At 34.4% G+C, this 103,766-nt stretch carries 83 protein-coding genes; 31 read left to right on the top strand and 52 right to left on the bottom strand.

The features are described from left to right. Positions 1-83: 83 nt before the first annotated feature. The 10 genes from UMM65_RS11195 to UMM65_RS11150 all read right to left on the bottom strand — a co-directional run bounded on the left by UMM65_RS11195 (position 84) and on the right by UMM65_RS11150 (position 22,230). Entirely contained in the window at positions 84-620 is a 537-nt protein-coding gene (locus UMM65_RS11195; protein ID WP_321976634.1) for a sulfatase-like hydrolase/transferase, read from the bottom strand. A gap of 8 nt (positions 621-628) precedes the next feature. Next, positions 629-3,907, bottom strand: coding sequence for a DUF5107 domain-containing protein (locus UMM65_RS11190; RefSeq protein WP_321976633.1), 3,279 nt, complete (start codon positions 3,905-3,907; stop codon positions 629-631). A gap of 71 nt (positions 3,908-3,978) precedes the next feature. After that, positions 3,979-7,245, bottom strand: coding sequence for a glycoside hydrolase family 2 TIM barrel-domain containing protein (locus UMM65_RS11185; protein WP_321976631.1), 3,267 nt, complete (start codon positions 7,243-7,245; stop codon positions 3,979-3,981). A 4-nt stretch (positions 7,246-7,249) separates the two neighbouring features. Then, the gene (locus UMM65_RS11180) at positions 7,250-8,719 is read right to left on the bottom strand and encodes a sulfatase family protein (RefSeq protein ID WP_321976630.1); all 1,470 of its coding nucleotides are present in this window, start codon (positions 8,717-8,719) and stop codon (positions 7,250-7,252) included. A gap of 25 nt (positions 8,720-8,744) precedes the next feature. Beyond that, a complete protein-coding gene (locus UMM65_RS11175) occupies positions 8,745-10,136 on the bottom strand; it encodes a sugar porter family MFS transporter (protein ID WP_321976629.1) in 1,392 nt (463 codons plus the stop codon). Between the two features lie 527 nt (positions 10,137-10,663). Then, positions 10,664-12,187, bottom strand: a complete 1,524-nt coding sequence (locus UMM65_RS11170) for a sulfatase family protein (protein WP_321976628.1) — start codon at positions 12,185-12,187, stop codon at positions 10,664-10,666. Positions 12,188-12,382: 195 nt separating this feature from the next. Next, positions 12,383-14,176, bottom strand: coding sequence for a RagB/SusD family nutrient uptake outer membrane protein (locus tag UMM65_RS11165; RefSeq protein ID WP_321976627.1), 1,794 nt, complete (start codon positions 14,174-14,176; stop codon positions 12,383-12,385). Positions 14,177-14,187: 11 nt separating this feature from the next. Continuing rightward, entirely contained in the window at positions 14,188-17,451 is a 3,264-nt protein-coding gene (locus tag UMM65_RS11160) for a SusC/RagA family TonB-linked outer membrane protein (RefSeq protein ID WP_321976626.1), read from the bottom strand. A gap of 535 nt (positions 17,452-17,986) precedes the next feature. Beyond that, positions 17,987-20,923 (bottom strand): hybrid sensor histidine kinase/response regulator, encoded by a 2,937-nt coding sequence (locus tag UMM65_RS11155; protein ID WP_321976625.1) that lies wholly within the window; start codon positions 20,921-20,923, stop codon positions 17,987-17,989. Beyond that, positions 20,863-22,230: a ligand-binding sensor domain-containing protein gene (locus UMM65_RS11150; RefSeq protein WP_321976623.1), complete on the bottom strand. Its 1,368-nt coding sequence runs from the start codon at positions 22,228-22,230 to the stop codon at positions 20,863-20,865. The genes UMM65_RS11155 and UMM65_RS11150 overlap by 61 nt, the downstream gene beginning before the upstream one ends. A gap of 415 nt (positions 22,231-22,645) precedes the next feature. Here UMM65_RS11150 and UMM65_RS11145 point away from each other — a divergent pair, with 415 nt between their 5' ends. Continuing rightward, positions 22,646-23,791 (top strand): alkaline phosphatase, encoded by a 1,146-nt coding sequence (locus UMM65_RS11145; RefSeq protein WP_321976622.1) that lies wholly within the window; start codon positions 22,646-22,648, stop codon positions 23,789-23,791. 42 nt (positions 23,792-23,833) lie between these two features. Here UMM65_RS11145 and UMM65_RS11140 read toward each other — a convergent pair whose 3' ends face one another. Next, complete coding sequence (locus tag UMM65_RS11140; protein WP_321976621.1) at positions 23,834-24,205, bottom strand: ribosomal maturation YjgA family protein; 372 nt, start codon at positions 24,203-24,205, stop codon at positions 23,834-23,836. Between the two features lie 13 nt (positions 24,206-24,218). Then, positions 24,219-25,571, bottom strand: coding sequence for a DEAD/DEAH box helicase (locus UMM65_RS11135; RefSeq protein WP_321976620.1), 1,353 nt, complete (start codon positions 25,569-25,571; stop codon positions 24,219-24,221). Positions 25,572-25,636: 65 nt separating this feature from the next. Here UMM65_RS11135 and UMM65_RS11130 point away from each other — a divergent pair, with 65 nt between their 5' ends. Further along, positions 25,637-25,999, top strand: a complete 363-nt coding sequence (locus UMM65_RS11130) for a transmembrane 220 family protein (RefSeq protein ID WP_321976619.1) — start codon at positions 25,637-25,639, stop codon at positions 25,997-25,999. 2 nt (positions 26,000-26,001) lie between these two features. Here the strand turns inward: UMM65_RS11130 and UMM65_RS11125 are convergent, their stop codons facing one another. From UMM65_RS11125 to UMM65_RS11095, 7 genes are all read right to left on the bottom strand, one after another. Beyond that, positions 26,002-27,330, bottom strand: coding sequence for a Gfo/Idh/MocA family protein (locus tag UMM65_RS11125; protein ID WP_321976618.1), 1,329 nt, complete (start codon positions 27,328-27,330; stop codon positions 26,002-26,004). 25 nt (positions 27,331-27,355) lie between these two features. Beyond that, entirely contained in the window at positions 27,356-28,327 is a 972-nt protein-coding gene (locus tag UMM65_RS11120; RefSeq protein ID WP_321976617.1) for a formylglycine-generating enzyme family protein, read from the bottom strand. 145 nt (positions 28,328-28,472) lie between these two features. After that, positions 28,473-30,074 carry an OmpA family protein gene (locus UMM65_RS11115; protein ID WP_321976616.1) on the bottom strand — a complete coding sequence of 534 codons (1,602 nt, stop codon included), beginning with the start codon at positions 30,072-30,074 and terminating at the stop codon, positions 28,473-28,475. A gap of 312 nt (positions 30,075-30,386) precedes the next feature. Next, entirely contained in the window at positions 30,387-30,995 is a 609-nt protein-coding gene (locus UMM65_RS11110; protein WP_321976614.1) for a DUF4230 domain-containing protein, read from the bottom strand. A gap of 47 nt (positions 30,996-31,042) precedes the next feature. After that, a complete protein-coding gene (gene mnmC2 / locus UMM65_RS11105; RefSeq protein ID WP_321976613.1) occupies positions 31,043-31,708 on the bottom strand; it encodes a tRNA (5-methylaminomethyl-2-thiouridine)(34)-methyltransferase MnmC2 in 666 nt (221 codons plus the stop codon). Between the two features lies 1 nt (position 31,709). Next, positions 31,710-32,141, bottom strand: coding sequence for a hypothetical protein (locus UMM65_RS11100; protein WP_321976612.1), 432 nt, complete (start codon positions 32,139-32,141; stop codon positions 31,710-31,712). Further along, positions 32,141-32,635 carry a DUF4920 domain-containing protein gene (locus UMM65_RS11095; protein WP_321976611.1) on the bottom strand — a complete coding sequence of 165 codons (495 nt, stop codon included), beginning with the start codon at positions 32,633-32,635 and terminating at the stop codon, positions 32,141-32,143. The genes UMM65_RS11100 and UMM65_RS11095 overlap by 1 nt, the downstream gene beginning before the upstream one ends. A gap of 85 nt (positions 32,636-32,720) precedes the next feature. On the opposite strand from UMM65_RS11095, the gene UMM65_RS11090 reads away from it, so the two are divergent. Continuing rightward, entirely contained in the window at positions 32,721-33,791 is a 1,071-nt protein-coding gene (locus UMM65_RS11090) for a branched-chain amino acid aminotransferase (protein ID WP_321976610.1), read from the top strand. Positions 33,792-33,853: 62 nt separating this feature from the next. Here the strand turns inward: UMM65_RS11090 and UMM65_RS11085 are convergent, their stop codons facing one another. Then, positions 33,854-34,240, bottom strand: coding sequence for a nucleoside triphosphate pyrophosphohydrolase family protein (locus UMM65_RS11085; protein ID WP_321976609.1), 387 nt, complete (start codon positions 34,238-34,240; stop codon positions 33,854-33,856). Positions 34,241-34,601: 361 nt separating this feature from the next. Beyond that, on the bottom strand, positions 34,602-35,633 hold the full coding sequence (trhO, locus tag UMM65_RS11080; RefSeq protein ID WP_321976608.1) for an oxygen-dependent tRNA uridine(34) hydroxylase TrhO: 1,032 nt from the start codon (positions 35,631-35,633) through the stop codon (positions 34,602-34,604). A gap of 260 nt (positions 35,634-35,893) precedes the next feature. Here trhO and UMM65_RS11075 point away from each other — a divergent pair, with 260 nt between their 5' ends. The 3 genes from UMM65_RS11075 (at position 35,894) to UMM65_RS11065 (ending at position 41,390) form a co-directional block, all read left to right on the top strand. Beyond that, on the top strand, positions 35,894-36,901 hold the full coding sequence (locus tag UMM65_RS11075; RefSeq protein WP_321976606.1) for an aspartate-semialdehyde dehydrogenase: 1,008 nt from the start codon (positions 35,894-35,896) through the stop codon (positions 36,899-36,901). A gap of 252 nt (positions 36,902-37,153) precedes the next feature. Continuing rightward, positions 37,154-38,779: a DUF4209 domain-containing protein gene (locus UMM65_RS11070; RefSeq protein ID WP_321976605.1), complete on the top strand. Its 1,626-nt coding sequence runs from the start codon at positions 37,154-37,156 to the stop codon at positions 38,777-38,779. Positions 38,780-39,017: 238 nt separating this feature from the next. After that, on the top strand, positions 39,018-41,390 hold the full coding sequence (locus tag UMM65_RS11065) for a glycoside hydrolase family 95 protein (protein WP_321976604.1): 2,373 nt from the start codon (positions 39,018-39,020) through the stop codon (positions 41,388-41,390). 28 nt (positions 41,391-41,418) lie between these two features. On the opposite strand, the gene trxA is transcribed toward UMM65_RS11065, so the two are convergent. After that, on the bottom strand, positions 41,419-41,781 hold the full coding sequence (gene trxA / locus UMM65_RS11060; RefSeq protein WP_321976603.1) for a thioredoxin: 363 nt from the start codon (positions 41,779-41,781) through the stop codon (positions 41,419-41,421). Positions 41,782-42,041: 260 nt separating this feature from the next. Between trxA and UMM65_RS11055 the strand changes: the two genes are divergently transcribed. From UMM65_RS11055 to UMM65_RS11045, 3 genes are all read left to right on the top strand, one after another. Continuing rightward, positions 42,042-42,419 carry a DoxX family membrane protein gene (locus tag UMM65_RS11055; RefSeq protein ID WP_321976602.1) on the top strand — a complete coding sequence of 126 codons (378 nt, stop codon included), beginning with the start codon at positions 42,042-42,044 and terminating at the stop codon, positions 42,417-42,419. Positions 42,420-42,658: 239 nt separating this feature from the next. After that, positions 42,659-44,728, top strand: coding sequence for a prolyl oligopeptidase family serine peptidase (locus tag UMM65_RS11050; protein WP_321976635.1), 2,070 nt, complete (start codon positions 42,659-42,661; stop codon positions 44,726-44,728). Positions 44,729-44,908: 180 nt separating this feature from the next. Beyond that, a complete protein-coding gene (locus UMM65_RS11045; protein WP_321976601.1) occupies positions 44,909-45,877 on the top strand; it encodes an ABC transporter ATP-binding protein in 969 nt (322 codons plus the stop codon). On the opposite strand, the gene UMM65_RS11040 is transcribed toward UMM65_RS11045, so the two are convergent. The 11 genes from UMM65_RS11040 to UMM65_RS10990 form a co-directional block, all read right to left on the bottom strand. Further along, on the bottom strand, positions 45,874-46,323 hold the full coding sequence (locus tag UMM65_RS11040) for a GreA/GreB family elongation factor (protein WP_321976600.1): 450 nt from the start codon (positions 46,321-46,323) through the stop codon (positions 45,874-45,876). The genes UMM65_RS11045 and UMM65_RS11040 overlap by 4 nt on opposite strands. 7 nt (positions 46,324-46,330) lie before the next feature. Further along, positions 46,331-46,948: a 4'-phosphopantetheinyl transferase family protein gene (locus UMM65_RS11035; RefSeq protein ID WP_321976599.1), complete on the bottom strand. Its 618-nt coding sequence runs from the start codon at positions 46,946-46,948 to the stop codon at positions 46,331-46,333. Beyond that, complete coding sequence (locus UMM65_RS11030) at positions 46,945-47,199, bottom strand: acyl carrier protein (protein ID WP_321976598.1); 255 nt, start codon at positions 47,197-47,199, stop codon at positions 46,945-46,947. The genes UMM65_RS11035 and UMM65_RS11030 overlap by 4 nt, the downstream gene beginning before the upstream one ends. Before the next feature lie 76 nt (positions 47,200-47,275). Then, positions 47,276-48,544: a beta-ketoacyl-[acyl-carrier-protein] synthase family protein gene (locus UMM65_RS11025; RefSeq protein WP_321976596.1), complete on the bottom strand. Its 1,269-nt coding sequence runs from the start codon at positions 48,542-48,544 to the stop codon at positions 47,276-47,278. Next, on the bottom strand, positions 48,541-48,975 hold the full coding sequence (locus UMM65_RS11020; RefSeq protein WP_321976595.1) for a 3-hydroxyacyl-ACP dehydratase FabZ family protein: 435 nt from the start codon (positions 48,973-48,975) through the stop codon (positions 48,541-48,543). Before UMM65_RS11020 ends, UMM65_RS11025 begins: the two co-directional genes overlap by 4 nt. Positions 48,976-49,255: 280 nt before the next feature. Beyond that, positions 49,256-50,038: an enoyl-ACP reductase FabI gene (locus UMM65_RS11015; protein WP_321976594.1), complete on the bottom strand. Its 783-nt coding sequence runs from the start codon at positions 50,036-50,038 to the stop codon at positions 49,256-49,258. Next, positions 50,032-51,084, bottom strand: coding sequence for a type III polyketide synthase (locus UMM65_RS11010; protein WP_321976593.1), 1,053 nt, complete (start codon positions 51,082-51,084; stop codon positions 50,032-50,034). The genes UMM65_RS11015 and UMM65_RS11010 overlap by 7 nt, the downstream gene beginning before the upstream one ends. Before the next feature lie 83 nt (positions 51,085-51,167). Beyond that, positions 51,168-51,887, bottom strand: coding sequence for a methyltransferase domain-containing protein (locus tag UMM65_RS11005; RefSeq protein ID WP_321976592.1), 720 nt, complete (start codon positions 51,885-51,887; stop codon positions 51,168-51,170). Further along, complete coding sequence (locus UMM65_RS11000; RefSeq protein ID WP_321976591.1) at positions 51,884-53,011, bottom strand: NAD(P)/FAD-dependent oxidoreductase; 1,128 nt, start codon at positions 53,009-53,011, stop codon at positions 51,884-51,886. Before UMM65_RS11000 ends, UMM65_RS11005 begins: the two co-directional genes overlap by 4 nt. A 1-nt stretch (position 53,012) precedes the next feature. Continuing rightward, entirely contained in the window at positions 53,013-53,540 is a 528-nt protein-coding gene (locus tag UMM65_RS10995) for a YceI family protein (RefSeq protein ID WP_321976590.1), read from the bottom strand. 79 nt (positions 53,541-53,619) lie between these two features. Continuing rightward, on the bottom strand, positions 53,620-54,729 hold the full coding sequence (locus UMM65_RS10990; RefSeq protein WP_321976589.1) for an NAD(P)/FAD-dependent oxidoreductase: 1,110 nt from the start codon (positions 54,727-54,729) through the stop codon (positions 53,620-53,622). Positions 54,730-54,891: 162 nt separating this feature from the next. On the opposite strand from UMM65_RS10990, the gene UMM65_RS10985 reads away from it, so the two are divergent. After that, positions 54,892-55,455 carry a DNA-3-methyladenine glycosylase I gene (locus tag UMM65_RS10985; protein ID WP_321976587.1) on the top strand — a complete coding sequence of 188 codons (564 nt, stop codon included), beginning with the start codon at positions 54,892-54,894 and terminating at the stop codon, positions 55,453-55,455. Between the two features lie 25 nt (positions 55,456-55,480). Here UMM65_RS10985 and UMM65_RS10980 read toward each other — a convergent pair whose 3' ends face one another. After that, positions 55,481-56,524: an SRPBCC family protein gene (locus tag UMM65_RS10980; RefSeq protein WP_321976586.1), complete on the bottom strand. Its 1,044-nt coding sequence runs from the start codon at positions 56,522-56,524 to the stop codon at positions 55,481-55,483. Positions 56,525-56,638: 114 nt separating this feature from the next. Between UMM65_RS10980 and rsgA the strand changes: the two genes are divergently transcribed. Then, positions 56,639-57,577 (top strand): ribosome small subunit-dependent GTPase A, encoded by a 939-nt coding sequence (rsgA, locus tag UMM65_RS10975; protein WP_321976585.1) that lies wholly within the window; start codon positions 56,639-56,641, stop codon positions 57,575-57,577. Here the strand turns inward: rsgA and UMM65_RS10970 are convergent. After that, positions 57,574-58,557: a Gfo/Idh/MocA family protein gene (locus UMM65_RS10970; RefSeq protein WP_321976584.1), complete on the bottom strand. Its 984-nt coding sequence runs from the start codon at positions 58,555-58,557 to the stop codon at positions 57,574-57,576. The two genes, rsgA and UMM65_RS10970, sit on opposite strands and share 4 nt — an antisense overlap. 227 nt (positions 58,558-58,784) lie before the next feature. Between UMM65_RS10970 and UMM65_RS10965 the strand changes: the two genes are divergently transcribed. Further along, entirely contained in the window at positions 58,785-60,266 is a 1,482-nt protein-coding gene (locus UMM65_RS10965) for a Na+/H+ antiporter NhaC family protein (RefSeq protein ID WP_321976583.1), read from the top strand. 2 nt (positions 60,267-60,268) lie between these two features. Here UMM65_RS10965 and UMM65_RS10960 read toward each other — a convergent pair whose 3' ends face one another. Both UMM65_RS10960 and UMM65_RS10955 read right to left on the bottom strand, forming a co-directional pair. Continuing rightward, the gene (locus UMM65_RS10960; RefSeq protein WP_321976582.1) at positions 60,269-60,772 is read right to left on the bottom strand and encodes a GNAT family N-acetyltransferase; all 504 of its coding nucleotides are present in this window, start codon (positions 60,770-60,772) and stop codon (positions 60,269-60,271) included. A 156-nt stretch (positions 60,773-60,928) separates the two neighbouring features. Then, on the bottom strand, positions 60,929-61,390 hold the full coding sequence (locus UMM65_RS10955; protein ID WP_321976581.1) for a hypothetical protein: 462 nt from the start codon (positions 61,388-61,390) through the stop codon (positions 60,929-60,931). A 97-nt stretch (positions 61,391-61,487) separates the two neighbouring features. Here UMM65_RS10955 and era point away from each other — a divergent pair, with 97 nt between their 5' ends. Next, positions 61,488-62,381, top strand: a complete 894-nt coding sequence (gene era, locus UMM65_RS10950) for a GTPase Era (protein ID WP_321976580.1) — start codon at positions 61,488-61,490, stop codon at positions 62,379-62,381. 101 nt (positions 62,382-62,482) lie between these two features. Here era and UMM65_RS10945 read toward each other — a convergent pair whose 3' ends face one another. The 5 genes from UMM65_RS10945 to UMM65_RS10925 form a co-directional block, all read right to left on the bottom strand. Then, a complete protein-coding gene (locus UMM65_RS10945) occupies positions 62,483-63,922 on the bottom strand; it encodes a Gfo/Idh/MocA family protein (protein WP_321976579.1) in 1,440 nt (479 codons plus the stop codon). A gap of 9 nt (positions 63,923-63,931) precedes the next feature. Next, positions 63,932-64,852 carry a hydroxypyruvate isomerase family protein gene (locus tag UMM65_RS10940; RefSeq protein ID WP_321976578.1) on the bottom strand — a complete coding sequence of 307 codons (921 nt, stop codon included), beginning with the start codon at positions 64,850-64,852 and terminating at the stop codon, positions 63,932-63,934. Between the two features lie 68 nt (positions 64,853-64,920). Further along, a complete protein-coding gene (locus tag UMM65_RS10935; protein ID WP_321976577.1) occupies positions 64,921-65,760 on the bottom strand; it encodes a 3-keto-disaccharide hydrolase in 840 nt (279 codons plus the stop codon). A gap of 11 nt (positions 65,761-65,771) precedes the next feature. Then, entirely contained in the window at positions 65,772-66,356 is a 585-nt protein-coding gene (locus UMM65_RS10930; RefSeq protein WP_321976576.1) for a gluconate 2-dehydrogenase subunit 3 family protein, read from the bottom strand. 3 nt (positions 66,357-66,359) lie between these two features. Next, positions 66,360-68,051 carry a GMC family oxidoreductase gene (locus tag UMM65_RS10925; RefSeq protein WP_321976575.1) on the bottom strand — a complete coding sequence of 564 codons (1,692 nt, stop codon included), beginning with the start codon at positions 68,049-68,051 and terminating at the stop codon, positions 66,360-66,362. Between the two features lie 166 nt (positions 68,052-68,217). Between UMM65_RS10925 and UMM65_RS10920 the strand changes: the two genes are divergently transcribed. The 9 genes from UMM65_RS10920 to UMM65_RS10880 all read left to right on the top strand — a co-directional run bounded on the left by UMM65_RS10920 (position 68,218) and on the right by UMM65_RS10880 (position 79,023). Further along, positions 68,218-69,180, top strand: a complete 963-nt coding sequence (locus UMM65_RS10920) for a sugar phosphate isomerase/epimerase family protein (RefSeq protein ID WP_321976574.1) — start codon at positions 68,218-68,220, stop codon at positions 69,178-69,180. Between the two features lie 16 nt (positions 69,181-69,196). Continuing rightward, the gene (locus tag UMM65_RS10915) at positions 69,197-70,372 is read left to right on the top strand and encodes an MFS transporter (RefSeq protein ID WP_321976573.1); all 1,176 of its coding nucleotides are present in this window, start codon (positions 69,197-69,199) and stop codon (positions 70,370-70,372) included. Positions 70,373-70,386: 14 nt separating this feature from the next. Beyond that, complete coding sequence (locus tag UMM65_RS10910; protein WP_321976572.1) at positions 70,387-71,523, top strand: Gfo/Idh/MocA family protein; 1,137 nt, start codon at positions 70,387-70,389, stop codon at positions 71,521-71,523. A gap of 14 nt (positions 71,524-71,537) precedes the next feature. After that, positions 71,538-72,590, top strand: a complete 1,053-nt coding sequence (locus UMM65_RS10905) for a sugar phosphate isomerase/epimerase family protein (protein ID WP_321976571.1) — start codon at positions 71,538-71,540, stop codon at positions 72,588-72,590. 14 nt (positions 72,591-72,604) lie between these two features. Then, complete coding sequence (locus UMM65_RS10900) at positions 72,605-73,342, top strand: 3-keto-disaccharide hydrolase (RefSeq protein WP_321976570.1); 738 nt, start codon at positions 72,605-72,607, stop codon at positions 73,340-73,342. Next, positions 73,342-74,148 (top strand): 3-keto-disaccharide hydrolase, encoded by an 807-nt coding sequence (locus UMM65_RS10895; protein WP_321976569.1) that lies wholly within the window; start codon positions 73,342-73,344, stop codon positions 74,146-74,148. The genes UMM65_RS10900 and UMM65_RS10895 overlap by 1 nt, the downstream gene beginning before the upstream one ends. A gap of 388 nt (positions 74,149-74,536) precedes the next feature. Further along, positions 74,537-74,989 (top strand): D-aminoacyl-tRNA deacylase, encoded by a 453-nt coding sequence (dtd, locus tag UMM65_RS10890; protein ID WP_321976568.1) that lies wholly within the window; start codon positions 74,537-74,539, stop codon positions 74,987-74,989. A gap of 80 nt (positions 74,990-75,069) precedes the next feature. Further along, a complete protein-coding gene (locus tag UMM65_RS10885) occupies positions 75,070-76,986 on the top strand; it encodes a DUF3857 domain-containing protein (RefSeq protein WP_321976567.1) in 1,917 nt (638 codons plus the stop codon). Between the two features lie 36 nt (positions 76,987-77,022). Continuing rightward, the gene (locus tag UMM65_RS10880; RefSeq protein WP_321976566.1) at positions 77,023-79,023 is read left to right on the top strand and encodes a DUF3857 domain-containing protein; all 2,001 of its coding nucleotides are present in this window, start codon (positions 77,023-77,025) and stop codon (positions 79,021-79,023) included. Between the two features lie 117 nt (positions 79,024-79,140). Here the strand turns inward: UMM65_RS10880 and feoB are convergent, their stop codons facing one another. The 3 genes from feoB to UMM65_RS10860 all read right to left on the bottom strand — a co-directional run bounded on the left by feoB (position 79,141) and on the right by UMM65_RS10860 (position 82,251). Continuing rightward, the gene (feoB, locus tag UMM65_RS10870) at positions 79,141-81,249 is read right to left on the bottom strand and encodes a ferrous iron transport protein B (RefSeq protein WP_321976564.1); all 2,109 of its coding nucleotides are present in this window, start codon (positions 81,247-81,249) and stop codon (positions 79,141-79,143) included. Beyond that, a complete protein-coding gene (locus UMM65_RS10865) occupies positions 81,228-81,482 on the bottom strand; it encodes a FeoA family protein (protein ID WP_321976563.1) in 255 nt (84 codons plus the stop codon). Before UMM65_RS10865 ends, feoB begins: the two co-directional genes overlap by 22 nt. A 97-nt stretch (positions 81,483-81,579) precedes the next feature. Continuing rightward, positions 81,580-82,251 (bottom strand): SCO family protein, encoded by a 672-nt coding sequence (locus UMM65_RS10860; protein ID WP_321976562.1) that lies wholly within the window; start codon positions 82,249-82,251, stop codon positions 81,580-81,582. A gap of 65 nt (positions 82,252-82,316) precedes the next feature. On the opposite strand from UMM65_RS10860, the gene UMM65_RS10855 reads away from it, so the two are divergent. Together UMM65_RS10855 and rseP are read left to right on the top strand one after the other, a co-directional pair. Then, entirely contained in the window at positions 82,317-83,246 is a 930-nt protein-coding gene (locus UMM65_RS10855) for a T9SS type A sorting domain-containing protein (protein WP_321976561.1), read from the top strand. A 398-nt stretch (positions 83,247-83,644) separates the two neighbouring features. Further along, positions 83,645-84,991, top strand: a complete 1,347-nt coding sequence (gene rseP, locus UMM65_RS10850; protein WP_321976559.1) for an RIP metalloprotease RseP — start codon at positions 83,645-83,647, stop codon at positions 84,989-84,991. Positions 84,992-85,070: 79 nt separating this feature from the next. Here rseP and UMM65_RS10845 read toward each other — a convergent pair whose 3' ends face one another. From UMM65_RS10845 to UMM65_RS10820, 6 genes are all read right to left on the bottom strand, one after another. Further along, positions 85,071-85,847, bottom strand: coding sequence for a M48 family metallopeptidase (locus UMM65_RS10845; protein WP_321976558.1), 777 nt, complete (start codon positions 85,845-85,847; stop codon positions 85,071-85,073). Positions 85,848-86,135: 288 nt separating this feature from the next. Continuing rightward, complete coding sequence (locus tag UMM65_RS10840; RefSeq protein WP_321976557.1) at positions 86,136-86,429, bottom strand: F0F1 ATP synthase subunit epsilon; 294 nt, start codon at positions 86,427-86,429, stop codon at positions 86,136-86,138. 19 nt (positions 86,430-86,448) lie between these two features. Next, positions 86,449-87,957: a F0F1 ATP synthase subunit beta gene (atpD, locus tag UMM65_RS10835; RefSeq protein WP_321976556.1), complete on the bottom strand. Its 1,509-nt coding sequence runs from the start codon at positions 87,955-87,957 to the stop codon at positions 86,449-86,451. Between the two features lie 242 nt (positions 87,958-88,199). Further along, entirely contained in the window at positions 88,200-89,759 is a 1,560-nt protein-coding gene (locus tag UMM65_RS10830) for a G-D-S-L family lipolytic protein (RefSeq protein ID WP_321976555.1), read from the bottom strand. A 21-nt stretch (positions 89,760-89,780) separates the two neighbouring features. Next, entirely contained in the window at positions 89,781-92,564 is a 2,784-nt protein-coding gene (locus UMM65_RS10825) for a TonB-dependent receptor (RefSeq protein ID WP_321976554.1), read from the bottom strand. A gap of 100 nt (positions 92,565-92,664) precedes the next feature. After that, complete coding sequence (locus tag UMM65_RS10820; protein WP_321976553.1) at positions 92,665-95,385, bottom strand: T9SS type A sorting domain-containing protein; 2,721 nt, start codon at positions 95,383-95,385, stop codon at positions 92,665-92,667. A 63-nt stretch (positions 95,386-95,448) separates the two neighbouring features. On the opposite strand from UMM65_RS10820, the gene UMM65_RS10815 reads away from it, so the two are divergent. From UMM65_RS10815 to serS, 3 genes are read left to right on the top strand one after another with little or no spacing between them, the layout of a single operon-like run. After that, the gene (locus UMM65_RS10815; protein ID WP_321976552.1) at positions 95,449-95,985 is read left to right on the top strand and encodes a hypothetical protein; all 537 of its coding nucleotides are present in this window, start codon (positions 95,449-95,451) and stop codon (positions 95,983-95,985) included. 41 nt (positions 95,986-96,026) lie between these two features. After that, entirely contained in the window at positions 96,027-96,974 is a 948-nt protein-coding gene (locus tag UMM65_RS10810; protein WP_321976550.1) for a bifunctional riboflavin kinase/FAD synthetase, read from the top strand. A gap of 45 nt (positions 96,975-97,019) precedes the next feature. After that, entirely contained in the window at positions 97,020-98,294 is a 1,275-nt protein-coding gene (gene serS / locus UMM65_RS10805) for a serine--tRNA ligase (RefSeq protein WP_321976549.1), read from the top strand. A gap of 165 nt (positions 98,295-98,459) precedes the next feature. On the opposite strand, the gene UMM65_RS10800 is transcribed toward serS, so the two are convergent. Beyond that, a complete protein-coding gene (locus UMM65_RS10800; RefSeq protein WP_321976548.1) occupies positions 98,460-98,603 on the bottom strand; it encodes a hypothetical protein in 144 nt (47 codons plus the stop codon). Between the two features lie 162 nt (positions 98,604-98,765). Between UMM65_RS10800 and UMM65_RS10795 the strand changes: the two genes are divergently transcribed. From UMM65_RS10795 to mgtE, 4 genes are all read left to right on the top strand, one after another. Beyond that, a complete protein-coding gene (locus UMM65_RS10795; protein ID WP_321976547.1) occupies positions 98,766-100,550 on the top strand; it encodes a tetratricopeptide repeat protein in 1,785 nt (594 codons plus the stop codon). 96 nt (positions 100,551-100,646) lie between these two features. Continuing rightward, complete coding sequence (locus tag UMM65_RS10790) at positions 100,647-100,976, top strand: DUF4286 family protein (RefSeq protein WP_321976546.1); 330 nt, start codon at positions 100,647-100,649, stop codon at positions 100,974-100,976. Between the two features lie 181 nt (positions 100,977-101,157). After that, the gene (rsmA, locus tag UMM65_RS10785; protein WP_321976545.1) at positions 101,158-101,934 is read left to right on the top strand and encodes a 16S rRNA (adenine(1518)-N(6)/adenine(1519)-N(6))-dimethyltransferase RsmA; all 777 of its coding nucleotides are present in this window, start codon (positions 101,158-101,160) and stop codon (positions 101,932-101,934) included. After that, a complete protein-coding gene (gene mgtE, locus UMM65_RS10780) occupies positions 101,924-103,273 on the top strand; it encodes a magnesium transporter (RefSeq protein WP_321976544.1) in 1,350 nt (449 codons plus the stop codon). Before rsmA ends, mgtE begins: the two co-directional genes overlap by 11 nt. Positions 103,274-103,766 lie beyond the last annotated feature (493 nt).

The following is a 103,766-nucleotide window of genomic DNA, read 5'->3' as shown; positions in this document are numbered from 1 at the left end:
CTTGCTTTGAGCATTCATAAGAGCCTTTAGTTCTGATTCACTCTCTTTAATGTGTAAGTCTATTTGTTTTGCCATAAGGCAATTTACAAATAATTGAGTAAATTAACAAGAGAAATGGTATTAATATCAAATCCTTGAAATTGCGGATAATATTTCTCCTCTTCCCCCAAATGCCATTTACCAGCAAATAGCGTCTGGTAGCCAGCATCTTTAAAGGCTTCAGCCATAGTATGTTCTTCTAAATCAAGCTGAAGTTTAAAAGGTTGAGAGACCAATTTCTGGTCTTTTTGCGGACCGTTACCAGGAATCCAATCGGTAAGATTTAATCTGACGGGGTTTTTTCCGCTCATAATAGCCGCTCTTGTCGGCGAACAGACAGGGCTAGAAGCGTATGCGTTTGTAAAAACCATGCCTTCGGATGCCATTTTATCGATATTTGGAGTTTCATGGTAAGTACTGCCTGTGTAGCCTAAATCCATTGCCCCCAAATCATCAACTAAAATAAATAGAATATTGGGCTTTGAGTTTTTTTCTGTTTTGTCAGTTACATCTTTTTTATTAGATTGACAGCTAATGAGGGTTAATGTTATCACTAATATTGAGCTAAAGATGTGTTTCATGATCTAATTTACAAATGTGTATTGGCTCCAAAATGGGAATTATCTTCTTCTAAAACCTTATTAAAATGTTTTTCGGACAACTCTTCTTCGCCCTTACCTTTATAACCTAGTGCCATTAAATAGTAGCAATACATTTTATTTCGGTCGTCTAAATTTTCTTCCCAAACCGTTAAATCCGGTAGCGAAACGGCAAAATAATCTATTTCTACTGAATCATTTAAATGGGCTTTTCCGAAGCTAATTAATTTTTCAAACCTAGTATTTGCTGCTTCGTTTTGGCCTAGTTTTAACAATGCCAAGCCTTGATAGAAAATAGTATCGGGTTGCTGGTCGTTGTAAAACCAGGGGATGCTCGGTTCGCTCAATCCTTGTGAAGCGGCTTGCCATGCTTCTTTAGCCTTTTGTGTATTTTCTAGCCCCTCATAAGCAATCCCTATCCAATAATCCATTTCATTTTCTTGGGCTCCTTGTAATTTACCTTCTCCTAAATTATGCGGAAATACTTTGGCTTTTTTTAGCAATTCTAATGCTTCAGCATAATTGTGATTCGAAAGCTCTTTTTTCGCCATACCAATAAGTGCTTTTTCATAAGCTCCAGTAACTTTCCCTTCGCCGCCTTCCCACGGATGAAATTGTCTTGCCATGATTTGAACGTATGCCTTGTTATAGTTTTTAGTGAGTATTAATAAGCCTACCCATTCTACGTATAAATCGTCGCGTTGCTCGACTAAATCAAGGTGTTTTTCTAAAAGGCCTAGGCGAGATTGAACCGATTTGTTTTGCTTTTTATACAATTGGTCTAGTTCCATTAAAATTCTAGCATCGGTTGTATTTAATTCAAAGGCGGTTTCTAGAGCTTTTACCGCTTCCGCTTTTTTATCAAATTTATTATAATACGCCAATGCTAAATTTCTATGTACGGTTGCGAACGAATTGTCGAGTGTTCTAGATGTTTCCCAACATTGTAACGCCTCTTTATACTGACGGGCATTGTACCAAAAATTACCTAAATAATAGGAAGCTTTTGCTCCTGACGGATTGGTTTTTATAGCAAATTTTAAGGCAGGTACCGCTTCTATCCTATGTGGAAAACAATAATCTGGCAGGCATGCTTCAGCTTTTGATAAGGCTTCTAAAGCAACTTCATGTTTATTTAATTTAGAAAGAAACCATGCTTTAAAATAATATGCCATTGGATAGACATTATCTTGTTCTCCAATACCAATTTCAATTACATTAACAGCATCTGCATATTGTCCTGAAGCAGCATAATCTAAAGCAATTTCTATGTAATTATGAATATTGCCACGTAATAAATGTTTTAATTGTTGAAGTGCATCTGTTTCGTCTAAGAGGTATTTTTCAAAATACATTCCAAAGTTAAACTTATCCAATGCTAATGAATCGGCTATTAATTCTAACGCTCTAGCAGTTTTACCTAAACTCCGAAGTATGGATACTTTTAAAACCCTTGCCTTGTGGTTATGCCAATTGCGAATTAAAGCACGTTCAACGGTTTCCAAAGCATTGCCCCAATCTTTTTTTGAGGCTTCAATTTGAGCAATTTGAAAATAGCCACTATCCATAAAAGCGGCATTCCAAACAGATTTATAGAAATAGTTGTAAGCTTCATCATCTTTATCTTGAAAACGTAAAGAAAGCCCCAAGTTAAATAGGGGTTCGCCATCATAAGGATTCGGATTGCGTTGTAATTGGGTTTGATACGCAATGCGGAAATACTTTTCAGCTTTAGAAAATTTTCCTTTACGAAACCACCACATACCCAAAGCATTGTTACACCTGATATCATTGGGGTCTCTTTTAAGGGCTTCCTCATAATAATCAACAGGACTATAGGTCGCATGGCGGTATTGCTCTATATGCAATCCGTTTAAATACAGGGTTTCTATATGCTCTATATCTTTTGGAGCCAACGCTGCTTTTGCGGGTTCTGGAACGGTTTCTGGTTTTTTTTCGGGGAAACTCCAATCTAACAGTACATTACCATTTGCCGAAATTACTGAAAGTACATATTCGTGTTTAGCAATATGGGCATCCACAGATACGTCTTTTAAATAGGAAGTAGTTGGATTAAAATCAACGGTATCTTCATGAAATACAGTATCATTTGCTTTTAATAATATAGTGGTTTTTGGAAAAACACCCGTCGCATAAACCTTTATTTTAGCTTTATCACCTTCAATTTCCAAATTCATCAAAATATCTTTGGAAGCGTTTTTTACAACTCCTACATTTTGATACGGCATAAAGTATTGACTAAATGCTTTTTCCTCATAAGGCATGAGCCAAGAAAAATCAGGCTGATTATCGGTATACACCCCACACATCAACTCTATGTAAGGACCATTTTTATCGGTCAGGTTTCTGTCCCATGCTTGTCCGAAATCGCCATGTCCCCAGGTCCATTGTTTTTTTCCTGGCGATACATGATGGTTTGCAATATGCAACAAGCCTGCATTCGTATCATTTTCATATCCGCCTACAAAATTATAGTCGGAATTGATGGCCATATACGATGTAGGTACCGGAATATTCTTGTACAACGAAATATCTGTTCCTGGGGAGTAATCGACTTTGTAATATTCGCCTTTTGCAATAGGAAATTCGGATACATCACGTTTTCCGTGGTCGAATACGGCATTTACATCGGGTGGAAAAACAGACTGATAATCGTCGTTTACCGCTACAGCAGGGTTTGCCCACCATAAAAACGTTTGTGGTTGCGAAGTTCGGTTAAATAATTTGGCTTTTATTTCTAAATAAGCTTTGTCTGGATGTAAGGTAAAACCCGTCATGCCCTTGGTACGGAACATACGCTCAATTTCACTACACCAAACGGTTACGCTACCGTCTTCATTTTCTTCAATACTATAATCAACAGGGTCATACGTACTTGGGCGATGGTGTTGCGGCCAGTTAAATTCTATACCTCCAGAAATCCACGGACCTGTTAAACCGACCAAAGCAGGTTTTATCACTTCATTATAATATACAAAATGACGCTGTTTTACTTTATCGTAAGCCATTTGAATACGACCACCCAATTGGGGTAGAATCATAATTTTTAGATAGTCATTTTCTAGATAACAAGCTTGCCATTCCTTATCGACTTTTTCATCTGAAATTTTTTCGATAACCGGATGTGGATAAACCGAACCACTACTGCCTTGATAGACCCTTTTTTCCAAAAAAATCGGGTTCTTCTCAGGTGTGCCCACTTCATAGGATGGGATGGTTACTTTTTCTGTCCAAACTTTTGTATTCATGTATATTTATCTGATAAGATTCTAATTTCTTAAACCGTATAATTTTATAGCAATTATTTACCCGTTATAATTCATTCTTTAACAAGCACTATTTTCGAAATCATTAAATTGCCACCTTTACTCGTATTGGCTTTGAATTTCAATTGTCCGTCGTTGCTATCTTCTCGCATAACGTGAAACTTAACCCATTTTCCTTCATTTCCAGAATGTTTTTCTAAGGTTACTTTTCTACCTTCAAATTCAAGAATGCCCTCACGTCCTTTATTGTTCCAATCGTTAAACTGCACGTAAAAGGTGCCTAAAATACCATTCGGACAGGTAATTTCAACATTCATATTTTGTCCATGCCACGCACTTACATTAGCATCTTTCCAAGTTCCGTTTGCCGTTACCTTATAAGAAGTTCCTTTAGCTACTACCACTTCATCCAAATTTTTGGTCCAAGGTGTATTTGTTTCTAAAGATTTTAAATTTTTAGCGGCATTTACGTTAAGAATTGCGTTTTCAAATCCTTCTTCATTACTCACTTGTACAGCTTTAGGAATGGAACTGAATATGTTTTTTAAATAAGTTTCCTCTACAGACTGTTCTGGGTTAAACTCCTCGGAATTCATATAGTTTAACAAACTATGTTTTAGCTGATTTGCCCCTGGAGTGTCATTATTTTCAATATCGAAGCCAGAAACCAATAATTTTCCTTCACCAACCTTCAACTCAAAAATGACCCCTTTTTTATTACTTAAATGAAAATCGTCAACGACCTGAGCAATGGGCTTATATTCCTTAGGCATGTCGTTTAAAATAAAAGCTTTGGTGCTTTTGCCAAAAGGCTCCCATTGCCAATCGCTATGAAATTCTGTCGGGAAGCTTTCAAAAGCTTTGTGCTTATCTTTTAAAAGTAATCCTAAACTGGTTTTTCCTTGCCCTGGAAAAAAGGTGAGCGACCAATACAAGGGATAAAAATTTACTGATGAACTCGTTGCTTCCGTACCCAAATTATTAGCTACCAACAGTACTTTTCCGCCTTTGTTCAATGTTTGTAATGTGTTTTCATCAAGTTTATTCGCAATAAGAACATCGGTTTTTGGTATTGCTATTTTAGACGGATATACCCAAACATGCCATTCATTTTTAAATTCGGTATTTTTAAGTTGTAACGAAATTTTTAATCGCTGAGCTTTTTGAATTTCATTTAACGGAAATTTAAAAGTGGAAATATCGGTTAAACTTCCAATGGAAATATTTTCTATAGGCCATTCTTTTGAAAATAATACATCGCCCGAATCAGTTGTTATCTCACCTGTTATTGTGCCTTTTTCTATAGCTTCATTTCCGTAATGCGATAATTGTGCTTTGGCTTCCAGGACCTCATCGTTTTTCCAAACAAATTTCTTTACACGCAGCAACGGAACGGTTTCATTGAAATGTTCCCTAAACTTTTCTGGCGTGGTAATGCCTTTGCTTTCCCAATGAGCATCTAGCCAACCGATAAGTGCTTCGCCCTGACCTTGATAATCTTGTATACTTAATAATTGTACACCTGCACAACTTTTAGTCCTTAAAAAAGATTCCGTTTCGTACTTATACATTAGTTGGTTTAATGCTCCAGAAGCCTTTTGAAAATCTACATCTTGATCCCCAACGCCATTCTCGTCCGCCAAAGCTTTCATTTCCTCTAAATTTCTAGCTTTTAAAACACCTGTATATTTTTCAATTTCTTTCCATGCCGGATATACTGGCCATTGACCAATTTCGTGTGCTATAATTGGAATATTACTTTTACTGTAAGTTTCTTCAAAATCCCAATCAGTACCAGGGCCTCTCAATCCTCTTGCCCCTCCAATTCCAGGAATATAGTGCGTTGCAGAATAATCATCTACCTCGGTGATTTTTCTTGCTGTAGAAATAGCATATAACCTTCTTGGGTCTTTCTTTTTTAAATCGTCTACCCAATGTTTGGTTACATCAAAATCGGAGTTTCCAAGTTCATTACCGATACAAAACATGGTAAATGATGGATGGTTTCCGTAATAATCGACCACTCTGTTCATTTCTTCAATTACAAATTCATCCCTTTTTGGGTCTTTCCCTAAACCTTTTGGATGCCCTTTGGTATCCATTTCTGGTCTGCCTTTTATAACCATGTCTTCACTCATCCACCAATCGATCCAAATAGAGGCTTCAGCTTGAATATAAATTCCTATTCGGTTTGCTGCCTTAAATGCAGCTTCTGGCGGACACCAAGAATGAAAACGAACATGGTTTAGCCCGTAATCTTTATAAGTTCTAAATATTTTTTCCCAATCTTCAATTGTAGCGGAAGCATAGCCCGTTAAAGGGAAATGAACACAATCGAGGTTTCCGCGTAAAAAAACAGGGGTGTTGTTAATTAAAATGTTGGTACCGTTTTGGCTAATTTTTAAAAAGCCGAATTCGGTTTCTTTCGTATTGCTATATTTTTCTGTTTTTACCGTAGTGCTTAAATTGTAAACTGTGGGTTTAAATTCACTCCACTTTTTTAATTTTCCTGAAAGCTTTAAGGTTGTTTCTTTTTTGTTTATTCCTTTCGTCACATCAAAAGTTACTTTCTCTTCTATGGCTTTACCTCCATTCAATTCGGAGATTTCAAAAATTATTTCTGCCGTTTCATTTTCATTGGCTTCTATTTCCAGTTCTATTTTTAATTCATCTTTTTCAATATCTGAAAATGTACGAACGTTGGTTATATGGGTAGGATCTTTTGCTTGTAGTTCTATTTTGCCCACAATACCATTCCAAATACTTTGGGTGTATTCGCCATAGGCATGCCCTTTATCGCCAATATTATGAATCATATCGTTATTGACACGAACTTCTAATGTGTGTTTTCCTGGAGATAATTGCCCTAATTTATGAATATGGGGTGTGCCTAAAGCATCTTGGACGCTTATTTCCTTTCCGTCTATAAATACTTTTGATTCCCATAGAACTCGGTCTAAAAAAAGTTCTACTTTTTTGTTTTTCCAATTTTCAGGAATAACGATGTCTTTTTTATAACTTGCTATTCCTATAAATTTATGTGTTGGTGTAAGCACCCCAAAATCTGAACCAACGGTTTTTAATCCAAAACCATTTTCTTGTAAAGACCCTGGCAATTGAATTTCACCTTCCTTTTTATCCCAAGAAAGTGTATTGAGCTTTTCTTCAAGGTTTTCACCTAATGTAACTGTCCATTTCCCCGAAAGGTCTAAAACATCTTGATGGTCGCTTTTACAAGACATTATCAGTATTAATAACAGTATTGAAAGTGTGTAACCTATACTCTCTCTTAAACGGTTTCTTTTTAAATTTTTAGTCATGACTTTAATTTTTTTCAATATTTGCTTTCCACAGCTTGTAAATTTCTTTTAATTCTTCTACTTTTTTTAATTCAGAAGTAGCTAGGTTATCTTTTTCACCCGGGTCTTTTTCTAGATTATAGAGATAAGTCCCTTTATCCAAATGAATGGACCGGAAATGATTGTCTTTTTTTACTATATGAAGTTTCCAGTTTCCTTGACGTACCGCCCACTCGTTACCGGTATCCCATACAAGTTCTTTATGGATCTCATCATTTGGATTATCTTCTATCCATTTCAGTAAGTTTTTTCCATCAACTGCAATGGTATCCATACCTGTTGAATTGCTTGCCGCCAAAACGGTGGGTAGAATATCTAAATGTGACATAGGTTGATTTAAAACTTGTCCTTCTTTTATTTTCTTTGGCCAACTCATAGTAAAGGGTGTACGGATGCCTCCTTCGGATAAAATATATTTATGTCCGTTAAGAATGCCATTATCAGCATACGTATTTTGCGAACCTCCATTATCTGAAACAAAAATTACAAGTGTATTTTCCCATTTTTCTGATGTCTTTAAGGCATCAATAACGTAGCCGATATTATCATCTAAACAGGCTAAATTTGCCAAATATCTTTTTCTTCCATCGGGGTCTATTTCTCCTTTCCAACAGGTTCTTGCGTGGTAGTCCATAAAAGATTCTTTTTCTGGATCCCAGTCAGGAAACTTTTCAATGCCGAATTTTTTAAGGTACTTTTCAGGGGCTTGGTAAATGGGATGGTGAACAGCGTTAAAGGAAAGCTCCATAAAAAACGGACGCTCATCTTTTTTATGAATTTGCTTTATGGCTTCTTCGGCAAAAATTTCAGTTAAATAACCATCAAAATCTTTTTGCTCTTTATTCACCCATAAAGGTCCGTATTGAGACATTCTATCATCTGTTGGGTCTTTTGCAATATGGTCGCTCCGTTTCAGTTTAAAGTAATCGTGCCTGTGTGCACAAAAACCCATAAATTCATCATATCCATGATTTAAAGGAAATTCTCTTAATGATGTGGGATCAGGAATATTAACGTTATTATCCAAAATTTCAACATAATGCGTTTTACCTATTTTAACCGTACGGTAGCCTTCATTTTTCAATAACTCGGGTATGGTTTTAACGCTATCGGAAAACATTTTTCCGCCGTAGTAGTAAGTCCCCCAACGTTCTTGGTAATTCCCCGTAATAATGCCCGCTCTAGATGCATTACAAACTGGTGCAGTAGCATAGGCATTTGTAAAACGGACTCCGGCGTTGGCTATCTTGTCCATATTCGGGGTAATGGCATCATCGACTCCACCGTAGGCACTATAATCTGCATACCCCTGGTCGTCTGTTATAATTAGTAGAATATTAGGCTTTTCTGTTGTGGCTTCTTTACTTTTGCATTGTATAAAAACACCTAAACAACATATCAATAAGATTGTTTTTAGCACTTCTATTTTATTCATATTTTATAACTTTTATTTAAAGGTTTTATAAATTCATTTCTTTTTCTATCTGCTCTAAAGTTTTTCCTTTGGTTTCAACAATTCTATATTTGATAAATAGGAATCCAGCAAAACAAATGAATGCAAAGAGCCAAAAACTTCCAGAAGCTTCGAATTTTTTATTGATAATCGGGAAAAAATAAGCTAATAACGTATTTCCAATCCATAGTGCAAATGTGGCAATTGCCATAGCCATTCCTCTGATTTTATTAGGAAATATTTCAGACAATATTACCCAAGTTACTGGTGCTAGTGTCATGGCATACACAGCGATTGCTGATACCACCAATAACAGCAACGGAGTACCTTCAACATTTGAATAATACAAGAACCCTAATACCGTGTAAATTAAGGCCAATCCTAAGGAACCTATCAACATCAATGTTTTTCTTCCAATAGAATCTACAAACAACATGGATAATAAGGTGAATACTAGATTTACACCTCCGGTGATAACGACTGTAAAAAGTAAATCTGAGGTGCTAATTCCTGCCGAAGAAAATATTTCATCTGCATACAAGAAAATGACATTTATACCGCACCATTGTTGAAATACCGCTAAAACAACACCTATTACAACAATAGGAAATGCTTTTGAGTGCAACACATCTTTAAATTGTGCTTTTTCAACACTTAATAATAAGGATGTTTTTATTTCGTCTATGGTATTTTTAGCATATTCTAAGCCTCCTATTTTGCTTAAAATAGCCGTAGCTTTTTGCGATTTTTTCTTTTTTACAAGCCATCTTGGGCTATCTGGTATCAACCAAATTAAAATGAAAAACAATAATGCTGGAATGGCTTCTGCCCAAAACATATATCGCCAACCTGTTTGCCCGTTCCAAGAATTTAAAATTTCGGTTGCATTGGTATTTTCAGGGATGGCATCTGCAATACCCCAATTTACTATTTGTGCCAATAAAATTCCAATAACTATGGTCAGTTGGTTTATGGTTACCAACCTGCCACGCAAATAAGCTGGAGAGACTTCTGCAATGTATACGGGAGATAGCGTTGAAGCCAAACCAATACCCACACCGCCAATAATACGATAGATAACAAAACTGGTAAATGTGTTTGCTAACCCTGTTCCAATAGCTGATACTGAGAATAACGTTGCCGCTAAAATCAGTAATTTTTTGCGTCCATATTTGTCTGAAAGTACACCTGAAATAATAGCTCCTATAATACAACCCACCAAGGCACAACTTACAGCCCAACCTTGTAAGGAAGGACTATCTGCTATTTGAAAGAACTGTTCGTAAAACGGTTTTGCTCCACCGATAACAACCCAATCATAACCAAACAAAAGACCTCCTAAAGCGGATACCATTGAAATTCCGCCAATATATTTTATGTTAAAGTTTTTATTGCTCACATCTTATCGTATATATTAATATTTTATTTTATTATCCAATAATCTTATTTTTTTAGCTTCATTTTAGTTTTTACGACCTGATATAGAATAGAAATTTAAAAAAAACACTCCACTCTCTTCTTATATAATTTTAGCACATCTATTTTTTGGAAGTAATTAAAATATTTGCGAATTTACTATTTTCTTTTTTTATTAAAATTAGAATAGCACCTTCTATTCGAAATTATTTATAGCCTAGAGTATCCTATGATTTTATAATAACAGGAAAAAACTTAGCATGTTTTAACTCCGTATTTCTTGTGTTACAAATTCAAAAATTGAAATTTCCTTTTTTGTTCCATACTAACGTAATCAACATACAATGAACTAATTGAATAGCTTTGTTTCTAATTTTCGATAAATTATCATACCATAAGTCGTTTAGAAAAAATATTATATTTCTAAGTTTATGTGTATAAAAAAGAGCGTAGTAGCAACGATAATTCTATTATTATTGAGTTCAATTTTAAAAATCGTCGATTGTAATTTTATTTTTTATTCTTAATAATTTCAATCTCACATAGCATACTTTGAACCATTTCTGGGTGTTTGGCAGCTAAATTGTTTTGCTGCCCCCTGTCTTCTTTTAAATTGTATAATTGATTGTTCAGATCATTTCCTGTTTCATGATTTACCCAATTTAATTTTGGGCCTTTGTGAGGAGGAATTAGCACATAATCACCTTTTCGGTAAGAGGTAATTCCATTCTGGCCCAAAACAAGACTTTCTCTACCAATTGCCGAATTACCTACTAGTGCCTCTAAAATATTTTCGCTATCAGGAGTTGTATTTTTTTGACCTAGCATAGCGGCAAATGATGCTGTAAAATCAATTTGACAAACCAATGCATCCGAAACTCCAGGTTTTATTTTTGCAGGCCATTTTACCATAAATGGCACATGGGTGCCTGCGTCAAACAAACTGTATTTTCCACCTCTTAGTCCACCTCTTGGTTTATGTTTACCTATTTTTTCAATGGCATCATCTTTATATCCATCGTCCAACACTGGGCCATTATCACTAGAAAATATAACAATTGTATTTTGTGAAAGTCCCAACTTATCTAATTCGTCTAAAAATTGCCCAACAGCCCAATCAGCTTCTAAAATAACGTCACCTCTTGGTCCTAAACCGGACTTGCCTGCAAAACGAGGATGTGGAACCCTAGGTACGTGAGGTTGGTGCAAACTATAAAATAAAAAGAAGGGCTTATCTTTGTGATTATTTATAAATTTAACTGACTCTTTTAAGAAATCATCCCCCATATTTTCATCGGTAAACAAAGCTGATTTACCACCACGCATGTACCCTATTCTTGAAATACCGTTATGAATACTCATATCATGACCATGACTAGGGTGTATTTTTAGTAGTTCTGGATTTTCCTTTCCTGTGGGTTCTCCTTCAAAGTTTTTAAGATAACTAACCTCAATGGGGTCATTGGCTTTTAAACCAACTATATGGTGATTTTTGACATAAACTGATGGTACTCTATCATTAGTTGATGCCATAATGTATGAATAATCAAAACCAATTTCTAGAGGGCCAGGTTTAACTTCTTTATTCCAATCCATATTTTCATCTCCCAAACCAAGATGCCACTTACCAACCACCGCTGTAAAATAGCCAGCATCTTGTAACATTGATGGAAGTGTTTGTTTTCCCAATTCAAACAAGAGCGGTGCGTTACCGGGTAAGACTTGTGCATTTTTTCTCCTAAATGGGTAAATTCCTGACAATAAAGAAAAACGGCTTGGCGTGCAAGTTGGTGCTGTTGCATAACCATTTGTAAATTTTATACCTTCTTTGGCAATGCGATCTATGTTCGGAGTAATTAATTCAGTAGAACCATAACTACTGACGTCACCATAGCCAAGATCATCAGCATAAATAATTACAATGTTTGGCTTAGAATCAATTTTTATTTCGGTTGTTTTCTTTTCAGTTTTAGCTGCACAACTTACTAAAATAAATATAAGACATAAGTTTATTATTTGTTTGATGTATTGCATGTTTAGCTTATTAAATCTGGGTTTATCTAATTTTAATAATCAGGGATAGGGTATTAAATTTAATTTTTCCATAAATAGGAGCGTTATTAATCTAGATTACTATATATAATAACACTTAAAATTAAAGGGGCAAAAATATAACATTTATGCCCCTTAAGTAAATAACTCAAATATATCGTTTAGCGAAACGGAATATTAGTAGCCTGGATTTTCTTTTATTCTAGAATCAGCAACAAGTCCAAGACCAAAAGCATAATAGTAATTTCTTTCGGTATGAGACCTTACCCTCCCTTTATCACCATCTGCAATAGCAATGGTATAAGTACCATTGTCATAATCATATCTAAAATGCATACGATGTCTAACAACTCCATCCAATTCTTGAACGGCAATTCTCCAACGTCTTAAATCCCAAAAGACATGTGATTCGAAAGCCAATTCGACCCTTCTTTCTTGACGAATTTTGTCTTCGGTAATTTCTGCTAATGATAAAGCTGGCATACTTGCACGGTCTCTTAACTCATTAAATGTCATTTCCATATCTCCATTTGGATCCCCTAAATAATAAGCGGCTTCTACGTAGTTTAAATAAATTTCACCTAATCGGAATACAATGAAATCACTACCCGAGGTTTGATCTGCTAAATTTGGTATAGATTGATCTAAACGCTTTCTAATTTGTAAAGCTGTAGGGTTATTTCCCGCTCCTACATTTCTTGCTGGACCGGCTGCAGGCCATCCATTTGAACCAGGAATAATAAACGCATTACTTGAAGAACTTTTTTTAATACCATCAGCTGGATCTGTGTAATTAGTACTTCTGTGGTAAAAATTTTGACGACCACGCCAAGTTGTACCAGGGTAGAAAATAGAGGCACGCATACGAGGATCTCTTTGCTCGAAATACCAGTCAGGGTCTATGGGTGTAGCATCGTCATACATACTTCTATCTACCTTTCCTGAAGTACCATCCATAAAATCAAATTGTTCTAAAGTTTCTAAATATACCGGAAAGTTTGACCCCCAACCAAAACCATATCCATCGGGGTGACTTAAATAATCCCATGAGTGTCCTTTTCCTGCTTCAACATCCCATTCTTCAACAAAAATTGTTTCTGGATTATTATTCTCATCAATAAACAACTTTTCAAAATTTAGTGCAGGATCTCCGTCTTTACGATAGAGTGAGTAAGGTCCCTCTTTCAATATTTCATTTGAAGCGGCTAGCGATTGTTGATAGTAATTATTAGCCTCACCAGATGGAAACCCTAATAACCCATCCAATTGCTGGGTTCCAAATTGTGCAACAGAAGCTGCGTAGAGCATAGCTCTACTTTTTAAAGCTAAAGCTACCCAACGATTTACACGTCCTTTTTGAGAAGTTGAAGGTAAAACAGCAATAATAGCATCCATTTCTGAGCCAATGAAGTCGTATATTTCTTTTTCGGAATTACGAGGAATATAAAGCTCATCTTCGCTAGCCGTTGGAGGAAGTGCTTTTGTAGCTAAAGGGACCCCGCCGTAGCGTTTTACCATTTCAAAATAAGTAAATGCCCTAACAAACCGTGCTTCTGCAACTTTAACTGCAGCAAAATCAGGGTCTAAAACTGATGATTCTGGAACCTTTTCTATAAATACGTTCATTTCTCTTATGGCTTGGTATGGCCAATAAAATAAAGCTCTGGCACCGGTTTCATCATAAATGGGGCCCACTACTGTTCCAAAAGGTGCTTGCCATGGAGCAAAATTTCTCGCTTCACCACCATAAGCATTAATCATGTTTTGATCATAATTAGACTGTCCGCCCGAAGTTTCAAACATAGCCCTAGAATAGATGTCGGTAAGAAAAGCGTTAACTAAATTTTCATCATCAAAAACGACATTTTCTGAAATAATATTAGATGGGGTTAAACCGAAGGGATCTTCACAAGACGCGAAAAACACACCTAGAAATAAAGTAATAGTAATGTAATTTATATATTTTTTCATAATATTAATTTTTAAAATGTTAACCTTAAACCTAAAGAATAGCTTCGAACTATTGGTAAATCTCTGGAAGGATTACCCTCTGCAGATTCTGGATCAAAAGAATTTTTATAAATTCCTAAATTAGTGAGTGTAAATAAATTTTCAGCACCGGTATAAATTTGAAGGTCTTTTATACCCGCTTTATTAATAAGCTCGGTTGGTAAATTATAACTTAAATTAAAAGATTTTAACCTTACAAAAGTTACATCTTTTCTCCAAAAGTCAGAATTTAAATTGTTATTAGCACTTGTGGTGCTTGTTACAGCCGGCAACTGAGCATTCGGATTAATATTCACGTCTGGATTATTAGGGTCTGGTTGCCATCTTAAATCATAATGATATGAAAAGGGAATAGACGAATTGGAAAATGCTTTTCTGGCTGCTCCTGATACATTTACGCTAAACCTAGAAGCCCCTTGAAACAACATATCTAGACTAAAATTTTTATAATTAGCACCTATATTTAAACCAAAAATCATTTCTGGCAACCCACTGTTAAATGCAATTACATCTTGATCTCTAAAGTTAATTTCTTGATCACCATTCAAATCTTTATACCTAATATCTCCAGGACGAAGTGTAGAATTACCTTGAGCATCTTGGTCTATAGGGTGATTGTCTATTTCTTGTTGTGACATAAAAATACCATCAGAAAAGTATCCGAAATTGCGATTTGCCCATTGCCCCCGTCTATCACTAATTCTTATTTGATCTTCGTCAGTAAATTCTATCTGATCAAAAACTTTATCAAATTTTCGCCTTGTAAACGTAAAATTAGGAGAGATATTAAGTTTTAAATCACCAATTTTTTGAAGGTAATTTAATTTTATATCAATACCTCTATTATTTTCTGTGTTTAGATTAACTAAAGGTAAATTTCCTCCAAAAGTGGAAGGTATCTCAGCAATATTTGGTCTTAAAAGGTTTGTTCGTTGTCTAAAGTAAACATCTGCTTCAAACTGTAACCTGTTCTGGAAAAAATTAGCTTCTATACCTGCATTATAACTTATGGCTTCTTCCCAGGATAAATCTGAATTAACCAATCCTAAAGTTCTAATTGCTTGATTTGTAGAACCATCAAACAAATAATTTCCTGATAAAGCGTATCCTGTCAAATAATCATAACCGCTTATATTAGGAGCACGTGCATCTCCAGTTTCAGAATATGACAACCTAAGTTTTAAATAATTTAGAGTATTGTTACTTTTTAAAAAATTCTCTTTACTTATCACCCACCCAGCTGAAAAACTCGGAAAATAACCCCATCTTGCGGTTGGTGAAAATAGTACGTCACCATCAGCCCTAAATGTAGCTTGAAACAAATAACGATCTTTATATCTATAATCAAAACGACCTACATAACTCTTTGACCCAATATCAGAACCGGATGAACCACCTGTGCTTTGAAAATCTGTATTTCCTACAAATATTTCAGGTATAGCGGTTGTCAATAAATCGTCTCTACTGGCAAATAGGAAAGAAAATTTTCTTGCTCTTGACTCACCTAAAACAAGCCCCTTAACATAGTGATTTCCAAACTCTTTTTCATACTCAAGTGACACAAGTGGGAAAATTTGATTCCTTCTAAATTCGCTTTCGGCTATAGAAGAAAGTCCTCCAGCAATTGCCTGTGTAATATAACTGTCATCAACAGTATTGTACTCTACAATTGGATAGGTTTTTCTTAAACTTTTAATGTTCCTATTTAATGAAACAATATTAAACTGCGTTTTAAATGTTAAACCTTCTACCCCTGGAATTTTATAATCTAGACCTAATTTACCTGTAAAAGTATTATCATATCTGTTTGTAAAACCAAACAATTCTTGACTAGACCTCGCTATTGGATTTCTTTCTGAAAATCCAGAATATGCTTCCCCTTGAGATGGATCTGGCAATTTTGTTGGATATATTGGTTGGGAAGTTGCTAAGTCATTAAAGATATTATTTACATCTGCAGCATTTGTTCTAAAGTCATGTCTAAAAGACAAGTCTAAATTAAAGCTTAGTTGTTTGCTTATATCAACGTCTAAATTAGAGCGAACATTGTACCGAGAATAATCATGGTCTCTTTTGGCAAAGTAACTTTCTTGTTTAGTAAGACCTACAGAAGTAAAATATCTGACATTTTCACTACCACCGGAAACCGTAATATTATGTTTAATTAAGGGTGCATTATTAGTAATTAAGTCACCAACCCAATCACCACCTTCAAAACCAGGTGCACCAGATTGATAATTAGCTAATTCTTCTGAAGTAAACTGTAACCCGCCGCTACTTTCAAGACTGGATAAGGTTGGGAGGGGGTTGCCAGCATTTCTTGCTGATGCAGCTGCATCATTAAAATCTGATTCTCTGACCAACTCAACATATTTACCAGCGTTTACATGTTCAAAAAACGATGTTGCACTTTGCAATGAAATAGAGTTGCTATAGGTAATTCTTGGCACACCAGATTTACCTCTTTTGGTAGTTACCAAAACCACTCCATTTGCAGCACGAGATCCATACACGGCTGCGGCCGCATCTTTTAAAATCGAAATGTTTTCTATTTCGCTTGGGTCAATTATTGCAAATCCTCCTTCTAGCTCTACACCATCAACCAATATATAAGGTGTACCAAAACCTCTTATACTAATATTAACACCCTCAGCACCTGGAAGTCCAGAGCTTTGTTTTGTAACAATACCAGGTATTCTACCAGTTAGAAGAGATGTAGAATTTGCAACTGGCACCGAATTCAGCTCTTCACTACTTACTGTTCCAACGGATCCGGTAAGATTTATCTTTTTTTCCGTACCATAGCCAACTACTACAACCTCATCAAGTTGTGCATTATCAGCTTCTAAAGAAATATTATAATTTGCTGAGGGGCCTACGGTTACACTTTGTTTTATAAAGCCCACATATGAAAACTCTAATACGTCTCCATTGTTTGCTTCTAGCGTAAATGCTCCATCAAAATCTGTGGTTGTTCCTTTGGATGTACCTTTTATTATAACGGTTACTCCAGGCAGTGGCGTCCCCGTATCATCTTTTACTATACCAGAAACGGTTTGTTGTATTGTACTGCTTAAATTTTCTTTTGAGTTTATTTCGTAATCGTAAGCATATATTTCAGATACTGAAAAGCACGAAAATGCAATAATGCATAAAGGTGTTAATCTTAATACAGAAATGAAGTTTGAGTATTCATATCTATACTTTAAAAGTATACATTTTAATTTGTTTTTCATAATTAATTGAGTTAATAATTGTTATTTAATTATTCGGTTTAAGGGATACAATGAAAATCGAATAAGCTTTTTCATTTTTTAGTAGTTGTTTTGTTTAATGCATAAATTCTTTAATTATTTTAATTAATACTATTGTTGAACGATTATTTAACAGGTAATTCTTTGTGGTTACAAAGTTGATATTTGTTTTAAAAGAAATTGGGGTAATTTAAGTGCAAAATTAGGGGGCAATAAGCTTAATTGATAAAAGTTGATAGAATTCAATTTTTTGAGCCGTTAGGCTAATTGTAAATAACCATCCAAAGAATAAAAACGAATAGAAAGACTAATAGCATAGTGGTTGCTATCTGCAATAGTTTTATCTTTACTTTTTTATTTTTATCCTGTTGTAACATACCATCACAAATTTTAGAATAAAAATAGTTTTTATCAGGGTCTGTTGGTGCAAATAAATGGGGCTAAGCGTGCAGAATTTACTGTCATTTTTCAATTATCTAATTAGGATAAATATGGTTGGCTTTGACCTTTTTTAATTTTAAGTTTTACTAGAATGATTTTTTTTAAATTGAGAAGGTGTTACACCAAACTGACTTATAAAACATTTTCTAAAATATTTAAGGTCGTTAAACCCAACTTGATAAGCAACACCAGATATATTATCTTCATTGTTTTTAATCATTTGTGCTGCTTTTTTCAACCTTATAGAGCGTATAAAAACAGTAATATCTAAGTCCGTAATACTTTTTATTTTTCTATACAGCGTAGAAGAACTTACCGACATTTTAGATGCAATAAAGTCTCTATTTAGTTTTTCATTCGTTAAATTATCTTCTACCAATTTCATTGCTTTTTTTAAGAACTCCTGGTCTATTGAAGTTACATCGCTTTCCGCAGGTTGTAGAATAATATTTTTATTAAAAAAATCTTTTAATTTGCGTCTGTTGCTCAATAAACCTTTAACTTGAGATTTTAAAACGCTAATATTAAATGGTTTAGTTACATACATGTCTACACCTGAGTTATACCCTTTTTCTTGAAAAATAGCAGTTGTCCTTGCCGTTAGCATAATTATAGGAATGTGAAGTGTTTCTTTGGTAGATTTTAATTTTGTACTTAAGGTTAAACCATCCATTTTTGGCATCATTAAATCACATATAATTATTGTGGGAAGATATTCCATTGCCATTTCAAATCCGAGAATACCATTCTCAGCTTCAAGAATTTTAAAATTTTCTTTAAATACGGATTTTATGAAAGTTCTAATCTCAACGTTATCCTCAATAATTAATAAGGTTGGTAGGCTTTCGTTTTCTTTATCTTTGGAATCAATATCAACTTTTGGTTCCGATAAAACTCTTTCAACTTGGTAGTGAATTGGATCTTCAGATTTTTTATAGTTTGGTATAAATTGAGATTTCTCAAAATGAGTATCTCCCAGTGGTATATTTACTATAAAAGTACTTCCTTTTCCTAGTCTACTTTTAACACGAACATTTCCATGGTGTAACTCTACAATGCTTTTTACCAAAGCCAACCCTATGCCTGTACCGATTAAGTTAATAGATTCTGTATTCGCTATTTGGTAAAATCGATCAAAAATTTTATCAATTACCTTTCTCGGCATTCCTTTGCCATCATCTAGTACGGAGATTTCACAATATTTCACAGTAAATTCTGAAGTTTTTTTCTGTTTTGCCTCTTTAATGGCAAGAGATATTTTTATCTTGGAATTTGCATATTTAAATGCATTCGATAATAAATTACATAATACAATCTCCATTTTTTCACGATCGTAAGTTAATGGTATTTCGGTATTTTTTAGGTCTAAATCGAATTGAATGTTTTTACTTTTTGCTAATTCTTTAAAGGAAAGGAAGATTTCTCTGGTAAATTTCGCAAAATTGCCCTTGGCCACTCTTAAGGTCATTTTACCACTTTCTATTTTTCTAAAATCCAGCAATTGACTTACTAAATTAAGTAACCTTTTTGAATGATAATCTGCTGTGGTTAAATAATCTTTCTGTTGAATTTTGCTTAAATTACCTTGTAACAACGTTTCAATAGGTCCAGATATTAATGATAGTGGTGTCCTTATTTCATGAGCAATATTTGTAAAAAAACGCGTTTTCATTTCCGCTAGTTTTTTTTCTTTTTTTCTATTTAATTTTGCCAACTCAAGTTTTGTTTTCAGATCATGTTGTCTTTTAATAAAATACCTATACAAATACAAAAGACCTATAAAAATTAAAGTGTAAAGAACAAATGCTTGCCATGTTTGCCATAAAGGAGGTAAAATTTTTATTTTTAAGCTTGTAACTGATGCTTCACTATTACTTTCTCCATGTATGGTCTTTACTTTAAACTCATAATCGCCAGCTTTTAAATTAGAATAAGTCACGTTTTTCTGTGAGGTTGTAGTTTGCCAATCTTTATCTAACCCTTCCATTTTAAATTGGTAAGCATTTGAAGTTGAGCTAAGGTCAAGAGCTCCATATTCTATGGAAAAGATATTTTCTTTATTGGTAAGAGTTATTTCTTTAGTATATTCAATGGCATTTTTGATGATGTATCTGTCGTTATACTTTTTATTAGGATGAATTTCTTGTCCCGAAACTTTTAATCCTGTAATTATGGCCGGTGATAATGAACTTTTTTTAATGGAATCTGGATAAAAATTATTTAAGCCATAAATACTACCAAAAAATAACTTTCCATTGGTACCTTTTGAGGCAGAATTCTCCATAAAACTATTGGCTTGTAAACCATCATTTACATCATAATTATAAAACGAGTTTTTACTTAAATTGTATTGTGAGATTCCTTTATCGGTACTTATCCATAAGTTTTCATCTTTATCCTCTAAAATAGCATGGATATAATTATTGGGCAAACCGTCTTTTACCTGAAAAGATTTAAAAGTTAATGAGCTGTCTTCATTTTCAATTATCAGGTTTAATCCATTAGGTGTTCCAATCCAAATATTCCCTTTAGAATCTTCAAATAAGCATTTGATAATATCACTACTCAGTGAACTCGCTTTATTTATGGTTTTATTATAGCTTTTAAAGCTATTTGTTGTTGGTTGATAAACTTGTAAGCCCCTGAAAGTACCAACCCATATTTTACCTGAACTATCTTCAAGAAAAGCACTTATTCTTTCGTCATCTAAGAGATCTTCAAAAACTTGATTTGTCGGATTTCCAATTCCTATAGATTTTTTTAATCCATGTTGTTGGGTACCAATCCAGAAGATACTATCAGAAGTTTGATAAAGTGTTGTTATTTTATACATAAAACTTCTATTTCCATTTATGTTTACCTGATTAATCTTGAAATCACTATCGGTTCTGATTAATTCAGATAGAGAATAATGACCTCCTAGCCATATCCTACTATCCAAACCTTGATAAATTACCTTTGCTCCATCTTTTTTAATTCGTGAATCATTTGAAAAAATTTGAGGTAATTCCAATTTATTAAATACATATCATTTTCACTAAAGTAGACATGGTTATTACCTTTTATACCAACCCATAAATAATTGTTTTTGTCTTTTAATATGGACCAAATGGGTTCATTTGGCAAATTATTTTCAAGTTCTCTAAAAGTTGGAAAACCAAATTGGCGACGGTTTTTATCAACCTTACATAATCCGCCTCCATTGGTGCCATACCATAAAATACCTGATCTGTCTTGATAAATAGATAATACATCATCATATAGTTCTGAACTACCTTTAGACTGATTGGAATATAAACTAAAATGTGTTGCTTTTTTTAAACTGGTATTGAAACGATAAACACCGCTACCCCATGAAGCAATCCAGATATTTTGCTCATTATCCTGGTATAGATGATGCACCCTGCTGTTATTATCTACATCATAAACTTCATTTGTCCCATTATCGTTTAATTCATATTTAACCGTTTCTTTTGATGCTGGATTATATGAGTAAAAGCCCAATCCCCAAGATGCATAGTAAATTAGACCCGATTGTGCATCCTCTATTATTGAAGAAACTCTCCCTAAAGAAATATGGTCTAAAAGGATTCCATTTTTATCAAATACATAAGCACCTCTTAGTGTTCCAACCCACATTTTACCATCTCTAGCCTTGGCAATATCCGTAATGCTAAGATCTGTAAGGTTGCGTTGTAAAGTATTAAGCTTTGGATTAAAGATGTACAACCCATTTTTTTGTGTACCTAACCAAATTTTGTTATTAGAACTTTCGCGTATAGTGATTACATTTTTTTCTTTTAATTCGGCTAATTTTGTGTTATGTTGTTCAAATCGATCTAATTCTGGAAGAAATACACTTACTCCATTGGACTTCGTGCCTATCCAAATACGTCCAAAACTGTCTTCAAAAAGAGCTTCTATAGAATTATTAATGAGGCTGTTGGGGTTGCCAATTTGATTTTCATAAATTTTCATAGAACTACCATCATAACGATTTAAGCCACCACGTGTTCCTATCCAAAGAAACCCTTTTTTATCTTGAAGAATAGCGGTAACCTCATTTTGAGAGAGACCTTCATTTGATGTTATATACTGAATGTTAGTGAGCGTGTTTTCTTGCTGTGCATTTAAGCTGTGAAAACTGCACACTACAATTAGTAGGTTGTAAAAAAATATCCGACGATAAGATTTCAAAATTTCAATACTTTTCTTAGCCTTACGTCCTAAAGTCTCCATAATTTCAAAAAATCCTATAAACACCCTAATGAGGTTGATAAATATATTTGATTGTTCTTTTGTGCTATATGCTAAAATCATAATAAGACATACATAAACACATTTATTGATTGATAAAAGTTTTTATTGGCTTACAGTTTATAGTTACTCAAGAGGAAATAAGAACTAAAGAGGTATAACCAATCCAGACAATAATTTCTTTTACAATCTATTTTATCCTTTTATAATTTAGTTGGAAATATAATGAGAAAATTACAAATTGAAAGAATTTAATACGATTCTTATCGCAATGAATTTACAGAAAAACTTTAAATAGCACATAATAAATTTTGAGCTTTAAGTTAAACGATGGTTTTTAGAATTAATAAATAGGCTCCTATTTTTACCAACTATTGTAAACATAATTTATTTCTTTAGAGTAAAACCCAACTATTTTTATTGGGTTTTAGTTCTTTAATTATTTGTTATATTTAATTTTTCAAATTAAAATAATTATATGATTAAAATATCAACAATTCGGAGGAAGGTCAAATTTATATCAATATTAGTTTTTACGCTAATTATAGGTAGTTGTAACTCACAAAAAGCAATAAGTAATGAAGTTGCCAAAGCACCTCAAGAAAACAAACCTCTGAATATTATTCTGATGATTGGTGATGGTATGGGATTGTCTCAAGTTTCGAGTAGTTATTTTACAAAAGAAACAGAACCTAATTTTAGTCGTTTCCCGACTATTGGGCTAATAAAAACATCTTCGGGCAGCCATCTAATTACCGATTCCGCTTCTGGAGCAACTGCATTTTCTGCTGGTAAGAAAACTTATAATGGTGCCATTGGCGTAAATATGGATACCATAGCTGTAAAAAATATAGTAGAGTCCCTTTCTGAAAAAGGTTACGCAACGGGTTTAATTGCTACATCTTCAATAACACATGCCACACCTGCAAGTTTTTTCGCTCATGTAAAGTCTAGAGGGCTTGCCGAAGAAATAGCTAGTGATTTACCCGCTTCTGATGTGGATTTTTTTGCTGGTGGAGGCAGTAAATATTTCTTTAATCGTAAGGATGGGAAATCACTGAAAAATAAATTTACAGAAAATGACTTTATTATAAACACTTTAAATCTTCAAGAAAGCCAAACCTTATCAAAAGACAAAAAATATGGCTTTTTGTTGGCAAAAAATGCTATGCCAAAGATGAACGAGGGACGAGGGGATTTTTTATTAAACGCCACAGATTTATCCCTTAACTATTTACATAAAAACGAAACTCAGGGTAAAAATGGATTCTTTCTTATGGTTGAAGGTTCACAAATAGATTGGGGCGGCCATGCAAATGAGGCGGATTATATTAAAGAAGAAGTGTTGGATTTTGACAAAGTGATTGGGCATGTGCTGGATTTTGCCGAAGCGGATGGCAACACCTTAGTTATTGTAACTGCAGACCATGAAACAGGTGGTTATACCCTAGCGTCTGATAATGGTAACTATAACAAGATAAAAGGCTCATTTTCTACTGATGGGCATTCCGCTACTTTAATTCCCGTTTTTGCTTATGGAAAGGGAAGCGAAAACTTTTCTGGTATTTACGAAAACACTGAAATTTTTACTAAAATAATGGAGTTAGTTGATGGTAAAAATTGATAATATTTATATATTTTTTCTAAAATATATTATGGATTTTTTCTAAAATATCGATTTTCTTAAGAAATATTCAACACCTAACACCGCAACTATCCCTAAAAAATAAGCAACTAGATCATGCCAAGAAAAGCTTGTACCTATAACGATACTTGCAAGTTTATTTTCTTGAAGTCTTAAAATTTCTACTAACTTAAAATATTTTAAAAACTCTATTACAAAGGAAAATAACAATACATAAATAGCAACTTTAAAAGGTGTTGCATTCCAAAAGGATTTCAGTGTACAATAGATAAGTATTACCACTAGAAAATCACCAAAATACGGACGGACAAAACTATCTTTGACATAAACTCCAATATAAATTTCTACTGCTAAGAGTATTATAGCTAAAATAAAATAAGCTTTATTAAACATAAATTAATATATCTTACTTCTTCTTATTACGCTTGTTGTAATTTTTATCGCCCCTGGTTTTTGATTTTTTGTATTTTGCTGCTATCTTGTACTGATAGGAACCGCCTTTATTGGTCTTTTTATTTTTTTCAGATTTTTCATGAAAACCCGAACCAAGGTTCTCGTCCCGTTTTTTAGGGGCATTAGTTGATTCTTCTGTTTTCGGTTGCTCGGATGGTATTAGTCTTTTAGATATTTCAACGCTCTCAGGAAAAGAAACTTCTTCAATTTCCATCTTCATTAAGTCCTCAATATTCTTTTTAAATTCCATTTCTTTTTCAGTATAGAACAAAATACTTTCTCCTTTTTTTTCTGCACGCCCCGTTCTACCAATGCGGTGCATATAGTTTTCTGGAAATCTTGGCGTATCAAAATTAATTACATGTGAAATTTCGTTGAGATCAAGTCCACGAGCCATAACATCGGTAGTTACTAATATTCTGTTCACACCTTGATCAAATTGCTTCATAGACCGCATTCTATAATTTTGGGTTTTATTGGAGTGAATGATACACATATCAGAACCATAAGTTTCTTCCATGGCCTCAAAAAGACGGTCGGCATTTCTCTTATTAGATACGAATACGAGTACTTTTTTATAAGTTTCGAAATCTTTCAGCAAGTATATCAATAAATTTGCCTTAGTATAAAAATTAGGTACAGCATAACAACTCTGAGAAATATTATCAAGAGGAGTACCACTTAAGGCTACAGTAATTTTTACTGGAGCAATAAAAAAGTCTGTAATTAATTTATCAACGTCCTCTGTCATAGTTGCGGAAAACATTATATTTTGACGATTGGCTGGTAATAAATCAAATATATTGGTCAACTGAAATCGGAAACCTAAATCGAGCATCACATCAACTTCATCAATTACTAATTTTTTAACCGATTTTAATTGCAACGCACGGCTTAATACCAAATCGTATAGTCGTCCTGGGGTAGCCACCACAATATCATAGCCTTGCTCTAACATCGCTTTTTGAGTGTTGATATTAGTACCTCCGTATATTTCAATCACCCTGTGGTTAAGGTATTTACCAAATTTGTTAATCTCGCCAGCAACCTGCACTACCAATTCGCGTGTAGGTACCAAAACCAAAACCCGTGGGTGTTTTTCTTCCGAAAATTTAAGCTGTTGTAAAACAGGTAGCATATAGGCCAATGTTTTACCTGTACCTGTTTGGGCAATACCAACTACATTTTTACCAGAAGCAATTACTGGAAACGCTTGAGTTTGAATAGGAGTAGGTGTCGTAAAACCTAAATCTTCAAGGGCATAACCTAATTGTTTGGAAATCTTAAATTCGTCAAAAGATTGCATCAGTATTAATTTTAATGCAAAAGTAAGGTATCTTTCTTATCTTGCATAAGATAAATCATCACCAAATGCGTATCTTCTTTAAATCTTTAGGTATTATATTTACAATATTATTTTTATGGTCTGCCTATTTACAATTAAATGATCCTGACCCTTTGCTATGGATTGTAGTATACCTTATTGCAGCATTAGCTTCACTACTATTTGCATTGAGCAAGCTAAATTTTTTACTTGCTTCAATATTGGCACTAACCTATTTCATTGGGGCTATATTGAATTGGCCTGAATCATTTGAAGGGATAACATTCAATGATATGAGCCATAAAAACATCGAGGAAGGCAGAGAAGCATTAGGTTTGCTTTTCTGCGGATTAATCTTCACGATTTATGGATTACGAATATATTGTACAAAAAATAAATATCTTAACTAAGACTATATGACTATAGTTTTACCTGGTGTTGGAATTTCATAACTGCCATCTTCTTTCGGTAAAACCGGAGGTGTTGAATTCCAGTCCATATTCTCTGGCACGAGCTGAATATTTGACTGAATCGCCTCGTCCCAATTAATTACTTTACCGGAATATGTAGCCATTCTACCCATTATGGCCGTCATTGTACTTTTAGCCCCATTTTCAGCATCACTAATCACTTCATTATTTCTAATAGAAGCAAAAAGTCTATCATGTTCTACTTGGTAAGGGTCTGGATCATCTTTTCCTCTATATTTAAAAATATTATTTCCTTCCAAATCTTTAAGATAGGCTGTACCTGCATCATTTGTTAAAACTATTCCTTTTGTGCCTTGAAAAGCCTCAGTTACCTTATTCATTGTACCAGGTTGGTGACGGCATTGACTGGAAATAATCGCTCCGCTAGAGTAGGTAAATTCTACAAAATGATGGTCAAAAATTTCTCCATATTCTTTTCCTGTTCGTACTTGCCTTCCACCCATCCCTTGGGCAGAAATAGGATATTCACCTAAAAACCAATTGGCAACGTCTATGTTATGTATATGCTGTTCTAAAATATGATCTCCACATAACCAATTAAAATAGTACCAATTTCGCATTTGATATTCAAGTTCGCTTTGATCTGGCTGTCTTTCTTTCATCCACACGCCATTTCCGTTCCAATAAACCTGTCCTGAAACAATTTTACCAACTTTATCAGCTTTAACTTGATTCCATAATTCTATATATTGTTTTTCGTAATGTCTTTGCAAACCTACCACCACATTCAACTTCTTCTCTTTGGCTAATTTGGCTGCTGCCAATACTCTTCTAACACCAGGTACATCCGTAGCTACAGGTTTTTCCATAAAAACATGCTTACCGGTTTGTACGGCATATTCAAAATGTTGGGGTCTAAACCCCGGAGGTGTTGTTAAAATAACCACATCTGCCAAATCCATGGCTTTTTTAGCGGCATCAAAACCAATGAATTGATTTTTTTCTTTAACGTTTACTTTTTTTGTTCCTTGAAATGCTTCCGTAAGATGGCCTAAACTGGATTTTAATCTATCTTCAAATGCATCTGCCATTGCTACTAATTCCACATTATCATCGGCAGTAAGAGCTTGTTTTGCCGCTCCCGCACCCCTATGTCCACAACCAATTAAGGCAATTTTCAATTTTTTATCGTTATGTACATTTACCATGGAACTTAATGACATGGTTGGCAATAACATTGCTCCGGTTAATAAAGCTGAACTTTTAACAAAATCACGTCTGGATTTTAAAATTTTTGAAGATTTTTTCATTTTAATAATGTTTTGTTATGGGTTATTATTTTTTTCTTGGGACTGCTTTTCCCCAATATTTTTCATAATCTTTCTCGTTAGGAGCGGCCACACGTACTATTCTAAAACCTAAAAATGCGGCATCGGTATGCCACCATTTACTTTTTGGCAATTGTGGATCTCTTTTTTTCCAATTTGGGTTTGACTTATACCTAGCCGCACTACGTAACATATCAACATCATCATCCCAAGATCCACCACGAACGGAGTGAGGATATTCTTTACTTGGAATTTCCAAAGGATTATCAGCTGTTTTACCGTCATACTTTTTATACGCATCAGCCCTATACTGATCTAATGTCAACTCTGCCATATTACCGTGCATATCGTACAACCCCCATGGGTTGGGTTTCTTTTGACCTCCTTTTTGATATCTACCTTGGCTATTTTCTTCATACCAAGCATATTCTCCTAACTCAGTTATGTCATCACCAAAAGAATATTTAGTATCTGTGCCCGCTCTACAGGCATACTCCCATTCTGCCTCTGTTGGTAATCTATAAAAATAACCCGTTTTGGCCGATAACCATTCACAAAATTTTGAAGCAGCTAAGTGAGTTACGTTGGCAACGGGATAACCATTGGTACCCATACCTAAACTCATATCAATATAAGGTACGGTTGCACCAGAAATGGCATCTATATCGGTATTGATTTCTCTATTGGAATTTGTGTTCTTCTCGTTATCTATTTCGCGGTTTAAATAAAGGTAATAAACATCCCAAGTAATTTCATATTTAGCCATCCAAAAAGGATCAATTTTTACCGCATGTACAGGTTTTTCATCTTCATTTGCCGAACTGCCCATTTTAAATTCTCCAGCAGGGATAGCCACCATATCAATTGATAAATCTGAACCAGAAATAGTTTGTGTATAGTCTTTTAACTGATTTTTTTGCGAAGCGGCACTTAAAAAAATTAGCAACAATAAAACTGTTGAAAAAATATTCTCATCCATCATTAAATTAATAAGGTGTTGATTCTATTTTACAGAAGTGGAAAGGTAATAATTTTTTTGTTTTTATGGGCAAACAACTTTTACGCATAAAAAAACCATCCGTCAGAGCTGACGGATGGTTTTAACAATTTCAAAAAATTATTTTCTACTCAATTACAGTTTCTTCTACCTCTTCTTTTACAACAGAAAAGTTAGTACGTCTGTTTAATTGGTGTTCTTCTCTGGTACATCTTACACCATTTGAACATTTATTAACCAATTGAGACTCGCCCAACCCTTCGCTAGTCAATCTTTCTGGTGCAATGCCTTTTTCAATCATATATTCAACAGTTGATTTTGCCCTACGTTCAGATAATTTTTGGTTATACCTGTCCGGACCTCTAGAATCGGTATGTGAAGCTGCGTGGATTTTTAAATCAGGATATTTGTTCATTACCTCTATTACCTTATCTAGTTCAGCTGCAGCATCAGGACGAATATTGTGCTTATCAAAATCGAAATAGATTACATTGATATTAACCAATACCTCATCTCCCACTAATTTAAACTCAGACTCTAAATCTAAATTCTGAACTATAGGTGGTGCATCCAAATCGTTTACCGTGCTTACTTCTTGCTCTAATCTTAAATAACCATCATTGGTTCCGACCAAGGTATAATCACTATCACAAGGTACATCAAAAGTATATTCAGCCGTTTCCTCGGTAGCCGCAGTCATTTGTAATTGATTACCATCACTATCCAAAATGGCAACCAAAGCACCTGGTAATAATTCTTGTGTATTTTTATCTCTAACTACACCTTTAATGGTCTGCATACATTCTATATATATGTTTTCATCAACTTTAAAAGAATAAATATCATCATCGCCTTTTCCTTCTTTTCTGTTAGAAGAAAAATAACCTTGCGTTTCATCTCTTAAAATATAAGCAAAATCGTCCTTAGGACTATTCAAAGGTTCACCTAAATTTAATGGTGTAGATACTGTATTATCATAAATTTTACTGGCAAAAATATCTAAGTTACCAAAACCTGCATGCCCATTTGAAGAGAAGTATAAAATATTATCTTCGTCAATATGGGGAAACATTTCACGCTCTTCGGTGTTAATTCTATCACCCATGTTTTTTGGCTCACTATATTTTCCGTCTGGGAGAATATCTACGACCCAAATATCGGTTTTACCAATAGAACCGGGCATGTCGGAAACAAAATATAGTTTCTTTTCGTCTTTATCTAGCGTTGGTAGCCCTGTAGAATAATCATCACTATTAAAGTCTAATTTTTTTACATTATTCCATGTGTTTGCACTTTCAACATCTGCTACGTATAGTTGGATATTATTTAAACCATTAGTACCTTTTACTGCCTTACCGTTTTCATCGTAATTATTACCTGAAAAATAAACTTTTTTAAGGTCTTTGGTAAAAGTTACACTCGCTTCGTGATATTTTCTGTTAACCTCACCACGTAAATTCTGCTTATTAATAATTTGACCAGTACTATCAATATCACCTATGAATAAATCTAGATATGGTTGGTCATTTCCATCCCATGTTTTTCTAACGATAGCAACTTTATCTGTAGGAGAAGCAAAAATAACCTTGTCCTTTCCATAAAAGTTGAGTCCAAAGTCTGAATTTTTTGTATTGACTTTTAACACTCTAATACTGTGTTTACCTGGTGTTGATTGTGCAGCCATTAAAAATGTGCATAACAAAAAACTTAGCGTAATTATTTTCTTCATGTGTTTATATTTAGTTTTTTAACGTTAACATGCCTTTAGCAATTGACCATTCAAGTGAATGATATAATTTTTAACATGCTCGTCCCATATCTTTTAATTTCTTGAAAGTAAGTTATATAATTCCACAATTGTAATTTCTGGATTTTTAGGGGATTATTTCTAAAAAAGTCTCAGATTTCAAAAAACAAATTTAACAAATAAAATTTAACACTTATTATTTCAAGGTCAGGTTTTACTAAAATATAGTTAAAATTGCTTTAATAATCTTATTTTAAATGACTTATAATGTAACCGTTTTCTAAAGATGCTTTATTATTTTTGCTCGATTTTACGTTTTTCTTCAAATTTAAGACCCTTGTAATCCAATTTCCAACCAAAAGTACTGACCATCTGTTCAATAATTTTAACGGTTTCCAACGCTTTTGAAGTTGCAGATGTTAATAGGTCGCTTTCGGGAATTTTCTCCTCAATATTAGTTCTCACTTTTTTATTTAAGTTGCTTAAATCTGACGCAGCGAATTTATTAAAATAGCCATGTTTTACATCGTAATACTGAATATCTGTTTCAATGCTTAATATTTCTGGTTCGGGAAAATATTCCACAACTAATTTTTTACGTTCTGGTATGGATCGTAGTCTAATTTTTTTCATATCAAATCCAATCATCACTTTAGCATTGGCAAGTACTATTGCTTTCTTTTTACTGATGACTAGATTTAAAAGCACTCCTTTTACATCTTCAAAATGCATTATTTCAGAAAAATCGCCTTCTACTGTAATCATTTTTGAGACATTTCTAATTTTTTCCAATAAAACAACGGACTGCTCTTCAGACTTATGTTTTGAAAATCGCTTACTGAAAACCAGTACCAATACTCCAAGAATTATTATTCCGATAAGTAATCCTAAGATAAATTCCATACAATATTTATTAATTTATTCTTTTAGCAATTAATGCTGAAAAATGATTAATCTTTAGTTGCTCTTAACATTTCTCTTTTACCGGGTGGACCAGGTAATCTTTCAACGGTAAAACCAACTTCTTCCATTGCCCTCCTTACACTACCTTTGGCAGAGTAAGTTACTAAAACCCCTTCTGCTTTTAAGGATTTATACATTTTTTTGAACATTTCAGGTGTCCATAATTCCGGTTGTACCCTGGCTCCAAAGGCATCAAAATAAACTAAATCAAAAACATTATCATCAATAATATCATCAAAAAACTGTTGTCTTTTGGTTATTGAAAAAGTTTTTGAAACTTGATGTTTTTCTTCCCAAGAAAGAGAATGCAATTTTTCAAATATTTTGTTTTCTTTTTCGGCATTTAATTCTGTTACGTAATTTAATTTGACAACTTCTTTAGATTCAACGGGATAGGCCTCCACACCTACATAATCGATAAGTTGTTTTAATTTTTCGGCTTCTAAATAAGTAATAAACGCATTGAGCCCAGTACCAAATCCTACCTCTAAAATAGAAAGTTTATCATTTGGCTGAAATTGTCTTAACCCACTATCAATAAAAACGTGAAATGCCTCTTGAATGGCACCGTGTTTGGAATGGTATTGCTCGTTCCAATCTGGTAATTGGATAGTTGTAGAGCCATCAGAAGTTATTAATATTTCTCGCTTCAAATTAATTGATTAAGAGTTTTTTAATTTTTGGGACGGGGCCAGTGCACCTTGTTTGGTGACAAGCTATACAACTATTTACTGATTGATTAAAATAATAAGCTGTTGAATCTGATTCAGTTGAAAATGTTGCTTTTTGAAACTTGACAAATTCAATTGCCAAACTATCAAATTCTGCATCACGTTCGTCTGGGTTAGTCATTGCCGCTTTATGGATATTTATAAATTCTTCAGGAAATGCAAACAAACTATCTTTGTTAATTATTTTGGTTTTTGTAAGCTTATTAAACTCGTACATTTGTCGCATTAACAAAGCCATTTCAGAGGGTTCGTACATTTGCATCTCCTCTTTTTTGGTTACTTTTTCCTTTTTACCCGCCTTAGCACAAGATATTAAAAGCAACATCGCAATAAGTAGAACTACCGATATTCGCATTATTTTTTAAGCAAAACACCGTCGGCTTCAAAGGCATAGGTGAATTTTGGTTCCGTTATTTTTGCAATTTCTTCCTCTGTTTTACCTGCATCTTTAGCAAAATGTTGCAATTCTTTAACCGTAGTTTCAGTAACATAGGCCTTGCCATTAACAATAACCTCTTTATTATCAGCATCTAGTGGAACAAAAAAGCCATAGTCTTTAAAACGGACCATCGATTCCTTTTTATCACCTAGATCCAATTTCATCCAACAGCCCTTGGCTTTACATACTTCATTAATACTAGATACAAATTTTACAGCCACCGTATCACCAGATTTTAAATTTTCAAACTTTTTGGCCATTTCTTCTTTAGAAATTACGTTTTCATCCGTAATTTCTTCACCAAAAGAGGCATAAGCAATTTTGGCTTGCTCTTCATTTTCACTTTCCTTTTTCTCTTCTTTACAGGCAATAAATGCTAAAAAACAAGTTAACAGTATTAATTTTCGCATAATGTGTATAATTTTTATACAAAAATAAAGTTTTAAACTTAAATTAAGCTAAGAATAGCTATTTTTGTTGACTAAATTAAGCGTTATGAACACAGCAACTACTGTAAATATAAACATTGAAAAAACACAAAAATCTAAACTTTCTGAAGTTGATTTTAACAATTTGCCGTTTGGTCAAACTTTTTCTGATCATATGTTTGTTTGCGATTATAAAGATGGGGAATGGCAAACACCGCAAATTATACCTTACCAAAACATTAGTTTAGACCCTGCTGCCAAAATTTTTCATTACGGACAATCCGTTTTTGAAGGCATGAAGGCGTATAAAGACGAGCAAGATCAGATTTGGTTGTTTAGACCGTTAGAAAATCAGAAACGCATAAATATTTCAGCTGAAAGATTGGCCATGCCTGCTTTTCCTGAAAATTACTTTATGGAAGGTTTGGAAACTTTATTAAAAGTTGAAAAAGGTTGGATTCCGCAAACACCGGGAAGTTCATTATATATTAGACCTTTTATTTTTGCAAGTGGCATTGGTTTTCATGCCTCACCGGCAAATGAATATAAATTTATCATAGCTTGTGCTCCGTCTGGGCCTTATTTTGCGGGTAATGTTAAAGTGTTAATTGAAGAAAAATATTCACGTTCTGCCAATGGTGGCGTAGGATTTGCCAAAGCTGGCGGTAATTATGCCGGACAGTTTTACCCCACACAACTTGCTGTTAAAAAAGGATACCATCAGGTAATTTGGACGGATGATAATACGCACGAATACATTGAAGAAGCTGGGGCAATGAATATTTTTGTGAGAATTGGCGATACTCTAATTACCAGCCCAACAAGTGATCGAATTTTAGACGGTATTACCCGTAAAAGTATTTTAGACATTGCCAAAGACGAAGGCATCCCAGTTGAAGTACGAAAATTTACGGTTAGTGAATTGGTAGAAGCCTCTAAAAATGGAACATTAAAAGAAATGTTCGGTGCTGGAACTGCTGCCGTAGTTTCTCCAATTTCTATGTTTGGACACAGAGGCAATGATTACGAGTTGCCCGAAATCGAAAATAGCTACGCATCAAGATTTAAAAAACGTATAACTGATATTCAATATAATAGATCTGAAGATAAATTTGGATGGAGATATTTGGTGAAATAGAGGTTAGAGGTCAGAGCAAAAAAAAAGGGATAAATTTCTACAAGCAGAAATTTATCCATTTTTTATTTATCTAATATGGTAGCAATATCAGGTTTAAAATAGTTTGGACCTTTTAAAACTTTTCCGTCTTCACGGTAGATTGGCTTGCCATCCTCACCGAGTTTGCTCATGTTACTGCGTTGAATTTCGTTAAATACTTCTTCAATTTTGTGCTGCATACCATGTTCTATAATTGTGCCGCAAAGTATGTAAAGCATATCGCCCAGAGCATCGGCAACTTCAACCAAGTCATTACTTTCGGCGGCTTCCAAATATTCTTTATTCTCTTCGTCCATTAAATTGAAACGCAATTTTATTTTTTGAGGTGATAAATTGGCAATAGGATTGTTACTTACGCCCAAACCAAATGCCTCGTGAAATTCTTGTACGGCTTTTATTTTATCTTGCATTATTGTTCTATTTTTGTATCGTTAAATATAAGGGAAAAAATGTTTAGTAGAGGTCAACTAATTTTCGGTATTTTATTCGCAATAGCTTTTATCATTTTTATTATTTGGAGTTATAGAAAAGACCTAAAACTCCATAAGATTTACTACAAAAATGTTTGGATAATCGGCCTTACTATTATTGTGGTGATTGCCATTTTTGGGGTGTTGACTTTCTTTTTGCATGGGAAATAGGATTATTATTCAGGAAAAGGTCATGATACATAAGTCATCCTGAACTTGTTTCAGGATCGCACCCCATTAGTAATGTGATGCTGAAACGAGTTCAGCATGACGTTACTTTTAAAAATATGTTTCAATAATATTACTTCTTAAATTTCAATACTTCTGACCTTCCTTTTTTAAATATTTTATTGCTATTATGTGTTCCTTTACGGAGGGCTTTTTGTTCCTCATAGGGTAAATTATAGACTTCTTGACATTTTTCTGAGCAACAACCCTGCATTTTTTCTTTACAAGACTCACATTGAATAAAAAGCAAGTGACAGGCTTCATTTTCGCAATTAACGTGCGTGTCGCAGGGTTTGCCACATTGGTGACAATTGGCAATAATGTCATCTGAAATTTTTTCGGCCCTACGGTGGTCAAAAACAAAGTTTTTACCCACAAACTTATTTTCTAATTTTTCCTCATTTACCTGACGAACATATTCAATAATACCACCTTCCAACTGAAAAACATTTTTAAACCCTTTGTGTTTATAATACGCACTAGCTTTTTCACAACGGATACCACCTGTACAATACATCAATAGGTTTTTGTCTTCTTTATATTCTTTTAAATCTTCTTCTATAATATCTAAAGAATCTCTAAACGTATCAACATCAGGGGTAACCGCTCCATCAAAATGCCCGATTTCACTTTCGTAATGGTTACGCATATCGACACAAATAGTATTCGGATCTTCTAACAACTTGTTAAAATCTTTTGCTTTAACATGTACGCCAATATCCGTAACATCAAAAGTGTCGTCATTCAATCCGTCGGCCACAATTTTATCTCGTACTTTTACTTTTAACTTTAAAAACGATTTATTATCCTGTTCAACGGCAATATTCAGCCTTACATTTTCCAAAAACGGGATAGCATCCAATTTTGTTTTAAAGTCATTAAAATTATCAGCAGGTACGGAAAGTTGTGCATTAATCCCCTCATGGGCCACATAAATTCGACCTAAAACATCTTGCTCGTTCCAGAGCACAAACAAATGGTTTCTAAACAATGTGGGATTGCCAATTTTGGCATATTTATAGAAAGACAAGGTTAACCGTTGCTTACCTGTTTGTTCGATTAACTCAGCTCTTTCTTTGGCACTTAATGTATTGTACAGTTGCATGCTATACTAATTATAAGATTAAAGACCTGCCTCGCGGCAGGCGGGTTCGAGATTTAAAATTTAAAATTATTCGTTTTTCATGTCCGCTAAAGCGAATTTTAAAAAAAGACGTTGCAAAATTAAAGGATTTATGCCTTTTATCGAAAAAAATTTAACATTTTAACCCAATTTGATAAAAATTGAACTTTTGAATAAATAATTTTTTAAGCTATTGAACTTTTTAAGACCTTTGCAGTCCAAAATTTAAAACAGTAGAAATTATGAGAATTGCAGTTGTTGGTGCTACCGGAATGGTAGGAAATGTAATGCTAAAATCTTTGGAAGAGCGTAATTTTCCGGTAACGGAATTGATTCCCGTTGCTTCTGAAAAATCAGTTGGTAAAAAAATAGAATTTAAAGGAAAGGAATATACCATTGTAAGTTTGCAAAATGCAGTGGATATGCAACCAGATATTGCACTATTTTCTGCTGGCGGAGGCACTTCTTTAGAATGGGCACCTAAGTTTGCAGAGGCAGGTACTACCGTAGTTGATAACTCATCAGCTTGGCGGATGGATGAAACAAAAAAGTTGATTGTTCCAGAAATTAACGCCAATACATTAACTGAAAGCGATAAAATAATTGCTAACCCTAACTGCTCAACTATTCAGATGGTAGTAGCATTGGCTCCATTACATAAAAAATACCAAATTAAAAGATTGGTAATTTCTACCTACCAATCTATTACAGGTACTGGTGTAAAAGCGGTTCAGCAATTGGAAAATGAATTTAAAGGTGAAAAAGGCGAAATGGCATACCACTACCCTATTCATAAAAATGCCATACCCCATTGTGATGTTTTTGAGGAAAATGGTTACACTAAAGAAGAAATGAAATTGGTACGCGAAACTCAAAAAATATTAAATGACAAAACCATAGCAGTTACTGCAACAGCGGTAAGGATTCCTGTTGTTGGAGGGCATAGTGAATGTGTAAATATTGAATTTGAAAAAGAATTTGATGTATCAGAATTGCGAAAGTTGCTTAGCCAAACTCCCGGAGTTACCGTACAAGACAATTTAGATACAAATACTTACCCAATGCCTATTTATGCACATGGTAAAGATGATGTTTTTGTAGGTAGAATCCGTAGGGATTACTCACAACCCAATACCTTAAATATGTGGATTGTCTCTGACAATTTACGTAAAGGAGCCGCCACCAATACCATACAAATTGCTGAATATTTGATGGAACATAATTTGGTGAATACTAAAGTTGTTTCTTAAAAGAAATTTTAATTTAAGCTAAAAGCCATCCGCCAACTGGCGGATGATTTTTTTATTGAAAAAATTTATCCGTTTTTACCTGTCTGCCTCAGGTTGAACGGTTAACAAATGGTTTGTGAATAAGCTTTTTTATTACAAAGTCCATTACTTAGGATTGTTGCAGCCTATTTTTAAAAATTATAATTACTTTTACAGATATAAGCGATATAACCACAATGTGGTTATACATATGTTAGCATTCATGCAAAAAAAATGACAGCTTTAATCGAAAACATTGAGAATAATTATTTTGGAACAGATTTACGAAAAAGATTATTTGAATTAAAATCTAAAGATTCAAATAGTCCAGAAATAATTATGTTTATTAATCTATTCCGACAGACTTTAACTAATAATTTCGAAATTGAAAGCAATGAATTACTTGATAATTTTTCTTCAATAGAACAGATTAAAAATATTGAGATTCGTGGACGATGGCATGAATATTTATCACAAAGATTTCCTAAGCAGAAACGTGAACATTTAAGAAAATCCGTTTTCTATTATCTTGAAATATTTACAAGTACTAAAAACAATAATTATCTTATTCATTCTCTAAGACTTGTAAAGAATGCAAAAGGATTATTTAAAGACGAAATCAATAGTATCTATGAAAAAGGAAAATCGGAATTACTTCAATTAGACAAACCGTTTCTTCAAAAAGAAATAGTGATTGAATTATTTTCCTTATGCCCAGAACAAACCAAAATTGACTTTGGTGGGTTTTTAAAAAGTAAGATTGAAAACCTAACAACAAATCACAATTATTCTGGAGTATTTTGGTTAATCGAATCTCTTAAAGAAATAAAAGCAATTTCTAAAACAGAATCTAAAATTCTGCATGCGGAAAATTATGAAAACGAGGGTGACTATCGATCAGAAGATAAAAAGCCAAATACTTATTACCCAACAATTTTAATTACATATCAGAAAGGATTACGAGAACTGAAAAGCATACAATGTGATGGAAACTTTAGAAAAAGATTAGAAAATAAAGTCTTAAAAGAGCAAAAAGAACAATTAAAAATGCATTCTGCATTATCACAAGAATATACTGAAACAAACAAAGTATTTGAAAATCTAATTAATGATTTTGGAAATTCTTGTCTTGAACAATTTAAGGTTTTTGATTTTGAATCAGGTTTTAGTGGCTTAATTTCATTTCCTATTTCACTAGAAATCAAATCTAAAAAAGAACAAAAAAGTACATTTTTGTTTTCAAAAATGTTTGATAATTATGTAAAAATTAATTCAAAAGGAAAAGCAGTTGGAAAAACGGATAGTGAAAATTTTCATAAAATTGAGAATAAAAGAATTTGGCGAGAATGCACTATTAATTTTCTAAAAAAAGCCAAATGGAAAATGGATGAAGATAAAATATTAAATAGAGATATTGTCTTTTACCATATACTTGAAAAATGTGATAGTAAGTTTATTCCTCCCGACAGGAAATGGCTTTTTGCTAATGGTATTTATAATGGATTTAATAACGATTTTATCACTTCAGCACATATCCTAATCCCTCAATTAGAAAATAGTTTAAAATATACTCTTGAAAACCAAGGAGTCTTAACTTCTAAAATTTATGATGAAATACAACATGACAATATGCTTGGTGGACTTCTTGACATATACATAAAAAAGAATGGTCACGATATATTCTATGAAATGAAAGATTTCCTGCTAGAGAATAGTAGTGTGAATTTTCGAAATGAATTGTGTCATGGATTATTATCTCCATTTATAATTGAGCATTATGGAATTTACGTATGGTGGTTAACTTTGAAATTAATTTTTGATAAAGAGAAAGTATTTGAAATAGAAAGCACGAAATGCTAACAAAGTACTGTGATAAAAACCAAGCTTAAGACGTGTATAATTCATTGTTAATACAGGCATACTTACTAATCCCGATGTTTCTTGGTCTCGCGGACTTTCCATTCAGTTTATATTTGTTAAATTAGTCAGTTCAAAAAATCCCATTAACTATTCATAAAATCGTTATATTGTAATCGCTACAAATATTAAATTAACCCTAACTGGAAAGCATAATATGTACGTAAAAAGACCTAACCAAATGCTACTGATATTTTTAACACTAGCACTATTTTCATGTAACAATTCAAAAACAGACAAGGAGCTGGATCCATCGTTAATGCTATGGTACGATAAACCAGCTGCAAACTGGACAGAGGCACTACCCATTGGCAATGGCCGGTTGGCTGCAATGGTATATGGAGGTATTGAAAAAGAAGTTATTCAGTTTAACGAAGAAACGCTTTGGACCGGGCAACCGCATGATTATGCTCATGAAAATGCTCATGAAGTATTAGGTGAACTCCGTCAGTTACTTTGGGAAGGAAAGCAAGAAGAAGCTCACAAACTAGGTAATGAGCGGTTTATGTCGCAACCTTTTGGGCAGTTTTGTTATCAACCTTTCGGAAATGTATTGTTAGATTTCCCTGACCATAACAACACCAATAATTACAAAAGAAAACTGGATTTAGAAGATGCCGTTTCAACAGTAATTTATGAAACCGAAAACTCAACTATTAAACGAGAGGTTTTTGCGTCAGAACCAGATCAAGCCGTTGTAATCCATATTGAAAATTCAACTAAGGGAGAACTGAATTTTAATATCGGTTTAGATTCTCCACACTCAAAATATAAGGTAAAAGTTGAGGGCGACGAAATTGTTTTAAAAGGAAAAGCAAATAATTATCCTAACGAATTAGATGCTCAAAATAAACCGTACCCAGAAAGTAAGCTCACCTTTGAAGCACGCTTAAAAGTAATAAATAAAGGCGGAGAATTGATGGCAGAAGAAAACACAATTAAAGTTGTTAATGCCGATAGTGCTACTTTGTTATTAGTTGCTGCAACCAGTTTTATCAACTACCAAGATATTAGTGGAAACCCTGAAGAACTTTGTAAAAAATACCTTAGTGACTTGAACGGTAAATCATACGAAACATTAAAAACCGATCACGTAAAAGATTTCAGTAATTTATTTAATCGTGTAGCAATTGATTTAGGAAAATCAGAAATTTCAAACCGTTCCACCAATGAACGATTGATTTCCTTTACTAAAGATAAAGACCCCAATTTGGTATCACTTTTTTATCAATACGGAAGGTATTTATTAATTTCATCCTCAAGAGTAGGTACACAGCCCGCAAATTTGCAGGGAATCTGGAACGACAAACTATCACCTCCCTGGGATAGTAAATACACCATCAACATCAATACCGAAATGAATTATTGGCTGGCCGAAATGACCAATCTTTCAGAGTTGTCAGAACCATTGAGCCAGATGGTAGAAGATTTAGCCGTTACCGGACAAAACGTGGCAAAAGAACATTATAACCTAGACGGATGGGTAACCCATCATAATACCGATCTTTGGAGAGGTGCTGCACCAATCAATGGTGCCGATCATGGTATTTGGCCTACGGGTGGGGCATGGTTAAGTCAACATTTATGGTGGCATTATCAATATACCTATGATAGGGAATATTTAAAAAACGAGGCTTATCCTGTTTTAAAAGAGGCATCACGATTTTTTGTGGGATACCTAGTTCCCGATCCGAAGAATCCGGAATGGTTGGTAAGTGGTTCCAGTAATAGTCCCGAAAATGGAGGATTGGTAATGGCTCCGACTATGGACCATCAAATTATTAGAAATCTTTTTGCCAACACTATTGAAGCTGCTGAAATTCTTGGTGTAGATGCTGATTTTATAAAAACAGTAAAAGAAAAACATGCTAAGATAGCACCCAATTTAATTGGTAAACATGGGCAGTTGCAAGAATGGTTAATTGATAAAGACGATCCTGAAAATAAGCACCGCCATGTATCCCATTTATGGGGATTGCATCCTGGCAATGAAATTCATCCGTTGACCACTCCTGATTTGGCGGAAGCTTCCAAAGTAACCCTTTCGCATCGTGGAGATGGAGGCACGGGTTGGTCCAGGGCATGGAAAATTAATTTTTGGGCTAGGCTTTTAGATGGAGAGCATTCATTTTTGTTACTTCGAAATTTAATGGTGCCATCACTTAAAGAAGGAGTTGACATGGAAGATAAGGGTGGGCTTTATCTTAATTTGCTCGATGCCCACCCTCCTTTTCAAATAGATGGCAATTTTGGTGCCACTGCTGGAATTACCGAAATGCTGTTACAATCGCATTTAAGGGATGAAAACGGGGACTATTTTCAGGATATTCTTCCTGCACTTCCATCGGCATTTCCCACAGGGAAAATTTCTGGAATAAAAGGCAGAGGAGCTTTTGAGATAGCTATTGAATGGCAAAATGGAGAATTGGTTTCTACCAGTGTTAAATCTCTAGTAGGCAACAAGCTAAATTTGCGGTACAACGGGAATTTAATCTCGCAAGAAACTAAAAAAGGAGAAACATTATCATTTACCCTAGCTGATTTTAACAACTAATATTCAAATTCTCTCCTTTCTAAAAATATTAAGGATGGGGCACTCCCAAAACATCTGCAATAATCTGCTCTAATTGTTGTTTTGGCAAGGCACCTTGTGCCATTTGCGGCTGTCCTTCAGTGGGGCAAAACAACATGGATGGAATACTTCTAATGGCAAAAGCCGCTGAAAGTTCCTGTTCTTTTTCCGTATCTACTTTGTAAATATTTATTTTGCCTTCGTATTCTTCACTTAACTGTTCCAACACGGGAGCAATCGCTTTACAAGGTCCGCACCAATCGGCATAAAAGTCTATAACACAAGGCACGTCGCCTTCAAATGTCCATTCCTTATTTTTTTCGTAATTAAAAACCTTCTCTAAAAAAGTTTCTTTTGTCAATAATTCTGTCATGTTTTATTATTTATTAATTATTCTCCGAATTAAAATTCGAACTCTTTTTTTACCTCTCCCTGCCCGTCCGGCAGGCGGGCTTGGGAGAGGTCATAAATACCATTTTTGGTATTTATGGGTGAGGTCTCAATAACCGTTCCGCGAATAAAATAAAGACAAATTGACGTGTTTCTTGTCAAATCACTATAACTTAAATCACGTTCTGTTAGAATTTTGTAACTTATACGTCTAAATAAACTAACCTACTAAAATAATTTATTATGAATTCAAAAGTAACTATGGTATTAAGAATACTGTTGGGATTGGCACTTGTAATTTTTGGTGCCAACAAGTTTTACCCATTTATGCCAGCACCTGAAGAAATGTCTGAAGGAGCTGCAAACTTTATGGGTGCATTGAACAATACTGGCTACATGTTTCCGCTAATAGGTGCAGTTGAAGTCGTCTCTGGGCTTTTATTGCTCTTAAAAAAATGGGTGCCTTTTGCTTTGGTATTGTTAGCTCCGGTAGCCGTAAACATTGTATTGTTTCATGTTTTTCTTGAGCCCGCAACCATTGCTCCAGGTTTGGTAATATTGATTATCAATATTATACTTATTTATACCTATTGGGATAAATACAAAACCCTGTTTGGATAATAATTAACTAATTTATTACCAAGGCATATCTTTTTAGGTATGCCTTTTTTTCTTTATTTTTGGGGTTCTTATAACTAAATAATCTTATCATGAACTTTTCAAATAAAAATATTAGCCTGTCCCGACACTTCGGGAAACTCCACATTACAGATATCAGATTTGTGAGTAAAAAAATTCTTTTTTTGCTTTCATTATTATTGATAATTTCTTGTAAAGAAGAAAAAACCGACACTATAGCTATGGATATAAAATACCCAACTACAAAAAAAGTAGATACTGTTAATACTTATTTTGGAGAAGAAATAAAAGACCCGTATCGCTGGTTGGAAGATGATATGTCCGATGAAACGGCTCAGTGGGTAGAAGCTCAAAACAAATTGACTTTTGGCTATTTAGACCAGATTCCTTACCGTGACGAGCTTAAAAAACGTTTGGAAAAATTGTGGAATTACGAAAAGTATTCTGCACCTTTCAAAGAAGGCGACTATACTTATTTTTATAAAAATGACGGATTGCAAAATCAGTATGTGGTTTATCGCCAAAAAGCAGATGAAGAGCCTGAAGTTTTTTTAGATCCTAATACTTTCTCTGAAGATGGTACAACCTCTTTGTCAGGATTGTCCTTTTCAAAAAATGGGAAATTAGCCGCGTATTCCATTTCGGAAGGTGGTTCCGATTGGCGAAAAGTTATCGTAATGGATGCTATTTCCAAAGACATTAAAGAGGATACATTAATCGATGTAAAATTCAGTGGTATTTCATGGAAGGGTAATGAAGGTTTTTACTATTCAAGTTACGATAAACCTAAAGGAAGCGAATTGTCTGCAAAAACAGATCAGCATAAATTATACTACCACAAATTAGGAACTTCGCAAAAAGATGATGAACTTATTTTTGGTGGCACCGATGCTGAAAAAAATAGATATGTAGGTGGTGGTGTAACAGAAGATGAAAGGTATTTGATTATCTCGGCATCTACTTCTACTTCTGGCAACAAGCTTTTTATTAAAGACTTACAAGATAAAAATGGCACATTAAAAACAGTAGTTGACAACTATGATAGTGATTCTTACATCATAGATAATATTGGCAGCAAATTATACATTGTAACCAATATGAACGCACCAAATCAGAAAGTGGTTACTGTAGATGCTTCAAATCCATCTTCTGAAAATTGGAAAGATTTTATTCCTGAAACAGAAAATGTATTAAGTCCAAGTACTGGTGCTGGTTATTTCTTTGCCGAATATATGGTCGATGCGGTTTCAAAAGTGTATCAATACGACATGGACGGAAAACAAATACGAGAAGTAAAATTACCTGGAGTGGGTTCTGCAGGTGGCTTTGGTGGAAAAAAAGATGCTAAAGAATTGTATTTTTCTTTCTCAAATTATACCACACCAAGCACTATTTATAAATTTGATCCAAAAAGTGGTGATTATGAAGTCTATAAAAAACCAGAAATTACAGATTATGACAGTAATGACTATGAGTCAAAACAAGTATTTTACACTTCAAAAGACGGTACAAAAGTACCAATGATTATCACGCATAAAAAAGGACTGGAATTGAATGGCAAAAACCCGACTATACTTTATGGTTATGGTGGATTCAATATCAGTCTTACACCAAGCTTTAGCATTGCTAATACGGTTTGGTTAGAGCAAGGTGGAGTTTATGCCGTGCCAAATTTACGTGGTGGTGGAGAATACGGAAAGGCATGGCACGATGCTGGAACAAAAATGAAAAAACAAAATGTATTTGACGATTTTATTGCGGCTGCGGAGTATTTAATTGCCGAAAAATATACTTCTTCCGATTATTTAGCTATTCGAGGTGGTTCTAATGGAGGATTGTTAGTAGGTGCAACCATGACTCAACGTCCAGATTTAATGAAAGTGGCATTGCCCGCCGTTGGTGTGTTAGATATGTTGCGTTACCATACGTTTACCGCTGGTGCGGGATGGGCTTATGATTATGGAACAGCCGAACAAAATAAAGAAATGTTCGAGTATCTAAAAGGGTACTCCCCAGTACATAATGTAAAAGAAGGTGTCGAATATCCTGCAACTTTGATTACAACGGGAGATCATGACGACCGTGTTGTGCCTGCCCATAGTTTTAAGTTTGCAGCTGAATTACAGGACAAACAAACAGGTAATAATCCAACATTGATCAGAATTGAAACCAATGCTGGTCATGGAGCAGGAACACCAGTTGCTAAAACCATTGAACAGTATGCCGATATTTTTGGATTTACATTACATAACATGGGGGTTAAAGAATTAAAAGCTGGTTTTAAGGATTGATTAGCCCATCCCTAGCCCTTCCCCAAGGGAAGGGAATTTAGTTTGGTAATTTTTATAAGTCCTCCCCTTTTTACAAGGGGAGGTGCCGTCCCGATAGCTATCGGGAGGCGGAGGGGTTAAAGTGCCTTTAAGTTAATGCCAAAATTCAATAATTGTTTACAAAACTCTTCAATAGGATACATGCTCCAAGTAATAAATATTTCCTTTAGTTACCACAAAACACCTGTTTTACAAAACATCAGTTTTAACGTAAAAAAAGGAGATGTTTTGGCTGTTGTTGGTGAAAGTGGCTCCGGTAAAAGTACATTGCTAAAGTTACTTTACGGAGAATATGATCTAAACGAGGGGCAATTGCTTTGGAACGACAAAGAAATTCTTGGACCAAAATTTAACTTGATTACTGGCCCAGAATATATAAAATTCTTATCTCAGGAATTTGATTTAATGCCTTCTACCACAGTTGAAAAGAATATTGGTGAATTTCTATCTAATTTTTATCTCAAAGAAAAAAAAAGACGTACAGAAGAATTGATTAAAGTTGTAGAGTTGGAAGCTTTTGCAAAAACAAAAGTCAGGTTTTTAAGCGGTGGACAGAAGCAACGTGTTGCTCTTGCCAAGGCACTCGCCAAACAACCTGAAGTGCTATTACTAGATGAGCCTTTTAGCCATATAGATAATTTTAGAAAACGTAGTTTACGAAGAAAATTGTTTGCCCATTTAAAAGAAAACAATATTACTACCATTGTTGCAACACACGATCAAGAAGATGTACTTTCTTTTGCCGATAATATGTTGGTTATACACGATGGCAAAAAGGTTGAAATGGATACACCACAACAATTATTTACGAATCCTAAAAACAGTTTAACAGCTTCTTTTTTTTCGGAATTTAATGAGTTTAAAATTTCAGAGATTTCAAATTCAAATAAGAATGATACTGTGATAATTTATGCTCACGAACTTGAATTGGTTAAAAATTCCGATCTAAAGGTTACAGTAAAAAAATCATATTTTAAGGGAAATTATTACTTAGTTGAAGCTGATTTTAAGGGTAGAAATATTTATTTTGAAAATGATAAAAAGTTGGAAGAAAATCAGAAAATTTACCTTGAAATTGACAACAGAAATATTGCACAAAGACTTACTTAATAAATTTCATTTACAACAATTTTATCATTAAACTCAAATTCATCCCCAACTTTTTTGCCTAACAACAATTTTCCAATGGGTGAGGCAATAGAAACGGCATAATATCTCTTATTTTCAACTTGTAATTCACCAACACTTATCGCTAAAAAATAGTTGTTTTTGTTGGTGATTACAAGACTTCCCAATTTTGCAATTTTAGAATTATCATCTAACAAAATTCTATCTAGAATTGTTTTCATTTGGTTGATTACCGCGAGTTGTTGTCCCGTTTTTTCCATTTCAAGTTGTAACATAGCTCTGCCCGTTTCGTGTTTATCACCTGCACTGCTTTTGGTTTCAGAACTTAGTGCTTTTTGATTTGAGGAAATAATTTTGTTCATCGTGTTTTCGCGTTCGAGAACGTAATTTTGGCAAGCCTCAAAAAGTTGTTGTTTAATTTTTATCATTTCAAAATTAAGAATTAGACCTACAAGGTCTTGGAGACCTTGCAGGACAAACAAACTTCTTAAAACATAGTGCGTATGACCCAAAAACACCATGATGCGAAATAGAAATTGTAGGCATTTGTTTTTGATTTAACCTCGGAATTCCATTAGTATCTTTTTCTATTTTCACTTTAGATATTGGAATATCAAACCGGTTAGAAATTGCAGATTTTAAATTTTTATAAGTAGTTTTATTTTGAACCTCGTAAGTATCATTGTTTAACTTAAAGAAATCCACGGAAAACGACTCATTAATATTCAACAAGGCAATAGTATGAATACAATCATTGGAAATATTTGATGTGGTAAAATAGGTGCTGTTGTTAATTTGAACCTTATGTTGCTCGGCACTAATATCACATTCAAATTTTTTTGGTGCAAAAAAACGAACACTATTTTGTCTGCTATAAATTTTATAAGCACTTTCTTTCATACTCCATAATAGCCAAACCATCTCAAAAGAGTTTTTTGCATTTTTGATATATTCTTGTTCCTTTTTTGTGAAAATTTTCTCTAGAAAACCATTTCTCTTCCAATTGCTTTGGGTTCTGGCCAAGTTTAAATCGACAATATCGTTTCCAATCATTTTTCTGCTAATTTGGTTTCGATAATTTCCATCGCGGCTTTTACAGATAACATTTTTTCCATGGCTTCATTGTCAATTTCTATGTCGAATTCGTCTTCTACATCTAAAATAACATCCACTAAATTTGCAGAATTTATTTTTAAATCATTAATAAAATCGGTTTCCTCTGTTAAATTTTCAAAGGCCGCTTCATCTTGAATATAGGGTTTTACTATTTTTTTTAGAGACGTTATTAGAGTTTCTTTATTCATTTTTTTTGTTTTCTATTATCTATTTGGATGTTGAATTGATGCGGACACCCCTATGGTCCCCTCTAGGGGACAATCTTCAATTAAATTTTCTAAAAATAACACAAGCATTTACATCTCCAAAACCAAAACTGGCTTTGGCTATCAAATTTAATTCTTTTTTGATCAATACCTTTGGGATTTTATCTTCATCAATTAAATTTAATATTTCATGATGTACATCTTCACAATTAATTGTTGGGGCAATAAAACCTTCTTTTAACTGAATAATTGACGCTACACTTTCAATAGCTCCAGCGGCGGCCAAACAATGCCCAACCATGGATTTTGTGGATTGAATATAAGGGAAATCCTTCCCTTTTCTATTGAGTGCTTTTACCCAATTTTCAATTTCATCAGGGTCTTTACTGGTTGCAGTTAAATGTCCGTTGATCAAATCTATTTCTTTAGCATTTATACCGGAATTTTCAACTGCTTCTGATATACAACGCTGAACGGCTTCTGAATTAGGTGCTGTCATTGTACCCCCATTTCGTTGTCCGCCTGAATTTACCGTACCTCCAAGAACCTCGGCATAAATTGTGGCATTTCTTTCTAACGCACTTTCTAATGATTCTAATAACAAAGCTCCTGCTCCACTTCCGGGTACAAATCCAGAAGCTGAAGCACTCATGGGTCTTGAACCTTTTTCTGGGCTGTCATTGTGCTTATAAGTCATCACTCGCATGGCGTCAAAACCGCCCCAAAGATATGGGCCGTGATCACTACAACTACCAACCAACATGCGTTTGGCTTTGCCATTTTTTATCCTTTCATATCCCATCAGAATAGCTTCCGTTCCTGTTGAACAGGCGGAAGAATTGGTACTGACTTGATTTCCCAATCCTAACATTCCACCGAGGTAGGCACTTACACCACTCGCCATAGTTTGGGCAACAACGGTACTTCCTAAACGCCTTACTTGTCCATCATCCAATTTATAAATGGCTTCCCTGAATTTTTCAATACCAGATGTTCCGGTTCCGAAAATAGTGCCGCTTTCAAAATCTACATTTTCATCATTTATTGATAATCCTGCATCTTTCCAAGCATCAGTTCCTGCGATGCAACCATATAAAATTCCCGAACTGTTAAAATTTCGCAATTGTAAATCGGTAAAATATTCAGACTTTTTTTCTTCTGAAATATTAGGAATTCCGCCAATGCAACATGAAAAGTTCAAGTCTGCCAATTCTTGGTAAAACTTGATTCCCGAAACACCGTTTTTTAAGGCATGCGTGAAGTCAGCAACACCTACTCCGTTCGGTGCAACTACACCAAGACCCGTTATAACAACTCGATTTTTCATTTTATCATTCCAGAAATAAAACCTCTACAAACTAATTCATCAGAGGCATTTAGCATTTTTACTTTGCACTTTAACTTGTTAAACCTAAAATATTCTTTCTCGGAAATTACAGTCACCTTATCTTCAGGAAATACAGGAAGATAAAATTCAATGGCCTGAGAAGTCAAAGCTATTTGTGGTTTATTTTTATCAAAATTTTCGTTTTTCAATAAGTAAATCCCCAAACAAACAACACCAATTTGTGCCATGACTTCGGTCAAAATAACCCCTGGTGTTATCGGGTTATCTTTGAAATGACCTTGATAAAAATATTCGTCTTTTTTAAAAGTGTAATTTCCTTTAATTCCATTTTCGGAAATATCACTCAATTCATCAACAAACAGAAATGGTTTTTGGTAAGGTAATAATGATATGATTTCTGATACTGTCATATTTTATTCGTCATTCAATTTAAAAAGTTCATTTGCTTTCACAATGCTCATATTGTTATTATTAATTGTCAAAAAATATTATAGCCCAGCTTACACTTTAAATGAACCACCCCGCCCATAATATTATCAGCTAAATAAAAATCTTTTGTTCTGGGCACCCCTCCTTGAAAAAAGGAGGGGAATTGTCGCGTTTCCTCAATTATAATTCAACAATTTTTCAAACTAAAAAACCATCAACAGCGTTAGTTCCCCTCCTTCGGAGGGGTTAGGGGAGGCTTTTTCAACTTATATGCTCCCCTCCATCTACGGGAATAATACATCCGTTTATCCATTTCGCTTCCTCCTTGCACAATAAATATACCACATTGGCTACGTCTTCGGGTGTTGTTAATCTTTTAAAAGGATTGCGTTTTAACGTATGTTCTTTTATTTTTTCACTTCCCGGAATTGCCCTTAACGAAGCTGTATCAGTAACTCCCGCTTGTATGCAATTTGCTTTTATTCCAAATGGGGCAAACTCTAAAGCTATGTTTCTGGTAATTGCTTCTAAAGCGGTTTTTGCAGCGGAAACAGCCGCATAATTTTGCCAAGCCTTGGTATTTCCCTCGCTAGTAAAACTAATAATTCTAGCATCTTCTGCAAATAATTGAGCTTCAAATATGGCTTTTGTCCAATCGTACAAACTAAATGCCATGGCATCTAAAGTTAAGTGGAAATCATCATTTTTCAGTGTTGGTTTATCTTCAGATATCATTGGTTTTAAATTGCCTTTTGCCACACTATGCACCAAAACCTTTATACTTCCTTTATCCGAGAATTGTTCAATTATTTGAGTTCTTGTTTCTTGTTTAAAAGCGTCTTCATTAAAGGTTAACATTTCAACTCCCGTTGATTTAATTTCAGAAAACTTTTTTTCAATTTGTGGTAATTCTGATCTTCTGTTTCTATGGACGATACAGATATTGAGCCCATGTTTGGCTAGTTTTTGTGCGGTTGCCAATCCCAATCCGCTGGAACCTCCTAAAATCAAAGCCCATTCGTTATGTTGAAATTCTTTTACCATCGTAATAAAATTCTTTGTGCTGAAAAGCCAGGGCCAAAACTTAACATCAATCCAATATCGCCTTTGGGTAGATTTTGATCCATAAAACGTTCCAACACATATGAAACCGTTGCACTGGACATGTTTCCGTACAGTCTCAATACTTCTTTAGTATCATCAATATTTTTACCCAAGGAACCAAATAATTCTTCAACGGTTTGCACGATTTTTTTCCCTCCAGGATGAAAAACCAGATGATCCACATCTTCAATTTTCAATTGATTTCGTTCTAAAAAAGGATGTACAATCTTGGGAAAATGATTGGCAATAGTTTCTGGAACGGATTTATCTAAAATCATTTGTAAACCTGTATTTCGTAATTTAAAACCCATCATATTTTCAGCATCGTAAAAATGATACATGGCATCATCCAATATTTCAGGACCCACTTCATTTTCATAGGAAGATAAAATTACGGAAGCCGCTCCATCGCCAAAAATAGCGGCACTCACAATATTTACCATAGAATAATCTTCCAATTGAAAAGTAGCAGTTGGCGATTCGACCGCAATAACCGCAGCTCGTTTATTCGGATTAGCTTTTAGAAAATTTTTGGCATAGATAATCCCCGAAACCCCGGCAGCACATCCCATTTCGGTTACGGGCAACCTTATAATATCTTGACGCATTTTTAAACTATTGATCAGATATGCATCTAGAGAAGGAATCATAATTCCCGTGCAACTGACCGTAATGATAAAATCTATATTATTAGGTTTTAAACTCGCTTTTTCCAACGATTTTTTCAACGCCGATTCTGCCAATTTGATAGATTCACGGACATAAATATCGTTTTTTTCTTCAAAAGAAGAATTCAAAAAAACTTCATGAGCATCCATAATGGAATACCGTTTATCAACACCTGCGTTTTCAAATAACTTAATTACTTTCCGCTGAAAACGCTCCTCTTGACCAGTCAACCAAGTTTTGATATAGGGTAATATCTCTTTGGTTGTTCTAGTGTATTGTGGAAGTTGTTTTGCAACTGATGTTATTTTAACGCTCATGTGGGTAGTTTATCTGTTTTTCCGTTTATGGTTGTTCTGTTTAGACATCATACTTTTTTTCTTTTTTTTCGTACCTCGTACTTTTAACCTCGTACCTTTTTTAGAATCCATTGAAATCGAAAAGCCCATTTCCAATTGAGTTCACTTTTTACATTCAGTTGTTTTGACATTTTTTCTAAGTCTTTTCTTTTAAAACCCCTTAAAATTGATGTTAATCCATCTTGTTTTACCATTGGATTTTTTATGAACAAGCTCAATCCTTTAAATAAATAATATGCTAATTTATGACGGTGAAGATCATTTACCAACACACCCAATTTAGCTTTTCTTAACTGATTTGAAAGTAATTCTATCAATTGATCTTCTTTAAAATGATGTAGAAACAAAGTTGCCAACACCAAATCATATTCTAATGACTTGAATTCATCCGAAAAAATATCCTGTTGAAGATAGGTAATTTCTGGATACTCTTTTGACAATTCTTTGGCATAGTTTATTGTATAGCTATTGGCATCAACACCTATCAATTTAAAATTGTAATTATTTCTCTTCAAATAATCAGATACGATTCTTAACATATCACCATTACCGCAACCCAAATCGACAATGGTAAGTTTTTTGTGTTTTGGATGGTTTTTAAGTATTTTTTTTAATGCATTTAACGTTACATGATTTCCGCCCAGCCATTTATTTATCGTAGCCAACTGGTCTAATGTATTGTAAAGATGCTCTCCTTCCATCGAAAAATCATCCATAATTTCAATGGCTTCACTTCTATTTTTTGTGTCGATTAAAAAGTTCATGAAGCAGTCAGAGGTTTACCATGGGTTTTTTTGATGATTTTTGGCAACATACCCGGAAAACGTTGCAACCCGAAAAGCATTAATTCTGAAATAGAATTTATGTTAAATAACCTCGCAATAATGTGACCCGCTTTTAATCTTGATTTGAATTCATTATTCCATTGCTTTTCATATTTTTTTTCCATTTGAATTCGTGATATATTGTTATCGAAAAAATCTAAAATCAATTCGGAAGCTATTTTGGCACTATGTATAGCCATACTCATCCCATTGCCACATAAAGGGTGAATCATTCCTGCTGTATCACCGCACATAAGCATATGGTTTTCTATAGGTTTTTTAGAGGAAAAAGAAACCTGACCAATGGTTAAAGGTTTTTCAAAAACAGCTTTAGAATTTTCGAAAATATCTTTTAAATAGGTGTTTTTATACAATACATTTTGTTGAAAATCATCAATATTATTATACTTTTTAAAGGCTTTGTAATTGGTAATATAACATAAATTAATACTGCCGTTTTCTACTTTTGAAACGCCGCAATAACCACCTTTAAAATTGTGAAGTGCTACCAAATCTTCAGGAAAATTTCCTGTTACATGTGTTTTAACGGCCAAGTAGGGCGACTCGTTTTTAATAAATTTTCTGTTTAATTGCACATCGATATTTGAGCGTTTTCCATAAGCACCAATAACCATTTTTGAGCTGAATTTTTTCTCGTTTTTTGTAAAAACAGTAAATTCATCATGCTGAAATAAAACATCTACCACTACATCATGAATTACTCTGGCACCATTTTCAACTGCTTTTTTTGCCAATAAATGATCTAAAGTGTATCTGCTTATCCCAAATCCGCCCAGCGGTAATTTCGTCTCTAATAATTTACTTTTAATAGTGCTAATAGCAAAATTGGTGATTTTTTTTGCACCAGAATCCAAAGGGTTTATTCCTAAATATTTCAAATAAGGTAAAACTTCGTTTGAAATATATTCTCCACAAACTTTGTGTTTGGGATAATCGTTTTTTTCAATAACCAATACTTCAACCCCTTGTTTTGAAAGATGCAAAGCACTAATCAGACCCGCTAAACCGCCTCCAATAATGATTACTTCTTTCTTTTGGAACATATTACTTTTTATCTACAAAGTTCACTTCAATTTTAACGGTATCGGACATGACCCAACTACTCTCGCCCACTCCATAATCCAGTCGATTAATTGAAAAGTTTGATTTAAATAAAATTAAACTCTTAGTTTCACGCACTTCAAGTGGAATAACAATGGTTTTTGTCGTTTTTTTAATTGTGAGTTTAGCCGTTAATTGATACTTATTGCCCGATTTTTTTTCAATTTTAGTTGAAGTCAATTTTATGGTACTGAATTTTTCAACATCGAAGTAATCGGCGGTTCGTAAGTGTTTGTCCCTTTTTTTGTTATCTGTGTCAATCGAACTTACTTGAATTACACCCTTAATATAACTATTGTCCAAATTATCCGCGTCAAAATTGGTAGAAATGTTAACCTTATTAAAAGTGCCATCCACATAAAAACCCATGTTTTTGATTTTGAATTCTATAGCTGGCGGTCCTAGTGATTGTTCTTGAGCAGAAACACTACATAAGCTTAAAAAAAATAGTATATTTATTACGATTCGCATAATTATTATTAATTTTAAAAATCTTATTCTTTATTTATACCTACAAGGTCTTCAAGACCTTGTAGGATAACTTTCAAGACTAATCCATTAGTTGTGCTAATTCTTTGCCAACTAGAAAACCTATTGCAATACCCATGCCACCCAACCGTACGCCACAAGCTACATGGTTACTCAACTGTTCAATAATTGCTTTTTTTTGATTTCCAACCCCCATAATACCACTCCACCGGTGTTCAACTTCAACAACTTTATTTGGTAAAATTGTAGTCGATAATAATTCCTCTAGCTTACTTTGTATTAATGTTGTTTGAGCGAATTCTGTAGTTTCTTCCGCTTTAAAATCCAAATTTCGCCCACCTCCCAATAATATTCTGTCATCAATATTTCTAAAGTAAAAGTAACCTTTATCTAAGTGAAAAGTGCCACTAACGGATAAATTTTTAATCGGTTTGGTAATCAGTACTTGTGCTCTGGCCGGTTTTACTTTTAAATGAAGTAATTTATTCGCAAAGCCATTGGTGGCAATCAACAATTTATTTGTTGAAAATTCGCCAATATTGGTTTTTATTTTAACGCTATTTTTCTGTTCTGAATAATTTTCAACAGTACAATTATTGAGTATTTTAATACCTTTTGACTGTGCTTTTTGTAATAATGCCACCATTATTTTACCCGTGTCTATTTGTCCTTCAAAACGGTTAAAAGCAAGTTTGTCACTAACTTTTAAAAAATTGAATTTATTGGCAACGAAAGAAAAAATATCTTGTTTAAAAATAGGTTTTAACAGTTGATTAATCTCTTCTTTTTTCTCAAGACAATCGTTAAGAACGATTTCGTCATTGAACAATTCATAACCTCCAAGTTGTTGAAAATCAATATTTTTATCACCCAAATTTTCACGAAGTAAATGTAACCCTTCCCATCGTTTTTTAACCAATTCATAAGCTCCTTGTTCCGAATGAGTTTTTAAATCGTCTATAATTTCAGATAAGCTCCCAAAACAGGCAAATCCCGCATTTTTGGTACTAGCTCCTTGAGGTAATATTCCTTTTTCAAGAATGAGAATATTAGCCTTTGGGTGCTTCTCTTTTAAAAACAAAGCAGTGCTCAGTCCTACTATACCACTTCCAACAATGGTGAAATCAACATTGGTGAACCATGATTTTATTTCCCAATAACTTAAATTCATTTTTAGATCATTGATTTTTTAAAGATAGAATTTTTTATAGAATCAAATAATTGGTCATACCTATCAAGCGGATTAACCCCGAAAGGGCTATGCATCATGATGCATAGCCCTTTCGGGGTTTTACTAAAATTAAATTCATATTTTAGTGCAAAATAACAGAAAATGAATAAAATAAGATGTGCTTGGTGCGGCAACGACCCACTCTATATGGCTTACCACGATACCGAATGGGGTGTACCCGTTTATGATGACGATAAACTATTTGAATTTTTAATTTTAGAAACTTTTCAAGCGGGACTGAGCTGGATTACCATTCTGAGAAAAAGAGAGAATTTTAGAAAGGCTTTTGATAATTTTGATTATAAAAAAATTGCGAAATATAGGGAGGACAAATATGAGTCTTTACTCGAAGATTCAGGAATTATCAGAAATAAATTAAAAATTAGGGCTACTATTTCAAACGCCCAAGCTTTTATGAAAGTTCAGAAAGAATTCGGTTCTTTTTCCAGTTATATCTGGAAATTTACGGATGGTAAACCGATAAAAAATAATTTTAAAAAATTATCGGAAGTTCCTGCTACAACCGATTTGTCCGATAAACTTTCCAAAGACTTAAAAAAACGCGGATTTAAATTTGTGGGCAGTACCGTAATATATGCACACATGCAAGCTACTGGCATGGTGAATGATCATGTAACCAGTTGTTTCAGGTATGATGAAGTTTAATCTGAAAATAGATTTTTTAAAAAAACTAATTGTTACTAGGCACTTCCTTAACCGGCACAAATATTTCCGTAGTTAAATTGGCTGGATTAGGTGTATTCATAGGGTCATTATGATATACTTCCATTGCAGGGACACCTTCAAGAGGTTCAATGTTATTATTCTCGGCAATGTGTTTTTCAGATGTTTCCCAAGCTTCTTTTAGATTTTTATAATCCCCTTTTAAAGTAGTTTTTAGAGCAGTAAATGGTTGTAACATACCCGTTAAAATACCACTATCCCTATCGGTAATTACACGTTCGGTTACTGGCACAGCACAAGAAAAAATTACTGCATTGTTTTCTTCGTCATACTTATGGTATAAGTTAAAAAGAGGTCCTGCCGTTGTGATATTGTTTTTTTGGGCATAAGCACTTACTTTTGGCATCATCTCCGCCATTTTTTGGGGCATCTCTTCTATTTTACATGAAGTTGTTTGGTATAAATAATAACCGCCGCCATGTGTGGTAATTCCGTTTATGGCAACACTATATTTTTGCATTTCGGCCAGTACAACACTGTCCAATTTTGTCAAACCTTTTTCATAATCTGGTCCTATTTGCTTGTCCATTCCTCCCATAAGAACCATAGATGCTTTTGATATAAAATCTAAATCACCTTTCATGCCCCAAGTAACTTCTGTACCATTTTCAACAGGATTAAATTTCCAATAAACGTTTGAAGTCGATTCCCATGGCGAAATAAAAGTAATTTTTTGGCTGATGCTATCTTTAGCTGTGGAAAGTGTTTCCATATTGCCTTCACCAACTACATCCCCTTTCCAACTATACGAAGCTCCTTCTCCACTCGTTGTTGCTCCATAGGTTAATTTTGCTTCTGGGTCTTGCCCTAACCATGGCGACCATTCTGGCCAATTTTTATAATCGTTAACCTTATTATAAACAACTTCGGCAGGGGCATTAATTGTTCTAGTGCGTTTCACATTATAATTATTTTCTAAAGTGGCTACATAAATGGCACCAGCTACAACAATCAGTACCAATAACAATAATATGTATTTTAAAATCTTCATAATGAAATGTTTAGAGTTAGTTTGTGTTACAAATATAAAGATTTATATCGATTTTAAATACTTTAGAACTTCTCTTGCTTAAAAAATATCCTTATTATTGTTAAAATTTTATGAATGCAAGGAATTGTTACTAAGTCAACTGGAAGTTGGTACACCGTAAGGGTTGATGACGAAACGGTTATTGATTGTAGGATAAAGGGGAAATTCCGCCTAAGTGGTATTAAAAGCACAAACCCCGTTACAGTTGGCGACGTGGTTAATTTTGAAATGGAAGCTGACAATGAAAACGGCATAATTACCAAAATTCACGATCGTAAGAATTATATCATCAGAAAGTCGGTAAACCTTTCTAAGCAGACCCATATTATTGCAGCCAATATAGATCAGGTATTTTTATTGGTCACCTTAAAGAATCCGCCAACATTTACCACATTTATTGACCGTTTTTTGGCTACCGCTGAAGCGTACTCAATTCCCTCAGTAATTCTATTCAATAAAATTGATTTGTACAGCAAAGAACTGTTGGCAAAAAAACAAGAACTTGAAAAAACATACAGAACTATAGGTTACGAATGCTTGGATGTTTCTGCAACTGAAAAAATAAACATTGATAAGCTAAAACTCTTTATGAAAGATAAAGTGAGTATGTTTTCAGGGCATTCGGGAGTTGGTAAATCTACATTGATAAACGCCGTTTATCCCGAATTGGCTTTAAAAACCGCCGAAATATCCACCCAACACAAACAAGGGCAACATACAACCACTTTTGCAGAGATGTTTGTGCTGCCTTTCGGAGGCTATATTATTGATACGCCCGGTATTAAGGGTTTTGGAGTGGTAGATTTTGAAAAATATGAAATTGGTGATTATTTTCCTGAATTTTTTGCTCTAAAACAAGATTGCAAATTCAATAATTGCTTACATGTTAACGAACCCGATTGTGCCATAAAAAAAGCGGTGGAAAATGATGAAATAGCACAATCTAGATATATTAGTTATCTGCAATTAATTGAGGGCGAAAACGAAAATTATCGAGTGGATGATTGGGGTTAGTCTTGAGGATAAACCAAACCTACTTTACCTCGAACTTTATCTAAAATTGAAATCAAATCCAAACTGTTTTGATGAGACCAAAGTTTACTTTCAATCTGATTGTTTCTAATGCAATTATGGCATTCTTCAATTTCGTGTGAAAACCCGATTCCAGTTGTCGGTAATTCGAACTTTATTTCTTCATTATTTTTTACCATAGTATAACCTTGTGCGACGTGCCATTGATTGTGAATATAAATTTCACCTTCCGAACCACTGATACAAGCAATCATTTTAGATTTTGACATAAAACTACTATACAATATAGCCTGAGCATCTTCGTAATGAAATAGCATCGACGATTGCACATCGCACTTTGTAGTATTATGAAAAATAGATTTAGCCAGAATTTCCTTTGGTTTCCCTAACAATGCGTAGGCTAAAAAGGCTGGATAAATCCCGATATCTAAAATGGCACCACCACCTAAATTCAAATTAAAGACTCTGCTTTCCAATAGGTGTTCCGATTTGAATGAAAAATCGGCTTTTATGTATTTTATTTCACCTATTTCTCCATTGTCAATTCGCTTTTTAGCCTCTACGAAAGTTGGAATGAACCGCGTCCACAATCCTTCCATAAAGAACAGGTTTTTTGACTTAGATAAGGCTATCATTTTTTCAGTTTCTTTTCTATTGATAGCCAATGGCTTTTCACATAATACGTGTTTGCCATTTTCCAAAGCTTTTAAACTTAATTCGCAATGTGAACTGTGAGGTGTGGCAATGTAAACGATATCAATATTTTCATCCTGAAATAATTCATCATAACCGCCATAACTCTTTTTGGAATTGTGTTGTTGTGCAAAAGCTTTTGCCTTTTCAATATTTCTTGATGCTACGGCATATAATTCAGCATCTGTTACCAAAGCTAAATCACTAGCTAATTTGTTGGCAATGTTTCCGCACCCTACAATGCCCCATTTTATTTTAGATGTATCCATAATCTTGTAAAAGAACAATATTACAAAAGTGCTATGGATTTCACGCAAAGGACGCAAAGAAAAAAATTAGCAATCCCAAGAGCTATCGGGACTCCAAGTAATGTCTACTAATTGGTTGCCTAAAAATTAATTTTCAATGCTCTATCTTTCAAGTCACATACTTTTTATATATTTAACCCAACACCCAAAATACCAACGTCTAACGACTAACTACTAACAGACTACCCATGACAGATTACGGTTTCCTATCCATTTTACCACCAGTATTAGCCATTATTTTAGCCTTAAAAACCAAACAAGTTTATGTATCCTTAGTGCTGGGCATTTTTTTATCATGGTTAATTATGAGCGATTGGAACATTCTGGAAGGAACTTTGTCGACATTGGAGGCTTTTGTAAACGTTTTTAAATCGGAAGGAAATACCAGAACCATTATGTTTAGTGCCTTGGTTGGTGCTTTATTGCTCTTTATTCAATATTCTCGTGGTGTTGAAGGTTTTGTAAATAAATTGAACAAACTGATTGTTTATTTTGAAAATAAGCAAAGTGGTTATAGCCGTGTGGTAGTTCAATTATTGGCATTTTTTACAGGAATGGCTTTGTTTGTGGAAACCAGTATTAGTTCCTTAACAGTTGGCACCATTTACCGTCCTGTTTTTGATAAGCTAAAAATTCCCAGAGAGAAGTTAGCCTATATCGCCGATTCAAGTTCGGCTCCTTCTTCTATATTAATTCCCTTTAATGCTTGGGGTGCCTTTATTATGGGCTTATTATTGACCCTAGATATTGAAAATCCTTTTGGTGTTTTGATGTCTTCTATTAAATATAATTTTTATCCGTTGTTGGCCTTGCTAATGGTAGTCGTTATAATTATCATAAAAAAGGATTTTGGACCAATGGCAAAAGCCGAAAAACGGACTCGCGAAACTGGGAAACTATTAAATGATGGTTCTAAACCGATGATTTCCGAAGCGGTAACTTCTTACAAACCTAAAGAAGGAATAACTGCCAGGGCCTATAATATGGTTGCTCCGTTGGTTACGATGGTGATTATGATGCCCGTTTGGTTGGCATATACAGGCTGGAATAATGTTACAGAATCCATTTCTTGGTGGAATCATTTTGTAACCGCCCTTGGTGAAGGTTCTGGTTCTTCTTCTGTGCTTTATGCAGTTACAACTTCTATAATTGTTGCCATGATTTTATATCGTTCTCAGGGCTTGATGCGAAGTAAAGAAATGGTTGATTTAATCTTAAAAGGAATTAGCGAATTAATGCCGTTAGCCTTATTAATGTTATTGGCATTTGCCATTGGTGATGCCTGTAAGGCGTTGGGCACGGGACAATTTGTTGCCAATTGGTCCAAAGATTGGTTATCGCCCGAATTTTTACCTGCGATAGTATTTATAATCAGTTCTTTTATTGCTTTTTCAACAGGTACTTCTTGGGGTACTTTTGCCATTATGTTGGCAATTTCCATCCCTATGGCAAATTTGCATGGTTCTGACATTACTTTAGTTGTTGCGGCTACGTTGGGTGGTGGTATTTTTGGTGATCACTGCTCCCCTATTTCAGATACCTCGATCATTTCTTCCATGGCCTCTGCTAGTGACCATATTGACCATGTGCGGACACAATTGCCCTATGCTTTAGTTGGTGGAGTAATTACCGTTATTTTATATTTGATTTTGGGCTTTGCGATGAATTAAGTCTAAATTAACTCCTTCTGATACAAATTATAAACACCAAGTGGTAACTTTTTCTGTCCAACTTTTACAAAACCTTGTTGCTCATAGTATTGACAGAGTTTAAGATTTGTTGAATCACAGTCCAACCTCAAATAATCATAGTTATCTTTTTTAGCATCCTTTTCTATCTTTTTAACAACTTCCGTTCCTAAACGATTTCCAGAAAATTTTTCACTAATAACCAGCGAGTGAACATACTTCGCTTTATCATTCATTGCTCCCCAATAGGTCAAATCTTTATCCATTATTCTAACCATACCCATTAATTCTTTGTTGTCATTTTCAATAAAATAAAATTCGTTATTGGAAAAACCTTCTTTTACCCAATTCACTTTTTCTATCGGCGGATTTTGCCAATAGTCCCATTGCTTAATATTTTTTTCTGCCAAAGTTTTGGATGCCGATTTTAATAAGTCAAAGGCTTTATTTATTTTTACGACATGAGCCAGTTTTAAGGTGAATTTCATAAAAGTTAACTAAAGGTATATGCTATATGTTATGGAATACAAAGTTTTGAGTTTATGACAAGTTTTAACAATATCGAGCGGATTCATCTTCCCGATAGTGAAATTGAAGAATAGTCCAATCTACATAAATTGCATCTATAAAATTGATACAATAATTTAATTTTTCAAATCCAAATAGTAAACTTTTGCCGACTCTTCAATTTCATCATCAATGCTGCCGTCATATTTAAAGCTATGAGTTCGCCATTCGTTATCAGGTTTATAAAACTGAAATGTGAAACGAATAGGTTGTCGGTCAAATTTCACTAAATAACTCATCAAGATAAAACTATCCGAAAGTTTTTTTTCTACAATCAACTCATAACCATAATATTTCCCTACGTAATCCTCATCCAAAGTTCCTAATTGTTGTTTTAACTGTGTAATCGCATCTGTCGCACGATTCATCCATTTGTTGTTTGAGTAAAGATTATCTAGTGCTTTTGATGCCCCTTCATTTTTATAATCCGTAAAAAATTTAGAAACTATTTCTTTTGGTGAATTTTGTGCAAAACTTATCAATGAGAAGGAAACTAAAATTATTGTTAAGTAGGCTTTAAGAAGTTTTGTATTTTTCATATTTTGTTTTTAATGTGTAGCATCAATAATATTAACGCAATATAGCTATTCTTTTTTTTAATTCTAATTAGAATTTAAACTTACCTTTGCACAATCTATGGAAGAAAAAAAAATACATAAAGCGGGGTTTGTAAACATCATAGGCAACCCAAACGTAGGTAAATCAACGTTGATGAACGCCTTTGTGGGCGAGCGTTTGTCCATAATCACCTCAAAAGCACAAACTACACGCCATCGTATTCTAGGTATAGTTAATGGCGATGATTTTCAAATATTATTTTCAGATACACCAGGAATTATTAAACCTGCCTACGAATTGCAGGAATCCATGATGGATTTTGTAAAATCTGCTTTTGAAGATGCGGATGTTCTTATTTATATGGTTGAAATTGGTGAGAAAGCTTTAAAAGATGAAGAATTTTTCAGCAAAATTACCAATGCTAAAATTCCCGTATTGTTGTTAATTAATAAAATTGACAAATCAACACAGAATCAACTGGAAGATCAAATGATCTATTGGCAAGAAAAAGTACCAAATGCTAGGGTGGTTCCTATTTCTGCTTTACAAAATTTTAATATTCAGAATGTATTAGAAAATATTATACAATTGTTACCAGAATCGCCACCATTTTACCCGAAAGACCAATTGACCGATAAGCCCGAACGTTTTTTTGTAAACGAAGCCATACGTGAAAAAATATTAGTGCATTACAAAAAGGAAATTCCTTACGCTGTGGAAATTGACACCGAAGAGTTTGTTGAAGAACCTAACATTATTAAAATTCGCTCTATCATTATGGTAGAACGTGAATCACAAAAAGGAATAATTATTGGCCATAAAGGTGCAGGACTTAAACGTGTAGGTTCAGAAGCTCGTCGCGATTTAGAAAAATTCTTCGGCAAGAAAATTTATCTTGAACTTTATGTCAAGGTAAATAAAGATTGGCGTAGTAATCAGAATCAGTTGAAGCGGTTTGGGTATAAGGAGTAGGTTTTGAGGTATCGGGGAAAAAATTAACGGGTAACGATTTTTGAATTCGTTACCCGTAATCATTTTAATTTAATATCTCCTGTCTAAAATCTCACTTCTATTTAAAGAGTCCACCCCTCTCTATATTCTCGCTTCACATATTTATTTGCCGCGTCAAAATTTGTAATTTTCATATTTTCGGCATCCCACAATAATCGTTTTCTTCCATTGTATTTTGAACCACCCCAGAAACTTGTTTTATCCGCTTTAGGATCTATCTCAAAATAAGCTTTTAGGGCTAAATTACCAATAAGGATACTTTCAGTAAACGGTCCCGCATAATCAAACGACGAACTAAGCTCTGCATTGCCATAACCAGCCATGCACGCATTTACCCATTGTAAATAATGCCCTTCAGGAACTCTGGCAATGGTTTCTTCAACTTCAAATTGCTCATTTAACGACAATGGTAGTAATCTTGGGTTAGCACCATAACAATCGGCCAATAATTTTCCTTTTGAGCCAATGAAAAGTACCCCACCATCCCAGTTACCAAGTGCTTCATCATCACCCAATTCATCAGGGCGTTCTGGTAAGAGTCCTCCATCCATCCATGAAACTTTTATAGTTCCTTTGCCATCCGTTCTTGGATAACTTAAATGTATTTTACTGGAATTAGGGAAACTCTTCGGATAATCTGCAGTTTCAAACTTTCCTTTAAAGGAGTCTGAAACACTACATTCTACCGTATTGGGATATAAAATAGGAAGAATTCGATAAACAGGATCCATGATATGACACGCCATATCGCCCAATGCACCAGTTCCAAAATCTGACCAACCTCTCCAGTCAAAGGGTAGGTATGCATCATTATAATCACGCATTTCTGCCGTACCTAACCAAAGATCCCAATTTAGCCCTTTTGGTATTCTATCTTTTTTGGTCGGTGTTTCTAATGCCTGTGGCCAAATAGCTCTGTTGGTCCAACATTTAACGGTGTGGACATCTCCTATAATACCCGTATCGTAAATTTCTTTCATTTTCCGCACTCCATCACCAGACCCACCTTGATTTCCCATTTGGGTAACTACTTTATATTTTTTTGCAGCTTCAGTAAGCATTCTGGCTTCCCAAATATCATGTGTTAATGGTTTTTGAACATAAACATGTTTGCCCATTTGCATGGCCATATAAGCCGCAACAGCATGGTTATGGTCGGGGGTTGAAACGGAAACCGCATCAATATTCTTTCCCTCTTTTTCCATCATTTCCCTAAAATCTTTATAATATTTGGCTTTAGGGAAAGATTCTCTGGATTTTACCGATTGTCTATCATCTACATCACAAAGACCTACAATATTTACGTTTGGACTTTTGGCAAATTCCGCAATATCACTTTGTCCTTTACCGCCAACGCCTATTCCGGCAATATTTAATTTATCGCTTGGCGGAATATAGCCGTTACCCCCCATAACATACCTGGGGATAATACTTATGCCCGCAGTAGCTACAGCAGTTTTTTTAATAAACGATCGTCTGGTTGAATTACTTTTTTTGCTCATTTTATGTATTTAAAATTTTGAAACTTCTTTATATGCATTGATTACGGCCAATTCTCCCTCCTTATCTTTCATAGAATTTCCGTGTTCCATTCCTAAAATACCCTGAAAATTTTTGGAATGGATAAATTTAAAAATATTTTTATAATTAATCTCACCTGTTGTGGGTTCTTTTCGTCCTGGATTGTCACCAATTTGGAAATAGGCTATCTCATCCCAAGATTGTTCTATATTGGGAATCAAATTACCTTCTTGTATTTGTTGATGGTAAATATCGAATAATACTTTACATGATGGCGAATCAACGGCCTTACAGATTTGGTATGCCTGGGGCGATTCTGACAAAAACAAACCTGGGTGATCTCTAAAATTTAAAGGTTCTAACACCATGGTTAAATTATGGGGTTCTAAAATGGCTGAGGCTTGTTTTAAGGTTTCAACAACATGTTCTGTTTGGTATGCCATATTTTGGCGTAAATCAACATGCCCCGGAACAACGGTCATCCATTTGGCATTTACTCTTTTCGCCACCTCAACAGACTCTTTAATTTCCGATAAAAATTCAGCTCTTTTTTCTTTATTCCCCGAAGCTAAATTTGCTTCTTTCCAATAAATTTTATGAGCTACAAAAACACCCATTTCAATACCTCTTTTGCCCATAATACTGGCCATGGCTTCTTGTTCGGAAATTGGTCGATTTTTCATTCCGTTATCTTCAAAAGCTGTAAAACCTTGGTCAGCTATAAAGTTTAGCTGGTCAATAATATCGGCACCTGCCATTTTTGCAAACATTCCTGCATGAGGAGCATATTTTAAGGGAAACTGATTTTTATAAATCGTTTTATTTGACTTAGCAAATAGGTTTAAGGAAGAACTTGTCAATGCAAATGTACTTGCAAGTGCGGTTTTTTTAAGAAAATTTCTACGTTGCATTTTTGATTAAGTAGTTTGTTTTTAAGTGATTTACTTCCCTCCATTATGGGACAAATTAATAGGGATTTTTATTCCAATTCCAACAATTCAATATTCCTAAACTCCACGGGGTGGCTTTCACTTTGTAAGGAAAAATAGCCCCCCTTAATAGGTTGTCCAATTTTTTCTTTAAACTCTGCATTATAATCATCCATATCTCCACCTCCATATTGAGGTTTTGAATATCTCAAAACTTCTTTGTCATTAATTTTATGAATAATTAAAGAATCACTATGCACCTCAACTTCTAGGTTTACCCATTGTTCACCATAATAAGTATCGGAAGTAGAATTATTACAATGTGCCGTTACTAATTCGCCATCCATAACCACATTAGTTCCTGGTGTACAGAGATTTCCTGTTGATCTGGCTTGGCCTTCAGTAATTCCGCCCAACATTTGCACTTCAATGCTAAGTGGAAATTTTTGGTCTTTAGCCATTTTCTTGGGATCTTCACAGTGAACCATAACACCGCTGTTTCTAGTTGCCCAACCTGGCCCATCTTTAATTTGATCTCCTGTAAAACGATATTGCATTTTTAATCGGTAATTGGAAAAAGGGGTTTTGTAAAATAGATGACCAAAAGCATCCTTAAACTCACTATTATAACCGTCATAAGAAACCTTTATCACACCATCTTCTACTCGAAACGTGTTGTGGATATTATCACCATAATCATATCCTCTAATTTTAGGTGTCCAGCCCTCTAAATCTTTACCGTTAAATAATGAGACCCAATTTTCAGTAACTTTTTCTTCAGCACTTTCTGTTCTATTTTCAGTTGTATTTTCATCATCGGGTTTAGCTTTACAGTTAAACATTAGCACTGCAATTGCACTTACCGCTATTAATTTTATTTTTTTATTCATTTATTTTATTTTTATAAAGACCACGCCCTTCCATTTGTTTCGCTCAAAGGAATACAACCTCTTTGCTCTCCTGGTATTGGTTCGTAAACTAACACATTTTCTCCAATTTCTTTACTGGTTTTATATGCCCAAACGGCTCTGCCCCGCAATCCTGTTAAGGCTTTAAAAACAGTATTTTCTTTATCGGTAAAGGCTTTTTGTTGTTCAGGTTTGCTTCTTAAATATTTTGACAATAATTTGTCAAAATCTTCCGTTTTTAAAGAATTTGGTCTGTTGTTTAACACCCCTAGTTCTTCCATAATAGCATCAATACCGCCTTTATAGCTTTTTTTTCCTTGATCAGTGGAAGTTTTCGAAACATATAAGTCAATAAATTCAGGGACATTTACGTCTAATGCTCCAGGTGTTGCTTCCGTTTTGGGCAAAATTAAATCGACTAAATTTCTTAAAACATAACCTTGTTCAACCGATAAAAAAACGGGGGTCCATGAGGTAGCTTCTGTTTTACAACTTTGCAGCATTCCTAATATTGAAGGTGTAACTGCTACGTACCCTAATGACAATCCGATTCCTCTCAATGCATCTCTTCTATTCATAATTTAAGCCTTTTTTGATTTGAATTGTTTTACGGCATGTTGTGCAGCTCTTGCAGTTAAAGCCATATAGGTCAAAGAAGGATTTTGGCAACCTGCCGAAGTCATACAAGCCCCATCGGTAACGTAAACGTTAGGGACTGTATGAATTTGATTATTGGCATTAAGTACTGATGTTTTTGGGTCTCTTCCCATTCTAGCAGTTCCCATTTCATGGATTCCAATGCCAGGTGCATGTCTTGTATCATAAGTGCTAACATCTTTAAAACCCGCTTTTTCTAACATTTCCGCAGCTTGTTGTTTAATGTCTTCACGCATGGCTAGTTCATTTTCTTTCCACTCTGCGTCAAATGTGACCGTTGGCAAGCCCCAATCATCCAACTTTTCATAATCTAACGTCATTTTATTTTCATGGTATGGTAAACATTCGCCAAAACCTGTAATACCCATTGACCATTGACCGGGTTCTAAAATCGCTTCTTTAAATTCTGGGCCATAAGCCAGTTCTGCCACGTGTTCTGCAATGCCGTACCTTCCACCACCGCCTTGATAACCATATCCTCTTAAAAAATCCTTTCTTTCTGTTTTTTTATCACCTAAGTTTCTGAACCTAGGTATATAAATTCCGTTAGGTCTTCTTCCTTTATAATACATATCCTCATATCCCTCAACATTGGCACGTGCACCAGCCCCTAAATGATGGTCCATAATATTATGGCCCAATTCACCAGAATCATTACCTAAACCATTTGGAAATCGATCTGATTTCGATTGCATTAAAATGGAGGCAGAAGCAATTGCAGAGGCACAACAAAAAATAATATCCGCATTAAAAACATGCGTTTCTTTGGTTTCAGCGTCAATTACTTTTACTCCCGTCGCTTTTTTTAACTTATCGTCATAAATAATTTCATGAACTATGGAATTTGGCCTTAAAGTCATATTCCCCGTGGCTTCGGCAGCTGGCAACGTTGAAGCATTACTACTAAAATATCCCCCGAAAGGGCAACCTCTGATACATCTGTTTCTATATTGACAATTGGTTCTCCCATTGTGTTTATGGTCACCAGTAATATGAGCGGCACGACCAATAGTCAGTACTCTATCATCATAATTACTGGCAATTTTAGACTTGAACTCTTCTTCTACACAGGTCAATTCCATCGGAGGACTAAAAATACCATCGGGCAATTGTGGTAATCCTAATTTTTCTCCACTAACTCCTATATAACTCTCAACATAATCGTACCATGGAGCAATATCTTTATAACGTATCGGCCAATCGACACCGTGACCATCTTTGGCATTAGCTGTAAAATCCAAATCGCTCAAACGATAACTTTGGCGACCCCAAGTAATGGAACGACCGCCCACATGATAACCACGCATCCAATCGAAACGTTTTATTTCATTGTAAGGATGTTTTATATCATCAACAAACCAATGTTTGCTTTCTGCACTTGTGGTATAACCGGTCCTAGCTTGTTTCTCTTGCCTTTTTTGCTCTTCAACTGTGGTGGCTCCCCTTAGTTCCATATCCCATGGATCATCGTTCATAGTTGGGTATTCTCCATGTTTAACCATTCTACCTCTTTCCAGCACCAAAGTTTTCAATCCATTTTCGCACAATTCCTTTGCAGCCCAGCCGCCACTAATTCCAGTTCCAATTACAATGGCATCATAATGTTTTTCAAGCATGTTATTCGGTTGTTTTTCAATTAATTAACCCATTACCGCAAATCAGTAATAATATCGTTTAATTAAATATTGAATAATTTTAAAGCCTAAAATTAATCAAATTATTATTATTCTAATGAAACTTTTGTAATTTTATCATTCTAAAAAAACTAAAACAACCAACATTATGATGAGAAATTTATTTTTTATGTTGGCTACACTTCTTATTGTGGCTACATTAATTACTTCCTGTAAAAAGAGTACTCCAAAAACTGATGAAACAACAGAAAATGTTTCTATCGAAGAAAAAGCACCATTTTTTAAATTGTCATTAGCCCAATGGTCTTTACATAGAGCTATTAGAAATGAAAAAACATTAGATCCTTTAGATTTTGCTAAAAAAGCCAAAGAATTGGGGTTTGAAGGCATTGAATATGTTTCGGGTTTATATAGTGACAATTTGAAAACCATGGGTATGGAAGCTCTTCAAGATTCTTTAAAAGCAAAAAGCGAAGCTCATGGTGTTAAAAATGTGCTGATTATGGTAGATGGTGAAGGAAATCTGGCTTCAACTGATGAAAAAGAAAGAAATGAAGCTATTGAAAACCATAAAAAATGGGTAGATGCCGCGGCATTTTTAGGTTGCCATGCCATACGTGTAAATTTAAGCGGAGCTAAAGAAAAAGAGGCTTGGATAGAATCATCTGTAAAAGGATTGGGTAAATTAGCCGAGTATGGAGCCACTAAAAATATTAATGTTATTGTTGAAAACCACGGTGGTTTTTCTTCAAACGCGGAGATGTTGAGCGAGGTTATGACTAAGATTAATATGGATAATTGCGGTACCTTACCTGACTTTGGTAATTTTTGTATCACAAAAGAAGATGGAGAATGTGTAGACTCATATGATAATTATAAGGGCACAGAAATTTTAATGAAACATGCTAAAGCGGTAAGTGCTAAGTCTTATGATTTTGATGCAGAAGGGAACGAAACCAAACTTGATTATCCTCGCTTATTACAAATTGTAAAAGATGCAGGCTATACTGGATTTATCGGTGTAGAATATGAAGGAAACCGCCTAAGTGAAGAAGAAGGTATCCAGGCCACAAAAGACTTATTGATTAATGCCTCTAAAAGTTTAAACTAATTAACCTAACTATATTATGAATGAAATAAATAAAAAAAGGCTTTTTTACGCTTCTTGTACGGCCTTATTAGTTACCTCAATGACCTTTGCCATTAGAGCAAGATTGGAAACTGTTTTTGGACCAGAAGGTGTTGGTCTTACTTTAGAGCAAATAGGTTATGCTTTTACCCCTGCCTTTTGGGGTTTTACGCTTGCTATGATAGTTGGCGGCCCATTAGTAGATACACTGGGAATTAAAAAAATTACGTGGGCAGCTTTTCTAATGCATGCCGTTGGTATTGTCTTAACAATCCTAGCTAAAGACATGACCTCGTTATTTATCGCCACGCTTTTCGTAGGTATTGGTAATGGTTTGATTGAAGCTGCGTTAAATCCGATGATTGCTTCTATGTATCCTGAAAATAAAACAAAAATGCTAAATCGTTTTCACGTTTGGTTTCCTGGTGGAATTGCCATTGGAGGAGTTATGGGATGGCTGGTAATGGATAAAATGGGGCTAAGTTGGCAGGTTATGGTTGGACTGTTATTTATTCCATTAATAATTTATGCATTTATGTTTTTTGGACAAAAATTCCCTGTTACTGAACGTATTGAAATGGGTGTAAGCAACAAAAAAATGTATTCCAGTATTTTCAAACCCCTATTTCTATTTATGGTTTTTTGCATGTTGCTTACGGCAGCGTCAGAATTAGGAACCACACAACGTATTGAATCTATCTTAAAAGATTCTGGTACTGTTGCTTTATTAGTGCTTGTATTTATTAATGGTATAATGGCTGTTGGTAGGGCATTTGCAGGTCCAGTTATTCACAAATTGTCACCATCAGGCATGTTACTGTTCTCGGCAATATTTACCTTTATTGGTTTATGGTTGCTTACCGTTACAACTGGGGCAATGACCTTTGCAGCGGCAGGTGTATTTGCTGTAGGTGTAACCTTCTTCTGGCCAACAATGCTCGGTTTTGTAGCGGAGTATTTACCAGATACCGGAGCATTGGGCTTATCTATTATGGGTGGTGCAGGCATGTTATCCGTGTCTATAGTTTTACCTATTATGGGTAGATTAATGGACGAAGCCAGTGCACATGAAGCACTTAGAACAATGTCAATATTACCAGCAATTCTTATTGTTGCGTTTATAGGACTTTTTATCTATATGAAAAATAGAAAACCAAAAACAATTCAAGAATAAAAATAAATAAATTCATGCCAAAAAAAATAAGATTAGGAATTTTAGGTGGCGGTGGCGATTCATTAATCGGTGTATTACATCGTGTGGCCTCACAGATAAATGATAATTACCAAATTGTAGGAGCTGTTTTTAATCCAGACCATAATGAAAACCTAAAGTTTGCCAAAGAAATTGATATTCCTACCAATAGGATTTATAAAGATTTTGACACATTAGTTGATGAAGAATTAAAACTTCCAAAAGAAGAAAGAATTCAGGTGTGCTCTATTCTTACTCCGAATTTTCTGCATTTTCCAATGGCAAAAAAATTATTGGAAAACGGATTTCATGTAATTTGTGAAAAACCGATGACCACAACCTATGAAGAAGCCAAAACTTTACAAGAAATCCTAAACGGTTCTGACTTGGTTTTTGCCGTTACGCATACCTATACAGGCTATCCGATGACACGTCAAATGCGTGAGATGATAAAAGATGGAGTAATAGGAAAAGTTCAAAAAGTAGATGCACAATATTATCAAGGGTGGATTAATCCCATAATTCATGATAAATCTAAACGTAGTTCAACTTGGCGATTGGATCCTGAAAAATCAGGAATCAGCTGTTGTATGGGCGATATTGGTGTACATGCTTTTAATATGATTGAGTTTACAACAGGCTTACAGGTAAAATCCATATTGGCCGATCTTAATTATTTGTACGAGGATAATAAAATGGATATAGACGGCACCGTTTTAGTAAGATTTGACACCAACGCAAAAGGCGTAATCCGGTCTAGCCAAATTGCTACAGGGGAAGAGAATGGACTGACCATTGCAGTTTATGGCGACAAAGGAGCTTTAAAATGGGAACAAGAAAATCCTAATTTCCTACACCTGCTTACTGATGATAAACCTTTGCAAGTCTATAAACCTGGACATGCTTACAATTCAGAGCTATCTTTAGATGGAACCAAATTGCCTCCCGGGCATCCCGAAGGTATTTTTGATGCCATGGCAAATATTTATTTAGGCGTTGCCAGAGCTATTAGAGGAGAAAAATACAATTCGGGAGAATTCCCAACCATGAACGATGGCGTACGCGGACTTAATTTTATCGAAAGTACTGTAAATTCGCATAAACAGGGAAATAATTGGGTTGATTTAGATTAAAAAGAATTTAACAAATGAAAACAATAAAAGGACCTGCAGTATTTTTAGCACAATTTATGGGTGATGATGCCCCGTTCAATTCTTTGGACGGCCTATGTAAATGGGCAAGTGATTTGGGCTATAAAGGCATTCAAATTCCTACCTGGGAAACACGATTAATAGATTTAGAAAAGGCTGCCGAAAGCAAAACCTATTGTGACGAACTAAAAGGTAAAATAAATTCGTATGGATTGGAAATTACCGAGCTTTCCACACACTTACAAGGTCAGTTGGTTGCAGTGCATCCTGCGTATGATATTATGTTCGACAATTTTGCACCGGACAAGGTAAAGAACAATCCTAAAGCTAGGACAGAATGGGCAGTACAAACGGTTAAAAATGCCGCTATTGCAAGTAAAAATTTGGGACTGAAAGCTCACGCCACATTTTCCGGAGCTTTATTATGGCACACTTGGCACCCATGGCCACAGAGGCCAGCAGGGTTGGTGGAAATGGGCTTTGAAGAATTGGCAAAAAGGTGGTTACCCATTTTAAATGTTTTTGACGAAAATGATGTGGATGTTTGTTATGAAATTCATCCAGGAGAAGATTTACATGATGGTGACACTTTTGAACGCTTTTTGGAAGCTACGGGAAATCATAAACGTGTAAATATTCTCTATGACCCTTCTCATTTTGTGTTACAACAGCTGGATTATTTAGCATATATAGACCATTATCATGAGTTTATTAAGTCGTTCCACGTAAAGGATTCAGAATTCAATCCCACCGGGAAAAAAGGTGCTTTTGGTGGTTACAATAATTGGGGTGACAGAGCTGGAAGATACCGTTCTTTGGGTGATGGTCAGATTGATTTTAAAACCATTTTCTCTAAACTAACGCAATACGGATGTGATGTTTGGGCGGTTATGGAATGGGAGTGCTGTATTAAAAGTCCTGAACAGGGAGCAAGAGAAGGAGCTGTGTTTATTAAAAATCATATTATTGAAGCCACTGAAAAAGCATTTGATGATTTTGCGGGAGCGGATATTGACAAAGAAAAACTTAAAAAAATATTAGGAATTTAAAACCAACTAAATCGATGAAAAAACTAACTATTATTTTACTTGTATTATTGATTTTTTCAGCTTGTAAATACGAAAAAAAAGATATGGCTCAAACAGAAGAATCAAACACAGAAACAGTTGTGGAAAATGAGACAACCGATGAGTGGATCACCTTATTCGATGGAAGTTCTATGGATGCTTGGCGTGGTTATTTGATGGACAGTATGCCTTCGGCATGGTCAATTGAAGATAACGCTCTGGCTTTTACGCCCGTAAAAGGTGGCGGACAGGATATCATTACTAAAGAAACGTTTGAAGATTTCGAATTATCGCTAGAATGGAAAATTTCAGAAGGTGGAAACAGCGGGATATTTTGGAGCGTTTTGGAAGATAAAGATTCACCTATCTACGTTTCTGCCCTTGAGGTTCAAGTATTGGACGATGAAAAACATCCTGATGCAAAAAATGGCACCAGCCATCAGGCAGGAGCATTATACGATTTAGTTTCTCCTTCCGAAAAAGTAGTAAAACCGGCTGGCGAATGGAATTCGGTTGTTATAAAAGTAAACCACAAAACCAATGAAGGTTCATCTAGTTTAAATGGAACTGTAATTGCCACTTTTCCCTTACATGGTGAAAAATGGGATGAAATGGTCGCCAATTCAAAGTTTAAGGATTGGGAAACTTTTGGAAAAACACATAATGGGCATATTGGACTGCAAGATCATGGAGATAAAGTTTGGTTTAGGAATATTAAAATTAAAAAATTATAATGATTAAAAATTTCCTCCTTTCCACTTTAGTTTTATGCCTTTTCGGGTGTAAAGAGACGGCAACAACAGATTCGGAATCCGATTCAAAAACGGATTCTGCCGCAACAGTACAAAATCAGGAAAAAGAGCCTACCAAACCTGAAGAAACGGAAATTTGGGAACCCAAACCTCCAAAAATAAGTATCGATGAAAATGGTGTTCCTTCCGATGCTATTGTACTTTTTGATGGTAAAAATATGGACGAATGGATTGTGGATAAGGATTCTACCGAGGCCAAATGGACGCTTAATAATGACGGCAGTATGACAGTTAAGAGCGGTTCCGGAAGTTTACAGACCAAAAGAAATTTCGGAGATATTCAATTACATCTCGAATGGAAATCCCCTACTGAAATTGTCGGCGAAGGTCAGTCCAGGGCCAATAGCGGTGTATTTATTCAGCAACGTTATGAAGTTCAAATTTTAGATAATAACGACAATGACACTTACGTAAACGGACAAGTGGGTGCAGTTTACAAACAATCTATACCAGCTGTAAATGCGGCAGCACCCACAGGAGAATGGAACAGTTACGATATTATTTTTCATGCCCCAAAATTTGATGCTGACGGTAAAAAAACTAAATCAGGGACCATAACCGTTTTGCACAATGGCGTTTTGATTCAAGACCATTTTGAAATTCAAGGAGCGGTAGCTTATATTGGTTGGCCAACCAACGAACCACATGGTGATGCTCCGATAATGCTTCAAGATCATAACGACGGTAGCCGACCTAGTTTTAGAAATATTTGGGTCAGAGAAATTTAGACGTTAGACGTTAGACGTTAGACGTTAGACGTTAGAAAAGTAAAAATCAAAGCTCAAGCATCAAATTCAAACTATTGAAATGAGTATCTTTTTGTTTGTTATTTTGGAAGAAAATTGCAATAACAAAACGACCGAGAGAAAATAATCTGTGAAGCTAAATAAATTCCAAAAATTAAATTCCAAATCACAACAGTTAAAATAGAGTATCGAGGTAACATTCAAAAATTGCCATGTCGAATTTTTAATCATAAATTAATTATTTTTAGCTTACGCTCCTTGCAATAACAATCATATCAAATGAGTTAGTTATATTAAACCGTTTACAAATTTAAAAATTAGCCTTAATTAGTGAAATTCGTGTTCAACAGAAAAACCACAAACCTTTAACATGAAAGCCGTAATCCAAAGAGTAAGGCACGCTTCCGTAACCGTAGATAACAAAATTATATCTTCTATCAAAAATGGATTATTGGTTTTATTGGGTATTACTGAAAACGATTCTAAAGAAGATATTAAATGGTTATCTAAAAAAATACTAAATCTCAGAATTTTTAATGATGAAGCTGGTGTGATGAACAAATCTTTAATGGATTTAAATAGAGAAATTATTATTGTTAGTCAATTTACACTGATGGCAAGCACAAAAAAAGGAAACAGACCTTCATACATTAAAGCAGCAAAACCCGAAACTGCTATTCCTATTTACGAGCAATTTATTTTGTTTACAGAAAAAGAATTAGGTAAAAAAGTCGGTACAGGAATCTTTGGAGCTGATATGAAAATTGAATTATTAAACGATGGTCCTGTGACCATAGTAATTGACACAGAAAATAAATCATAAAATAATATTGAAATTAATACGTTTTTTGTAAATATTAATATATTTGCATTATAACAACCCATGCTAAGCACAATATTGCTATGATTTTTAAAAAGTTTTTACTTTTTATACTATTACTTTCTTTTCAATTTACTTTTTCACAAGATTTTGATTATAGTATTTTAGCTATCCCAGATAGTTTAAAACAAAATGCCAATTCAGTTGTGTTATTTGATGATACTAAAATTGAATTAGAATCATCAAGAAAAATGGTTGAAAGTTATAAAAAGGCTGTTACAGTACTTAATAAATTAGGAGATCAGAATTCTCAAATTGTAATACACTATGATTCCTCAAACGATATAAAAAATGTAAGAGCCTACATTTACAACGCTTTAGGTACTGAAATTAAAGACATAAAAAAACGCGATTTTATAGACAGAAGTGCTGCTGACGGTATTTCTTTATTTAATGATGGCAGGTTGATTTATTACGATTATGTACCAACCTCCTACCCATATACCATTTATTACGAATATGAAATTGAATCTTCTAACACAGCTTTTATTCCTAAGTGGTATCCTTATGACTCTTACAATCAAAGTGTAGTTAAAAGTAGTTATCAAATTATTTACCCCAATGATATAACGATTCAAAAATCGGAAAAAAACTTTGATAATTTCAAAATTAGAAAATCAGAAAATCCAAACACACTTTCTTACGAGATTAACAATTCCCCAGCCATAAAATATGAGGAATTAGCTCCATCCAGATTAAAGATAATGCCTTGGCTTATTGTAGCCAGTAATAAATTCAGACTGGAAAATGTAGATGGCTCTGCCAATAACTGGCAAGAGTTTGGCAAATGGATGTACGATAATTTAATTATAGGACGTACCGCGTTGCCCGAATCTACTAAAAACAAGATCAAACAAATGGTTGCAGGCATTGAAGACCCTGTTGAAAAAGCCAAAATAATCTATAATTACGTACAGCGAAAAACACGATATATAAGTGTTCAAGTTGGCATTGGTGGTTGGATGCCTATGTTAGCGGAAGATGTTGACAAGCTAAGCTATGGCGATTGCAAGGCTCTGACCAATTATACCAAATCTTTGTTAGATGAAGTTGGCGTAATCTCATATTACGCACCTGTTTATGCTGGCAATACCAAAAGAAGCATGGAAAAAGATGTGGTCTCCGTACAGGGTAACCATGCATTTTTATACGTGCAGGGAAAGGATAAAGATATTTGGTTAGAATGTACCAGCCAAACAGTTCCCTTTGGCTATCAAGGTACTTTTACGGATGATAGAGAAGTGTTATTAATTACTCCAGAAGGTGGTAAGCTAAAACATACTGGGGTTTATAAAAATGAAGACAGCTTCCAAAATACTGTTGCTAATTATAGAATTAGTAATAATGGTGATATAGATGCAGAAGTTGAAATCAACTCTGGTGGCATTCAATATAGCAATCATTTTAACATCGAAAATGATTCAAAAAGAGATATCGAAGAGTATTATAAATCTGATTATTGGCCGTACATCAATAATATGACCGTAAACAATTATAATTTCAAAAATAATAGAGATAGCATTATTTTTACTGAAAATATTGAAATTATTGCTTCAAAATATGCATCCTTTAGTGGCAACAGAATGTTGTTTGAGGTAAACGCTTTTAACAGAGCGTTGGAGGTTCCAAAACGTTATCGCAACCGAAAACTGCCCTTTGAAATATCGAGAGGATTTATAGATAAAGATGAATTCAAAATTTCATTACCCGCCAATTACAAAATTGAAGCTTTGCCCAATACCATCAATATTGAAAACAAATTTGGAAGTTATCAATTTAGTATTGAAAAAATTGACGAAAACAAACTGAAATATACGCGAATATTTATGCTTAATGAAGGTATGTATCCCGCAAAAAATTACAAAGCATATAGAGACTTTAGAAAAACAATAGCCAAACAGGATAAATCCAAAATCGTACTTATAAAATCAACCCCGTAAATGTCCTCGTTAAGGAATTTACAAAATATTACATTTATGAAAAAAATAATTATCACCGCACTAATAACGTTATTAAGTTTACCTGCAATTGCACAAGATGCTAAATTCGGAAAAGTAGATAAAAAAGATTTACAAGAGAAGTTCTACCCTTCTGATTCTTCGGCAAATGCAGCAGTGTTATACAAAAAAAGAAGGACGTATTTTGAATACTCTCAAGGCCAGGGCTTTAGACTGGTAACAGATATACACGAACGCATTAAAATTTACAACAAAGAAGGTTACAAATGGGCAACAAAAAAAATAGCATTGTACCAGGATGGCGATAATGAAAAAGTCTCTGTAAAGGCCAATACTTTTAATTTGGTAAACGGAAAAGTAGAAAAAACAAAGCTTAGTAAAAGCGATATTTTTGACGAAAATATAAACAAATATTGGAGCCGTAAAAAGTTTACCATGCCCAATTTAACAGAGGGCTGTATAGTGGAATGGGACTATACTATAACATCTCCCTATTATTGGCGTATAGATGATTTGGAACTACAATCTTTTATTCCAATAAAATATATAGAATCACAAGTAGAGGCTCCAGAGTATTTTATTTTTAAAAACGTTTCAAAAGGTTTTTATCCAGTCAATATAAAAAGAAGCACAAAATCTTCATCCATTACTTTTAATAATAAAGAAAGGAATGGCTGGTCAACCTCTAGCACATCTTTTAGCCAAAGTAAATTAGATTTCCAAACCAATGTTACTGAATGCATATTGCAAAATGTTCCAGCTTTAAAAGATGAGCCCTATGTAAATAATATCAATAATTACCTTACGGCATTGAAATTTGAACTGACCAGTACTAAATTTCCTGACTCTCCTTTAAAATTTTACAACACCACTTGGGAAGATGTTACCAAAACCATTTATAAGAGCAGTAATTTTGGCGATCAGTTGGATAAAAAATCACATTTTAAAGATGATTTAGCTTCTTTAATTAACTTGACCGCTCCTGATAATGAAAAAATTTCAAAAATTTTTCAATTTGTAAAAGAAAAAATAAAATGGAATGATTTTACATCCATTTACACTAACCAAGGCGTAAAAAAGGCGTATAAAGAAGGTGTTGGTAATGTAGCTGAAATCAATTTGACATTGGTTGCCATGTTGCGTGAAGCAAACCTTAAGGCAAACCCTATATTAATCAGCACAAGAGATCATGGCATACCGCTTTTTCCTACTCAAGATGGATTTAATTATGTAATTGCCGGAGTAGAAGTACCAAATGGCGTTGTACTTCTAGATGCTACAGAAAAATACAGTACTCCCAACGTTTTACCGTTGCGGGACTTAAACTGGATGGGAAGGATTGTTAGGGAAAACGGAAGTTCAAACGAAGTTAATTTATTTCCGACCGAGCATGCTAAAGAAACCGTCTTCGTTATGGCAAAAGTTGACGCTGAAGGAATATTAACCGGTACTGAAAGATGTAGTTTTGACAATCTGCTAGGGCTAAACAAAAGGTCAAAGCATAACAATTTAGCTGAAAATGAGTTGATTGGACTTTTAGAAAAAGACAACAACAATATTGAAATCGATGATTTTAAACCGATAAATAAAAATGATATTTACAAACCCATATCATATCAATTTAATTTTGAAAGTGATAATCAGGTAGAAATTATAGGCGATAAAATATATTTTTCCCCACTATTGTTTCATACCAAAAAAGAAAACCCTTTTAAGTTAGAGGACAGAAAGTTTCCCGTTGATTTCGGGTCGCCTTTTCAAGAAAAATATAATATTACGGTCACATTACCAGAAGGATATAAGGCCGAGTCAACACCAGAAAGTGTTGCCTATTCCATGCCCGGTGATACAGGTTCTTATCAATTTATATGTAAATCAATTGGCGATAAACTACAAGTTTCATCTGTTTTAACAATGAACACATCCATTCTGGGGGCACAAAATTATGGACACCTAAAGGAGTTTTATAAACAAATTTTAGGTAAGCAATTAGAAAAAGTGGTATTAAGTAAGATTTAACAACCACAATCGGTATTGCATCCTGTATTTTTTTTTGACTTAAAAAAGAACTTTTTAATTAAAAAAAATAGGGCTAAACCAAGTGCAATATATACTAGAATAGACTGTACCATAATCTTAACTCAACATTGTAAAGGTAATAAAAGAAGCCACATACGCCAAGGCGGTCATGCCAAAAAGCTGTAACAAAGGCCATTTCCAACTATTGGTTTCACGTTTTACTATGGCTAAGGTACTGGCACACTGCATAGCAAAAGCATAAAAAACGAGCAAGGACATCCCCACAGGAAAATTGAAACGCTTATCACCGGTTTCCGGATTAATTTCAGCATCCATACGCTGTTTTATAGTGTTGGTATTCTCATCATCTTCTACACTATAAATAGTTGCCAAAGTACTTACAAAAACCTCTCTGGCGGCAAATGAGGTCAACAGGGCTATGCCAATTTTCCAATCATAACCTAAAGGTTTTATGGCGGGTTCTATGGCTTTGCCTGCAATACCGATGTAAGAATTTTCCAGTTTGTAAGTGGCTATTTTTTTATCTAGTTCATCTTGACCAATGCTTTGATTTGCTATTTCATTTTTTACTGTTTCTTCAGCATTTTTAAAAGAAGCAGGTCCGTTAGAAGCCAAAAACCATAATATAATAGAAATGGCCAAAATTATTTTACCAGCTCCGAATACAAAGGCTTTGGTTTTTTCGATAACTGTAAAAATGACATTCTTTAAAGATGGTATTTTATAAGCCGGCATTTCAATAACAAAAAAGCTTTTTCCCCTTACCTTTAAAGTTTTGTTCAATACCCAACCAGATACTATAGCAGCAGCAAAACCTAATAAATACAAAGACATAAGAGCCAAGCCTTGCAAACTAAAAATACCTAATACCCTCTGCTGAGGAATAATCAGTGCAATTAATATAGCATAAACTGGTAAGCGTGCAGAACAAGTTGTAAAGGGTGTAACCAAAATGGTGACCAAACGCTCTTTCCAACCTTCTATATTTCTAGCCGCCATAATTGCAGGAATTGCACAGGCCGTTCCTGAAACTAAAGGCACAACGCTTTTACCGCTCATACCAAAACGACGCATAATTTTATCCATTAAAAATACCACTCTACTCATATAGCCAGTTTCTTCTAATATGGCAATAAACAAAAACAATATGGCTATTTGCGGAATAAAAATAACTATCCCTCCAATACCAGGAATAATGCCTTCTGCCAATAAATTAGTAAAAACACCATCTGGTAATTTGGTTTTTGTCCACTCACTTAAATTCGCAAAAGTTGAGTCTATCAAGTCCATGGGTAAAGTGGCCCAATCAAAAATTGACTGAAAAATCAATAATAATATGAATGCAAAAATTAAATAACCAAAAACTTTATGGGTTAGTATTTTATCAATTTTATGCCGCAATCCAGTTGCCTTTTCGGCATCTGTTGTGTAGGTTTTTTTTAGAATATTATTAATGTATTGATACCGCAGAATAGTTTCTTTATTCTGCATTTTTGTAAGTTTGACTGGATCTGCTTTAAAATTATCAATCCGCTCTTTAAGTTTTTTTGGTATTGATATTAGATTGTGGTTTTGCGTAATTAAAAGCCACGCTTTGTATAAAGACGTATCATTAAAATCTTTTTCTAGTTTTCTAAAAAATTCGGCATCTATCCTATCGGCAATATCCGCAATTTTAAGTGTAGTGTCGTTTTTATAATTTAAAATAGCTTCCTTTACTTTATCTATTCCTAAATTTTTCCTGGCACTAATTAAAATTACTTCTGATTTTAATTCTTCTTTTAGCAATTCAACATCAATAGAAATGCCGTTTTTTTTCATTCTATCCGACATGTTTATTGCTAAAATAGCGGGTATTTCCAAATCTTTAATTTGGCTGAACAAAAACAAATTTCTTTTTAAATTCTCAACATCGGCAACCACTACAACAACATCTGGGTAACTTTTTTTATCTATACTAAGGAAAGTCTGTAAGACGATGTTTTCATCTAAACTAGAAGGGTTTATGCTATAAGTACCTGGCAAATCGGTAATATTCGCTCTGGTTTCGTCATTTAATCTTGTTGAACCTGTTTTTTTTTCTACTGTTACCCCTGGATAATTGCTCACTTTTTGATTTAACCCTGTTAACTGATTAAATAAAAGAGATTTACCAGTATTAGGATTACCTACTAAAGCTACATTTATGACTTCAGTATGTCGCATAAATTTTTAATTTTGGTAACTTTTATAAGTGAAGCGGTTTCTTTTCTAATTGCCAAATGGCTACCGTTTACTCGAATATACAATGGGTCTTTTAAAGGGGCAATCTGTAGTAATTCTACCTCTTTTCCAGGTAAACATCCCATTTCAAATAGCTTTAAAGGTACGCTATCAAAGGGAATGTCATCAATAATTCCAATTTCTCCGACAATAAGATTTGCTAAGGTGGTATTCAATTTTTATTTAGATTGATTATAAATACCGTGCGAAAATACGTAAATTTTAATTAAAAAATATGATAAATATCATTAAAACTACATAATATAAACTGCATTATTCATTCTCTTTTAACAATTGAATATCCTCTATAATTTGTTGTATTTCTTCTTTGTTGGTGCCATCATAAAATCCTCTTATCTGTTTATTCTTATCGACCAAAACAAATTGTTCCGTATGGATAAAATCTTGTTTTCCGCCATCACCTTCATCTAAAACTGCAAAGTATGACTTTCTAGCAAGGTTATAAATTTGTTTTTTGTCTCCAGTTACCAAATTCCATTTTCCATCAATTACACCTTTTTTGTGGGCATAAGCCTTTAAAACCGGAACGCTATCAATATCAGGAGTTACAGTATGCGATAAAAACTTAACCGCACTATCGTTCTTAAAATACTTTTGCAAATCAGCCATATTTGTAGTCATTATAGGGCAAATTGTTTGACATGACGTAAAAAAGAAATCAGCTACATAGATTTTATTAAAATAATCTTTTTGAGTGACGGTATCGCCATTTTGATTGATAAGATGAAAGTCGGAAATTTTATGATTGTATTTAATATGCTTCACCGAATCATCAACCAATCTTGGGTTAACGTCTGATGGGTTATAAATAGGCAATCTCTTTTTAGGACTCAATAAAAAATATCCAACAATAACCAAAATAACAAACAAAATTGCTATTCTGATAATGGTCGGAAATGATTTTTTAAAGAAAGATAAATCCATAAAATTATTTTTTATATATTTGAGGTTCGCTTTGCTCTCCCCAATCCTTTGCAAAGTTATTGCTTATGAAGAAAAAATTACCCCTAATTCTATTAATTTTTTCATGTTTTCTATTTAGTCAAGAAAATTTGAATATACATGATATTTACTTTCAGGAACTAATTTCAATTTCCGAAGATGAATTTGACGTAAATTCAGATTCTAAAGATTTAGATTGGCGAAAATCAGTTATTGAAAAAATTACCTCTGAAAATTATAGAGAGCCCAGTTTTTTAAAGACAGCTATGGTTTTACATATGCTAAAATATAAATTGGGTGATGAAACTTATAATGATAATGTTGATGCTTATTTGTTGAAATTAAATGAAGATAATTCTTCGATGTCCATTAAGGATTTCCAATTATCAATTGAAGAACGAACTGGCGAAGATTTATCGGACTTCTTTAACGACTGGTTTGTTGGCAAAGGCTTTCCTTCTTATGAAATCAGTTGGTTTCAGAATAAAAAAACAAATGAAGTAAATTTTGTTGTATCTCAAATACAATCTGATGCTTCTGTAGCGTTTTTTGAAATGCCTGTACCTATCAAAGTAAGCAATAATAACGGTGATTCCCAAATTATAAGATTAGAGCTGTCTGAGAATAAACAAAGTTTTACAGGTAAACTACCCTTTGAAATTGATAACGTAGTTGTTGACCCCGAACATCACCTAATTAGCAAAAACAATACGGTTAAAAATGGTGTTGACCAACAGGTTTTAAGCACAAACATTTCTTTATATCCCAATCCCGCAAAAAATGCTTTAAATATTCAAAATGGTAGTGATGCCATTGTGGAAAAGATTTCCATTTATGATATGCTAGGGAAATTAGTTTTGGAAGAAAGCAACCCGTTACTCGCTATTAATTTAAAACCATTGTCTTTCGGCATCCATTTGGTAAAAATTGAAACCAATCAAGGTGTGCTGCACAAAACTATATTGAAAGAACAGTAGCTCAGTCGGCAGTGGGCAGTCTACAGTGGGCAGCAAAAAACAGCTCGGAATTTGAGTTTATAAAAAATGGAATCAAGACGGCAAGACCCAAGAATTTGGAAAAAGAGGTGTTTGGCAATAAATGATAATTCAAATAATATTAAATTGTCGTAGGTATTTTAACCATTTCCTTTATCGATTATAATCCTTGACCGCCTTCACATTGACAATGGAAATCAAAACTGTTTGGGCTTTTTTAACTCAAAATCGTTATTCATTAATTCTTTTTTTCTTCCGTCTTCGGTCTTCGATCTTACAAATTTTTTTCAAATCGGGACTCTTAACTCCTAACTCATAACTTTTTTATCAAACTAAAACCTTACATTTGCAAACTGATTTTTAAAACGATTTTATAGCAGATGGAGATATTTATTAAAGTTTCACAATTTATATTAAGCTTATCTATTTTAATAGTACTGCACGAACTTGGGCATTACATTCCAGCCAAAATATTCAAAACACGTGTAGAGAAATTCTACTTGTTTTTTGACTATAAATTTTCACTTTTTAAAAAGAAAATTGGCGAAACGGTTTATGGAATTGGTTGGATTCCGCTTGGTGGATATGTAAAAATATCTGGTATGATAGACGAAAGTATGGATACCGAACAAATGCAGGAAGAACCCAAACCATGGGAATTCCGATCTAAACCAGCTTGGCAACGATTGATTATTATGTTGGGTGGTGTAACGGTAAATTTTTTGTTGGGGATTTTCATATACATTCTAATGATGAACATTTGGGGTGAAAAATATTTACCAAATGAAAATCTAGAGGATGGAATTTGGGTACAAAATGAATTAGGAGAAGAATTGGGTTTACAAACCGGAGATAAAATATTGACGATTGATGGTGAAAAAGTTGAAAAATTCAATAGTCTTTTTATTGAATTTATAAATGGAAATTCTTACACTATTGAAAGAGATGGTGAAATTATTGAAAAAGACATACCCGTTGATTTTATTTCTAAACTGGTAGATAGAGAAAAGGAAGAAGCAAATTTTTTATCGCCTAGAATACCTTTTGTTATTGGTAAAGTAGTTGACACCTTGCAAAATGCAAATAGCGGATTAAAACCCAAGGATTTAGTTGTAGCAATAAATAATAAACCTATTAAGTATTACGATCAAGTTGAAGGCGAGTTTACTCAATATAAAAATGAAAGTGTAAATATCAAAGTAAAAAGGGGTGAAGATACCGAAGATATAAAAGTGAAGGTAGATGAAAATGGTAAAATAGGGGTACTCTCTGGAATTGCAATGAATGATTTGGAAAGGCTTGGTTACTATACATTTGAGACTAAAACTTATAATTTTGCTGAAGCTATTCCAGCCGGTATTAACAAAGCCTGGACAACTTTTTCTAGTTATTTAAAACAACTAAAAAAAATATTTAATCCTAACACGGGTGCTTATAAAGGTTTGGGTGGATTTATCTCGATTGGTAGCATTTTTCCATCCACTTGGGATTGGCAATCTTTTTTAAGTATAACCGCATTTTTATCAATTATGTTAGGTGTAATGAATTTATTACCTATACCTGCATTAGATGGTGGTCACGTAGTATTTACACTTTACGAGATGATTTCAGGAAGAAAGCCAAGTGACAAATTCTTGGAATATGCTCAAATTGCAGGATTTATATTCCTTATTGCCTTATTATTATTTGCCAATGGTAATGATATCTATAGGCATTTGTTTAAGTAAATTTATTTCAAAAAATAATATTATAAAAAATGCCGCCCAATATTTGGGCGGCATTTTTTTCTTTTTTAAAAGGCAAGTTTTAATTCTTTTTAGCATCTTGTTTTTCAGCCCATTCTTTAGCCCTTTTGGCACGTTTTGCAGAACCAGGGTGTGATGACGTTAACGACCCTTTACCACCATCTTCACTTAAATCAGCCAATTTTTGAAAAGCACCTTGCATAGCATGATAGTTCATATTATGCTTTACCATAAAATTAAAACCATATTCATCAGAAGCGGACTCATGAGTTTGCGAGAATTGTGCATTTGCCACATTTTCAACAAAATTACCAATTTCCTCATCTGCTAAAATTTTACCGGCTCCGGTGTTGGCAATTGCCACATCTTTAGCAGCAGAAATAGCATATGCTGATTGGTAGCGTTTTTTGGAGTGACCCAATTTTACATGACCTATTTCATGGCCAATAACACTTAAAATTTCATCGTCGGTCATTAAATCCATTAGACCTGCCATAACCCTAACACTACCGTCAGGGGTAGCAAAAGCATTGACATCCACTACACGATAAACCTTAAAATTTAGGTCTAAACCGTCTTCGGTTTCCAATCCTTTAACCAATTTGGCCAATCTATCTCCATAAGGATCTCCAGCTTCGGCTATGGGATTATTCTCATCCATCCATTTTACAGACTGTAATGATAATGTTGCCATTTCTTCATCCGAAAGGGTGGCAGCTTTTACCACTTTCTTGGCCGCATCTACATTTTTTGTTTTACTTAGTACTTTGCCAAATTGAGCGTTGGCACTCATAAAGGTAAGAGCTATTATTACAATCATTAATTTCGTTTTTTTCATTTCTTTAGTTTTTATGTTTTTTAGTTAAGTTGTTCAAATAATATAAACGCATATTATCTTTAATAATTTCATAACAAAATTGGGTATAAATCACAATATTAACTAACCCATTGGTAGCTAAATTTCAACCCCAGCATTTTGGGGTAGACGTAAAATATTCAAAGAACTCATCTTGACTTTTTCCAATTCCTAAAAATGAGATAAGTCAAGATGAGTTCAAACATAAAAAAACCTCAATGAATTTTACATTGAGGTTCTTTATATTGTAAAAATAAATTTTTATAAATATTAATCTGCTAAGATAATAACGTGGTTATCTTTTAATTCTATTGTTCCCGATTTAATTGGGAATACCAAAATTTTATCGTCATCGGCATGCTTTGTTAACTTACCGGATAACTCATTAAATTCTTTATGCTCTTGAGTATGTGTATGTATTTTAACTTCTCCTTCAGTTAATAAAGAAACTATGGGGGCGTGATTTTCAAGCATTTGAAACTCTCCATCTATTCCAGGTACTGTTACAGAGTCAACATTAGCGTTGAATATTACTGCTTCAGGGCTTACTATTTCTAATTTCATTTGTTTGGTCTTTAGTAGTCTAAGCTTCCGCTAACATCTTCTCACCTGCTTCAATTGCTTCTTGGATAGAACCTTTAAGGTTAAATGCTGATTCAGGTAAATGGTCTAACTCACCATTCATAATCATGTTAAATCCTTTAATAGTATCCTTAATATCAACCAATACTCCTGGAATACCTGTAAACTGTTCTGCTACATGGAAAGGTTGAGATAAGAAACGTTGGGCTCTACGTGCTCTATGTACAATCAACTTATCTTCTTCACTTAACTCCTCCATCCCTAAAATAGCGATAATATCTTGTAATTCTTTATAACGTTGTAATAGCTCCTTTACATTTTGAGCACAATCATAATGCTCTTGACCTAAAGTCTCTACATTTAGAATTCTAGAGGTGGAATCCAATGGATCTACCGCCGGATAAATACCTAACTCGGCAATTTTACGAGACAATACCGTTGTGGCATCTAAGTGGGCAAAAGTGGTTGCTGGTGCTGGATCTGTTAAATCATCCGCAGGTACATAGACTGCTTGTACCGAAGTAATTGAACCTGTTTTGGTAGAAGTAATACGCTCTTGCATAGCACCCATTTCCGTAGCTAAGGTTGGTTGGTAACCTACCGCTGACGGCATGCGACCTAATAAAGCCGAAACCTCAGAACCCGCTTGTGTAAAACGGAAAATATTATCCACAAAGAAAAGTACATCTTTACCTTGACCGTCTCCTGCTCCATCACGGAAATATTCAGCAATTGTTAAACCCGATAAGGCTACACGGGCACGTGCTCCAGGAGGTTCGTTCATTTGACCAAAAACGAAAGTCGCTTTTGAGTCTTTCATTCCTTTTTTATCTACTTTAGACAAATCCCATCCGCCTTCTTCCATAGAGTGCATAAAATCATCGCCATATTTTATAATACCAGATTCCAACATCTCACGCAATAAATCATTTCCTTCTCTAGTTCTTTCTCCTACACCTGCAAATACTGAAAGTCCACCATGACCTTTGGCAATATTGTTAATCAATTCTTGAATTAGTACGGTTTTACCAACTCCAGCACCACCAAACAATCCAATTTTTCCACCTTTTGCATAAGGCTCAATAAGGTCAATAACTTTAATACCAGTAAATAATACTTCTGTAGCTGTAGATAAGTCTTCAAATTTTGGTGCTTCTCGGTGAATTGATAATCCATCTTTTCCTTCTTTAGGAAGATCTCCCAATCCATCAATAGCATTTCCAGTTACATTAAACAGTCTTCCATAAATATCGTCACCAACTGGCATTTGAATAGGGTTTCCGGTAGCTGTAACTTCATAACCTCTACTTAAGCCATCTGTAGAATCCATCGCAATACAACGTACCGTATCTTGACCAACATGTTGTTCTACTTCCAATACCAATGTTGAACCATCTTTTCTATAAATTTCTAATGAATCGTGAATTCTAGGAAGGTCTGAATCGGTTGAAAATTCAACATCAATTACCGGACCAATAATCTGAGCAACTTTACCTGTAACTTTAGCCATTATCTATAATTATTTTGTTTCAATTTTATCTTAATTGTGAACCTTATTAAAAGCAAGGAAAACAATCTCGTTTTACGAGGTGCAAAGGTAATTTATTTAAACGTATTGTAAAAGTGTTTTTTTAAGTATTTTTTGTTTCTTTTTCGAGGTAAGAAAATCAAGCAAAGTGAGCTATAAACTAAAGGACCGTCTAAAATTATTTTAGACGGTCCTCAAATAAAAAAATTATGGTTTTTTAAAAACTATTGTAATGCCGGGTTGTAGTTCGTTGGATAATCACCTGCTTTAGTTGAGAGTCCTGCTTCAACAAAATTTGAACCGTATTTGGCATCAATGGCTTTCATAAATTCATTGGCTAAAAAGGCATATCCCCTAGCTGTAGGGTGTACCCCATCTAAAGAAAACACTCCTCCGGTAACTAACTTTGCCGTAACTGTATAATTTCCATAAGGCAACCCTGTATCTGCCAATTGATTCATTAAAGCATTAGCATCAACAAAAGCTAAACCAGCTTGGTTTGCAACGTTACTAATGGTTGCATTGAAAGCATCTGTAGCTGCTTCTATTTCAGTTTGTTCGCTTGGTAATAAAACCCATTTATCCCTTAAAGGATAAGTTATTCCGTTTACTGCTAACTGACCAGCTGTTGCAGGAGGAACCCCAGCAGTAACCAATTGCGTGTAATAAGCAGTATTTACAGTAGCAATAACATTTGAGCTTGGCAGTACTAGTAAATCGTCTGCGGTTGCTTGTCTTGATTGCCCAAATTGATTGGCATAAATACCCGCAGTAACCGGATCTAAACCTCCACCTTGTAGCACTACCGCGAGTTGAGGAGCAATATTGGGCAAAGATTCATCGTGAATTAAAACAGCACTAGCAGCATCGGTAGCAAAGACCACTTTACGTTCAGGTACTTGCAAAAAATCGAAAGCATTGTTCAGAGCCGCAAAAGTAGCATTTAGGGTAGGTATCAGAGGTCCAAAATCTGGATTGCTCGGATCTAAAGGATTGTAAGGCACAGTTGTAAAATGTGGAATAGCCGTAACGTCGGGAATGTTGGCCACAACACCACCGGCACCGCCAGAGGTTAATGTAGTGACTAAAGTACTAATAGCAAAATCAAAAGTACCTTGATCCGTAATTGGGTCTGAACCATCTCCGCCAGAAATAGCATAACCTAACACATCGTTATTTCCAATCCATAAAGAAAAGAATGTTGGATTTTGAGCCATAGCATCTTCTAAAACACTTGCATTAGGGGTAGATGCCATTCTAACAAAATATGGATTTGCCATATTTGGCAATCCTTGAATATTACCATAACCGTTTGCCAATAAATGAAAACTTTTAGCTCCCGGAACCCCCATATTATTATACGGCCCAGCTGCAATAGCAGAAATTTCTGTAGTGGGCATGGCATCTAAAACAGCAGGACCAGCACCATTAAAAAATAGTCTAGGGGTCGCTACTTGATTACCCCCTAAAAGTAAACCTCCAATATTATCATTAGTTAAAGGTTGTGAAAAATTACCCCCACCCGCTAAAGCAAATTTTTGGGCTAAAATATTAGACAATGAATTTTCTTGAGCCACTTTGAACAAAGCCCCATCGGTATAACCTGCGGTTAAAGAATTACCAACAGCAACAAAAGTTGAAAAATTAGCAGAACCTGCTGTTAAAGGTGGTAGGACAACCTCTTCTGGAGTTTCAACATTGTTATCCGCTAAAACATCGTCAATATCGTTACACGCTGTAAATCCCAAAAGGATTAATAACAACCATATATATTTAGTATTCATAAAATTATTTTTAATTAATCGTTAGTTATTTATTATCCAAGATAAATAGTATTGAGAACCTATAAACCCAGTACCAAATGCGGTAAAGTACTCGTCTCCCAGTAAATTTGTTCCACCTAGTTTAAACGTGGATTTAATACTTGGTATTCTTAAATTAATCTGTGCATCAACCGTATGGAATTCTGGCACAACACCATTTCCAAAAGTGGCTTCCCAGTAATAATCATCACTAAACCTATAAGAAACATTGAACCCGAAGTTTTTAAACAGTTCGTTATTACCAAAACTTGCTTTGAATTTATGTTCTGGCGTATTAAAGTTAGTGGTAAAATCCGGATACTCTTCCTGGTCAAAATCTAATTTTGCATAGGTATAACTACCGCCCAATTCAAAGTTTCCGAATATTTTAGTTGTAATACCTATAGAAGCCCCATAAGAACTGACCGGTGCTTCCGAATTTGTGTAGGTGCTATATGCTTGGTAATCTCCATTAACTATGGCGGCAACCGATAAAGAATTATCACCTACCGTACCATAATATGGGGCAATGACTACTTCTTGTGATATAAAGTCTTTATATTGGTTGTAATAAGCACTTAAATCTACATTTACCCTACTGATTTTAGCTCTATAACCCACTTCAGCAGAGGTTACCTGTTCTGGCTTGACCAAAGATGGATTACCAATTTCCAAAACTGAGGGATTGCCAGTGGCAGCCAATGCCTGTACCGAAGATGCCGTAAACGAATTGTTATATGCCACAGCTCCAGTTTGTGTAATTGTAGCTGGAACCCCCAAGGCCTGTCCTCCTCCGCTTACGTTAAAATCTCTAGAATATCTATCCAAATTTTCAGGTGCAGCACCAACCAAAATAGCCCTACCTGCATCCAAACCTATAAATAAATCTTGAGTAGTTGGATTTCTAAATCCTGTTTGAACGGACGCTCTTATGTTATGATTTCTATTTATAGTAACACCCGCAGAGATTCTTGGGGAAATAAACCCATCAAAAAATTCAGACTTATCATAACGTGCGGACCCCGTTAATTTTAATTCAGAACTTTCGCTTAACGGAATACTTTTCTGAAGTTGGGTATAAACACCATATTCTGAATAATCGATTGGCCCATCTGAATCGGTATATATTGTTCCCGATGAATTTAAACTATATTGTCTGTAAGAGCCACCTACTTGAATATCTACAACATCAATTAAATGACTGAAATTATAATTAGCATCTGAATGGTAATATTTAGAGGCATCTTGAAATTTAGAACCTGTTGCCAAGTTCGGATCTGCTACACTTCTATCAAATGCCGCCTTAAATTCTGGAGAACCTGGCGTATAACGACCACTTTCTGCCTGTGCCCTTGCTGCGGCATGTGCTTGATCTTCAGTAGCACCTCCCAAGGTTGCTTGAACAAAAGTACCTACATATTCGCCAAACCAGGTATTGTCAGGTTTCCATGTTCTATTAATATTAATACCAGTAAAAACCATATCATAAGAATCTCCCGCCCTGTCGTTTACCACATAACCTCTTAAAAAGAAATTGTCATTTTTTATTTCCAGTTTATGTTGTTCTTGGAAAAAGCCATCAATATTATATCTGTTAGTTCCTTGATAAATTGTTGAACCTGTACCTACTTTACCCACATAAGATAGTTCCAAACTATTGCCTGTAATCGGTCTATAATATAAACCCCAGTCTGCTTTAACGCTCTCTGCATTATGGTCTGTCAAATCTTCTTCATTATATCCTGTTCTGCTTACACTGACCGAAGGTACAAGAGCATTGGCTCCAGTAGGTAAAATACCCAAACCTTCCAAAGTTTTGGCAACACTGTTCATATTCGCCGACACTTCATCGCCATACACATTAATACCATCGTAATTTAAATCGGCTCTGGTTCCGCCAGGCGTAGTTTTATCAACTTCGCTAGTTGCTGCCCAGTCCGTACCCTTTAAATAACCAAAGTTTACTTTGGCCGCAAACTTATTGCTAAATTTATAAGCAGCTCTAATACCAAAATCGTTGTAAGGATTGGTACCTGCAGCTTCTTGATTGGTAAAACCTGTTTTATAAGAAACACTTATACCTTGATGGTCAAAAGGGCTTTTGCTTCGCATAAATAAAATACCGTTAAAAGCATTTGCACCATAAAGTGCAGAAGATGCTCCCGGCAATAATTCAACGCTCTCTACGTCTGTTTCAACCATACCAACTAAATTACCAATAGGGAAATTTAATGCTGGTGTAGAATTATCCATTCCATCTACTAACTGCATAAACCTATTATTTGCAAAAGTGGCAAAACCTCTCGTATTTACTGATTTAAAAGTTAAACTATTGGTGTTTACATCAACACCTTTTAAGTTTTCCAAACCATCATAAAAATCTACGGATGCAGTTGTTTTAATATCCCTAACCCCTAATCGTTCTACCGTTACAGGCGATTCAAATATTCTTTCAGGAGTTCTAGAAGCAGAAATCACAACCTCATCCAGTTCGTTAGCTTCAATAAGAGTGAAATTTACTGTTTGTGGATTAGTAGTTACTTCTGATGTAACAGATTGTAAACCTAAAAAACTTGCTTGAAGAGAAAAAGGAGGCTCTTGATCTACGGTTAACCTGTAAAGACCGTCAAAATCTGAGGATGTACCAATGGTAGTGCCAACCACAATAATGTTAGCTCCAGGTATTGGTTCTCCATTTGAGTCGGTTACTTTTCCTGTTACAACAGTTTGTGACCATATACAGCTACAAGTAAATAGTGTACATATGATCGTGAAATATTTCTTCATAATGATAAATAAATTGAGTTAATACATTCGCAAAATACAATTTTTTTTGAGATAATAATATAATGCGTGCATAATAAATTTTGAAAGGATTTAAACGAATTTAATAAAGAATGATTTTTTTAGTGCCAGATGCTTTTCCTTTCATTACCTTTAGGAAATAAACGCCTTTGGCTAAAGAATTCAGATTTAATTGTTTATTGAATTTTGTATCTGCACTAGTGTAGGCAGAAGCAAAGACTTGTCTTCCGCTTAGGTCATAGACTTTAACCCGTATATTCTCAGTATTGGAAGCATCTAACCTTAATTGAATCTGTCCGCTAGACGGATTTGGATATACGCTAAATTCATTAAAACCAAATTCGTCAATACCAACTGTTTGATTGGTTTGACACAATTCCAGTGACCAGCTGTTGATGGTACCTGTGTCGCCATGCGAATTGTCAACAACTTTTAGTTTCCAATTACCTAAAGACGATAAGCCATTAAAACCCGATAACAAATTTGTCGGTTTTGTAGTACTGGAGATTGAAGGTATTGCGTTATTACAAATTACATTGCTAGCTTCATCGTCAAAAATAGCATTAATATTCTGTCTTTGCTGCCCCGAAGACCCACAGGTTCTATCATAAATCAATATTTCGGTACCATTGGGTGCTTTTAAATAAATTTGTAAATCCCATAACCAAGAATGTGCAATATCTAACGATACATTTACGTCCGAAACCAAGAAATTATTTGGCACATTAATGGTTGAAACCACGCCGGCAGAATTTGCATCGGGAATTGATTTGGGTACGTCGGCAGATTGAAATGTTGTACAGGTTGTTTGAAACGAACCAATAGCGATATTTTCATTATTTATTGCAAAGAAAATATTGGATACCGCTTGCACCATTACCCTAACATTTGGCGATGGTGTATTGGGTACAACTATGCTTTCAAAACCATCATTGGGGGTGTTTGAAACCAAGGTAATAGGGAAAGTGAGCCCTCCATCTGTAGACATAAGAATATTTACATTACTTTCGTTAACTCCATTTGCGGTTGTGCCCGCCACATTCCAAGTAATTAGTTTGCTGTCGTTTACTGCCCAGGTAATTCCCGTTGTATTTTGTGAGGTAACCACAAAAGGGCCAGCAGCGTCTGTCACAGTCACTTGCATGTTGTCGGTTGCGGTTTGACCTTCTCCTACCACATTATCTCTAACCGTCAAGGCAAAATCCATAGTTCTTGAAACGTTGGGCAAAACCTCCCAAGTTGAACTCCCTCCCGAGGTCAAAGATTGCATATTAGGAAAATATCTATTAGACTCTAAAGTTGGCTCAAACGAGCGAAAAATAGCTCCTACAGTTTGCGTAGATGATGGCGGAATTTGAATGCCGTTTACCCCATTGTCTATTTGCTCCCAGCAATAGGTCAGTACATCTCCATCGGCATCTGATCCCTGCCCCTTTAAAACAAAGGGTGTTGATTTAGGTATAACATAATTATTTCCGGCATTAGCGGTTGGCACATTCATGTTAAAAGAAAAATTGGAAACTGTTGCACATTGGGATGCACCATTGGTAATATTATCATATATTTCAGAAATACTAATAGTATTAAAATAACTATCACTATTACTTTGTATGTTTTGTTGAGGCCCGCATATTCCAGCGTAGCTCATTAAAGTAGATCCGCTGCCGGGCTCTACCGCCGTGGCATTATTTCTGTTTCCGTTACCACAGTTACCAGCCGTACCGTTAAACGTATGATTGGCTCCAAACTGATGCCCCATTTCATGGGCAACATAGTCTATATTAAAACTGTCGCCCACAGGCAAACTAGAGCCTGTTACACCTTTGGCTTTACCAGAGCCACAAACAGATGCTCTATTGGCAACACCACCTCCACCCGTACTAAAAACATGTCCAATATCATAATTGGCAGCTCCAATAACGCTGTTAATTGTGTTTTGATTTTGAACCAACATGGCAGAACCATTGTTATTTGTATAAGGATCATTGCCCGGATCGGTTTCCAAGTAAATAATTTGATCGTTATTTGCCACTAACTGCATGGTTAAGGCCACATCACGCTCAAAAATCGGGTTAACCCTGTTCATAGTTACCGTAATGGCGGCCATTACAGCATTAATAGAATCTGTGCGTGTGCTGCCAGCTCCTAACCCAGCTGCATTTACATGAAAATTGGAATATTCTTCGGTAGTGGCTATTGCAAGTCTAAATGTTCGCAGTTTTAAATCGTTTGTAACAGTTTTTAAGTTTTGACTTTTCACTTTTACAATTTCATCTTCCATAGCCGAGCACTCGAATACATTATTTGTAACTGCATCTTTCTTATAATAAACACTATATTTTTTTCTGTCTTTTGTATAAGGATCAATAAAAATTGTTCCGTTTTTGGGCGATAATATCATTGCATATAATCCCAAATTAGTGGTGGTAAAGTGGATAGTCGTGGTTTTATCGCTGGCACCATATCCGCTGTAAGATTTTATGGTAGGGAATTTTTTAGCTAGATCTGGATGTAACAAAGCTGTTTCCTTTACCTTATATTTTATAAGTTTACCATCGGCATCTGGAAATTCAACAATTTTTGAAGTGGTGTTGGACTTTGAATTGAATTGGAGTTCGTTTTTTAATTGATCTATATCCAATGCAAAAAGTTGATGTTTTTTTATTTCAGTTTTGGTTTCAAGTAATTGTTCGCTAACATTATCCAGTTTGGACCAGAGATTTTTTTCTTGAGAGAAACTGCTAATGTGTACTAGCAATAATCCTATACTAAAAACAAAATAAGTGTAATATTTCTGATTCATAACAGAGCCTATGCTTGAACAAATATAAAAGAAGTTTTTAATATCTTTACCAAAATCGATTTTATGAGGCTGTTCTTGTTCATTATCTTTCTATTTTCCTTAGTGAGCTGTAAAAGCAAAAAAAATGTTGTCAACTCTAATCAAATCTCTGAAAAACAAGTATTTATTTTAGATAAATGTGATGAAAGCACCCAATGTTCTTTAGAAATAATTTCAAATGCCAACCTACTTATAAAACAAGACGAACGGCAAAATTCCTACATTGAAATTGAAAAAGGTGATAGAATAATCATTAAGTATGAATTTAAAAGAAATGAACCTCCCAATACTGCAGATGCACATTACAGTGAATTGCTCTATTTTGAAATTGACAAGAGCAATAAACAGCTCTTTTTAACCAATGAAGCCTTGCAAAACGTTAAAATGGTGTATGGCAGATTTTGCTATTGCAAAGACGGCACTTCAGGTTATTTTAAAGTTACCCGAGGTAAGTTAAAATTGATAAAAAACGACCAAGAACTTAGTATAGATTTGAATTTTAAAGTCGGTAAAATTCCGCAATTGTTAACTACAATTAAGGAAACCGTAAATCTTAAATAGTCTTAAAAATTAACTATTTTTGCCCGTAAACTTTCTTGTCAGTGCAGATATACCGTTCCATTAAACAATTTACCGGAGAAGAAAACACGTCAATTATTACCATTGGTACTTTTGATGGTGTTCATATTGGGCATCAAGAGATTATCAAAAATTTAATTAAACAAGGTTCAAAAAGTGATTTAAACTCAGTTATTCTTACTTTTTTTCCGCATCCCAGAATGGTCTTACAACAAGGTACAGACTTAAAACTGTTGACTACATTATCAGAAAAAATTGCCCTGTTAGAAAAAACAGGATTGCAAAATCTGGTTATTGAACCTTTTACCAAAGAATTTTCAAGACTCACAGCTTTAGATTTTGTAAGGGATATCTTAATAAAAAGGTTGAAACTTAAAAAATTAGTAATTGGGTACGACCATCATTTTGGTAGAAACAGGGAAGGGAATTTTAAGCAATTGCAAGAATATGGCTCACTTTATGGGTTTACCGTTGAAGAAATTCCCGCACAAGATATTAAAGACATTTCGGTAAGTTCCACAAAAATCCGTAATGCCCTGTTGGAAGGCAACATCAAAAAAGCAAATAGCTTTTTGGGTTATGAATATTTACTGACCGGTGAAATTGTCCACGGCAAAGGCTTGGGGAATAAATATAATTACCCTACTATAAATATCCATATTGAAGAACCCTATAAACTCATACCCAAACCTGGTGTTTACATTGTTAAAACAAAATTAAAAGATGAGAATTTATTCGGTATTATGAACATCGGTTTCCGTCCTACCGTAAACGGGAAGCATCAGACCATAGAGGTGCATTTACTCGATTTTAATGAAAATTTGTACGGTGAAACTATTTCAATTTCCATTGCCCATCGCCTTCGAGACGAGCAAAAATTCGATTCGTTGGAAGATTTGTTTTCTCAAATAAAAGAAGATGAAAAACTAGCTAGAAAATTGATTGAAACTGGTAAGATTTCCTTTAGATAAAAGAAATTTTAATTCCTATCTTTGTCGGCTTAATATCAAAAGACAATGTTACAAGTAGCGTTTATCAGAGAACACAAAGACCATGTTTTAAAAGGATTGGCAAAAAGAAATTTTACCGATGCCAAAAACCTTATCGATCAAGTTATTACAACTGACGAAAACAGAAGGGCAATCCAAACCGAATTGGATAATATTTTGGCGGAATCAAATAAACTCTCCAAGGAAATAGGTATTTTGTTCAAATCAGGCGAACAACAAAAAGCCAACTTGTTAAAAGAAAAAACCAGTCAGCTAAAGGAAAGTTCAAAGCAATTGAGCGAACAATTGGCATCAGCTCAAAGTGACTTGGATAATTTACTATATCAAATCCCAAATATTCCAAATACTCTTGTACCAGAAGGAAAGGGAGAAAAGGACAATGAAGAAGTTTTTCGTGAAGGAGATATTCCGAAATTGCATGATAAAGCATTACCGCATTGGGAATTAGCCAAAAAATATGACATTATAGATTTTGAGCTGGGTAATAAAATTACAGGTGCTGGCTTCCCTGTTTACAAAGGTAAAGGTGCAAAATTGCAACGTGCTTTAATCAATTATTTTTTAGATAAAAACACGGCGGTCGGTTATGAAGAAGTGCAAGTACCTTTAATGGTTAACGAAGCATCTGGTTTTGGAACCGGAAATTTACCAGATAAGGAAGGGCAAATGTATTATGTTGCAGAAGACAATTTGTACTTAATTCCTACTGCGGAGGTTCCGGTTACCAATATTTATAGAGATGTGTTGCTAAAAGAAAGTGATTTTCCTATTCTACATACGGGCTATACACCTTGTTTTAGGCGTGAGGCGGGCTCTTACGGAGCTCATGTTAGAGGCCTGAACAGATTACATCAATTTGATAAAGTGGAAATTGTAAGAATTGAGCATCCAAATAATTCTTATGAAGCCCTTGACGGGATGGTAGATCATGTAAAAGAAATTTTACAAGAACTAAAATTACCTTATCGTATTTTAAGATTATGTGGTGCGGATATCGGATTTACTTCGGCCTTAACCTACGATTTTGAAGTTTTTTCAACAGCACAAGACAGGTGGTTAGAAATAAGTTCTGTTTCAAACTTTGAAACCTTCCAGGCCAATCGTTTAAAATTACGCTTTAAAAATGCTGATGGAAAAAGCGAACTGGCACACACATTAAATGGAAGTGCGTTGGCCTTACCAAGGGTTTTAGCGGGAATTTTAGAAAATTACCAAACGGAAAATGGAATTATAATTCCAGAGGTATTGCGGAAATATACTGGGTTTGATATTATAGACTAGGGACGAAAAAGTTCTGAGTTTAGAGTTGTGAGAACTAACTGATGTTGAATAACGGTTTCTGAACTGAAAATTCAAAAACCCGCCTGCCGGCGTGCAGGTCAAAATTCGTTAATCGTTGTTCGTTAATCATTTTTGACCAACGTCTAACGACCAAAGACCAACGAACTAATTGGCCATTACGGCTCTCATTAGTCTTTTGTAGCGATGTACTTCTAGCAAAGCATCAAAATAGTCATTGATCTGACCATTTTTCATAAAAAAAGTAGCTTTTTCTTTAGCTATTTGGTGTTGATTTTTTAATTCGTTCATGGGTAAAAAATTAGTTGCTTTTAACAGAAAGGCAATCATTGTGCCAAAATGCAAATTGGGTTAAGTAATTTTTTATCTCACGTATTATTTTTAGTTAGTTGAAACTTCTTTACTACCTTTGAAGCAGCTATCAAATATTTTTTTGACACAAGCTATAACGATATGTACAAACAAATTATTGTAATATTATTTTTTATAACTTCATTTTGTGCCGCACAAAATGCGAATTTGGCCAATATGTATTTTCAACGCGGAGATTATGTTCAGGCTGCATCCATTTATAAGGAGCTCTATAAAGAAAATGATGTAAGACAAGATTATTTTAAGAGATTATTATCCTCTTATCAAGCCATTGAAAATTTTGAAGCCGCTACCAACTTATTGGATAAACATCAAAGAAAATTCCTAAATCAATACCATTTATGGATTGAAGTTGGCTACAATTTACAATTGCAAGGTGAAAAATTAGCAGCAGATACTTATTATCAAAAAGCTCTAAAATTTATTGAAGATGATCCCTATCAAGGCAGTATTATGGGGCGTACTTTTGAACAAAATCATCTGATAGATTATGCTTTACAGTCCTACAAAAGAGCCATGGAATTAAATCCCAAATTAAATTTTGACGTAAATGTGGCTTATCTTTATGGAGAAAAAGCCGATATTGAAAATATGTTTGACAGCTATCTAAATATGATCGAGAAAAACGATCAGTATTATTCCACCGTACAAAGATACACAGGCAGATTTATAACCGATGATAGTGAATCTGAAAACAATAAACTCTTCAAAAAATTACTTCTAAAAAGATTGCAACAAAATCCAAATAATTCTTGGAACAAATTGTTGAGCTGGCTTTATATGCAACAAAAAGAGTACAATAAGGCTTTAATTCAAGAAAAAGCCTTGTTTAAAAGAAACGCAGATGACTTGTCAAGGATTGGTGATGTTGGAAATATTGCCTTTTCGGATGAGGATTACACTACAGCAAAAGATGCGTTTAGTTATATTTTGGAAAACACCAAAGACCCAAATATCATACTAAATGCCAATTATTATTTGATAAATGTTGCCGTTAAATTGGCATCCACAAAAAAAGAAATTGAATCGGTAGAACAAAAATTTAATGAATTGTTCGACCAATATGGTCGAACCAATTCCACGTTAGAACTACAAATGACTTATGCCGATTTTCTAACCTTTAAAAAAGATGAACCAGAAAAAGCGATTGATATTTTAAAAGAAGCATTGACACAGACAACTTCCAGTTATCAACATGGTGATTTTAAATTAAAATTAGGTGACGTTTTGGTTTACACCAATAGATTTAATGAAGCTTTAATCAACTACTCTCAAGTGCAAACCGATTTAAAAAATAGTTCGTTGGCACAGACTGCACGTTTTAAAGTAGCACAAACATCTTATTTTAAAGGTGATTTTAAATGGGCATTATCGCAATTGAAAGTGTTAAAAAAATCGACCTCTCAGTTGATAGCCAATGACGCATTGGAACTTCATTTATTAATTTCCGATAATATTCTTGGCGATACTTTGCATACCGCATTAAAAATGTACGCCAAAGCAGATGTACTCGCTTATCAAAATAAAAACAAGGCTGCTATTGACACGTTAAATTCAGTTTTGAAAAAATTTAAAGGAGGTGCCATCGAAGATGAAGCTTTGTATAAACAAGCGGAACTCTTTACCAAAATTAAAAAATATGATTTGGCAGAAGAAAATTATTTGCAACTAATAGCATTTGACAAAACGGGAATTTTAGTAGATAATTCTTATTTTAAACTGGCGGAACTGTACAGAAATAATTTAAGCAACATTGATAAAGCAAAAGAGATGTACCAAAAAATTATTTTTGAATTCCCCAATAGTATATTCCTGGTTGAGGCCAGAAAACAATTTAGGAAATTAAGGGGGGATGTAATTAACTGACGTTAATAAAACTCAAAAAAACAAATTCCAAATTCCAATTATTGTAATCTTGGGATTTGGAATTTGAAGTTTTAAAAAATTGAAAATTATTTTATTATGTACATATACAACGTAACCATAAATATAGAAGAAGCCGTTGAGGCAGCGTGGCTCAAATGGATGCAAGAAGAGCACATTCCACAAATGCTGGAAACAGGCAAGTTTTTTGAAGCAAAAATGTGCCAAGTAATGGTTGAAGAAGACATGGGTGGTGTTACCTATTCTGTGCAATACACTACCGAAGACAAAGAAACTTTGGAGCGTTATTACAATGAAAATGCCGATCAACTTAGGCAAGAAGCCACCAAATTATTTGGCAATAAGTTTGTAGCTTTTAGAACGGAATTAAAAGTGGTGAACCATGTTAAAAATTTTATTAAATCTTAAAAATAAAAATCTTGAAATCCAAAAATTTAGATTACTAGCAATTTATTATGAAACCGTTTCTTGAGATAGGAAATCAAGATTTTATTTTTTAAGCTCACCCCAAATTGTTAAAAAACAATTTAGACCTCTCCCGAGGAGAGGTATATAGGAAACCTCGGCAAAACCTCGGAGAATAATTAGAATGAATGTAAAAGCAAAAAAACACTTAGGTCAGCATTTTTTAAAGGACGAAAATATTGCTAAAAAAATTGCGGATACCCTTACCGAAAAAAATTATGATACGGTTTTAGAAATAGGGCCTGGCATGGGCGTGTTGACAAAATATTTACTGCAAAAAAAATTTACAACGTACGTTATTGAAATTGATACAGAATCAGTAGAATATCTTAAAGCTCACTATCTTAATTTAGCGGACAGAATTATTTCAAAAGATTTTTTAAAGATTCATATTTCTGATTTTTTCGATGATAGTCAGTTTGCCATTATTGGCAATTTTCCTTATAATATTTCCTCCCAAATTGTTTTTAAAACAATCGAAAATAGACATCAAATTCCCGAATTATGTGGCATGTTCCAAAAGGAAGTTGCCCAACGTATTGCAGAAAAACCAGGAAGCAAAGCTTATGGAATACTGTCCGTTTTAACACAAGCATTTTATAATGCTGAATATTTATTTACGGTTCCGCCAACGGTTTTTAATCCACCACCCAAAGTAGAATCAGGGGTTATTCGATTAATCCGTAAAGAAAATTACAACCTTTCAGTAGATGAAAAATTATTCTTTAAAGTAGTAAAAACTGCTTTTAACCAACGTAGAAAAACGATTAGAAACAGTTTAAAATCACTGAATTTATCAGATAAATTAAGAGAAGATGCTATATTTGCCAAACGTCCGGAACAATTATCCGTCAAGGAATTTATAAATCTTACAAAAAGTATAGCAAACGATGCCATTTGAAATTACAAATGAACTTATAGGGCAAATTCAAGAGCTTATCTCAACACAAGATAATGCGGTTTTATTGGATTTGCTGGCGGAAGAGCATCATGCAGATATAGCGGAATTACTTGACGATTTGAACCTCGATGAGGCAACGTATATCATTAAATTGCTGGACAGTGATCTGACATCGGACATTTTAATGGAAATGGATGAAGATGATCGTGAAAAAGTTCTACAAAACCTTTCCGCTAAAGAAATTGCCAAAGAACTTGACGAGTTAGATACTGATGATGCGGCAGATATGATTGCCGAATTGCCTGAAGAACGTCAACAAAAAGTAATTTCTAAAATTGAAGATGATGAGCATAAGGCCGACATTCAAGATTTATTAAAGTATGATGAAAATACAGCTGGTGGTTTAATGGCTAAAGAATTGGTCAAAGTTTATGAAAACTGGAACGTATTAAAATGCGTTAGAGAAATGCGGGCTCAAGCCGAGTTTGTTACCCGTGTGCATTCCATATATGTTGTTGATGAGAATGATAAGTTAAAAGGACGATTGTCTTTAAAAGACTTATTGGTCACTTCAACTAAAATACCAATTTCAGAAATTTATATTCCAAAAGTTGATTCTGTTAACGTCAATGATAAAGGTGAAGATGTTGCCAAAATAATGCAAAAATACGACCTTGAAGCCATACCAGTGGTAGATGATGAAAATCATTTATTGGGTAGAATAACCATAGATGATATTGTGGATGTTATCAAGGAAGAAGCTGATAAAGATTACCAAATGGCAGCAGGTATTTCGCAAGATGTTGAAGCTGATGATACTATTTGGCAACATACAAAAGCTAGATTGCCTTGGCTATTTTTAGGCCTTTTTGGTGGTGTAGGTGCGGCAGCCATAATGGGAAATTTTGAAGAAATGATTAGCAAACATGCTATTCTTTTCTTTTTTACACCTTTAATTGCCGCTATGGCTGGTAATGTTGGCGTGCAATCTTCAGCAATTATCGTTCAAAGTATTGCCAATAGCGATTTAAAAGGTAGTATAGGCAACCGATTATTTAAGGAATTTTCTTTAGCCATGGTAAACGGATTAGCATTATCTGTAATATTATTTGGCTTTACTTGGTTTTGGAAAGGACATATGCTAACCGCAGCTGCTATTTCTATTTCTCTATTTGTTGTGATAATTGTAGCAGGTATTATCGGCACTTTTATACCGTTGTTTTTACACAAACGCAATATAGACCCTGCCATAGCTACCGGACCTTTTATCACTACCAGTAATGATATTTTTGGTATCTTAATCTACTTCTGGATTGCCAAAATGGTATTGGGGATTTAATATTGACTAAGAACCGGTTTAAACTTTTTCCATTTGCTTAAAAATTGTTCTTTTTAGCCTAATTTTTGTCTTTTTTTCCTTCCATAGCTCTGCTATATAACTCAAAAAAGCCTTCAACTAGACAAAAAATAGCTAATTTTCGCTTAAACGCGAAAAGTTTAAACCAGTTCTAAAGCAAAAGTTTAGCTTTCTAAAGTTCAAAATATTATTCTCCTTAATTTATCTGTTTTATCGTAACATAAAGCTGTTCTATAACTGATGCCATTTTTTGCAGATTTAAAGTGGCCAATTTATCCCCTTTTTTATGATAGTTCTTGTTTCTGTAAAAAGCGGTATTTGTAATCATAACGGCATCATAATCCAAATTCCAATAATACCATTTCTCTTGTTAATTTACTCAATTATTTGTAAATTGCCTTATGGCAAAACAAATAGACTTACACATTAAAGAGAGTGAATCAGAACTAAAGGCTCTTATGAATGCTCAAAGCAA

Source organism: Aureibaculum koreense, from assembly GCF_034296135.1.
Taxonomy (GTDB): Bacteria; Bacteroidota; Bacteroidia; order Flavobacteriales; family Flavobacteriaceae; genus Aureibaculum.
The sequence above is the reverse complement of the archived record's forward strand: the minus strand, read 5'-3'. Positions and strand labels throughout refer to the sequence as shown.

Excerpts from the sequence above, each read along its gene's own strand:
- UMM65_RS10795 (WP_321976547.1), top strand. The coding sequence starts at position 98,766 with ATGTACAAACAAATTATTGTAATATTATTTTTTATAACTTCATTTTGT.
- UMM65_RS11010 (WP_321976593.1), bottom strand. The coding sequence starts at position 51,084 with ATGAGCGTTAAAATAACATCAGTTGCAAAACAACTTCCACAATACACT.
- dtd (WP_321976568.1), top strand. The coding sequence starts at position 74,537 with ATGAAAGCCGTAATCCAAAGAGTAAGGCACGCTTCCGTAACCGTAGAT.
- UMM65_RS10980 (WP_321976586.1), bottom strand. The coding sequence starts at position 56,524 with ATGAAGATTTTAAAATACATATTATTGTTATTGGTACTGATTGTTGTA.
- serS (WP_321976549.1), top strand. The coding sequence starts at position 97,020 with ATGTTACAAGTAGCGTTTATCAGAGAACACAAAGACCATGTTTTAAAA.
- UMM65_RS11070 (WP_321976605.1), top strand. The coding sequence starts at position 37,154 with ATGACAGCTTTAATCGAAAACATTGAGAATAATTATTTTGGAACAGAT.
- UMM65_RS10995 (WP_321976590.1), bottom strand. The coding sequence starts at position 53,540 with ATGCGAATCGTAATAAATATACTATTTTTTTTAAGCTTATGTAGTGTT.
- UMM65_RS10905 (WP_321976571.1), top strand. The coding sequence starts at position 71,538 with ATGAAAACAATAAAAGGACCTGCAGTATTTTTAGCACAATTTATGGGT.
- UMM65_RS10930 (WP_321976576.1), bottom strand. The coding sequence starts at position 66,356 with ATGAATAGAAGAGATGCATTGAGAGGAATCGGATTGTCATTAGGGTAC.
- UMM65_RS10790 (WP_321976546.1), top strand. The coding sequence starts at position 100,647 with ATGTACATATACAACGTAACCATAAATATAGAAGAAGCCGTTGAGGCA.
- UMM65_RS10965 (WP_321976583.1), top strand. The coding sequence starts at position 58,785 with ATGACAGATTACGGTTTCCTATCCATTTTACCACCAGTATTAGCCATT.
- UMM65_RS11095 (WP_321976611.1), bottom strand. The coding sequence starts at position 32,635 with ATGCGAAAATTAATACTGTTAACTTGTTTTTTAGCATTTATTGCCTGT.
- UMM65_RS10940 (WP_321976578.1), bottom strand. The coding sequence starts at position 64,852 with ATGCAACGTAGAAATTTTCTTAAAAAAACCGCACTTGCAAGTACATTT.
- UMM65_RS11150 (WP_321976623.1), bottom strand. The coding sequence starts at position 22,230 with ATGATTTTAGCATATAGCACAAAAGAACAATCAAATATATTTATCAAC.
- rsgA (WP_321976585.1), top strand. The coding sequence starts at position 56,639 with ATGCAAGGAATTGTTACTAAGTCAACTGGAAGTTGGTACACCGTAAGG.
- UMM65_RS11000 (WP_321976591.1), bottom strand. The coding sequence starts at position 53,011 with ATGTTCCAAAAGAAAGAAGTAATCATTATTGGAGGCGGTTTAGCGGGT.
- UMM65_RS11170 (WP_321976628.1), bottom strand. The coding sequence starts at position 12,187 with ATGCAATACATCAAACAAATAATAAACTTATGTCTTATATTTATTTTA.
- UMM65_RS10830 (WP_321976555.1), bottom strand. The coding sequence starts at position 89,759 with ATGAATACTAAATATATATGGTTGTTATTAATCCTTTTGGGATTTACA.
- UMM65_RS11045 (WP_321976601.1), top strand. The coding sequence starts at position 44,909 with ATGCTCCAAGTAATAAATATTTCCTTTAGTTACCACAAAACACCTGTT.
- UMM65_RS11050 (WP_321976635.1), top strand. The coding sequence starts at position 42,659 with ATGGATATAAAATACCCAACTACAAAAAAAGTAGATACTGTTAATACT.
- UMM65_RS10880 (WP_321976566.1), top strand. The coding sequence starts at position 77,023 with ATGAAAAAAATAATTATCACCGCACTAATAACGTTATTAAGTTTACCT.
- UMM65_RS10915 (WP_321976573.1), top strand. The coding sequence starts at position 69,197 with ATGAATGAAATAAATAAAAAAAGGCTTTTTTACGCTTCTTGTACGGCC.
- UMM65_RS10990 (WP_321976589.1), bottom strand. The coding sequence starts at position 54,729 with ATGAATTTAAGTTATTGGGAAATAAAATCATGGTTCACCAATGTTGAT.
- UMM65_RS11190 (WP_321976633.1), bottom strand. The coding sequence starts at position 3,907 with ATGAATACAAAAGTTTGGACAGAAAAAGTAACCATCCCATCCTATGAA.
- atpD (WP_321976556.1), bottom strand. The coding sequence starts at position 87,957 with ATGGCTAAAGTTACAGGTAAAGTTGCTCAGATTATTGGTCCGGTAATT.
- UMM65_RS11020 (WP_321976595.1), bottom strand. The coding sequence starts at position 48,975 with ATGACAGTATCAGAAATCATATCATTATTACCTTACCAAAAACCATTT.
- UMM65_RS11015 (WP_321976594.1), bottom strand. The coding sequence starts at position 50,038 with ATGGTAAAAGAATTTCAACATAACGAATGGGCTTTGATTTTAGGAGGT.
- UMM65_RS10825 (WP_321976554.1), bottom strand. The coding sequence starts at position 92,564 with ATGAAGAAATATTTCACGATCATATGTACACTATTTACTTGTAGCTGT.
- UMM65_RS10910 (WP_321976572.1), top strand. The coding sequence starts at position 70,387 with ATGCCAAAAAAAATAAGATTAGGAATTTTAGGTGGCGGTGGCGATTCA.
- UMM65_RS11140 (WP_321976621.1), bottom strand. The coding sequence starts at position 24,205 with ATGTTTAATAAAGCTTATTTTATTTTAGCTATAATACTCTTAGCAGTA.
- UMM65_RS11030 (WP_321976598.1), bottom strand. The coding sequence starts at position 47,199 with ATGAATAAAGAAACTCTAATAACGTCTCTAAAAAAAATAGTAAAACCC.
- UMM65_RS10920 (WP_321976574.1), top strand. The coding sequence starts at position 68,218 with ATGATGAGAAATTTATTTTTTATGTTGGCTACACTTCTTATTGTGGCT.
- UMM65_RS10935 (WP_321976577.1), bottom strand. The coding sequence starts at position 65,760 with ATGAATAAAAAAATAAAATTAATAGCGGTAAGTGCAATTGCAGTGCTA.
- UMM65_RS10985 (WP_321976587.1), top strand. The coding sequence starts at position 54,892 with ATGAATAAAATAAGATGTGCTTGGTGCGGCAACGACCCACTCTATATG.
- UMM65_RS11025 (WP_321976596.1), bottom strand. The coding sequence starts at position 48,544 with ATGAAAAATCGAGTTGTTATAACGGGTCTTGGTGTAGTTGCACCGAAC.
- UMM65_RS10900 (WP_321976570.1), top strand. The coding sequence starts at position 72,605 with ATGAAAAAACTAACTATTATTTTACTTGTATTATTGATTTTTTCAGCT.
- UMM65_RS11100 (WP_321976612.1), bottom strand. The coding sequence starts at position 32,141 with ATGCGAATATCGGTAGTTCTACTTATTGCGATGTTGCTTTTAATATCT.
- UMM65_RS11055 (WP_321976602.1), top strand. The coding sequence starts at position 42,042 with ATGAATTCAAAAGTAACTATGGTATTAAGAATACTGTTGGGATTGGCA.
- UMM65_RS11195 (WP_321976634.1), bottom strand. The coding sequence starts at position 620 with ATGAAACACATCTTTAGCTCAATATTAGTGATAACATTAACCCTCATT.
- UMM65_RS11180 (WP_321976630.1), bottom strand. The coding sequence starts at position 8,719 with ATGAATAAAATAGAAGTGCTAAAAACAATCTTATTGATATGTTGTTTA.
- UMM65_RS11035 (WP_321976599.1), bottom strand. The coding sequence starts at position 46,948 with ATGATTGGAAACGATATTGTCGATTTAAACTTGGCCAGAACCCAAAGC.
- UMM65_RS11145 (WP_321976622.1), top strand. The coding sequence starts at position 22,646 with ATGATTAAAATATCAACAATTCGGAGGAAGGTCAAATTTATATCAATA.
- UMM65_RS10860 (WP_321976562.1), bottom strand. The coding sequence starts at position 82,251 with ATGGATTTATCTTTCTTTAAAAAATCATTTCCGACCATTATCAGAATA.
- rseP (WP_321976559.1), top strand. The coding sequence starts at position 83,645 with ATGGAGATATTTATTAAAGTTTCACAATTTATATTAAGCTTATCTATT.
- UMM65_RS10800 (WP_321976548.1), bottom strand. The coding sequence starts at position 98,603 with ATGAACGAATTAAAAAATCAACACCAAATAGCTAAAGAAAAAGCTACT.
- UMM65_RS11185 (WP_321976631.1), bottom strand. The coding sequence starts at position 7,245 with ATGACTAAAAATTTAAAAAGAAACCGTTTAAGAGAGAGTATAGGTTAC.
- UMM65_RS10895 (WP_321976569.1), top strand. The coding sequence starts at position 73,342 with ATGATTAAAAATTTCCTCCTTTCCACTTTAGTTTTATGCCTTTTCGGG.
- era (WP_321976580.1), top strand. The coding sequence starts at position 61,488 with ATGGAAGAAAAAAAAATACATAAAGCGGGGTTTGTAAACATCATAGGC.
- mgtE (WP_321976544.1), top strand. The coding sequence starts at position 101,924 with ATGCCATTTGAAATTACAAATGAACTTATAGGGCAAATTCAAGAGCTT.
- UMM65_RS10855 (WP_321976561.1), top strand. The coding sequence starts at position 82,317 with ATGAAGAAAAAATTACCCCTAATTCTATTAATTTTTTCATGTTTTCTA.
- UMM65_RS11085 (WP_321976609.1), bottom strand. The coding sequence starts at position 34,240 with ATGCAAGATAAAATAAAAGCCGTACAAGAATTTCACGAGGCATTTGGT.
- UMM65_RS10845 (WP_321976558.1), bottom strand. The coding sequence starts at position 85,847 with ATGAAAAAAACGAAATTAATGATTGTAATAATAGCTCTTACCTTTATG.
- UMM65_RS10840 (WP_321976557.1), bottom strand. The coding sequence starts at position 86,429 with ATGAAATTAGAAATAGTAAGCCCTGAAGCAGTAATATTCAACGCTAAT.
- UMM65_RS10955 (WP_321976581.1), bottom strand. The coding sequence starts at position 61,390 with ATGAAAAATACAAAACTTCTTAAAGCCTACTTAACAATAATTTTAGTT.
- UMM65_RS11110 (WP_321976614.1), bottom strand. The coding sequence starts at position 30,995 with ATGGAATTTATCTTAGGATTACTTATCGGAATAATAATTCTTGGAGTA.
- UMM65_RS10925 (WP_321976575.1), bottom strand. The coding sequence starts at position 68,051 with ATGCTTGAAAAACATTATGATGCCATTGTAATTGGAACTGGAATTAGT.
- UMM65_RS11075 (WP_321976606.1), top strand. The coding sequence starts at position 35,894 with ATGAGAATTGCAGTTGTTGGTGCTACCGGAATGGTAGGAAATGTAATG.
- UMM65_RS11115 (WP_321976616.1), bottom strand. The coding sequence starts at position 30,074 with ATGAAGAAAATAATTACGCTAAGTTTTTTGTTATGCACATTTTTAATG.
- UMM65_RS11090 (WP_321976610.1), top strand. The coding sequence starts at position 32,721 with ATGAACACAGCAACTACTGTAAATATAAACATTGAAAAAACACAAAAA.
- feoB (WP_321976564.1), bottom strand. The coding sequence starts at position 81,249 with ATGCGACATACTGAAGTCATAAATGTAGCTTTAGTAGGTAATCCTAAT.
- UMM65_RS10960 (WP_321976582.1), bottom strand. The coding sequence starts at position 60,772 with ATGAAATTCACCTTAAAACTGGCTCATGTCGTAAAAATAAATAAAGCC.
- UMM65_RS10970 (WP_321976584.1), bottom strand. The coding sequence starts at position 58,557 with ATGGATACATCTAAAATAAAATGGGGCATTGTAGGGTGCGGAAACATT.
- UMM65_RS11165 (WP_321976627.1), bottom strand. The coding sequence starts at position 14,176 with ATGAAAAAATATATAAATTACATTACTATTACTTTATTTCTAGGTGTG.
- UMM65_RS11120 (WP_321976617.1), bottom strand. The coding sequence starts at position 28,327 with ATGGATGAGAATATTTTTTCAACAGTTTTATTGTTGCTAATTTTTTTA.
- UMM65_RS10820 (WP_321976553.1), bottom strand. The coding sequence starts at position 95,385 with ATGAATCAGAAATATTACACTTATTTTGTTTTTAGTATAGGATTATTG.
- UMM65_RS11160 (WP_321976626.1), bottom strand. The coding sequence starts at position 17,451 with ATGAAAAACAAATTAAAATGTATACTTTTAAAGTATAGATATGAATAC.
- UMM65_RS11065 (WP_321976604.1), top strand. The coding sequence starts at position 39,018 with ATGCTACTGATATTTTTAACACTAGCACTATTTTCATGTAACAATTCA.
- UMM65_RS10885 (WP_321976567.1), top strand. The coding sequence starts at position 75,070 with ATGATTTTTAAAAAGTTTTTACTTTTTATACTATTACTTTCTTTTCAA.
- UMM65_RS11125 (WP_321976618.1), bottom strand. The coding sequence starts at position 27,330 with ATGAAAAAATCTTCAAAAATTTTAAAATCCAGACGTGATTTTGTTAAA.
- trhO (WP_321976608.1), bottom strand. The coding sequence starts at position 35,633 with ATGCAACTGTACAATACATTAAGTGCCAAAGAAAGAGCTGAGTTAATC.
- UMM65_RS10815 (WP_321976552.1), top strand. The coding sequence starts at position 95,449 with ATGAGGCTGTTCTTGTTCATTATCTTTCTATTTTCCTTAGTGAGCTGT.
- UMM65_RS11005 (WP_321976592.1), bottom strand. The coding sequence starts at position 51,887 with ATGAACTTTTTAATCGACACAAAAAATAGAAGTGAAGCCATTGAAATT.
- rsmA (WP_321976545.1), top strand. The coding sequence starts at position 101,158 with ATGAATGTAAAAGCAAAAAAACACTTAGGTCAGCATTTTTTAAAGGAC.
- UMM65_RS11135 (WP_321976620.1), bottom strand. The coding sequence starts at position 25,571 with ATGCAATCTTTTGACGAATTTAAGATTTCCAAACAATTAGGTTATGCC.
- UMM65_RS11040 (WP_321976600.1), bottom strand. The coding sequence starts at position 46,323 with ATGATAAAAATTAAACAACAACTTTTTGAGGCTTGCCAAAATTACGTT.
- UMM65_RS11130 (WP_321976619.1), top strand. The coding sequence starts at position 25,637 with ATGCGTATCTTCTTTAAATCTTTAGGTATTATATTTACAATATTATTT.
- trxA (WP_321976603.1), bottom strand. The coding sequence starts at position 41,781 with ATGACAGAATTATTGACAAAAGAAACTTTTTTAGAGAAGGTTTTTAAT.
- UMM65_RS10945 (WP_321976579.1), bottom strand. The coding sequence starts at position 63,922 with ATGAGCAAAAAAAGTAATTCAACCAGACGATCGTTTATTAAAAAAACT.